Annotated in this window: 129 protein-coding genes and 2 pseudogenes (1 of these 131 running past the window's edge); 72 read left to right on the top strand and 59 right to left on the bottom strand. The window is 69.7% G+C overall.

The window, feature by feature from the left end; genetic code table 11:
- The 3 genes in view from SK571_RS39355 to SK571_RS39345 are tightly spaced (each overlapping or abutting the next) and all read right to left on the bottom strand, a layout consistent with a single transcriptional unit that may run on beyond the window.
- Positions 1 to 704, bottom strand: partial view of a sensor histidine kinase gene (locus tag SK571_RS39355; RefSeq protein ID WP_319989205.1) — the 5' portion only. 463 nt of this gene lie to the left of the window's left edge; only the first 704 of its 1167 coding nucleotides appear in the window; it begins with the start codon at positions 702 to 704; its stop codon lies off the left edge, out of view.
- Entirely contained in the window at positions 677 to 1384 is a 708-nt protein-coding gene (locus SK571_RS39350; protein WP_319989204.1) for an ABC transporter permease, read from the bottom strand. The genes SK571_RS39355 and SK571_RS39350 overlap by 28 nt, the downstream gene beginning before the upstream one ends.
- Entirely contained in the window at positions 1381 to 2268 is an 888-nt protein-coding gene (locus SK571_RS39345; protein WP_319989203.1) for an ABC transporter ATP-binding protein, read from the bottom strand. Before SK571_RS39345 ends, SK571_RS39350 begins: the two co-directional genes overlap by 4 nt.
- A gap of 299 nt (positions 2269 to 2567) precedes the next feature.
- Between SK571_RS39345 and SK571_RS39340 the strand changes: the two genes are divergently transcribed.
- The 10 genes from SK571_RS39340 (at position 2568) to SK571_RS39295 (ending at position 11775) form a co-directional block, all read left to right on the top strand.
- Positions 2568 to 3134 carry a TetR/AcrR family transcriptional regulator gene (locus tag SK571_RS39340; protein ID WP_319989202.1) on the top strand — a complete coding sequence of 189 codons (567 nt, stop codon included), beginning with the start codon at positions 2568 to 2570 and terminating at the stop codon, positions 3132 to 3134.
- Positions 3131 to 3793 (top strand): GAP family protein, encoded by a 663-nt coding sequence (locus tag SK571_RS39335; protein ID WP_319989201.1) that lies wholly within the window; start codon positions 3131 to 3133, stop codon positions 3791 to 3793. The genes SK571_RS39340 and SK571_RS39335 overlap by 4 nt, the downstream gene beginning before the upstream one ends.
- Before the next feature lie 58 nt (positions 3794 to 3851).
- A complete protein-coding gene (locus tag SK571_RS39330) occupies positions 3852 to 5009 on the top strand; it encodes a PucR family transcriptional regulator (RefSeq protein WP_319989200.1) in 1158 nt (385 codons plus the stop codon).
- Positions 5010 to 5152: 143 nt separating this feature from the next.
- The gene (locus tag SK571_RS39325; protein WP_319989199.1) at positions 5153 to 5746 is read left to right on the top strand and encodes a DUF6801 domain-containing protein; all 594 of its coding nucleotides are present in this window, start codon (positions 5153 to 5155) and stop codon (positions 5744 to 5746) included.
- Between the two features lie 26 nt (positions 5747 to 5772).
- On the top strand, positions 5773 to 6663 hold the full coding sequence (locus SK571_RS39320) for a glutaminase (protein WP_319989198.1): 891 nt from the start codon (positions 5773 to 5775) through the stop codon (positions 6661 to 6663).
- 19 nt (positions 6664 to 6682) lie between these two features.
- Positions 6683 to 8008 carry a M20/M25/M40 family metallo-hydrolase gene (locus SK571_RS39315; RefSeq protein ID WP_319989197.1) on the top strand — a complete coding sequence of 442 codons (1326 nt, stop codon included), beginning with the start codon at positions 6683 to 6685 and terminating at the stop codon, positions 8006 to 8008.
- Between the two features lie 10 nt (positions 8009 to 8018).
- Positions 8019 to 8807: an SDR family oxidoreductase gene (locus SK571_RS39310; RefSeq protein ID WP_319989196.1), complete on the top strand. Its 789-nt coding sequence runs from the start codon at positions 8019 to 8021 to the stop codon at positions 8805 to 8807.
- A 64-nt stretch (positions 8808 to 8871) separates the two neighbouring features.
- A complete protein-coding gene (locus tag SK571_RS39305; RefSeq protein WP_319989195.1) occupies positions 8872 to 9705 on the top strand; it encodes an alpha/beta fold hydrolase in 834 nt (277 codons plus the stop codon).
- Between the two features lie 10 nt (positions 9706 to 9715).
- On the top strand, positions 9716 to 10807 hold the full coding sequence (locus SK571_RS39300; protein ID WP_319989194.1) for a hypothetical protein: 1092 nt from the start codon (positions 9716 to 9718) through the stop codon (positions 10805 to 10807).
- 14 nt (positions 10808 to 10821) lie between these two features.
- Positions 10822 to 11775 (top strand): hypothetical protein, encoded by a 954-nt coding sequence (locus tag SK571_RS39295; RefSeq protein ID WP_319989193.1) that lies wholly within the window; start codon positions 10822 to 10824, stop codon positions 11773 to 11775.
- Here the strand turns inward: SK571_RS39295 and SK571_RS39290 are convergent.
- From SK571_RS39290 to SK571_RS39280, 3 genes are all read right to left on the bottom strand, one after another.
- Positions 11693 to 12136: a hypothetical protein gene (locus SK571_RS39290; RefSeq protein ID WP_319989192.1), complete on the bottom strand. Its 444-nt coding sequence runs from the start codon at positions 12134 to 12136 to the stop codon at positions 11693 to 11695. The genes SK571_RS39295 and SK571_RS39290 overlap by 83 nt on opposite strands.
- Before the next feature lie 187 nt (positions 12137 to 12323).
- A complete protein-coding gene (locus tag SK571_RS39285; RefSeq protein WP_319989190.1) occupies positions 12324 to 15962 on the bottom strand; it encodes an nSTAND1 domain-containing NTPase in 3639 nt (1212 codons plus the stop codon).
- Positions 15963 to 16008: 46 nt separating this feature from the next.
- The gene (locus SK571_RS39280) at positions 16009 to 16731 is read right to left on the bottom strand and encodes a helix-turn-helix domain-containing protein (protein WP_319989189.1); all 723 of its coding nucleotides are present in this window, start codon (positions 16729 to 16731) and stop codon (positions 16009 to 16011) included.
- A gap of 69 nt (positions 16732 to 16800) precedes the next feature.
- Here SK571_RS39280 and SK571_RS39275 point away from each other — a divergent pair, with 69 nt between their 5' ends.
- The gene (locus tag SK571_RS39275; protein ID WP_319989188.1) at positions 16801 to 17733 is read left to right on the top strand and encodes an aldo/keto reductase; all 933 of its coding nucleotides are present in this window, start codon (positions 16801 to 16803) and stop codon (positions 17731 to 17733) included.
- Here SK571_RS39275 and SK571_RS39270 read toward each other — a convergent pair.
- The 3 genes from SK571_RS39270 to SK571_RS39260 form a co-directional block, all read right to left on the bottom strand.
- Complete coding sequence (locus SK571_RS39270) at positions 17726 to 17938, bottom strand: DUF5703 family protein (protein ID WP_166053823.1); 213 nt, start codon at positions 17936 to 17938, stop codon at positions 17726 to 17728. The two genes, SK571_RS39275 and SK571_RS39270, sit on opposite strands and share 8 nt — an antisense overlap.
- Positions 17935 to 18567, bottom strand: a complete 633-nt coding sequence (locus tag SK571_RS39265) for a YncE family protein (protein WP_319989187.1) — start codon at positions 18565 to 18567, stop codon at positions 17935 to 17937. Before SK571_RS39265 ends, SK571_RS39270 begins: the two co-directional genes overlap by 4 nt.
- Positions 18568 to 18790: 223 nt before the next feature.
- On the bottom strand, positions 18791 to 19756 hold the full coding sequence (locus tag SK571_RS39260) for an aldo/keto reductase (protein WP_319989186.1): 966 nt from the start codon (positions 19754 to 19756) through the stop codon (positions 18791 to 18793).
- Between the two features lie 72 nt (positions 19757 to 19828).
- Here SK571_RS39260 and SK571_RS39255 point away from each other — a divergent pair, with 72 nt between their 5' ends.
- From SK571_RS39255 to SK571_RS39245, 3 genes are read left to right on the top strand one after another with little or no spacing between them, the layout of a single operon-like run.
- On the top strand, positions 19829 to 20878 hold the full coding sequence (locus tag SK571_RS39255; RefSeq protein WP_319989185.1) for an LLM class F420-dependent oxidoreductase: 1050 nt from the start codon (positions 19829 to 19831) through the stop codon (positions 20876 to 20878).
- Positions 20875 to 21702: an undecaprenyl-diphosphate phosphatase gene (locus tag SK571_RS39250; RefSeq protein WP_319989184.1), complete on the top strand. Its 828-nt coding sequence runs from the start codon at positions 20875 to 20877 to the stop codon at positions 21700 to 21702. Before SK571_RS39255 ends, SK571_RS39250 begins: the two co-directional genes overlap by 4 nt.
- A 9-nt stretch (positions 21703 to 21711) precedes the next feature.
- Positions 21712 to 22404, top strand: a complete 693-nt coding sequence (locus tag SK571_RS39245; protein ID WP_319989183.1) for a histidine phosphatase family protein — start codon at positions 21712 to 21714, stop codon at positions 22402 to 22404.
- Here SK571_RS39245 and SK571_RS39240 read toward each other — a convergent pair.
- Together SK571_RS39240 and SK571_RS39235 are read right to left on the bottom strand one after the other, a co-directional pair.
- Positions 22376 to 23554 carry an RNA polymerase sigma factor gene (locus SK571_RS39240; protein WP_319989182.1) on the bottom strand — a complete coding sequence of 393 codons (1179 nt, stop codon included), beginning with the start codon at positions 23552 to 23554 and terminating at the stop codon, positions 22376 to 22378. The genes SK571_RS39245 and SK571_RS39240 overlap by 29 nt on opposite strands.
- Positions 23551 to 23925: a YciI family protein gene (locus tag SK571_RS39235; protein WP_319989181.1), complete on the bottom strand. Its 375-nt coding sequence runs from the start codon at positions 23923 to 23925 to the stop codon at positions 23551 to 23553. The genes SK571_RS39240 and SK571_RS39235 overlap by 4 nt, the downstream gene beginning before the upstream one ends.
- Positions 23926 to 24040: 115 nt before the next feature.
- Here SK571_RS39235 and SK571_RS39230 point away from each other — a divergent pair, with 115 nt between their 5' ends.
- Positions 24041 to 24490: a YybH family protein gene (locus SK571_RS39230; protein WP_319989180.1), complete on the top strand. Its 450-nt coding sequence runs from the start codon at positions 24041 to 24043 to the stop codon at positions 24488 to 24490.
- An 83-nt stretch (positions 24491 to 24573) separates the two neighbouring features.
- Here the strand turns inward: SK571_RS39230 and SK571_RS39225 are convergent, their stop codons facing one another.
- From SK571_RS39225 to SK571_RS39210, 4 genes are all read right to left on the bottom strand, one after another.
- Entirely contained in the window at positions 24574 to 24792 is a 219-nt protein-coding gene (locus SK571_RS39225; RefSeq protein WP_319989179.1) for a hypothetical protein, read from the bottom strand.
- A gap of 366 nt (positions 24793 to 25158) precedes the next feature.
- Positions 25159 to 26277, bottom strand: coding sequence for a site-specific integrase (locus SK571_RS39220; protein ID WP_319989178.1), 1119 nt, complete (start codon positions 26275 to 26277; stop codon positions 25159 to 25161).
- Positions 26274 to 27320 carry a threonine aldolase family protein gene (locus tag SK571_RS39215; protein ID WP_319989177.1) on the bottom strand — a complete coding sequence of 349 codons (1047 nt, stop codon included), beginning with the start codon at positions 27318 to 27320 and terminating at the stop codon, positions 26274 to 26276. The genes SK571_RS39220 and SK571_RS39215 overlap by 4 nt, the downstream gene beginning before the upstream one ends.
- A gap of 52 nt (positions 27321 to 27372) precedes the next feature.
- Entirely contained in the window at positions 27373 to 27744 is a 372-nt protein-coding gene (locus SK571_RS39210; RefSeq protein WP_319989176.1) for a DUF4180 domain-containing protein, read from the bottom strand.
- Positions 27745 to 27960: 216 nt separating this feature from the next.
- Between SK571_RS39210 and SK571_RS39205 the strand changes: the two genes are divergently transcribed.
- The gene (locus SK571_RS39205; RefSeq protein WP_319989175.1) at positions 27961 to 28668 is read left to right on the top strand and encodes a dienelactone hydrolase family protein; all 708 of its coding nucleotides are present in this window, start codon (positions 27961 to 27963) and stop codon (positions 28666 to 28668) included.
- Between the two features lie 54 nt (positions 28669 to 28722).
- Complete coding sequence (gene add / locus SK571_RS39200; protein ID WP_319989174.1) at positions 28723 to 29751, top strand: adenosine deaminase; 1029 nt, start codon at positions 28723 to 28725, stop codon at positions 29749 to 29751.
- Here add and SK571_RS39195 read toward each other — a convergent pair.
- The 4 genes from SK571_RS39195 to SK571_RS39180 form a co-directional block, all read right to left on the bottom strand.
- On the bottom strand, positions 29667 to 30029 hold the full coding sequence (locus tag SK571_RS39195) for a hypothetical protein (RefSeq protein WP_319989173.1): 363 nt from the start codon (positions 30027 to 30029) through the stop codon (positions 29667 to 29669). The genes add and SK571_RS39195 overlap by 85 nt on opposite strands.
- The gene (locus SK571_RS39190) at positions 30029 to 30250 is read right to left on the bottom strand and encodes a hypothetical protein (protein ID WP_319989172.1); all 222 of its coding nucleotides are present in this window, start codon (positions 30248 to 30250) and stop codon (positions 30029 to 30031) included. Before SK571_RS39190 ends, SK571_RS39195 begins: the two co-directional genes overlap by 1 nt.
- Positions 30251 to 30339: 89 nt before the next feature.
- A complete protein-coding gene (locus SK571_RS39185; RefSeq protein WP_319989171.1) occupies positions 30340 to 30921 on the bottom strand; it encodes a DUF4240 domain-containing protein in 582 nt (193 codons plus the stop codon).
- Between the two features lie 64 nt (positions 30922 to 30985).
- Entirely contained in the window at positions 30986 to 31561 is a 576-nt protein-coding gene (locus tag SK571_RS39180; protein ID WP_319989170.1) for a DUF4240 domain-containing protein, read from the bottom strand.
- Positions 31562 to 31637: 76 nt separating this feature from the next.
- Here SK571_RS39180 and hrpA point away from each other — a divergent pair, with 76 nt between their 5' ends.
- From hrpA to SK571_RS39165, 3 genes are read left to right on the top strand one after another with little or no spacing between them, the layout of a single operon-like run.
- Positions 31638 to 35504 (top strand): ATP-dependent RNA helicase HrpA, encoded by a 3867-nt coding sequence (gene hrpA, locus SK571_RS39175; protein WP_319989169.1) that lies wholly within the window; start codon positions 31638 to 31640, stop codon positions 35502 to 35504.
- Between the two features lie 18 nt (positions 35505 to 35522).
- Positions 35523 to 35813: a hypothetical protein gene (locus SK571_RS39170; protein ID WP_319989168.1), complete on the top strand. Its 291-nt coding sequence runs from the start codon at positions 35523 to 35525 to the stop codon at positions 35811 to 35813.
- 10 nt (positions 35814 to 35823) lie between these two features.
- The gene (locus SK571_RS39165) at positions 35824 to 36240 is read left to right on the top strand and encodes a hypothetical protein (RefSeq protein ID WP_319989167.1); all 417 of its coding nucleotides are present in this window, start codon (positions 35824 to 35826) and stop codon (positions 36238 to 36240) included.
- Here SK571_RS39165 and SK571_RS39160 read toward each other — a convergent pair.
- From SK571_RS39160 to SK571_RS39150, 3 genes are read right to left on the bottom strand one after another with little or no spacing between them, the layout of a single operon-like run.
- Positions 36209 to 36973: an ATP-binding cassette domain-containing protein gene (locus SK571_RS39160; RefSeq protein WP_319989166.1), complete on the bottom strand. Its 765-nt coding sequence runs from the start codon at positions 36971 to 36973 to the stop codon at positions 36209 to 36211. The genes SK571_RS39165 and SK571_RS39160 overlap by 32 nt on opposite strands.
- Complete coding sequence (locus tag SK571_RS39155; RefSeq protein ID WP_319989165.1) at positions 36970 to 37971, bottom strand: ABC transporter permease; 1002 nt, start codon at positions 37969 to 37971, stop codon at positions 36970 to 36972. Before SK571_RS39155 ends, SK571_RS39160 begins: the two co-directional genes overlap by 4 nt.
- 3 nt (positions 37972 to 37974) lie before the next feature.
- On the bottom strand, positions 37975 to 38991 hold the full coding sequence (locus SK571_RS39150; RefSeq protein WP_319989164.1) for a sugar ABC transporter substrate-binding protein: 1017 nt from the start codon (positions 38989 to 38991) through the stop codon (positions 37975 to 37977).
- Positions 38992 to 39135: 144 nt separating this feature from the next.
- Between SK571_RS39150 and SK571_RS39145 the strand changes: the two genes are divergently transcribed.
- A complete protein-coding gene (locus tag SK571_RS39145) occupies positions 39136 to 40167 on the top strand; it encodes a LacI family DNA-binding transcriptional regulator (RefSeq protein ID WP_319989163.1) in 1032 nt (343 codons plus the stop codon).
- Here the strand turns inward: SK571_RS39145 and SK571_RS39140 are convergent.
- Entirely contained in the window at positions 40160 to 40927 is a 768-nt protein-coding gene (locus SK571_RS39140) for an alpha/beta hydrolase (protein WP_319989162.1), read from the bottom strand. The genes SK571_RS39145 and SK571_RS39140 overlap by 8 nt on opposite strands.
- An 81-nt stretch (positions 40928 to 41008) precedes the next feature.
- On the opposite strand from SK571_RS39140, the gene SK571_RS39135 reads away from it, so the two are divergent.
- From SK571_RS39135 to SK571_RS39125, 3 genes are read left to right on the top strand one after another with little or no spacing between them, the layout of a single operon-like run.
- The gene (locus tag SK571_RS39135; RefSeq protein ID WP_319989161.1) at positions 41009 to 41686 is read left to right on the top strand and encodes a dual OB domain-containing protein; all 678 of its coding nucleotides are present in this window, start codon (positions 41009 to 41011) and stop codon (positions 41684 to 41686) included.
- Positions 41687 to 41696: 10 nt separating this feature from the next.
- On the top strand, positions 41697 to 42287 hold the full coding sequence (locus SK571_RS39130) for a DUF488 domain-containing protein (RefSeq protein ID WP_319989160.1): 591 nt from the start codon (positions 41697 to 41699) through the stop codon (positions 42285 to 42287).
- The gene (locus SK571_RS39125) at positions 42284 to 42721 is read left to right on the top strand and encodes a DUF488 domain-containing protein (RefSeq protein WP_319989159.1); all 438 of its coding nucleotides are present in this window, start codon (positions 42284 to 42286) and stop codon (positions 42719 to 42721) included. The genes SK571_RS39130 and SK571_RS39125 overlap by 4 nt, the downstream gene beginning before the upstream one ends.
- Positions 42722 to 42762: 41 nt before the next feature.
- Here the strand turns inward: SK571_RS39125 and SK571_RS39120 are convergent, their stop codons facing one another.
- From SK571_RS39120 to SK571_RS39100, 5 genes are all read right to left on the bottom strand, one after another.
- Positions 42763 to 43731: a PP2C family serine/threonine-protein phosphatase gene (locus SK571_RS39120; RefSeq protein WP_319989158.1), complete on the bottom strand. Its 969-nt coding sequence runs from the start codon at positions 43729 to 43731 to the stop codon at positions 42763 to 42765.
- Positions 43731 to 45863, bottom strand: a complete 2133-nt coding sequence (locus SK571_RS39115) for a serine/threonine-protein kinase (protein WP_319989157.1) — start codon at positions 45861 to 45863, stop codon at positions 43731 to 43733. The genes SK571_RS39120 and SK571_RS39115 overlap by 1 nt, the downstream gene beginning before the upstream one ends.
- Before the next feature lie 13 nt (positions 45864 to 45876).
- Positions 45877 to 46833, bottom strand: a complete 957-nt coding sequence (locus tag SK571_RS39110) for a glutamate ABC transporter substrate-binding protein (RefSeq protein ID WP_319989156.1) — start codon at positions 46831 to 46833, stop codon at positions 45877 to 45879.
- Positions 46830 to 48071, bottom strand: coding sequence for a hypothetical protein (locus SK571_RS39105; protein WP_319989155.1), 1242 nt, complete (start codon positions 48069 to 48071; stop codon positions 46830 to 46832). Before SK571_RS39105 ends, SK571_RS39110 begins: the two co-directional genes overlap by 4 nt.
- Before the next feature lie 106 nt (positions 48072 to 48177).
- Entirely contained in the window at positions 48178 to 48933 is a 756-nt protein-coding gene (locus SK571_RS39100; RefSeq protein WP_319989154.1) for a TetR/AcrR family transcriptional regulator, read from the bottom strand.
- Between the two features lie 41 nt (positions 48934 to 48974).
- On the opposite strand from SK571_RS39100, the gene SK571_RS39095 reads away from it, so the two are divergent.
- Genes SK571_RS39095 through SK571_RS39075 form a run of 5 tightly spaced genes read left to right on the top strand, consistent with a single transcriptional unit; the run spans position 48975 to position 53951 of the window.
- Positions 48975 to 51293: a DEAD/DEAH box helicase gene (locus SK571_RS39095; protein ID WP_319989153.1), complete on the top strand. Its 2319-nt coding sequence runs from the start codon at positions 48975 to 48977 to the stop codon at positions 51291 to 51293.
- Positions 51293 to 52051, top strand: a complete 759-nt coding sequence (locus SK571_RS39090) for an SWIM zinc finger family protein (RefSeq protein ID WP_319989152.1) — start codon at positions 51293 to 51295, stop codon at positions 52049 to 52051. Before SK571_RS39095 ends, SK571_RS39090 begins: the two co-directional genes overlap by 1 nt.
- A complete protein-coding gene (locus tag SK571_RS39085; protein ID WP_319989151.1) occupies positions 52048 to 52587 on the top strand; it encodes a sugar O-acetyltransferase in 540 nt (179 codons plus the stop codon). Before SK571_RS39090 ends, SK571_RS39085 begins: the two co-directional genes overlap by 4 nt.
- Complete coding sequence (locus SK571_RS39080; protein ID WP_319989150.1) at positions 52577 to 53194, top strand: DUF2238 domain-containing protein; 618 nt, start codon at positions 52577 to 52579, stop codon at positions 53192 to 53194. Before SK571_RS39085 ends, SK571_RS39080 begins: the two co-directional genes overlap by 11 nt.
- Positions 53187 to 53951 (top strand): DUF3626 domain-containing protein, encoded by a 765-nt coding sequence (locus tag SK571_RS39075; protein WP_319989207.1) that lies wholly within the window; start codon positions 53187 to 53189, stop codon positions 53949 to 53951. Before SK571_RS39080 ends, SK571_RS39075 begins: the two co-directional genes overlap by 8 nt.
- Here the strand turns inward: SK571_RS39075 and SK571_RS39070 are convergent.
- The gene (locus SK571_RS39070) at positions 53939 to 54907 is read right to left on the bottom strand and encodes a helix-turn-helix transcriptional regulator (RefSeq protein ID WP_319989149.1); all 969 of its coding nucleotides are present in this window, start codon (positions 54905 to 54907) and stop codon (positions 53939 to 53941) included. The genes SK571_RS39075 and SK571_RS39070 overlap by 13 nt on opposite strands.
- Before the next feature lie 49 nt (positions 54908 to 54956).
- On the opposite strand from SK571_RS39070, the gene SK571_RS39065 reads away from it, so the two are divergent.
- Both SK571_RS39065 and SK571_RS39060 read left to right on the top strand, forming a co-directional pair.
- The gene (locus SK571_RS39065; RefSeq protein ID WP_319989148.1) at positions 54957 to 55433 is read left to right on the top strand and encodes a hypothetical protein; all 477 of its coding nucleotides are present in this window, start codon (positions 54957 to 54959) and stop codon (positions 55431 to 55433) included.
- Between the two features lie 65 nt (positions 55434 to 55498).
- The gene (locus SK571_RS39060; RefSeq protein WP_319989147.1) at positions 55499 to 56002 is read left to right on the top strand and encodes a DUF2087 domain-containing protein; all 504 of its coding nucleotides are present in this window, start codon (positions 55499 to 55501) and stop codon (positions 56000 to 56002) included.
- Here SK571_RS39060 and SK571_RS39055 read toward each other — a convergent pair.
- On the bottom strand, positions 55984 to 56715 hold the full coding sequence (locus tag SK571_RS39055; protein WP_319989146.1) for an SDR family oxidoreductase: 732 nt from the start codon (positions 56713 to 56715) through the stop codon (positions 55984 to 55986). The two genes, SK571_RS39060 and SK571_RS39055, sit on opposite strands and share 19 nt — an antisense overlap.
- A 493-nt stretch (positions 56716 to 57208) precedes the next feature.
- Positions 57209 to 57487 carry a hypothetical protein gene (locus tag SK571_RS39050; protein WP_319989145.1) on the bottom strand — a complete coding sequence of 93 codons (279 nt, stop codon included), beginning with the start codon at positions 57485 to 57487 and terminating at the stop codon, positions 57209 to 57211.
- A gap of 85 nt (positions 57488 to 57572) precedes the next feature.
- Here SK571_RS39050 and SK571_RS39045 point away from each other — a divergent pair, with 85 nt between their 5' ends.
- The 9 genes from SK571_RS39045 (at position 57573) to SK571_RS39005 (ending at position 64529) form a co-directional block, all read left to right on the top strand.
- Positions 57573 to 58151, top strand: a complete 579-nt coding sequence (locus SK571_RS39045) for an RNA polymerase sigma factor (protein ID WP_319989144.1) — start codon at positions 57573 to 57575, stop codon at positions 58149 to 58151.
- On the top strand, positions 58148 to 59404 hold the full coding sequence (locus SK571_RS39040; RefSeq protein WP_319989143.1) for a hypothetical protein: 1257 nt from the start codon (positions 58148 to 58150) through the stop codon (positions 59402 to 59404). The genes SK571_RS39045 and SK571_RS39040 overlap by 4 nt, the downstream gene beginning before the upstream one ends.
- 40 nt (positions 59405 to 59444) lie before the next feature.
- Entirely contained in the window at positions 59445 to 59936 is a 492-nt protein-coding gene (locus tag SK571_RS39035) for a GNAT family N-acetyltransferase (RefSeq protein ID WP_319989142.1), read from the top strand.
- A gap of 140 nt (positions 59937 to 60076) precedes the next feature.
- On the top strand, positions 60077 to 60586 hold the full coding sequence (locus tag SK571_RS39030; RefSeq protein ID WP_319989141.1) for a general stress protein: 510 nt from the start codon (positions 60077 to 60079) through the stop codon (positions 60584 to 60586).
- A 67-nt stretch (positions 60587 to 60653) separates the two neighbouring features.
- Positions 60654 to 61325, top strand: a complete 672-nt coding sequence (locus SK571_RS39025; protein WP_319989140.1) for a hypothetical protein — start codon at positions 60654 to 60656, stop codon at positions 61323 to 61325.
- Positions 61326 to 61385: 60 nt separating this feature from the next.
- Positions 61386 to 62141, top strand: a complete 756-nt coding sequence (locus SK571_RS39020; RefSeq protein ID WP_319989139.1) for a TetR/AcrR family transcriptional regulator — start codon at positions 61386 to 61388, stop codon at positions 62139 to 62141.
- On the top strand, positions 62138 to 62977 hold the full coding sequence (locus tag SK571_RS39015) for an NAD(P)H-binding protein (RefSeq protein ID WP_319989138.1): 840 nt from the start codon (positions 62138 to 62140) through the stop codon (positions 62975 to 62977). Before SK571_RS39020 ends, SK571_RS39015 begins: the two co-directional genes overlap by 4 nt.
- Positions 62978 to 63046: 69 nt before the next feature.
- Positions 63047 to 63277, top strand: a complete 231-nt coding sequence (locus SK571_RS39010; protein ID WP_319989137.1) for a YciI family protein — start codon at positions 63047 to 63049, stop codon at positions 63275 to 63277.
- 7 nt (positions 63278 to 63284) lie between these two features.
- Positions 63285 to 64529 carry an RNA polymerase sigma factor gene (locus tag SK571_RS39005; protein WP_319989136.1) on the top strand — a complete coding sequence of 415 codons (1245 nt, stop codon included), beginning with the start codon at positions 63285 to 63287 and terminating at the stop codon, positions 64527 to 64529.
- Between the two features lie 158 nt (positions 64530 to 64687).
- Here the strand turns inward: SK571_RS39005 and SK571_RS39000 are convergent, their stop codons facing one another.
- A complete protein-coding gene (locus SK571_RS39000; RefSeq protein ID WP_319989135.1) occupies positions 64688 to 65278 on the bottom strand; it encodes a LysE family translocator in 591 nt (196 codons plus the stop codon).
- 123 nt (positions 65279 to 65401) lie between these two features.
- Here SK571_RS39000 and SK571_RS38995 point away from each other — a divergent pair, with 123 nt between their 5' ends.
- Entirely contained in the window at positions 65402 to 65824 is a 423-nt protein-coding gene (locus SK571_RS38995; protein ID WP_319989134.1) for a VOC family protein, read from the top strand.
- Here SK571_RS38995 and SK571_RS38990 read toward each other — a convergent pair.
- Positions 65817 to 66587: an AraC family transcriptional regulator gene (locus SK571_RS38990; RefSeq protein ID WP_319989133.1), complete on the bottom strand. Its 771-nt coding sequence runs from the start codon at positions 66585 to 66587 to the stop codon at positions 65817 to 65819. The genes SK571_RS38995 and SK571_RS38990 overlap by 8 nt on opposite strands.
- A 65-nt stretch (positions 66588 to 66652) precedes the next feature.
- Here SK571_RS38990 and SK571_RS38985 point away from each other — a divergent pair, with 65 nt between their 5' ends.
- The 3 genes from SK571_RS38985 to SK571_RS38975 all read left to right on the top strand — a co-directional run bounded on the left by SK571_RS38985 (position 66653) and on the right by SK571_RS38975 (position 71159).
- Positions 66653 to 67207 (top strand): TIGR03086 family metal-binding protein, encoded by a 555-nt coding sequence (locus SK571_RS38985; protein WP_319989132.1) that lies wholly within the window; start codon positions 66653 to 66655, stop codon positions 67205 to 67207.
- 8 nt (positions 67208 to 67215) lie between these two features.
- Positions 67216 to 67908, top strand: coding sequence for an aspartate/glutamate racemase family protein (locus SK571_RS38980; protein WP_319989131.1), 693 nt, complete (start codon positions 67216 to 67218; stop codon positions 67906 to 67908).
- A gap of 95 nt (positions 67909 to 68003) precedes the next feature.
- Positions 68004 to 71159: a S8 family serine peptidase gene (locus SK571_RS38975; protein WP_319989130.1), complete on the top strand. Its 3156-nt coding sequence runs from the start codon at positions 68004 to 68006 to the stop codon at positions 71157 to 71159.
- Positions 71160 to 71195: 36 nt separating this feature from the next.
- On the opposite strand, the gene SK571_RS38970 is transcribed toward SK571_RS38975, so the two are convergent.
- From SK571_RS38970 to SK571_RS38950, 5 genes are read right to left on the bottom strand one after another with little or no spacing between them, the layout of a single operon-like run.
- Complete coding sequence (locus tag SK571_RS38970; protein ID WP_319989206.1) at positions 71196 to 71606, bottom strand: YciI family protein; 411 nt, start codon at positions 71604 to 71606, stop codon at positions 71196 to 71198.
- A gap of 5 nt (positions 71607 to 71611) precedes the next feature.
- On the bottom strand, positions 71612 to 72010 hold the full coding sequence (locus tag SK571_RS38965; protein ID WP_319989129.1) for a VOC family protein: 399 nt from the start codon (positions 72008 to 72010) through the stop codon (positions 71612 to 71614).
- A gap of 44 nt (positions 72011 to 72054) precedes the next feature.
- Positions 72055 to 72627, bottom strand: coding sequence for a TIGR03086 family metal-binding protein (locus SK571_RS38960; protein WP_319989128.1), 573 nt, complete (start codon positions 72625 to 72627; stop codon positions 72055 to 72057).
- 4 nt (positions 72628 to 72631) lie between these two features.
- Positions 72632 to 73303: an RraA family protein gene (locus SK571_RS38955; protein ID WP_319989127.1), complete on the bottom strand. Its 672-nt coding sequence runs from the start codon at positions 73301 to 73303 to the stop codon at positions 72632 to 72634.
- Positions 73304 to 73313: 10 nt separating this feature from the next.
- A complete protein-coding gene (locus tag SK571_RS38950; protein ID WP_319989126.1) occupies positions 73314 to 74474 on the bottom strand; it encodes an MFS transporter in 1161 nt (386 codons plus the stop codon).
- Positions 74475 to 74548: 74 nt separating this feature from the next.
- Here SK571_RS38950 and SK571_RS38945 point away from each other — a divergent pair, with 74 nt between their 5' ends.
- Positions 74549 to 75286 (top strand): DeoR/GlpR family DNA-binding transcription regulator, encoded by a 738-nt coding sequence (locus SK571_RS38945; protein WP_319989125.1) that lies wholly within the window; start codon positions 74549 to 74551, stop codon positions 75284 to 75286.
- Positions 75283 to 75831 carry an HAD family hydrolase gene (locus tag SK571_RS38940; protein ID WP_319989124.1) on the top strand — a complete coding sequence of 183 codons (549 nt, stop codon included), beginning with the start codon at positions 75283 to 75285 and terminating at the stop codon, positions 75829 to 75831. The genes SK571_RS38945 and SK571_RS38940 overlap by 4 nt, the downstream gene beginning before the upstream one ends.
- Positions 75832 to 75836: 5 nt before the next feature.
- Here the strand turns inward: SK571_RS38940 and SK571_RS38935 are convergent, their stop codons facing one another.
- From SK571_RS38935 to SK571_RS38920, 4 genes are all read right to left on the bottom strand, one after another.
- Positions 75837 to 76499, bottom strand: a complete 663-nt coding sequence (locus SK571_RS38935) for a hypothetical protein (protein ID WP_319989123.1) — start codon at positions 76497 to 76499, stop codon at positions 75837 to 75839.
- A gap of 63 nt (positions 76500 to 76562) precedes the next feature.
- A complete protein-coding gene (locus SK571_RS38930) occupies positions 76563 to 77099 on the bottom strand; it encodes a vitamin K epoxide reductase family protein (protein WP_319989122.1) in 537 nt (178 codons plus the stop codon).
- On the bottom strand, positions 77096 to 77692 hold the full coding sequence (locus SK571_RS38925) for a DsbA family protein (protein ID WP_319989121.1): 597 nt from the start codon (positions 77690 to 77692) through the stop codon (positions 77096 to 77098). Before SK571_RS38925 ends, SK571_RS38930 begins: the two co-directional genes overlap by 4 nt.
- Positions 77693 to 77744: 52 nt before the next feature.
- Positions 77745 to 78116, bottom strand: coding sequence for a hypothetical protein (locus SK571_RS38920; protein ID WP_319989120.1), 372 nt, complete (start codon positions 78114 to 78116; stop codon positions 77745 to 77747).
- 39 nt (positions 78117 to 78155) lie between these two features.
- On the opposite strand from SK571_RS38920, the gene SK571_RS38915 reads away from it, so the two are divergent.
- Positions 78156 to 78695, top strand: a complete 540-nt coding sequence (locus tag SK571_RS38915; RefSeq protein WP_319989119.1) for a hypothetical protein — start codon at positions 78156 to 78158, stop codon at positions 78693 to 78695.
- Here the strand turns inward: SK571_RS38915 and SK571_RS38910 are convergent.
- On the bottom strand, positions 78692 to 80176 hold the full coding sequence (locus SK571_RS38910; protein ID WP_319989118.1) for a carboxylesterase/lipase family protein: 1485 nt from the start codon (positions 80174 to 80176) through the stop codon (positions 78692 to 78694). The genes SK571_RS38915 and SK571_RS38910 overlap by 4 nt on opposite strands.
- 2 nt (positions 80177 to 80178) lie before the next feature.
- Positions 80179 to 80745, bottom strand: a complete 567-nt coding sequence (locus SK571_RS38905) for a TetR/AcrR family transcriptional regulator (protein ID WP_319989117.1) — start codon at positions 80743 to 80745, stop codon at positions 80179 to 80181.
- 57 nt (positions 80746 to 80802) lie between these two features.
- Here SK571_RS38905 and SK571_RS38900 point away from each other — a divergent pair, with 57 nt between their 5' ends.
- Positions 80803 to 81168, top strand: coding sequence for a hypothetical protein (locus SK571_RS38900; RefSeq protein ID WP_319989116.1), 366 nt, complete (start codon positions 80803 to 80805; stop codon positions 81166 to 81168).
- Between the two features lie 19 nt (positions 81169 to 81187).
- On the opposite strand, the gene SK571_RS38895 is transcribed toward SK571_RS38900, so the two are convergent.
- Positions 81188 to 81739 (bottom strand): zinc-binding dehydrogenase, encoded by a 552-nt coding sequence (locus SK571_RS38895; RefSeq protein WP_319989115.1) that lies wholly within the window; start codon positions 81737 to 81739, stop codon positions 81188 to 81190.
- Positions 81694 to 82218, bottom strand: a complete 525-nt coding sequence (locus SK571_RS38890) for an alcohol dehydrogenase catalytic domain-containing protein (RefSeq protein ID WP_319989114.1) — start codon at positions 82216 to 82218, stop codon at positions 81694 to 81696. Before SK571_RS38890 ends, SK571_RS38895 begins: the two co-directional genes overlap by 46 nt.
- Before the next feature lie 91 nt (positions 82219 to 82309).
- Between SK571_RS38890 and SK571_RS38885 the strand changes: the two genes are divergently transcribed.
- The 3 genes from SK571_RS38885 to SK571_RS38875 all read left to right on the top strand — a co-directional run bounded on the left by SK571_RS38885 (position 82310) and on the right by SK571_RS38875 (position 84001).
- The gene (locus SK571_RS38885) at positions 82310 to 82897 is read left to right on the top strand and encodes a TetR family transcriptional regulator (protein ID WP_319989113.1); all 588 of its coding nucleotides are present in this window, start codon (positions 82310 to 82312) and stop codon (positions 82895 to 82897) included.
- Positions 82898 to 82992: 95 nt separating this feature from the next.
- Complete coding sequence (locus SK571_RS38880) at positions 82993 to 83868, top strand: helix-turn-helix domain-containing protein (protein WP_319989112.1); 876 nt, start codon at positions 82993 to 82995, stop codon at positions 83866 to 83868.
- Entirely contained in the window at positions 83834 to 84001 is a 168-nt protein-coding gene (locus SK571_RS38875; protein WP_319989111.1) for a DUF397 domain-containing protein, read from the top strand. The genes SK571_RS38880 and SK571_RS38875 overlap by 35 nt, the downstream gene beginning before the upstream one ends.
- Before the next feature lies 1 nt (position 84002).
- Here SK571_RS38875 and SK571_RS38870 read toward each other — a convergent pair whose 3' ends face one another.
- A complete protein-coding gene (locus SK571_RS38870; RefSeq protein WP_319989110.1) occupies positions 84003 to 85019 on the bottom strand; it encodes a M4 family metallopeptidase in 1017 nt (338 codons plus the stop codon).
- 156 nt (positions 85020 to 85175) lie between these two features.
- On the opposite strand from SK571_RS38870, the gene SK571_RS38865 reads away from it, so the two are divergent.
- The 5 genes from SK571_RS38865 (at position 85176) to SK571_RS38845 (ending at position 87565) form a co-directional block, all read left to right on the top strand.
- Positions 85176 to 85640, top strand: coding sequence for an SRPBCC domain-containing protein (locus tag SK571_RS38865; RefSeq protein ID WP_319989109.1), 465 nt, complete (start codon positions 85176 to 85178; stop codon positions 85638 to 85640).
- Positions 85637 to 85999 carry an ArsR/SmtB family transcription factor gene (locus SK571_RS38860; protein ID WP_319989108.1) on the top strand — a complete coding sequence of 121 codons (363 nt, stop codon included), beginning with the start codon at positions 85637 to 85639 and terminating at the stop codon, positions 85997 to 85999. Before SK571_RS38865 ends, SK571_RS38860 begins: the two co-directional genes overlap by 4 nt.
- The gene (locus SK571_RS38855) at positions 85996 to 86457 is read left to right on the top strand and encodes an SRPBCC family protein (RefSeq protein ID WP_319989107.1); all 462 of its coding nucleotides are present in this window, start codon (positions 85996 to 85998) and stop codon (positions 86455 to 86457) included. The genes SK571_RS38860 and SK571_RS38855 overlap by 4 nt, the downstream gene beginning before the upstream one ends.
- Positions 86458 to 86480: 23 nt before the next feature.
- Positions 86481 to 87242, top strand: coding sequence for an isocitrate lyase/PEP mutase family protein (locus SK571_RS38850; protein WP_319989106.1), 762 nt, complete (start codon positions 86481 to 86483; stop codon positions 87240 to 87242).
- Between the two features lie 146 nt (positions 87243 to 87388).
- On the top strand, positions 87389 to 87565 hold the full coding sequence (locus tag SK571_RS38845; RefSeq protein ID WP_170176235.1) for a hypothetical protein: 177 nt from the start codon (positions 87389 to 87391) through the stop codon (positions 87563 to 87565).
- Positions 87566 to 87568: 3 nt separating this feature from the next.
- Here SK571_RS38845 and SK571_RS38840 read toward each other — a convergent pair whose 3' ends face one another.
- Positions 87569 to 88060 (bottom strand): FBP domain-containing protein, encoded by a 492-nt coding sequence (locus SK571_RS38840; protein WP_319989105.1) that lies wholly within the window; start codon positions 88058 to 88060, stop codon positions 87569 to 87571.
- A gap of 67 nt (positions 88061 to 88127) precedes the next feature.
- Here SK571_RS38840 and SK571_RS38835 point away from each other — a divergent pair, with 67 nt between their 5' ends.
- On the top strand, positions 88128 to 88691 hold the full coding sequence (locus SK571_RS38835) for a TetR/AcrR family transcriptional regulator (protein ID WP_319989104.1): 564 nt from the start codon (positions 88128 to 88130) through the stop codon (positions 88689 to 88691).
- Here SK571_RS38835 and SK571_RS38830 read toward each other — a convergent pair.
- Complete coding sequence (locus tag SK571_RS38830) at positions 88642 to 89040, bottom strand: VOC family protein (protein WP_319989103.1); 399 nt, start codon at positions 89038 to 89040, stop codon at positions 88642 to 88644. The genes SK571_RS38835 and SK571_RS38830 overlap by 50 nt on opposite strands.
- A gap of 61 nt (positions 89041 to 89101) precedes the next feature.
- On the opposite strand from SK571_RS38830, the gene SK571_RS38825 reads away from it, so the two are divergent.
- The 3 genes and pseudogenes from SK571_RS38825 to SK571_RS38815 form a co-directional block, all read left to right on the top strand.
- Entirely contained in the window at positions 89102 to 90073 is a 972-nt protein-coding gene (locus tag SK571_RS38825; protein WP_319989102.1) for a helix-turn-helix transcriptional regulator, read from the top strand.
- Between the two features lie 28 nt (positions 90074 to 90101).
- Entirely contained in the window at positions 90102 to 90293 is a 192-nt protein-coding gene (locus tag SK571_RS38820; RefSeq protein WP_319989101.1) for a hypothetical protein, read from the top strand.
- Between the two features lie 102 nt (positions 90294 to 90395).
- Positions 90396 to 90446: pseudogene (locus SK571_RS38815) on the top strand (hypothetical protein); the annotation flags it as partial.
- A gap of 86 nt (positions 90447 to 90532) precedes the next feature.
- Here SK571_RS38815 and SK571_RS38810 read toward each other — a convergent pair.
- From SK571_RS38810 to SK571_RS38800, 3 genes are all read right to left on the bottom strand, one after another.
- Positions 90533 to 91822, bottom strand: coding sequence for a hypothetical protein (locus SK571_RS38810; protein ID WP_319989100.1), 1290 nt, complete (start codon positions 91820 to 91822; stop codon positions 90533 to 90535).
- Between the two features lie 670 nt (positions 91823 to 92492).
- Positions 92493 to 93710: an epoxide hydrolase family protein gene (locus SK571_RS38805; RefSeq protein ID WP_319989099.1), complete on the bottom strand. Its 1218-nt coding sequence runs from the start codon at positions 93708 to 93710 to the stop codon at positions 92493 to 92495.
- Positions 93707 to 94171, bottom strand: a complete 465-nt coding sequence (locus SK571_RS38800) for an Lrp/AsnC family transcriptional regulator (RefSeq protein ID WP_319989098.1) — start codon at positions 94169 to 94171, stop codon at positions 93707 to 93709. Before SK571_RS38800 ends, SK571_RS38805 begins: the two co-directional genes overlap by 4 nt.
- Before the next feature lie 122 nt (positions 94172 to 94293).
- Here SK571_RS38800 and SK571_RS38795 point away from each other — a divergent pair, with 122 nt between their 5' ends.
- Positions 94294 to 95565: an ArgE/DapE family deacylase gene (locus SK571_RS38795; RefSeq protein WP_319989097.1), complete on the top strand. Its 1272-nt coding sequence runs from the start codon at positions 94294 to 94296 to the stop codon at positions 95563 to 95565.
- Between the two features lie 2 nt (positions 95566 to 95567).
- On the opposite strand, the gene pip is transcribed toward SK571_RS38795, so the two are convergent.
- Positions 95568 to 96530 carry a prolyl aminopeptidase gene (gene pip, locus SK571_RS38790; RefSeq protein WP_319989096.1) on the bottom strand — a complete coding sequence of 321 codons (963 nt, stop codon included), beginning with the start codon at positions 96528 to 96530 and terminating at the stop codon, positions 95568 to 95570.
- Positions 96531 to 96706: 176 nt separating this feature from the next.
- On the opposite strand from pip, the gene SK571_RS38785 reads away from it, so the two are divergent.
- Positions 96707 to 97078: a hypothetical protein gene (locus SK571_RS38785; protein WP_319989095.1), complete on the top strand. Its 372-nt coding sequence runs from the start codon at positions 96707 to 96709 to the stop codon at positions 97076 to 97078.
- Between the two features lie 217 nt (positions 97079 to 97295).
- Complete coding sequence (locus SK571_RS38780) at positions 97296 to 98438, top strand: hypothetical protein (protein ID WP_319989094.1); 1143 nt, start codon at positions 97296 to 97298, stop codon at positions 98436 to 98438.
- Here SK571_RS38780 and SK571_RS38775 read toward each other — a convergent pair.
- Positions 98378 to 98707: a peptide deformylase gene (locus tag SK571_RS38775; RefSeq protein WP_319989093.1), complete on the bottom strand. Its 330-nt coding sequence runs from the start codon at positions 98705 to 98707 to the stop codon at positions 98378 to 98380. The genes SK571_RS38780 and SK571_RS38775 overlap by 61 nt on opposite strands.
- A 49-nt stretch (positions 98708 to 98756) precedes the next feature.
- Positions 98757 to 98957 (bottom strand): annotated as a pseudogene (locus SK571_RS38770) (peptide deformylase); the annotation flags it as partial.
- Between the two features lie 48 nt (positions 98958 to 99005).
- Between SK571_RS38770 and SK571_RS38765 the strand changes: the two are divergent.
- The 4 genes from SK571_RS38765 (at position 99006) to SK571_RS38750 (ending at position 101892) form a co-directional block, all read left to right on the top strand.
- Positions 99006 to 99410, top strand: coding sequence for a winged helix-turn-helix domain-containing protein (locus SK571_RS38765; protein WP_319989092.1), 405 nt, complete (start codon positions 99006 to 99008; stop codon positions 99408 to 99410).
- A 6-nt stretch (positions 99411 to 99416) separates the two neighbouring features.
- On the top strand, positions 99417 to 100205 hold the full coding sequence (locus SK571_RS38760; protein ID WP_319989091.1) for a pentapeptide repeat-containing protein: 789 nt from the start codon (positions 99417 to 99419) through the stop codon (positions 100203 to 100205).
- A 78-nt stretch (positions 100206 to 100283) separates the two neighbouring features.
- Positions 100284 to 101339, top strand: a complete 1056-nt coding sequence (locus SK571_RS38755) for an agmatine deiminase family protein (protein ID WP_319989090.1) — start codon at positions 100284 to 100286, stop codon at positions 101337 to 101339.
- A 7-nt stretch (positions 101340 to 101346) separates the two neighbouring features.
- The gene (locus SK571_RS38750; RefSeq protein WP_319989089.1) at positions 101347 to 101892 is read left to right on the top strand and encodes a TetR/AcrR family transcriptional regulator; all 546 of its coding nucleotides are present in this window, start codon (positions 101347 to 101349) and stop codon (positions 101890 to 101892) included.
- On the opposite strand, the gene SK571_RS38745 is transcribed toward SK571_RS38750, so the two are convergent.
- From SK571_RS38745 to SK571_RS38735, 3 genes are all read right to left on the bottom strand, one after another.
- Positions 101889 to 102653 (bottom strand): alpha/beta fold hydrolase, encoded by a 765-nt coding sequence (locus SK571_RS38745; RefSeq protein WP_266038720.1) that lies wholly within the window; start codon positions 102651 to 102653, stop codon positions 101889 to 101891. The two genes, SK571_RS38750 and SK571_RS38745, sit on opposite strands and share 4 nt — an antisense overlap.
- A gap of 82 nt (positions 102654 to 102735) precedes the next feature.
- On the bottom strand, positions 102736 to 103185 hold the full coding sequence (locus tag SK571_RS38740) for a hypothetical protein (protein WP_319989088.1): 450 nt from the start codon (positions 103183 to 103185) through the stop codon (positions 102736 to 102738).
- Positions 103186 to 103247: 62 nt separating this feature from the next.
- Entirely contained in the window at positions 103248 to 103781 is a 534-nt protein-coding gene (locus SK571_RS38735) for a TetR/AcrR family transcriptional regulator (protein ID WP_319989087.1), read from the bottom strand.
- A gap of 85 nt (positions 103782 to 103866) precedes the next feature.
- Between SK571_RS38735 and SK571_RS38730 the strand changes: the two genes are divergently transcribed.
- Positions 103867 to 105072, top strand: a complete 1206-nt coding sequence (locus tag SK571_RS38730) for an FAD-dependent monooxygenase (RefSeq protein WP_319989086.1) — start codon at positions 103867 to 103869, stop codon at positions 105070 to 105072.
- An 11-nt stretch (positions 105073 to 105083) separates the two neighbouring features.
- On the opposite strand, the gene SK571_RS38725 is transcribed toward SK571_RS38730, so the two are convergent.
- Positions 105084 to 106745: a M14 family metallopeptidase gene (locus SK571_RS38725; protein WP_319989085.1), complete on the bottom strand. Its 1662-nt coding sequence runs from the start codon at positions 106743 to 106745 to the stop codon at positions 105084 to 105086.
- 105 nt (positions 106746 to 106850) lie between these two features.
- On the opposite strand from SK571_RS38725, the gene SK571_RS38720 reads away from it, so the two are divergent.
- The 4 genes from SK571_RS38720 (at position 106851) to SK571_RS38705 (ending at position 109406) form a co-directional block, all read left to right on the top strand.
- Positions 106851 to 107573, top strand: coding sequence for a class I SAM-dependent methyltransferase (locus SK571_RS38720; RefSeq protein WP_319989084.1), 723 nt, complete (start codon positions 106851 to 106853; stop codon positions 107571 to 107573).
- Between the two features lie 4 nt (positions 107574 to 107577).
- The gene (locus tag SK571_RS38715; protein ID WP_406602098.1) at positions 107578 to 108177 is read left to right on the top strand and encodes a DinB family protein; all 600 of its coding nucleotides are present in this window, start codon (positions 107578 to 107580) and stop codon (positions 108175 to 108177) included.
- A gap of 5 nt (positions 108178 to 108182) precedes the next feature.
- Entirely contained in the window at positions 108183 to 108761 is a 579-nt protein-coding gene (locus tag SK571_RS38710) for a DinB family protein (protein ID WP_319989082.1), read from the top strand.
- A gap of 69 nt (positions 108762 to 108830) precedes the next feature.
- Positions 108831 to 109406: a pyridoxamine 5'-phosphate oxidase family protein gene (locus tag SK571_RS38705; protein WP_319989081.1), complete on the top strand. Its 576-nt coding sequence runs from the start codon at positions 108831 to 108833 to the stop codon at positions 109404 to 109406.
- Positions 109407 to 109550 lie beyond the last annotated feature (144 nt).

Raw genomic sequence — 109550 nt, 5'->3', positions numbered from 1 at the left:
GCCGCCAGGTCGGCCTTCAGGGCCACAGCGGAGAGGTTGCGGCCCACCACGTCGTGCAGGTCGCGGGCGAAGCGGAGGCGTTCTTCGGCCACGGCCAGGTTCGCGCGGACTTCGCGGGAGCGGTCGAGCTCCCAGACGATCGCGAGCATCCACAGGGTCGAGCGGAACGCGACCACCAGGAACTGCAGCATCAGGCTGACGAACAGGGCGTGGCCGGGTGGGGCGGTGAGCAGCATCCAGGCGCCGCCCAGCAGGGCCGCCAGCACGACGTAGCGCGGGCGGAGCACGGCGGACAGGGTGGTGATCGCCAGGACCAGGAAGATCACCGAGATGCCGTCGCCCGGGCTGTCGGGCTTGCCGGGCAACGGATCCGGGTAGGTCAGTGCGCCGGCGGCCAGCGCCGCGCAGGTGGTGATCAGGTAGGTCGTCAGCAGGGTGCGGGGGAACGGGCCCCGGCCCAGGTGGTGCTCGATGCCGAGGTGGACCAGGCGGCAGCTCAGCACCACGTAGGTCAGCAGCACCGCGACGAGCACGACCAGGGCGGCCGTGCTGATCTCCGGGGCCAGGCCGGTGAGCAGCAACGGCGGCAGGAACACGTAGCTGAGGTAGAACGTGTAGCGGACGAACAGGTCGAACCGCGCCGCGTTGCCACGCGACCGCCACCAGCCGAGCAAGTTCACCTCCGCGGATCCCACCTGAACCACCGCTGCACAGCGTAGGTCCCCAGGACGATCCACACCGCCAGGACGATCAACGGCTTCAGCACGGGTCCGTCGGCCCACCCGGCGCGCAGCAGTTCGAGCACCGGCGTCAGCGGCAGGTACTGCAGCACTGAGGCGATCCCGGAGGGCAGCGCCGAGAGCGGGAACATCAGGCCGGAGCCGAACAGACACGCCATCAGCACCGGCAACGACGTCACCTGCGCCATCTCCACGGTCCGGGTGAACGCCGAGGACGCCGCCGCCAGCAGCACGAACACCGCGACGCCGCCGAGCACGCCGAGCAGCAGGAACCACGGCCGCGTCGGCAGCGCGACGCCGGTGACCACCCCGACTACCACGGTGTAGAGCACCATCTGCCCCAAGGCCACCACGACGGACGGCAGGGCGGCGCCGGCCAGGATCTCCGGATCGGTCAGCTCGCCGACACGCAGCCGCTTGAGCACCAGCTCCTCGCGCCGCGCCACGAACGTCGTCACGAGGTTGTAGTACACCGCCATCAGCAGCGCGAACCCGATCAGCCCGACGACGAGCGGCACGCCGTCGGCGTCCACCGAGTACAGCACCGGCGCCAGCAACAACGGCAGCAGCAACGAGTTGAACAGCGCGGTCCGGTTGCGCCAGAACAACTTCAGCTCGGCCTGTCCCACAGCCACGGCCCTCATGCCGCCCTACCCTCCGCGATCGCCAGGAACGCCTCTTCGAGCGACGCCGACCTGGCGTCCAAACCGGACAGTTCGACGTTGTTGTGCTGAGCCCACACCAGGAGCTCGTGCAAGGTGGACTGCAGTTCGTTGGTCCGCACGGTGACGCGCCCCGACGACTCCACGTCGGCGACGACGGGCAGCGGGATCCCCGCCGGCGGCACGAACGAGATGCGCGACGGATACGCGTCCACCACCTCGGACACCGTTCCCTGCGCCACGATCCGGCCGCGGTGCATGATCGCCAGCCGGTCGGCCAGCGCCTGCGCCTCCTCCAGGTAGTGCGTGGTCAGCAGCACGGTCACGCCCTCGCGCAGCAGGGCGCGAATGAGCTCCCACGTGTTGCGCCGGCTTTCCGGGTCGAGCCCGGTCGTCGGCTCGTCGAGGAACAGCACCTCCGGCTTCCCCAGCAACGCCAGGGCCAGGTCCAGCCGCCTGCGCTCACCGCCGGACAGCTGCTTCACCCGCACCGACGCCCGATGAGCCAGGTCGACGAGCGACAACGCCTCGTCGACGGGTCGCGGCGACGTCAGCGTCCCCGCCCACATCCGGGCCGCCTCGTTCACGGTCAGGTCGGGCGGGAAACCGCCCTCCTGCAGCATCACGCCCATCCGCGGCCGAACGAGCTTGCGCTCCGCGAACGGGTCGTGGCCCAGCACGCGCACGGACCCCTCAGCCGGACGTGAGAGCCCTTCCACCACCTCCACCGTGGAGGTCTTCCCCGCACCGTTCGTGCCGAGCAGGGCGAACATCTCGCCCCGCTCCACATCAAATGACACGCCCCGTACAGCTTCGAAACCTCCGCTGTACCGGCGAGTCAGCCCCCGCACCTCGATCGCTGTCATGAGTGAACGATCTCGGGAGAAACGGTCAACCGGCAGTGCCGTCACACATCAGTTCCCCATGACAGATGTCATGACTCACGGGTGGGTGCGGATGACGAGCGCGTCCGCCACCACGGACGCCGGTTCGGACGCCAGCACCGCGATGTCCACCGTGCGCGCACGCAGTGCACGTACGAGAGAAGCGGTGGTCCCGTCGCGCGAGAACGAGGCCCGCGTGCCGCAGGAGCACGTGCCCGGTGTCGGTCAGTTGCACGCCGTCGCGCTTGCGATGATCAGATTAAGACCGTAATCTGACGACTGTGCCAAAACACGCGGATCCCGTCGAACGGCGCCACCAGGTGGTGGCCGCCCTCTACCGGGTGGTCGACGCCGAGGGGCTGGACGCGGCGAGCCTGCCCAGGATCGCCAGGGAGCTGGGTGCCACCACGGGCCTGCTGCAGAAGTACTTCCGCAGCAAGGACGAGCTGCTGCTGTTCGCGCAGGACCAGCTCACCGAGGAGCTCACGGCGAGCGTGCGGGCGGTCCTGGCGCAGGAGGGGAGTCTCCAGGAACGGCTGCACAAGGCGTTGTGCGCCATCGCGCTCGTGGACGACGCGGCGCGCGCACGGGTGTGGCTCGCGTTCGCTGCTCGTGCGGCGGCGAATCCCGTGCTGCTCCAACGGCACGTTGAGGGCGCGCGCGAGATCAGGGATCTGTGCCGGCACGTGCTGGAGGTCGCGGGCCTGGACGGCGGGGAGGCCGTCGGGCTCGCGGCCCTGGTCGACGGGGTGACGGTGCAACGCGCGCTGGAGCCCGAAGTGATGACGGGGGAGGTGGCGGCGCGCGTGATCGGCCGCCACCTCGAACGACTGTGGGGGAGCACATGACACTGGGACTGGTGGCGGCGCTGGCGGGACTGGCGCTGCTCGACTCGACGAGCATCGGGACGTTGTTCATCCCGATCTGGCTGATGCTCACGCCGGGGCGGCTGAAGGCGAGCAGGTTCGCCGTTTACCTCGGCACGATCACGGTCTTCTACTTCGTGGTCGGCGTTCTGATCGTGCTGGGCGCCTCGCAGGTGGTCGGTCACCTCGACGGCAAGGTGGTCGACTGGGCCCAGCTGGTGATCGGCGTCTTCCTGTTCGCGATCAGTTTCCGCTTCGACAGCAAGAAGAAGCTGGACACGGGGAAGTGGCGGAGCCGCACCAGTGGATCGACGCCGGCGCTCGCCGGCGTCGCGGTGCTGGCGGGCGTGGTCGAGCTCGCGACGATGCTGCCCTACCTGGGTGCGATCGGGATGATGAGCGCCGCCGACCTGAACGCGGGCCAGGTCTGGCTGCTGCTCGCCGGATACTGCCTGGTCATGATCGTGCCGGCCCTCCTCCTGCTCGCCGGCAGGCTGGCCCTGCGCGAGAGGATCGAGCCGTTCCTCACGAGGATCAGCACCTGGTTCGCGGAGAAGGGGGCGAGTGCGACGGGCTGGATTCTCGGCATCGCCGGGTTCCTGGTCGCACGTGATGCGATCGCACGGCTGTTCTTCCTGTGAACCATTTGGTCCAGTTGGCTGAACGACCCGGTTCCGTTTTGCTCCTACACTCGCCAGCGTGACTGGGCTGGACGATCCGCGCAGATCGGTCCCGCGCGAACTGGCGCCGTTGCTCCGAATGGAAGTCGCACCTGTTTCGGTGAGCATTTTCGAGGCGATCGAGAAATCGATTCCGGAATACAGCACGTTCCGGGACAACGTGGTCGACGGAATCCGGCAGGCATTGGTGAAGTTCGTCGACCGCATCGCCGCGCCGGATGCCGAACCCGATCCGCACGACGACATCCACCGCACGCTCGGGGCGTGGGAGTTCAAGTCCGGGCGCAGCCTCGACAGCCTGCAGGCCGCCTACCGGATCGGCGCGCGGGTGGCGTGGCGGCACGTCTGCGGGTTCGCCGAGCGGCGCGAGCTGTCGCTGCGCCTCATGTCGGTGCTGGGGGAGGCGATGTTCGCCCACGTCGACGAGCTGGTGAGCCTGTCGGTCGAGGGGTACGCGGCCGCGCAGGCGAGTGCGGCGGGCACGCTGGAACGCAAGCGGCGCAAGCTGATGGAGCTGCTCGTCGCCGATTCCGCCGGCAACTGGCAGGCGGTGCTGGACGCGGCGCGGGCGGCGGCCTGGCCGATGCCGGACCGGCTGGTCGCGGTGGCGCTCGAGCCGTCCGCCGCGCCCGCGGACGACCTGCCGGCCGACGTGCTGGTCAACTTCGAGGACACCACGCCGTACCTGCTGGTGCCGAACCCGGCCGCGGTGACGCGCTGGCTGCGCGGGGCACTGCCGGGATGGCGGGCGGCGGTCGGTCTGCCCGTGGCCCCTCAGGACGTGCGCAGGTCACTGGCCTGCGCACGCCGGGTCCTCGCCCTCTCCAGGGAGAAGGTGCTGCCGGACCGGCCGGTCCTCGACTGCGCCGACCACATCGTCGAACTGACCGTGCTCGCGGACGAGTTCCTCGCCAGGCAGCTCGCTGAACGGGCGCTGGCGCCGCTCGCCCCGCTCACCGATCTGCAACGCACCAAGCTCGCCGAGACGCTGCTGGTGTGGCTGTCGGCGCGGGGCGGGGCGCCCGAGGTCGCCGCCCGGCTGAAGGTGCATCCGCAGACCGTGCGGTACCGCGTCAACCAGTTGGACGAACTCTTCGGCGACCGAATGCACGACGCGCAGGAGCGGTTCAACCTCGAACTCGCCCTGCGCGCGCACTATTTGTTGCTGCGCGACTGACAAACACCGGGAAGTCATTTCGTACGCAGGTGATAAAAGCCGGTTTTCGCTTGCCTTGCCGAATCGAAGCTGGCTACTTTACTGACGAGTAACGCAACTTCGCCTTCTTGCAGTTCAATGACGTACTCAGGAGGTCCCTGCAGATGAAGACCGGACTTTTCACGCGCGCAGCCGCAGTTCTGATGGTTGCCGGAGCACTGGGCGTGGCGACGGCCGGCACGAGTTCCGCCGCGACCGCCGAGCTGAGCCTCACCTACTCGTGCCAGTTCTCGGTCGCGGGCACGCACGACGTGCCGACCGTGGTCAGCTCACCGAACCTGCCGGACTCGGCCGCCGTCGGGGTGCCGACCGCGCCGGCGTCGGCGACGGTGACGTCCACCGTGTCCGACGACGTCCGCAACACGCTGTGGTGGATCGGCGGCCGTTCCGTCGATGGCACGCTCACCACGAACATCGCCGTGGACAACGCGGGCAGCGTCCAGAACCTGTCGTCGACGCTGACCATCCCGAACACGCCGGTTCCCTCGTCCGGCACGTTCCAGGTCGTCGCCAGCGGCACCTTGCCCGCGCTGACGCTGGCCAACGCCGGCACGACGTCGATCAACCTCGGCAACGCGGACCTGGCGCTGACGCCGCGCTACGACAACGGCGAGCCGACCTGGATCGGCGTCGTCCACGTCCCCTGCACCGTCGTCGCGGGCCAGCCCACCAAGTTCTACGAGTTCACGGTGGCGTGATCCTCGTCCCGTGATGGGATGAGCGCATGGAACTGCAGCAGCTGGTGGACCGCATCGCCTCAGAGGTCACGCCAGGTGGTGCCGTAGCCGACTACATCCCCGCACTGGCCAGGATCGACCCGCACGCCTTCGGCCTCGCCGTCGCCACCCTGGACGGCGAGGTCTTCGGCGCGGGGCAGTACGACAGGCCGTTCTCGATCCAGAGCATCTCCAAGGCGTTCACGCTGGCTCTGGCCCTCGCCGAGAACGACGACGTGTGGACCCGCGTCGGCCGCGAGCCGTCCGGGTCACCGTTCAACTCGCTGGTCCAGCTGGAGACCGAGCAGGGCATCCCGCGCAACCCGTTCATCAACGCGGGCGCGGTCGTCGTCACCGACCACCTCGGCCTCGGCGCCGCGGACCGGCTGCTCGACTTCCTGCGGCAGGAGAGCGGCAACCCGGCACTGGACGTCGACCCCGAGGTCGCCAAGTCCGAGCTGGACCACAGCGATCGCAACCGCGCGCTCGCGCACTTCATGGCCTCCTACGGCAACATGCGCAACCCCGTCGACGTGGTGCTGCACGAGTACGTGCGGCAGTGCTCGATCGCGATGAGCTGCGCTGATCTTGCCCGCGCCACCCTCTTCCTCGCCCGCCACGGCGTCCGCAACGACGGCACCCGGCTGCTCGGCGTCAGCGGCGCCAAGCGCGTCAACGCCGTCATGCTCACGTGCGGCACCTACGACGCCGCCGGCCAGTTCGCCTACCGCGTCGGCCTGCCCGGCAAGAGCGGCGTCGGCGGCGGGATCATCGCCGTCGTTCCCGGGAAGTGCGCGATCTGCGTCTGGAGTCCAGCATTGGACGCACGCGGCAACTCCGTCGCGGGCGTCGACGCGCTGGACCGTTTCACCACTCTCACGGGCTGGTCGGTGTTCTGACGGATGGTAGGAAGACGGGGTGAGCACAACGGGGAACGCACTGGCACTGGCGGAGGACGAGGTCGTCACCCTCGTCAGTGAGCTGATCAGGATCGACACGACGAACACGGGTGATCCCGCGACGGTCGTGGGGGAGCGCGCGGCCGCCGAGTGGGTGGCGGAGAAGCTGTCCGAGGTCGGCTACGAGACGACCTACGTGGAGTCGGGCGCCAAAGGCCGCGGCAACGTCGTCGCGCGCCTTCAAGGTGCTGATCCCAGCCGTGGCGCGCTGCTCGTGCACGGCCACCTCGACGTGGTGCCCGCCGACGCCTCGGAGTGGTCGGTGCACCCGTTCTCCGGAGCCGTGCAGGACGGGTACGTGTGGGGCCGCGGCGCGGTCGACATGAAGGACATGGTCGGCATGACGCTGGCCCTGGCCCGGCACTTCAAGCGCGAGAACGTCGTGCCGCCGCGCGACATCGTGTTCGCGTTCCTCGCCGACGAGGAGGCGGGCGGCCTCTACGGCGCGAAGTGGCTGGTGGAGAACCGGCCCGAGCTGTTCGAGGGCGTCACGGAGGCGATCAGCGAGGTCGGCGGGTTCTCGATCACGCTCAAGGACGACGTCCGCGCGTACCTCGTCGAGACCGCGGAGAAGGGCATCCGCTGGCTCAAGCTGCGCGTCAAGGGCACCGCCGGGCACGGCAGCATGATCCACCGCGACAACGCCGTGGCCAAGCTCGCCGCCGCCGTCACCAAGCTCGACCAGCACCAGTGGCCGCTGATCATCCGCCCGTCCGTGCGCGAGTTCCTCGACGGCGTCACCGAGATCACCGGTCTCGAGTTCCCGGACGACGACATCGAGGGCTCGATCGGCAAGCTCGGCGCGCTGTCGCGGATGATCGGCGCGACGCTGCGCGACACGGCGAACCCGACGATGCTCTCCGCCGGGTACAAGGCGAACGTCATCCCGTCGACCGCCGAGGCCACTGTGGACTGCCGGATCCTGCCGGGCCGCGAGGAGGCGTTCGACCGCGAGCTCGCCGAACTGCTCGGCCCGGACGTGGAACGCGAGTGGATCGGCCTGCCGCCGGTCGAGACGACGTTCGACGGCGCCCTGGTCGACGCGATGACGGCGTCGATCATCGCCGAGGACCCCGGCGCTCGCGTGCTGCCCTACATGCTCTCCGGCGGCACGGACGCCAAGTCGTTCCAGACGCTCGGCATCCGCAACTTCGGCTTCTCGCCGCTGAAGCTGCCCGCCGACCTCGACTTCTCCGGGCTCTTCCACGGCGTGGACGAGCGCGTGCCGGTGGACGCCCTGAAGTTCGGCGTCCGGGTCCTCGACCGATTCCTGCGCAACAGCTGAGGAGACCGCCGTGACCACTGTGGACTTGACCGGCCGGGTCGCGTTGGTCACGGGCGGCGCCGGAGGGATCGGCGCCGCCGTGGCGCGCCGGCTCGCGAAGCTCGGGGCGAAGGTGGCGGTGCTCGACGTCGACGCCGCCGGTGCGCACCGGGTCGCGTCCGCGGTGGGCGGCATCGCCATCGCCGGTGACGTCAGCGATCCCGCGACCATGCCCGCCGCCGTGGCACAGGTGGAGAAGGAGCTCGGCCGCCTCGACGTCGTGCACCTCAACGCCGGGATCGGTGGCGGGCAGACCGGTGTGGACGACGCGCTGGACGTCGCCCGTTACCGCAAACTGGTCGGCGTCAACGTCGACCACGTCGTGTACGGGCTCTGCGCGGCCGTGCCGGCGTTGCGGCGGCAGGGCGGCGGGAAGGTCGTGATCACGGCCTCGCTGGCGGGCATCACCGCGATGCCGACCGATCCGCTGTACACGCTGACCAAGCACGCGGTCGTCGGGTACGCGCGGGCGGCGGGCAAGGCGCTGGCGGGCGACAACATCACGGTCTCCGCGCTGTGCCCCGGGTTCGTCGACACGTTGCTGCTGGGCGCGGCGAAGGAGGAGTTCGCCGCGGCCTCGTTCCCGTTGCTGACGCCCTCGGACGTCGCGGAGGCCGTGCAGTCGGTGCTGGCCGAGGGAGGACCGGGGGAGGCGTGGATCATCCAGCCCGGCGGGAAGGCGACGGCCTACGACTTCCGCGGTGTGCCGGGCGTCGGTGGCGGCCAGATGCCGCCCGATGTGGTGCTCGGCCGCGTTTAGGGCGTGTCCTTGCGCCGGGTCGTCTCGTTAGGACGAACAGACGACACGGCGAAAGGAACTCCGCATGGTGCGGCTGGAAGACGGAACCGAGCTCAACGTGCTGCGCGCGGGCGACCCCGAGGCACCGGTGACGGTCGTGCTCGCACACGGCTACGCCCTCGACCACCGCAGCTGGCACAAGGTCGTCGAGCAACTGAGCCCCGAGTTCCAGGTCATCGCCTACGACCACCGCGGCCACGGCAGGTCGGACGGCGCGTCCAAGGAGACGGCCACGATCGACCAGCTCGGCGAGGACCTGGGCGAGCTGATCGAACGCGCGGTGCCGCAGGGCCAGGTCGTGATCGCCGGGCACTCGATGGGCGGCATGGCCGCGCTCGCGATGGCCGAACGCAGGCCGCGGCTGTTCCGGCAACGGGTGCTGGGCAACGTCTTCGTGTCCACGGCGGCGAGCGGCCTGTCCGAGACGTCGCTCGCGTGGCCCAAGGCCGTCGGGAAGCTCGTGCGGGAGCTGGAACGGGCGTTCGGCCCGATCGTGCGCGCGGTGCGGGAGAAGATCGAGCCGACCAAGACCGCCGGGCTGCGGTGGTGGCTGTTCGGCGACGAGCCGGCGGACGAGGACGTCGACCTGACGGCGGACATGGTGTGGGGGCACTGGCCGGAGACGGTCGCGCTGTTCCGGCCCGCCGTGGACCGCTACGACCGCGAGGCCGGGCTGACCGTGGCCAAGGAGAAGGCCGTCGTCGCCGTCGTGGGGGACGAGGACCGGCTCGTGGCGGAGTCGGACGCGGTGAAGTTCGGCGGAACGTCGGTGATCTTGCCGGACGCGGGTCATATGCTTCCGCTGGAGCGGCCCGCCGAACTCGCGAACCTCATCCGGGAGGTGGCCGCCAAGGCATAGCTGGGGGCTGGTGCTGCACTACCTGGAACCGCGGACGGACGTGCCCGCGAAGGACGACTGGTCTACCCGGCTGGCGTTTGCCGCCATCCGGACGCCCACCGTGGACCGCGTCGTCGCGGTCCTCAGCGTGGTCACGTTCGTGGCCACGTTCTTCGCGCCGGAGTCGCCGGGCAACACGCTGGCGAGGTTCGCACTGGCCTTCTCGCTGCTCACGTTGCCGTCGTCGTGGTTGCCGACTTTGCCGCTGCGCCGCGCGCGCCGCAGCAGGCTGCTGGACGAACCGTGGCGGCGCGTGCCCGCGGCCGTCGCGGAGACGAACGATCACCTGTTGCTCGACGGGCAGGCGTTGAAGGGCTCGTTCGGCGGCCTGCTGGAGGTGGTGCGGGAGCGGCAGGAGGTCTTCGTCCGCGGCCCGGACGCACGTGGCCACGCGCTGGTCAGGGTCGCGGGCTCGACGTGGGCGTGCCCGGCCGAGGTCGTGCGCGGCGAGTTCCGGGCAGGGAACCGTCTCGAACGCCCGCGCGTCCGGCCGGCGGACGACGAGCGGATCCAAGCCGCCGTCAGGATGATCCGCTCGCAGACCCCTTTCCTCTGGGCGATGCACGTGATCGTGCTGGTGGTCATCGTCCTGCTGCTCGGCGTGACCCTGCTGATGCCTTCGCCGACGGGTCTGGTCGCGGCCGCTCTGTTCGCCACCGGCCTGCTTTCGTTCCCTGGGGCCGTCGAGTTGCGTCTGCGCGAGCGGGACGTGGTCAAGGCCGTGAGGAACTCGCACGAGTGGAGGCCGGTGCCCATGACGTTGTTCCCGTGGCAGCGAGGGCATCACGTCGCCGGGATCGCCGAACTGCCCGGCGGTCCCGCGCTCGTGCGTTTCCCGTGGCCGCTGGCCGACCAGATCGCGAACATCGCCGCCACGGGTGTTCTGTGGATCGCGGGCAGGCACGAGAACACCCTGGCGGTGAGCGTTCCCGGGGCGAGCATGCCGGGAACCAGTGGCCTGACCTTCGCGACCGTGCGACCGGGTGGTGCCGCGCGGACGAGCGATCCGATGTCCTGGCCGAGGCGGCTGAGGCAGCCCGACTTCAGCGCCCTGCCGCGCTGACCGGTGAGGGTCTGGTGCAGTACCTGGAACCGCGGACGGACGTGCCCGCGAAGGACGACTGGTCCACGGGCCTGATCCTGCAGGACCTGCGCTGGGGCGCGAGGACGCTGGGCGGCATCGCCGTCGTGGCCGGCGTGGGCGCGGTGACGTGCTGGCTGCTGCCGTCGACACCGGGGAACATCAGCGCGTTCGTGGTGCTGGCGCTGGTCACGCTCGTCGGCGGGCTCGGACCGCTGATGTACCGGTCGGAGACGAAGGCCGAGCGGCGTGGACTGCTGGAGAACGCCAAGGTCGTTCGTGCCGAGGACGCGGCGAGCAGCTACCCGGTGCGCGAGCGGGTGGAGTGGCCGCTCGGCCGGCCTCTGGACGACGCGGCGACCGCGCGGGCCCACCGGGGGATGCGGTGGGGTGTGCGGGCCTGGTGTGGTCCGCCGTGCCCGCGGTCGCCGGGGGAGTGCTCGTCCTGCTCAGCCTGTTCCCGGTCGCCCCGGCCGGGCGGGCTCGCGCTGGTCTTCGGGCTGCTCGGCATCCCGAAGACCAGCGAGATCAGCCGCTGGTACCGCGACGCGGTGACGGCGGTGGAGAGCTCGGCGCAGTGGACGCCCGTGGCGATCACGCTGTTCCCGTGGCAGCCCGACCAGCACGTCGCCGGGCTCGCGGAGATGCCCGGTGGCCTCGCGCTGGTGCAGTTCGTGCTACCGGACCTGAACGTGGTCGCGAACATCGCCGACACCGGCGTCATGTGGGTCGCCGGGACCCACGGGGACGTGATCGCGGTCGGCGTGCCGAGGGTGCCGGTGCTGACGTTCGCCGCGGTCCAGCCGGATCGGGACACCCCGAAGGAGGACCCGATCCCCCCGATCCTGCGGTTCCACCAGCCCGACTTCAGCGGCCTGCCGCGCTGGGGCGCCGTCGTCCGGGCGGCCGGCCGAAGAGCCGCACGTGCTCGTCGACCAGCCAGTCCTTGAGCGGTGACCACTCCGGGTGGTGGTTGAGGACGAGCAGGCGGTGCATCCACCAGTTCGGGTCGTCGTGGCGGGGGAACGCGGTGAGCCACGCGGCCCGTTCGTCCGCCGTGAGGCCCCAGAGGTGCTGCAACTGGCCCTCTGCGTCCGTGTCGAGCTGGGCGGTGATGTGGCCGCCCTCCGTCTGCCATTCCGCGCGCAGTTCGCGCAGCACGGCGATCGCGCGCTCGTCACCTTCCTCGGCGGTGACGACGACTGTGTGCAGGCCCTGGGCCGCGGCTTGCGCGAGCAGGGCACGGGCGGACGTTTCGTCGTGCGGCAGTGCGCTGTGAGCGACCCCGACTTCGTGCGGCACGAGCTCCATGACTCAGAATCTGATCATATCTACAACCAGTTCGGTTAATTTTATTGCTTCAGTGTTGACTGAAGAGTCACCTTCCACCGGTTGGCCGCTCACGTTGCACGAACGTTGTTGTGCAACACCCGCGCATCGACACCACACAACGTTTCCGCACTACAAATAGCGCGAGAGGAAAGGTGAGCGGTGTTGTTCAGCAGAGAGGCCTCGGTTCGACGCCGGGGAAGTATTGCTCCCAATGACGAGTGGACAGGTGCGCCGTCGTAGTAGCGCACACGCGGGCTGCGGTCGCCTCGACGTCGATGTCCCACACGCGGACGGTGCGGTCCGCGCCGGTGGTGGCCAGGGTGCGGTTGTCGGGCGAGAACGCCACGCCCCACACCCGTTCCGTGTGACCGTGCAGCACTGCCCGGACCTGGGGGTTTCGGGGATTGCGCACGTCCCACACGCGGACCAGGTCGTCGGTCGTCCCGGCCGCGATGAGGGTGCCGTCGGGGGAGAAGGCGAGGCGCTGCAGCGGCCCGCCGTCATTGGGAAGGGAACCCAGCCTGCGCGGCTGTGCGGGATCACTGATGTCGTACAGCGCGCCGCTGGAGTCCATGTTCGCGAACGCCATGACGTTGCCGTGGATGACCACCGTCATGACCTCGTGCCGCCCGGCCTGGCCGCCGCGGCGGATCGGTTTCGGGTTGTCGTCGGTGCGCAGCGCGGGGTACGCGCGGGGCGAGGCCGGGTCGCTGACGTTCCACAGCTGGAGCTCACGGGAGCCGCTCGCGATCACGAGCGTGCGGTCGTCCTGCGAGAACTCGATCTGCCACACCGTGTCGGCCTCGGGCACGGCGAAGCTGCCCGCCTTCACCGGGTGAGCGGGGTCGCTGATGTTCCAGAGCCCCACCACGCCGTTCTGCTCGGCGGCGGCGAGCGTGGTGCCGTCGTGGCTGAACGACACGGACTCGATCGCCTGGGTGCCGGTGATCGCGCTGCTCAGCAACCGCGGTCGGGCGGGGTCGCCGACGTCCCACAGGCCGCTGGCGGTGTAGGTCGAGGCGAACAGCAGCTTGCCACCGGGGTGGACGTCGACGGTGGCTGTCTCCTCGGTGGCGGGGAGCTTGGGCAGGGTGGAGACGGGCTCGGCGTGGCGGTCCTCCTGGCGCCACAGCCTGATGTCGCCGTCGGAGGAGACGGTGGTGAAGAACTTGCCGGCCGGGTCGTAGTCGAGTTTCCAGACCGTCTCGCGGTGGCGCGGTGGGGTGAGGTTGGCGAGGTCGAGCACGCGGACCTCGGCGTCGTTGGTGGCGGTGACCATCTGCCGGGAGTCGGCGCTGAAGGCGACCGACCACACCATGTCGGTGTGACCGGCGATGGCGGTGGCGAGGCGGATGTCGCGCGGGTCGGTGATGTCCCAGACGCGCGTGATCTTGTCGCCGCCGCCGGTGGCGAGGTACTTGCCGTCGGGAGAGAACGCCATCGTGTGCACGGAGAAGATGTGTCCGGGCGCGACGCCGAGGAGCACGGGGTTGCGCGGGTCGCCGGCGTCCCAGAGCCGCACGCCGCCGTTCTCGCCGCCGGTGGCGAGCAGACCGGCGGGGGAGAAGGCGATGGCGTCGGAGGAGACGTCACCCAGGGCGGACGTGATCGTGGAGAGGTTCTCGCCGGTCGCCAGGTCCCAGAGCCGGGCGGTGTCGTCCCAGGAGACCGACGCGACGGTGGTGCCCGCGGCGTTCAGCGCGATGGCGTGCACGACGTCGTCGTGGGCCTTGATGGTGCGCACCAGGGTGGCGGGACCGGAGACGTCCCAGAGCCGGATGGTCCCGTCCTCGCCGCTGCTGACGAGCGTGCGGCCGTCCGGGGTGAACTGGACGGCCGCGACCTGGCCCGCGTGCCCGGTGAGGCGGGCCTTCTCCACGGGCTTGCGAGGGTTGGACACGTCGAACAGGCGGATGTTGCCGTCCCAGCCCGCCGCGGCGAGGGTGCGGCTGTCCGGGCTGAACGCCATGCCGTGGGTGGCGTCGTCGCCGGCGTGCACGCGGCCGAGCTCGACCGGGTGGTAGCGGTCGGTGAGGTCCCAGATGATCACGAACTTGTCGTCGGCGGCCGAGGCCATGAGCTTGTTGTCGGGGCTGAACAGCGCGAACGACGCGGCCTCGGTGTGGCCCCTGGCGATGGTGATCTGGGGTGTGGCGAAGGTGCTCAGCAGGGTGTCGCGGGCGGCGGGCAGCCCGGTCAGGCGGTAGGCGGCGAGGCGGAGCTGGCTCGCGAGGCCGGGATCGCGGTCCTGCAGGCCGTTGGCCTCGGCGATGGCTTTCTGGGCGAGCGCGATGGTGCGTTGCTCGGTGGTCTGGCGTTGCGCCCGTACGGCGAACACGGTCGCGCTCGTGGCGACGAGCAGCAGCGCGGCGAGCAACGCGACCACGCGGCGCAGGTTGGTGGTGCGGCGTTTCTCCGTGGCCAGGTCGTGCTCGATCGCGGCTTTGCTGGCGTCGAGGAACGACTTCTCCGCGGTGTTGAGCGCGTCGGGTTCGCGCTCGGCCCAGTCGGTGGCCTGGGTGAGCGACACCCCTCGGTACAGCGAGCCGGGGTCGCGGCCGTGCGCCTCCCAGTCCGCGGCGGCGGCGGTGAGCCGGCGGTGCACGCGCAGGTCGTCGCGCGCTTCGGCGAGCCAGTCCTTGAGGCGCGGCCAGCTGCGGATGACGGCTTCGTGGCTGATCTCGACGCTGTCGTCGTCGACGGTGAGGATGCGCGCGGCGGCGAGGTGCTCGACGACGTCGTCGGCCGCGAGTTCGGACCGTTTGACGTGGCGTTTGGTGTCCTCGGTGCCTTCGCCCGGGGTGATCAGGCGCAGGAAGACCTGGCGCGCCTGCACGCGTTGCCGCTCGTCGAGGCCGGTGTAGGCGTTCTCGGCGGTGTTGGCGATCGCGCGGGCGATGCCGCCGCTCTCGTGGTAGCTGGAGAGCGTGAGGGTGTTGCCGCGCTTGCGTTGCCACGTCTCGAGCAGCGCGTGGCTGACGTGAGGGAGGACGCCGGGTTCGCCGGTGGCGTCGGCGATGAGGCGGGCGACGAGTCCGGTCTCGAGGGCGCAGCCGACCTCGACGGCGGGCTGGGTGATGGCCTTGCGCAGCTCGTCGGTGCTCATCGGGCCGACCAGGACCTGGGCGTCCTCGACCGCCCCGACGAGACCGGGGTAGCGGGCGCAGTGGCCGTAGAAATCGGCGCGCATGCCGATCACGGTCTGGCCGTCGCGGCGGGTGAGCGCGGCGATGAACTCGTCGCGGTGGGGGAGCGCGAAGATCTCCTCGAACTGGTCGACCACGAGCAGGCCGTCGACGGCGGGGAGTGTCTCGTGGGTGCCCGGGGTGATCAGCTCCCCCGGCGTGCGAGCCAGCAGACCGGCCCGGAGCAGCGAGGACTTGCCCGAGCCTGAGGCGCCGACGACGAGCACGGTGTCGTGGTGCTCGAGCTTGCCCAGCAGCTTGCCGACGAGCCGTTCCCGTCCGAAGAAGCGGTCGGCGTCGTGCTCGGTGAACGCCTTCAGGCCGACGTAGGGGGAGTCCCCCGCGGGGTGCTGCGGCTCGGCCTCGCTGATCTCGCGCCAGCGTTGTTCCCACACCTCTTCGTCGCCGCCGCAGGCGCGGACGAACGCGAGTGACACGGCGAGGCTGGGCAGCCGCTGGCCGCGGGCGGCGTCGGCGAGGGTGCTGGCGGAGTAGTGGCTGAGCCTGCCGAGTTCCCGGTAGCCGGGGGAGCCGGCCTTCTCGCGGAGCTTGCGCAGGTCGAAGGCGAACTGTTCAACAGGCCCGGCGAACGGGTCGAGCGGTTTTTCCGGGCGGGGCATGACGGTGATTCTTTCATCCGTCTGTGTCTCGTCAGACTCTATAGTTTCAGTGTTGACTGAAGTAGACCATCAACCGGTGCTCGCCTTCACCCGCCAAGTACAGCGTCTCGTACGCCAAGAGGTGGAGGCCCCAGCGCTCGGTACCGGTCGCTGGAGGCAGGGACGCCACGGCGTCATAGCGGTCCGTGAAGGCTGTGCCGACGGTGACCGACAGTTCGAACGCGAGCGCTGCCGCGGAGTGATCGCCCAGGTCAGCGGCTGCGCGGAGGGTGGCGGCGCGGTCGGTCGCGACCTGGTCCCAGTCGGGGTAGTGGGCCTCGGCCCGCGGGCTGAAGGCGAAGCGGACGAGGTTGTGTTCGTCCTCCAGGCCGGAGATCTCGCGGAACCGCGAAGTGCTCGCGAGGACGTCGCCGGCGGGGGAGAGCACGGCGGCCGCGGCGGGTTCGAGCGTGTCCAACATCGCTCTGACCGTCGGGCGCAGCGGCGGAGGCGGGGCAGGGGAGCAGGTCGTGCCGGCCTTGATCAGGCGGTACAGGTGGACGCGCTCGTCCGCGGTCATGGTCAGGGCGTCGGCTAGGGCGGAGAGGACCTGGCCGGAGGGGGAGCGGTCGGTGCCGCGTTCGAGGCGGGTGAGGTACTCGACGCTGATGCCGGCGCGGTCGGCGAGCTCGCCGCGGCGCAGGCCGGGGGTGCGGCGGCGCCCGGTGGCCGGGGGAGTGGTCGCTTCACGGCGGGCGCGCAGGAAGCGGCCCAGTGCGTTGTCGGCCATGATCGGCCAGTTTAGAGGGGCCCTGAGCCGGTCTCCCTCGGTTCGCCGTCCGCGGTGATGCTGTGGATCATGAGATACCGACTGTTCGGCCGGACCGGCCTGCGCGTCTCGGAGTTGTTGCTGGGCACGATGACGCTGCGTTCGGAGGATCTCGCACGGCGGGTGGTCGACGCCTACGCCGACGCCGGTGGGAACTTCCTCGACACCGCTTCGGCCTACGGTGAGAGCGAGGAGGTCCTGGGCGCGGTGCTGACGCGGCGGGACCGGTTCGTGGTGGCGACGAAGTACGCGTTGTCGCGGGACGCGGGGGATCCGAACGCGGGCGGGAACCACCGCAAGAACCTGGTGTTGTCCCTGGAACAGTCGCTGCGGCGGTTGCGGACGGACTACGTGGACGTGCTGTGGGTGCATCTGTGGGACCGGCACACGCCGGTCGAGGAGACGATGCGGGCGCTGGACGACGTGGTGCGGGCGGGGAAGGTGCTCTACGTCGGGGTGTCGGACGCGCCGGCGTGGTTCGTGGCGCGGGCGAACACGCTGGCGGAGTGGCGTGACTGGACGGCGTTCTCGGGGTTGCAGGTGCCGTACAACCTGCTGAAGCGCGATGTGGAGCGGGAGTTGCTGCCGATGGCGTCGGCGCTGGGGCTGACGGTGGCGGCGTGGGCGCCGCTGGCCGCGGGCAGGCTCTCCGGTGGCACGCAGCGGTCCGGCCGGCTGTCCGAGCGGGAGGAGGGCGTGGCGCGGGCCGTGCGGGCGGTCGCGGAGGAGCTGGGCGCGACGCCGGCCCAGGTGGCGTTGGCGTGGGTGCGCGCGTCCGGGGCGCTGCCGCTGGTGGGCGCGCGGACGCCGGAGCAGGTGCTGGATTGTCTGGGCGAGGTCGTGCTGCCGCCGGAAGCGGTCGCGCGCCTGGAGGCGGCGGCCCCGTTCGAGCGGGGCTTTCCGGCGGACTTCATCGCCGAGTGCGAGCCGGCCGCGTTCGGCGACGGGCTGGTGGTCAGGTGATGAGGCCTGGTACCAGGTCGGGCTGGCGCTTGCGGCGGAGCCAGATCTTGCGGGAGCCGTCGCCGTAGAGCAGCGTGCGGGAGAGTTCCCAGCCCGCGAACTCGGCGTGGATGGCCAGCTGCGTGGTCGCGGTGCGGCGGGAGATGCCGGGCGGCAGACGCAGCGGCCGGTATTCCCAGTCCCCGTCGATCACCCCTTCGTTCATGGTGAGATCACCTGTATCCCTCCGTTGTCGCCGGACGTGACGGTGACGCGTCCGGATTCCTGGTCGACGCTGACGGTGTTGGGCTGACGCACGGTGGGGAACCGGTACTTCTCGGCCGGTTCTCCAGCGGCGACGTTGAGTCCCACGACCTCGTTGCGCTCGGTGAGCGTGATCCACGCGATGTCGCGTTTGGCGTCGTAGGCGATGCCGTAGGGCGTGCCGGGCATCGGGTAGCGCTGGCGCATGATCAGCGGGTTGATGGAGAACGCGATGAACTCCCCGCCGCGGGTGTCGACGACGAGCAGGCGTCCGAAGCGGTCGGGGACGCCGTTGGTGGCGCCGTCGCCCGCGCGCAGGCCGGGGCCCCTGGTCTGCGCGCCCTTGTCGTCGGTGGTCATCTCGAAGACCGCGCTGCGCAGCCGGTCGAGTTCGACGTTGCGGCCGTTGACCTGGAACTTCAGCGTGGTGTCGCCCTCTTGGAACGTGCCGCCGGGGGTGATGGTGCCGGGCGGCGTGCCGTTCTGGGCGGGGGAGCGGGCCGGCTTGGCGGCCTCGAGGACTTCGGCGACCTGCAGCGGATCCTGCGACCCCTCGCTCTGGCCGCACGCTGTCAGAGCGGCGGTGGTCAAGATCAGAGCAGCGAGCCGGCGCAAGATCGGTTCCTCCGTAAGAAGTCGTCGTCTTCCAGCATCCACGACGTTCAGTCGGAGGTCACGCAAGGGGTGGGGTGAAACTCCGTTCGGCGGCTTTGACGCATTTATCTCTATAACTTCAGTGTTAACTAAATTCAACACTCAACCGTAGTCCGGACCCCTCAACGCACAGCTGGACAAACAGCCAAGACAGAGAGGGTCAGGGCATGGGGCGTTCGGGATAGCCCAGTTCGATGGCGCTGACGTCGTCCAGTGCGGCTCTGATCGCCGGCGGCAACGTCAGCTCCTCGGCTTCCAGCGAGGCGATGAGCTGGTTGGTGTCGCGGGCGCCGACCACGGGTGAGACGACTCCGGGGCGGTCCCTGACCCAGGCCAGGGCGACGCACAGCGCCGAGGTGCCGAGGCCTTCGGCGGCGGTGGAGACGGCCTGGACGATGCGGGCGGCGCGGTCGTTGCGGTGTTGTTCGACGTAGCCGGCGAAGTGGGCGGACGCGCCGCGGGAGTCGGGTGGTGTGCCGTTGCGGTACTTGCCGGTGAGGACGCCGCGGCCGAGGGGTGCCCAGGGCAGGAGTCCGAGGCCGTGGTGGAGGGCGGCGGGGGCGACTTCGCGTTCGATGCCGCGTTCCAGCAGGGAGTACTCGACCTGGGTGGAGATGAGCGGGTAGGTGGTGGGTGTCAGTGCTGCGGTGGCGAGTTGCCAGCCGCTGTAGTTGGAGATGCCCGCGTATCTGACTTTGCCGGAGGAGATGGCCTGGTCGAGGGCGGACAGTGATTCATCGAGGGGGACGCCGGCGTCCCAGGCGTGGAGTTGCCAGAGGTCGATGTGGTCGACGCCGATGCGTCGTAGGGAGCCGTCGAGTGCGGAGAGGAGGGCGCCGCGGGAGGCGCCTCCGCCGAAGGGGCCTTCGGTGCGGCGGGCGACGGCTTTGGTGGCGAGGACGAGTTCGTCGCGGGGGACGACTTCGCCGAGGAGGGTGCCGAGGATGCGTTCGGCTTCGCCGTCGGAGTAGACGTCGGCGGTGTCGATGAGGGTGCCGCCGGCGTCGGCGTAGGCCATGAGCTGGGTGGCGGCCTCGTCCGCGTCGGTGTCGCGGCCCCATGTCATCGTGCCCAGTGCCGTCCTGGACACGCGGAGGCCGCTGCGGCCGAGGTATCGCTGTTCCACGTGCGCGATGCTAAGGGGTGATCATCGGCTGAGCCTGGCAATCGGTGTTACTGACCGGTAGGGTCTCGCCGTGTGAAGCTCGGACTGAACCTCGGATACTGGGGCGCCGGCAACGACGCCGCGAACCTTGAGCTGGCCAAAGAGGCCGACCGACTCGGTTTTTCGGTGGTGTGGGCCGCGGAGGCCTACGGTTCCGACGCGCCGACGGTGCTCGCGTGGGTGGCCGCGCAGACCGAACGCATCGACGTCGGTAGCGCGATCTTCCAGATTCCGGCGCGGACGCCGGCGATGGCCGCGATGACCGGGGCCACTTTGGACACCTTGTCGGGTGGCCGGTTCCGGATGGGTCTCGGTGTGTCGGGTCCGCAGGTGTCGGAGGGCTGGCACGGTGTGCGGTTCGACAAGCCGTTGGCGCGCACGCGTGAGTACGTGGAGATCGTGAAGAAGGCGCTGTCCCGGGAGAAGTTGCGCTACGAGGGTGAGCACTACACGCTCCCGCTTCCGGACGGTCCGGGTAAGGCGTTGCAGCTGACCGTGCACCCCGTGCGTGACCAGATTCCGATCTACCTCGCCGCTGTGGGTCCGAAGAACCTGGAGCTGACGGGTGAGATCGCGGACGGGTGGCTGGCGATCTTCTTCTCGCCGGAGTACTCGGCGGAGTCGCTGGCGTCGGTGAGGGCCGGTCGGGAGAAGGCCGGGCTGACGATGGACGGCTTCGACGTCGTGCCGACGGTGCCGTTGATCGTGGGTGAGGACTGGAAGGCGTGTGCGGACCCGGTCAGGGCCTACACCGCGCTGTACGTGGGCGGCATGGGGTCGCGCAAGCAGAACTTCTACAACAACCTGATGGTGCGCATGGGTTTCCCGGCTCAGGCCGAGGAGATCCAGGAGAAGTACCTGGCTCGTGACTACGCCGGTGCGATGGCGGCGATTCCGCTGGAGTTCCTGGACGCGACGTCGTTGCTGGGCCCGAAGGAGCGCATAGCAGACCGGATGAAGGCGCTCGCCGCGGCGGGGGTCACCACGCTGTCCGTTTCGCCGATGCTGCAAGATCTGGAGCAGGGGATCGCGGGTCTTCGGACCGCGGCCGAGGCTTTGGATCTGGCAGGAGTGGGTAGTTGAGCTGGTTGCAGGCTCTGGTCCTCGGACTGGTCCAAGGACTGACGGAATTCCTGCCGATTTCCAGCAGTGCGCACCTGCGCATCACGTCGACGCTGTTCTTCGGCAACGACGCGGGCGCTTCGTTCACCGCGGTGATCCAGTTGGGTACCGAGGTGGCGGTGCTGATCTACTTCGCCAAGGACATCGGGCGCTTCATCAGCGCCTGGTTCCGCGGTCTCTTCAGCGCGGAGGCGCGCAAGGAGAGGGATTACAAGCTCGCCTGGTACGTGATCATCGGTTCCGTGCCGATCTCGGTTCTCGGTTATCTGCTGAAGGACGAGATCCGGACGTCGGCGCGGAACCTGTGGATCACGGCGACGATGTTGATCGTGTTCGGTCTGCTGCTGGGTCTGGCGGACCACCTGGCGAAGCAGCAGCGTGACGAGTTGCGGATGAAGGACGCGATCGGGATGGGGCTGGCGCAGGCGCTGGCGCTCATCCCGGGCGTGTCCCGTTCGGGTGGCACGTTGACGGCGGGTCTGTTCCTGGGGCTGAACCGGGAGGCGGCGGCGCGGTACTCGTTCCTGCTGGCGATTCCGGCGGTGTTCGGGGCGGGGTTGTTCTCCATTCCGGACGTGCTGGAGCGGTCGGGTACGGGTGTGCAGGCGTCGATTCCGCAGATGGTCGTGGCGACGCTGATCTCGTTCGTGGTGGGGTACGCGACGATCGCGTGGTTGTTGAAGTACGTGTCGAAGCATTCGTACTCGGCGTTCGTGTGGTACCGGTTGATGCTGGGTCTGGTGCTGATGGGGCTGCTGTCGATGGGGTTGCTGCAGCCGATCTAAGGTGGGTCCGTGGCTACGGTGATCCTGCTTCGGCATGCGCGTTCGACCGCCAACGGTTCCGGTGTGCTCGCCGGGCGTTCGCTGGGTGTGGGTTTGGACGAGCGTGGGCGGGCGCAGGCGGCGGCTCTGGTGTCGCGGTTGAAGGACGTTCCGGTCAGCGCGGTGGTGTCGTCTCCTTTGCAGCGGTGTGAGGAGACGTTGGCGCCGTTGCTGGCCGATCGGTCTTTGGAGGCGGTGGCGGAGCCGGATCTGTCCGAAGTGGATTACGGTGCGTGGACCGGTAAGGCGTTGAAGGACCTGTACGACGAGCCGTTGTGGGCGGTTGTGCAGCAGCATCCTTCCGCCGCGGTGTTTCCTGACGGTGAAGGGCTGGCGCACGTTCAGGCTCGTGCGGTGGCGGCGGTGCGTGCGCATGATGCGCGTATTTCCGAGGAGCACGGGCCTGGTGCGGTGTGGGTGTTGTGCTCGCACGGTGATGTGATCAAGGCTGTGCTGGCGGATGCGTTGGGTGTGCATCTGGACGGTTTTCAGCGGATCGTGGTGGATCCGTGTTCGATCTCGGTGGTGCAGTACACGCAGACGCGGCCTTTTGTGTTGCGCACCAACGACAACGGTGGGGATCTGTCGGGTGTGGTGCCGGTGGCGCCGCCGCAGGAGGCTCCGTCGTCGGACGCTACCGTGGGTGGCGCGACCGGGATCTGAGGTAGCGCTGTTCTGGGGCGCTGAGGGTGAGTTTCGCGGCTTTGTCGTATTCCTGGCGTGCTTGGTCGTGTTCTCCTCGCAGGTCGAGGAGATGTGCTCGGACGGCGTGGACGCGGTAGTGGTCGAGGTCCAGTGTGGACAGTTCGTCGAGTGCTTGTCTCGGGCCGTGGACCATGGCGACGGCGACGATGCGGTTGAGTGAGACCATCGGGCCGGGTGCGGTGACGGTGAGCAGGTCGTAGAGGCCGAGGATCTCGTGCCAGTCGGTGTTTTCGGCTTGGGTGGCGTCGGCGTGGACGGCGGCGATGGCCGCTTGCAGCTGGTACGGGCCGATCTGGGCGGTCTTGAGTGCCGTGCTGATCAGTGTGGTGCCTTCTTCGATCGCCTGGGTGTCCCAGCGGGTGCGGTCCTGCTCGGCGAGCGGGATGAGTGCGCCGTTGGGGTCGGTGCGCGCGGGGCGGCGTGCGTCGGTGAGCAGCATCAGCGCGAGCAGGCCGGTGAGCTCGCCGTCGGCTGGTCTGCGTTTGTGCAGCTGGCGGGTGAGGCGGATGGCTTCGGCGGTGAGGTCGACGCGCACCAGGTCGTCGCCGGAGCTGGCGGTGGAGCCTTCGGTGAAGATCAGGTAGAGGACGTGCAGGACGGCGGTGAGGTCCTGGGGTGGCCGGAACTTGGCGCCGGACTGCTTGATCTTCTGCTTGGCGCGGCTGATGCGTTGCGCGACCGTCGCTTCGGGTACGAGGAACGCTCGTGCGATCTCGGCGGTGGTGAGTCCGCCGACGGCTCTGAGGGTCAGGGCGATCTGCGAGGCGGTGGTGAGCGACTCGTGGCAGCACAGGGCGAGGAGGGTGAGGGTGTCGTCCTGCGCGGGCACGGGATCGGGTGGTGTCGGGGTGAGGGCGACGACCTTGTCCTCGCGCTGGCGGCGGGCGGTGTCGGAGCGGTACTGCTCGATCCACCGTCGTGAGGCGGCGGTGATGAGCCAGCCCTTGGGGTTGTCCGGGATGCCGTCGGCCGGCCATTGCTGGGCGGCGCCGAGCAGTGCTTCCTGCACGGCGTCCTCGCAGACGTCGAACTGGCCGTGGCGGCGCACGAGCACGCCGAGGACCTGCGGCGCGAGTGTGCGCAGCAGGCCCTCCACCTCAGGGTTCACAGGCCGTCCAGCATGGTCGTGTCCCAGACCGGCCGGACCTCGATGCCGTCGTTGTGGGCGTCGGGCAGCGTCGCGGCGTGGGCGATGACCTGGTCGATCGAGTCGGCTTCGACGAGGTAGAAGCCGGCGAGGTACTCCTTGGCCTCGGCGAAGGGGCCGTCGGTGACGACGACCTCGCCGTTTTTGATGCTGACGCCTTTGCCGGTCTCGGGGCCGGGGAGACCTTCGCTGACGATGAGCTCGCCGGAGGCGCGGAGCTTGTCGGACAGGTCGTAGTGGTCCTTGCCGAACTGCATCTGCTGCTCTTCGGTGAGCTTGTCCCACGCGGCCCGCGACTTCGGGTTGCTGTAGATCAGGATCAGGTACTTCACGTGCGGCCTCCCGGCTCGTGGCTGGCTGGCGGAAAAATCTTCCCACCGCCATGTCGAGACAGCGGGCTGCGTCTCGACACCGGTGTGTCAGCCGATTTCGACGGAGGGTTTCGAGATGACGCACACGCTGGTGCAGGACGAGGCGGCGATCCGCGAGACGTTCACCGAGCACGAGGAAGGGATGCGGCTGCGTGATCCCGCGCGGATCGTGGCCCGCTTCGCCGAGGACGTGGTGACGTGCACTTTGGCGCCTCCGCTGCGCAACACCGGGCTGGACGCGCGGGACGTGGAGTCGCTGGCGGGGTGGATGGCCGGGTTCGAGGGGCCGATCACGCTGGAGCACCGGGATCTGACGGTCGTCGTGTCCGGTGACGTGGCGTTCGCGCACGGGCTGGCGCGGCTGTCGGCGGTGCCGGTCGGGTATCCCGAGGGGTTCTCGATGTGGATGCGTACGACGGTGGGATTGCAGCGACGTGAGGGGCGGTGGCTGGTGACGCACGCGCACGACTCGGTGCCGTTTCACATGGACGGGTCGTTCCTGGCGGCGACCGATCTGGAGCCCTGAGCGGTCAGGCATGCGACGCACATATGCCGAGGCCCGGACCGTGCAGGGGGTCGGTCCGGGCCTCGGCGCTTTCCGGGGCGGGTCTACTTGACGTTGACCGCGGCCCAGGACCGGTTGACCGCCGTGCGGTCGAAGCGCAGGTGGTGGATGCCGTCGGTGTCGCGCACGACGTCGCGGGGGACGAGCTGTCCTGCGCCGGACAGGCCGAGGGCGGAGGAGATCGTCCCTCCCAGCGTGCCCGTGGCGGTCAGAGCCGCTCTGGGCGTCAGGGCGGTGGTGATGCCCATGGTTTTGCGCTTCATCGACACTCCTTGTTCCGGTGCAGGGGGTGTTCGCTCCGGCGTTACAGGGGTGCCGGGGCGAACACCGTGGAACAGGCCCGACCATCGTCGATGACCAGGTGTGGTGATCGTATTGCTCTCAGTGCATGCGACCAGCCACTCCCAAAATGCGAGATCGGTTCACGAATTGGGCTGAGTCGCTGGTCAGGACACCGGATTTTGTCCAAAAGGTGAAACAAAAGAGCAGCTCAAACGGCGTGGAAACACGCCGGAAACTTCCCGGTGCGCACGTTCTTCCGGCGTAGCCGAGTACTCCGGGTGGTGCAGTCCTACCGGAGGGGATCTTGTTTACAGTTAACTACGCAGAGTGAGAGCTGGGTCACAGATTCACAGGCCGAGGCGGGTCACCGCGTTGTCCTCGAGAGGATTCGCGGTCCGGATGTAGCGGTGCACCGTGCGCGGATTGGTCCACCGGCCCTGCCGCATGATCTCCCGGTCGCTCGCCCCGCCCAGCGCCGCCTGCGTCGCGAACCCCGCCCGCAGCGAATGCCCGCCGAACAACGCCGGATCCAGCCCCGCCCGCACCGCGTACCGCTTCACCAGCTCCGCGACCGCGCGCCCCGACATCGCCTTGGCCCCGATGCCGCCGTGCCGGTTCACCACCGGGAACACCGGCCCCTGCCGGACACCCGCCTCGAAGCCGTGGCAGCGGTGCAGGCCGGTCTCGGAGAGCTCCTTGCCGTCGAGCACGTCGGCCCAGTCCGCGAACGCGCACACCGGGCACGTCGGCCGCCTGCTCCCGCGCGGCAGCACCACCGACTGCTGGTGCTTGCCCGTCTGGTCGGTCTTCGTCGTCCCCAGCCGGATCAGCAGCAACGGCTCGTGCGTGCGCGGATCCACGTCCACCGTGACGTCGGAGAACTCGATGCCCGCCAATTCACTGCGCCGCAACGCCCCCGCGAACCCCACCAGCAGCAGCAACGCGTCCCTCGCGCGCGCGGGACCGGCCTGCGGGCGTTCGTTCAGCAGTGCCTCGAGGGTGTCGAGCAGCACCGGCCGTTTGCGCCGCGGCTGCGACTTGCGGGTGCGCCGGACACCGCGCAACGTCAGCCGCACGACGTCGCTGCGCGTCGGGCTCGGCAGGCCGTTCGCCGCGTGCACCGCCGAGATCGCCGCCGACTTGCGTTCCAGCGTCGAGGCCCCGAACGCCGGCGACCCGTCCGGCTTCACCGTGTCCGCCGCGACCGCCAGATAGACCGCCACGTCCAGCGGATCGGCCGGCAACGCCTGACGGCCCTCCGCCTGACACCACCCGGCCCACGCGATCCAGTCCGACCGGTACGCCCGCACCGTGTTCGGCGACTGCGCGCTGCGCAGATACCCGGCCAGCGACGCCGCCTGCTCGTCGTCGAACCTCTCGCGCACCCCCGCGAGCGCGTCGACGTCGATCAGCACCGAGTGCGAGACCCTGACCAGCGCGTGCTGGACGGGTTCGGGCAGGCTCACACCCGCGATGGTAGTCCTCTGATCAACTCCACCACCTCGCGCGGCGTGAACTCCAGCCCGCTGATGCCCACGCTCACCTCGAAGCTGCACCGGTGCGGATCCGGATTCGACCGCGCGTACAGGAACAGCCTGATCCCGGTCTCCTCCAGCAGGTGCTGTGCGGCCCGCTGCGCGTCGTGGCGTGACAGGGGCAGGTGCACGTGGAACAGGGGAGTGGCCGGCACTTCGGGTGTCGTGTGCGCGAACCCGTCGGCGTTGATAGCCCGCGCGAGGGCCTGGGCGTGGTCGCGGAACTCGGCCATCCTCGGCAGGTTCACGTCCATGCCCATCAACGCGATCGCGGCCAGCGGCCACGCGTCGGCGATCGCCCCGCCCATCCGGCGCCGCCACACCGCCGCCTGCCCGATCGTGTCCGCGTCCCCGGCGAGCACCGCGCCCCGCACACCTTCGAGTCCTTTGTAGAGCGACACGTACACCGTGTCGAACAACGCGGAGACCTCGGCGAACGTCGCGTCGTACCCGGTCTGCGCCTCCCACAGCCGCGCGCCGTCGCAGTGCGCGGCCGCACCCGACTGCCTCGCCCACGCCGCCTGCGCCGCCAGGTCCCCGAACGCGGGCAGCACGCCGCCGATGTCGCGTTGCGGCAGTTCGAACACCACCGCCGCGAGCGGTTCGTGCACCGCCTTCAGATCGTCCAGGCCGAACAGCTCGTTGCGGTCGCCCACGGGATGGAACCGCAGGCCGTGCACCGCGTTGTAGCCCTGGTTCTCCCACACGTGCAGATGCGTCTGCGGATGCCCGGCGAACGACCGGCGGCCCGTCCTGTCGGCGTGCACCCGCAACGCCACCTGCTGCGCCATCGTTCCTGACGGGAAGAACAACGCCTCAGGCTTGCCCAGCAGTGTCGCGACCCGTTGCTCCAGCTCCCGCACCGGATCCTCCGGCCGCGTCCCCGGCGTCACCCACTCGGCGAGACGGCGGAGGACCTCGTGCGGCGACCTGCGCGGGCCACTGTGCTGGGAAAGCGAACGACGGATGTCCATACCCGCGACACTACCTATTGCAAGCAATGTGCAATAGGGCTGTTCGGCGTGGTCAGGCCGCCGCGCTCAGCCGCGCGTCCAGTTCCGCCTCATCGGCCACGAACCACAGCTGCCGGCCCCGGTTCGACTCGTACACGAAGTCCCGCAACGCCGTGCTCGCCGCCACCTGCTCCGAGATGTCCCCGACCACCGCGACCGCGAACCCGTACTGCTGGAACTTCTGCACCACCGCACCCGCCACCCGCGTGCGCAACACCAGGAAGTCCGGCGACAACCGCGCCACCGGCAACACCAGCCACCGCACGTCCTGCCCCCACAACGTGCCGATCAGGTCCACAGCGGACTGCTCGTCGGTGATCAGGGGACCGTCCTCGGCGCACATCAGCACCGTCGCGCCGTGGCGCGTCTGCACAACATCAGGCATGGCACCGGAACCTAGTAGCGGCACACGCCCGATGTCGCGCCGAATACCCGCGCGCCCGGTGATCACCGCTTGCTAACCTGCCCGCACGCGATCGGCCGGAGGAGGTGAGTCCCATCAACGCGGTCAACCCACGTGGGCACTCCCTCCCCTTCACGGCCTGACGCCCGCACCGCGTCGCCACGGGAGCGCTCCAGCCACCCCGGAAGGCGACCAGCCATGCGTTTCACCTCGCACACCACCTCCGCTGACGGCATCACCGAACGCGACTTCGTCCACGACGGCGTCCCCGGCGTGCTCTGGACCCCCGCGCACGACCCCGCCGGGCTCGTGCTCAGCGCCCACGGCGGCGGCCAGCACAAACGAGCCCCCGGCGTCCTCGGCCGCGCACACCGCTGCGCCGCCGCCGGCCTCGCCGTCGTCACGCTCGACTCCCCCGGCCACGGCGACCGGGCCCGCACCGCCGACGACGACCGGTTCGCCACCGAGATCCGCACCCGCACGACCGCCGGCCAGGACGCCGGCGCTCTCGTCGCCGAGTACAACGCCCTGCAGGCCGCCCGCGCGATCCCGGAATGGCGATCCGTGCTCGACGCCCTGCCCGCCACCAGCGACCGCGTCGGGTTCTGGGGCGTGTCCATGGGCAGCGCCATCGGCATCCCGCTCGTCGCCGCCGAACCCCGCGTCCGCGCGGCCGTCCTCGGACTGATCGGCGCCACCGACGCCTTGGTGCGCGCGGCTGCGGCGATCACCGTCCCCGTGCGGTTCCTGCTGCAGTGGGACGACCGGCTCATCCCGCGCGGCGCCGGCCTCGTGCTGTTCGACGCCTTCGCCACACGCCACAAGTCGTTGCACGCCAACCCCGGAGGACACGGCGACGTCCCCGAGCACGAACTCGCCGCCGCGGTGACGTTCCTCGCCGGATGACGCCCGCGAAAATGCCGGGCGCCCGCTGACGGACCTTGGGTAGCGTCGCGCCACATGCGTGACCTCGCGACGTTGCCCAAGGCCCACCTGCACGTGCACCTCGAAAGCACCGTGCGCACGGACACCCTCGCGGAACTCGCCGAGCACCACGGCGTCGACGTCCCCGCCGTGCAGGCCGGGACGTTCGACGGCTTCGCACAGTTCGCCGCCCACAACGGGGCGGTGCGGGACTGCCTGCGGCGAGCCGAGGACTTCCACCGGATCGCGTACGAGTTCTGCGCCGAGGAAGCAGCGCAGGGGACCCGGTACGCCGAGGTCACGTTCACCGCGGCAGCGCACGGAGAACGACTCGGTGATCCGGACATGCCGCTCGAGGCGGTGTTGTCCGGGCTCGCCGCAGGACAGGCCGCCCACGGCATCGAATGCCGTGTGATCGTGGACCACCCCAGGAAGCGATCGGTAGCGCGACTGCGGGACTCACTGCGCCTCGCGACAGCGCACCCTCAGGTCGTGGCGATCGGGACGGCCGGAGCGGAAGACCATCCGCTCACCCCGTTCGCCGCCGTGTTCCGTGCCGCGAAAGACGCCGGGGTCGGACTCGTGCACCACGCCGGGGAGTGCTGCGGAGCGCCGAGCGTCGCCGAAGCCGTGACCGTCGGGCTCGCCGACCGGATCGGGCACGGGTTCCGGGCGCTCGACGATCCGGACGTCGTCGCGCTGCTGCGGGACCGCGCCATACCGCTCGAAGCCTGCCCGTCGTCGAACGTCGCGCTGGGACTGGTCGAATCCCTCTCCTCTCATCCGCTGCCACTGCTCATCGACGCCGGGCTGACCGTCACGCTCAACACCGACATCCCCGCCTCCACCGGCACCACGCTCACCGACGAGTACCGCCTGCTGCGCGAACACCTCGGCTTCAGCGACGACGCCCTCGCGCGCATCGCCACCAACGCCGTCGACGCGTCCTTCGCGCCGGAGGACACGAAAGCCTCGCTGCGTCAGGACATCGCGGCCTGGCGGGCCGGCTCGAAACACACCAGCCCGTGCCGCGACGCCAGCAACGCCACCAGATCCAGCACCTGACGCTGACCCGGCCACACCACGTGCACGATCACCGCGTCCACCCCCACCGTCAGCGCCTCGTCCCACGACACCGACGAGGAGGGATCCGGCGACGTGCGCCGTAACTCCCGCACGAACGCCGCCACCGCGGGCTCGAACGCGCCCAGCGGCGAGGACCTCAGCTCCGCGTAGCGGGCCGCCGCCTCCGCGAAGGACGCCGGACCAGGAGCCCGCCACACCACCACGTCGACCGGAACATCCACGGGCACACCGCCCGGCACATCGACTGGCACGGCCATCACGCCACCTTCCCGAACAACGCACCGGACCGCGGAACCCGTGCGGCAGCCTCCGCCAGATCACCGGGATCCCACGCCTCATCCACCGCACTCGGACACATCCCGCGCACCACCGCCACCGCACAGGCACGCGGCGAGGCCGATCGCTCCAGCCGACGGTCCCGATCGGAAGCCTCCACACCGGGCGACTCCGCCAGGCCCCAGAACGCGTTCAGGTCCATGCCGAGAACGCTAGCGAGAGGGTCTGACAATTTTTGAAGCCCCGACATCAGCACCGGTCAGAGGCCATGCGGGTGCTGCCAGGCCGGGCTCACGCCGCCTCCTCCAGCCCGCCGGACAGCTCCCACAGCCGAGGCAGCCGCACCGCCGCCTCCACCGGCGAGTCCAGGTCCCACACCTCACCGGTGAACGGCCCCGCGTCCGTCACCGGCACGTGACCCAGGATCGCCAGCGCGTTGTCCAGCGACCGGCCCGTCACCACGAAGAACGCCTCACGAGCCACCCCGGACAGCCCTTCCCACAACGGCCACGCAGCGTCCGGCCACGACTGCGCCCCCACCGCCAGCAACATCCGCACCGCAGGCACGTCCGCCAGCGCGTCGGGTGAGGCCGCCACCGAGGCCAGCACCTCGCGGCCCAGCCCGATCAGCCACGACTGGAACTCGAAGAAACGATCGGCCGAACACACTCCATCACATAAGACATAAGCCGCGTGCCAGTGCAAGAACGTGTTCACACGACCACGTGAAGCACTCAAGAAAGTCTCGAAACCGCAAATGTCGCCCGGCGGCAGCAAAGCCAGCCGCGACGTCAGCCAAACACGACGTTCATACTGGTCAGAACTGGCGGAAGCCGACTGGTCGAGCAGTGCCCAGAAGACGTCGAGATCCATACCCACGACGTTATAGAAGGGGTCTGACAATTTCCGGCCCCCGCCGCACGGGCCACCGCAGAAGCTATTCGACGGCTTTTTCGAACAACGCCCACAGGTGCGGAACGCGGCGTGCGATGTCGGCCGGGTCCTCCATCTCCACATCCTCGCCGCCGGGGGAGACGTCGAACGCGCGCGCCTGGCCCCGCGACCGCAGGAACGAGTCCAGGTCGCCGGCCTGCACCGCCTCGAACGCCGCGTCCGGCACCCGGTAGAGCGGCTCCCAGTCCGGCCAGTCCTCGTCCGCCCAGCCGTCCACGGACCCCAGCGACGCCAGCCGCCGGATCGACGGCACCGCCGCCAGCGCGTCCGGCGAAGCCGCCACCGACGAGAACACCTGCGAGCCCTGACCCACCAGCCAGGCCTGGAAGTAGAAGAACGAGTCCATCCCGCACAGCCCCGAGCAGATCAGCGTCGCCGCCTGCCAGTGCGCCCACGTGTCCACGCGCTCGCGCTGCTCGTCGAGCCGCACCGCGAAGTCGGCGATCTCACCCGCGGGCAGCAGCGCGAGCCGGCCCGTCAGCCACTCCCGGCGTTGTTCCAGGTCAGGAGCGGAACGCACCGCGTGGTCGACCAGCTTCCAGAAGCCCCGCGCGTCCATGCCGACACGCTAGCGGCGGGGTCTGACAGTTATTGACGCGAGCGAACCCGCACGCCCTGACTATCCTTGAACCCAAATGGACACCCCGCACGCTGAACTGCACAAACGCCTGCCCGAGCTCATGCCGCGTGATCAACGCCGGCTCGCCAGGCGCCTCGACGGCGCACGCAAGGTCAAGGACCCCCTGGCGCGCAAGAAGATCACCGAGGAGATCGCCGCCCAGATCGACGAGGCCGCGCTCAAGGTCGCGCTGCGCAGGGAGTCCGTTCCCAAGATCAGCTATCCGGCCGAGCTGCCGGTCAGCCAGCGCAAGGACGACATCAAGGACCTGATCGAGCACAACCAGGTCGTGATCGTCGCCGGCGAGACCGGGTCCGGCAAGACCACGCAGCTGCCCAAGATCTGCCTGGAACTCGGCCGGGGCATCACCGGCCAGATCGGCCACACCCAGCCCCGCCGCATCGCCGCGCGCACCGTCGCCGAACGCGTCGCGGAGGAACTGGGCACCAAGCTCGGTGACACGATCGGCTACAAGGTCCGGTTCACCGACCAGTCCGGTGACGAGACGCTGGTCAAGCTCATGACCGACGGCATCCTGCTCGCCGAGATCCAGACCGACCCCACCCTGTCGCGCTACGACACGATCATCATCGACGAGGCCCACGAACGCAGCCTCAACGTCGACTTCCTGCTCGGCTACCTCAAGCAGCTCCTGCCGCGCCGCCCCGACCTCAAGATCGTCATCACCTCCGCCACGATCGACCCGCAGCGCTTCAGCCAGCACTTCGGCGACGCCCCGGTCATCGAGGTCTCCGGCCGCACCTACCCCGTCGAGACCCGCTACCGGCCGCTGGAGGAGGACGACGACCAGACCCAGGGCATCATCAACGCCGTCCACGAACTGCAGGCCGAAGGCCCCGGCGACGTCCTGGTGTTCCTGTCCGGCGAACGCGAGATCCGCGACACCGCCGACGCCCTCAAACAAGAAGACCTCCGCAACACCGAGATCCTCCCGCTCTACGCGCGGCTGAGCGTCGGCGAGCAGCACCGGGTGTTCCAGCGGCACACCGGCCGGCGCATCGTGCTCGCCACCAACGTCGCCGAGACCAGCCTCACCGTGCCGGGCATCAAGTACGTCGTGGACCCCGGCAACGCCCGCATCTCCCGCTACAGCCACCGCCTCAAGGTCCAGCGCCTGCCGATCGAACCCATCAGCCAGGCGTCGGCGAACCAGCGCAAGGGCCGCTGCGGCCGCGTCAGCGAAGGCATCTGCATCCGCCTGTACTCCGAAGAGGACTTCGAGGCCCGCCCGGAGTTCACCGACGCGGAGATCCTGCGCACCAACCTCGCCAGCGTCATCCTGCAGATGACCAACATCGGCCTGGGCGACATCGCGAAGTTCCCGTTCATCGACCCGCCGGACTCCCGCAACATCAACGACGGCATCGGCCTGCTGCAGGAGCTCGGCGCGATCAACGCCGCCGAGAAGAAACTCACCCCGACCGGCCGCAAACTCGCCGCACTGCCGGTCGACCCGAGGCTGGGCCGCATGGTCCTCGAAGCCGACACCACCGGCTGCCTCAAAGAGGTCATGATCATCGCCGCGGCACTGTCCATCCAGGACCCCCGCGAACGGCCCGCCGACCAGCAGGAGGCCGCGACCCAGCAGCACGCCAGGTTCGTGGACTCCGAGTCCGACTTCGTCACGTTCCTCAACCTGTGGCAGTACCTCAAGGAGCAGCAGAAGGAACTGAGCGGCAACCAGTTCCGCAAGCGCTGCAAGGCCGAGTTCCTCAACTACCTGCGCGTGCGCGAGTGGCAGGACATCTACCTGCAGCTGCGCCAGGTCGCCAAGCAGATCGGCATGCACCCCAACGACCAGCCCGGCGACCCGCGCAACATCCACATCGCCCTGCTGTCCGGGCTGCTCAGCCACATCGGCGTCAAGGACGTCCTCAAGAAGCAGGCGCCGAACGAGAAACGGCGGCCCCTCACCGAGTTCCTCGGCGCCCGCAACGCCAAGTTCGCGATCTTCCCCGGCTCCGCGCTCGCCAAGAAACCACCGCAGTGGGTGATGGCCGCCGAACTGGTCGAGACCAGCCGCCTGTGGGGCCGCATCGTCGCCAAGATCGAACCCGAATGGGCCGAACGTCTCGGCGAACACGTCGTCAAACGCCAGTACAGCGAACCGCACTGGGAGACCAAACGCGGCAGCGTCGTCGCGCTGGAGAAGGTCACGCTGTACGGGGTGCCGATCGTCGCCGGCCGCAAGGTCAACTACGGCCGCATCGACCCCGAACTGTCCCGTGAGCTGTTCATCCGCCACGCGCTCGTGCAGGGGGAGTGGACCACCCACCACCGGTTCTTCCACACCAACCGCGCGCTGCTCGACGAGGTCGGTGAACTGGAGAACCGGGCACGGCGGCGCGACATCGTCGTCGACGAGGAGACGCTGTTCGACTTCTACGACAAACGCGTCGGCGCCGAGGTCGTGTCCGCACGGCACTTCGACTCGTGGTGGAAGAAGCAGAAGGACAAGAACCAGCTCACCTTCACCAAGGAGATGCTGGTCAACGACCGCGCCGACGTCACCCCCGACGCCTACCCCGACCAGTGGCGCCAGGGCGAGCTCACGCTGCCGCTGAGCTACCACTTCGAGCCCGGCACGAAGAACGACGGCGTCACCGTGCAGCTCCCGCTGCCCGCGCTCACCGCCCTGGACGACGACGCGTTCTCCTGGCAGATCCCCGGCCTGCGCCACGACCTCGTCGTCGCGCTCATCCGCTCGCTGCCCAAGCAGATCCGCCGCAACTTCGTGCCCGTCCCCGACGTCGCCAACGCCGTCCTCGCGCGCATCAAACCCAGCGACTCCAGCCTGCTCAGCGGCGTCGAACGCGAACTCAAAGCCCTCACCGGCGTGACCGTGCACCGCGAGGACTGGCAGTTCGACGCCGTCCCCGACCACCTCAAGCTCACCTTCCAGGTCGTCGACGAGCACAACCGCACCCTCGCCGAGGGCAAGGACATCGCGGTGCTCAAGGAAAAGCTGCGCGACGAGGTCCGCGAGTCGCTCAGCCAGGCCGCCGGCCACCTCGAACGCACCGGGATCACGACCTGGGACTTCGACGCCCTGCCGAAGACCATCGAGCAACGGCAGTCCGGCATCACCGTCACCGCCTACCCCTCCCTGGTCGACCGGGGCGACAGCGTCGCGATCAAGGTCCTCGACACACCGGGACGGCAGGCCTACGCCCACCGCCGCGGCGTGCGCCGGCTCCTGCTGCTCGGCATCAACTCACCGGTCAAGCACCTGCAGCGCCACCTCGACAACGCCGCCAAACTCGCGCTCACCCGCAACCCCCACGGCGGCGTCGCCGCGCTGCTGTCGGACTGCATCATGGCCGCCGTCGACCGGCTCATGGGCGACCCGGCCTGGGACGCCAAGTCCTACGCAGCCCAGCTCAAGAAGGTCCAGGCAGCGCTGAACGACACCACCTGGGTCGTCGTGCAGGAGGTCCGCAAGGTCCTCGAAGCCGCCCACGAGGCCGAACTGGCACTGACCGGCCTCAAGGGCGCCCCGGACTCGGCCAACGACATCCGCGCACACCTCAACTCGCTGGTGTACAAGGGTTTCGTCACCCACACCGGCTACGACCGGCTGCCCGACCTCGTGCGCTACCTCAAAGGCATCGCGCGGCGCATCGAGAAGCTGCCCGAGAACCCGCGCCGCGACCTCGACTGGACCAACCAGGTCCACCAGGTCCACGCCGAATACCGGGAACTGCGCGCGCAGACCCCAGCCGACGAACCCTCGCCCGAGCTCGACGAGATCCGCTGGATGATCGAGGAACTGCGGCTGTCGTACTTCGCCCAGACCATCAAGACGCGGTACACGATCAGCGACAAGCGCATCTACAAGGCACTCGACGCCGTGCCGTTGTAGACCTCGCTACCGTGGAGCATGAACACATCGGGGAATTCCCAGTGGGTCGTCCACATCAGCGGCGACGCGCCGAACGCGCACGACGACACCCGAGCCAGGTTCGACGACGCCCTGCGGGAGGTGCTCGCCGACCTGGAACAGGAACTGGGCCGCACACCGGTGTTCGCGCTCAGCCTGTTCCAGATCCCCGGCGAGGACCAGTACTGGAAGCGGCTGAAACCGGACGTCGTGGAGATCTCCGAAGGCCTCATGCGGTCCCGCAACGTCCTGGCACCGCTGGAGTCAGTCATCCGAGAGCTCGCCCAGTAGCGCCTCGCCCGTGCGGTACAGCTGCACCAGCAACGGCCGCAGCAACAACCCGGCGGACGTCAGCTCGTACCGGGAAACCGGGGGAGCGCGAGCACGACACCAGACCCTGCGCCGGCAACCCCGCCCGCAACGCCGAGAACGACCGCGGGCCGTGCATCAGATCCCGCAGCACCAGCGTCGCCCACCGGCTGCTGATCGCCGCCAGCGCCACCTCCACCGGGCAGTCCGCCGACGGCCGGTCCCAGCTCTTCGTCCGCGGCACGTCTACGCGCACGACGGCATCGCGTTGCTCATCGTCGACTGGACCATCGGCGACGTGCACGGCACCGCCACCGACGTCGCACGCGAAGGTGCGGACGGCCGGTGGCGGTACGTGATCGACAACCCCTTCGGGGTCAGTCAGGCGGTTCCATCGCGCCGGTCATGATCGCCACCGCGTCCGACATCGACACCGACTTCGGGTCCACCACCGCCTTGCGGCGGCCCAGGCGCTGGATGTGGATGCGGTCGGCCACCTCGAACACGTGCGGCATGTTGTGGCTGATCAGGATGACCGGCAGGCCGCGGTCGCGGACCTGCAGGATCAGGTCCAGCACCGCGCGGGACTCCCGCACACCCAGCGCGGCCGTCGGCTCGTCCATGATCACGACACGGCTGCCGAACGCCGCCGCCCGTGCCACCGCCACGGCCTGGCGCTGGCCGCCCGAGAGGGTCTCCACCGCCTGGCCGGGGTTCTGGATCGTCATGATCCCCAGCGCGTCGAGCTGGCGGCGTGCCTCCTCCCGCATTCCGGCGCGGTCGAGCATCCGGAACACCGAGCCGAGCACGCCCTTGCGGCGCAGTTCGCGGCCCAGGAACAGGTTCGCGGCGATGTCGAGCGACGGTGACACCGCCAGCGACTGGTGCACCGTCTCGATCCCCGCGTTCCGCGCGTCCAGGGGCGTGGAGAACGACACCGGCTCGCCGTCGAGCAGGACCTCGCCCTCGTCCGGCACCACCGCCCCGGACAGGGCCTTGATCAGCGACGACTTGCCCGCGCCGTTGTCGCCGATCACCGCGAGGATCTCGCCCGGCAGCAGCTCCAGGTCCGAGCCCGCCAGCGCCGTCACCTTCCCGTACCGCTTGACCAGGCCCGTCGCCTGCAGGATCGGGGTGGTCATGCCTTCACCTTCCTGATCCACTGGTCCAGCGACACCGCCACGATGATCAGCACACCGACCGCCATCGTCTGCCACAGCACGTCCACGCCGGCCAGCGCGAGGCCGTTGCGGAACACACCGACGATCAACGCGCCGATCAGTGACCCCACCACCGCGCCGCGGCCACCGAACAGCGACGTCCCGCCGATCACCACGGCCGTGATCGAGTCCAGGTTGTCGGTCTGCCCCGCCTGCGGGCTGGCCGAGGCGATCCGGCCGATCAGCGTCCACGCCGCCACCGCGTAAATCAGCCCCGCAGTGGCGTACACGCTCAGCAGCACCCGCGCCGTGCGGATGCCCGACAGGCGTGACGCCTCCAGGTCGTCACCGGTGGAGTAGACGTGCCGGCCCCACGCGGTGTTCTTGAGCACGAACGCCATCGCCGCCACCAGCAGCACCAGCAGGATCGAGCCGTAGGTGATGCGGGTGCCGCCGACGGTGAACGTCTGCCCGGTCCACAGCAGCAGCGACGGCATGTCCGAGCCGCGGATCGTGGCACTGCCCGAATACCAGAGGTTCAACGCGAAGAACACGTTCAGCGTGCCCAGCGTGACGATGAACGGCGGCAGCTTCAGCCGCGTCACCAGCATCCCGTTGAGCAGGCCGCACACCGTGCCCACCAGGAACCCCAGCAGCAGCGCGGGCAGTCCCGGCAGGCCGGTCTCCGACGCGACCTTCGCCATCACGATCGAGGTCAGCACCATGATCGCCCCGCACGACAGGTCGATGCCCGCCGTCAGGATCACGATGGTCTGCCCCACCGCGAGCGTGCCCACCACCGCGACCTGCTGCAGGATCAGCGAGATGTTGCCCGGCGTCAGGAACCGCTCCGACAGCAACGCGAACACGATCACCGACGCCAGCAGCACCACCGCCGGCCCGATCGTCGCCTGCGCGTGCAGCACGTGCTGCACGCGCGTCAGCAGCGAACGGTCCCGCTGCTCCACCACAGCCGTCATGGCTCAGCCCCAGCAGTTCTGCAGGCCGAACGCCGAGTCCTTCGACTCCACGCCCTCAGCCGGCTGGTCGGTGATGAGCGTGACGCCGGTATCGGTGTCCTGCGGCTTGGAGCCGTCCTTGGCGAACTTCGAGATCGCCTCCACGCCCAGCTGCGCCATCTTGAGCGGGTACTGCTGCGAGGTCGCGCCGATCACGCCCGCCTTGACGTTGTCCACACCGGGACAGCCGCCGTCGACCGAGACGATGACGACGTCCTTCTCCTTGCCCGCCGCCTTCAGCGCCTCGTAGGCGCCCGCCGCCGCGGGCTCGTTGATCGTGTAGACCAGGTTGATCCCGGGGTCCTTCTGCAGCAGGTTCTCCATCGCCGTGCGGCCGCCCTCCGGGGCGCCGTCGGTCACGTCGTGGCCCACGATCCGCGGATCGGACTCGTCACCGATGCGGTTCTTGTCCTTCACGTCGACGCCGAAGCCCTCCAGGAACCCCTGGTCGCGCTGCACGTCCACCGACACCTGGTTCGGGTTGAGGTCCAGCAGCGCGATCTTGGCCTGCTTGCCGTCCTTGGCGAACTTCGCCTTCGCCCACTGCCCGATCAGCAGACCGGCCTTGTAGTTGTCGGTCGCGAACGTCGCGTCGGCGGCGTTCGCCGGTTCCAGCTGCGTGTCCAGCGCGATCACCAGCAGGCCCGCCGCCCGCGCCTTGTCCACCGACGGCACGATCGCCTTCGAGTCGCTCGGCGTGATCAGGATGCCCTTCGCTCCCGACGCGATCAGGTTCTCGATCGCGTCGACCTGCGACTGGTTGTCGCCGTCCTGCTTGCCCGCGAACGACTGCACCGTCGCCCCGGACGAGGACGCGGCCTGTTGCGCGCCCTCCTTCATCTTCACGAAGAACGGGTTCGTGTCCGTCTTCGTCACCAAGCCCACCAGCGTCGCCGCACCGCCGGAGGACCCACCGCCTCCGCACGCGGTCGCGAACACGAGCAACGCCGCTGCGCCGGCAATCCCGACCGTTCTGCGCATGACAACTCCTACGTCAACGTTGACGTAACCGGCCCTCCGCTGACCCACCGCGAGTTACGGTGAAGCGGCTACGTTTTGATTGAATCGGGTATACCCTCACGTCATCGTTGACGCAAGGGTCGTAGGACGTGAGCGGAGCGGGACATGGATCAGGCCGGCGAGAGACGCGAACCCACGATGCGCGACGTCGCGGCGCTGGCGAAGGTCAGCATCAAGACCGTCTCCCGCGTCATCAACGGCCTGCCCGGCGCCGGGACGGAGGTCACCGAACGCGTCCGCGCCGCCGCCCGCTCCCTCGGCTACCGGCCCAACCTCACGGCCAGCAGCCTGCGCCGCGCCGACCGCCGCAGCGCCACCATCGGCGTGCTGTTCGAAGACCTCTCCAACCCCTTCGACGCCGCCCTGCTGCGCGCCGTCGAGGACCACGCCCGGCGCAGCGGCGTCCTCGTGCTCGCCGGCAGCACCGAGGACGACCACACCCTGCAACGCGAACTGCTCGTGTCGCTGTCCGCGCGCCGCGTCGACGGCGTCGTCGTCATGGCCGCCGGCGGCCACCAGGACGCCCTGCAGCACGAACGCGAACGCGGCACGCCGATGGTGCTCGTCGATCGGCCGCCCACCTTCGGCGGCACCGACTGCGTCACCACCACCAACCGCGACAGTTCCCGCGCCGCCGTGCTCAAGCTCGCCGCCCTGGGCCACCGCGACATCGCGTTCCTCGGCGACCGCCGCACCCTGTGGACCAGCCAGGAGCGCTACACCGGCTACCTCGAAGGCCTCGCCCAGGCCGGTCTCACCTTGCGCGAGGCGCTCGTGCGCACCGACCTGCACGGTGTCGCCGTCGCCGAGACCGCCACCGCCGCGCTGTTCGACCTCGACCGGCCGCCCACGGCGCTGTTCACCGCGCAGAACCTCGTCACCGTCGGTGCCATGCGCGTGCTGCGCGCCCGTGACCTGCACCGGCGTGTCGCCGTCATCGGCTTCGACGACTTCCCGCTCGCCGACCTGCTCGACCCGGCCGTCACCGTCGTGCGCCAGGACGTCCCCGGCATCGGCCGCAAGGCCGCCGAGCTCATCCTCGCCCGCATCGACGGCGACACCTCACCGCCGGTGCACGCCGTCGTGCCGGCCTCGCTCGTGCCCCGGGGCTCCGGCGAGATCGCGGCGCTCAGCTGACCGACAGCACCGCGTCGATCACCTGCGGCCCCGACAGCAGCACCTCGTCGTTGTGGTCCGCGCCGTCGATCTCGACGAGCCTGGCCCGCGCCGCCGTCGCCACCTCGCGGCTCTGCGCGGGTGGCACGATCGAGTCCCTCGTCCCCAGCAGCACCACGGTCGGAACGTCCAGGGTGGACACCCGCTCCACCACCGGGTACTTGTCCTGCAACAGCATCTTCACCGGCAGCCACGGGTAGTGGTGCGACCCGGCCGCCGCCAGCGACGTGAACGGCGACCGCAGCACCATGCCCTTGGGGGCGCGGTACGTCGCGAGTTCCGCGGCCACCGCCGCGCCCAGCGACTCGCCGAAGTAGACGACCGGCCCGTCGATCAGGTCCAGCGCCGCCCGCGCGTCGAAGGTCAGGCCCTCCTCCGACGGCGTGCCGGGGTTGCCGCCGTAGCCGCGGTAGTCGAACAGCAGCACCGACAGCCCGCGCGACGTGAGCGCCCGCGCCAGCGACACCCGGCCCTCGCGGTTGCCGCCGTTGCCCGGGAACACCACCACCGTCACGGGCGCGTCGGGCAGCTCGAAGTGCCAGCCGTCGAGCAGCAGGCCGTCCGCCGTGACCAGCCGGACGTCACGCCCGCCGGGCAGCACCTCGTCCGCGCTCGGCAGCGGACCGGGGGAGGGGAAGTACACGAGCTTGCGCTGGAAGGTGAAGACCACGGCGACGATGGTGACAACCACCGCCAACGCGATCAACACCGCCCTCCGCATCAGCTCATTCCAGCAGACCCCGACGCCGTCCGCTGCTAGCGTGATCAACTCGACTGACGGAACCTGGGGGATCCGATGACGATGAAGAAGACCGTGGTCTGCTTGGCGAACTCCTACAAGAAGTCGAACCGCTGCATCGCCGGGATCGAGATCCTCGCTCCCGGCGCCTACCGGTGGATCCGGCCCGTGGGCGACCGGGAGGGCAAAGGAGTCTCCGACTGGGAGATGGTCCTGGCCGACGGCACGGTGCCCCGGCTGTTCGACGTGGTGGAGATCGATCTGATCGAGCACCGCCCTGAGGGCCACCAGCGCGAGAACTACCTGCTGAATCCCAAGGCCATGTGGCAGCGGATCGGGCAGTACCCCTGGCGGCTGGTCGACGGCCTGCCGATGTCCGAGGAGCCGCTGTGGCCGAAGGGACACGGTACCGACAGCGGAGGACTGAACTGCCGCATCAGCGAGGAGACGGCGAAGAGCCAGCTCGACTCGCTCAGGCTCATCTACAGCCGGCTGGTCGTCGAGGTCGCGCCCGCGTACACCCCGCACTGGGCGCCGAAGGTGTGGGCGGAGTTCCGGCACGCGGGCCAGGACTACCGGCTCAAGGTCACCGACCCGGTCGCGCTGAGCCGGTTCCGCCGCCGGGGAACCGGCCGGTACCGCCTGGGCGACTCCCTCCTGACCATCAGCCTGACCGAGAAGTACGACGACGACCACTCCTACAAGATCGTCGCCGGTATCGCCGAGCGGTCGCCGGTATAGTCGCGCGACGATGACCAGGCAAAAGTTCCTGACTGTCGGCCACTCCACCCACGACGGCGAGACCTTCGCCAGACTGCTCCTCGGCCACGGCGTCACCGCTGTGGCCGATGTCCGATCGACGCCTTTCAGCCGCTTCACCCCGCAGTTCAACCGGCGCGCCCTCGCACGCGACCTGCCGCCGCGGGGGATCAGCTACGTGTTCCTGGGCGACGAGCTGGGAGCGCGGCCCAGCGATCCGGGCTGCTACGTCGACGGCAAGGTCCAGTACGCGCGGCTGGCCGCGACCGAGCAGTTCACCCGCGGGATCCAACGCCTGGCTCGGGGCGCGACCAGCGAGCGGATCGCCATCATGTGCGCCGAGGGCGAACCGCTGGACTGCCACCGCACCGTTCTGGTGTCCCGCGTCCTCGTCGAAGGCGGCGCGGCGGTCCAGCACCTCCACGGCGACGGCAGTCTCGAATCGCACGCGGACGCGATGCTGCGCCTGATGGGGAAGTTCGGTCTCGCGGACGACGACCTGTTCCGCACACACGACGAACGGCTGAACGAGGCGCTGAAACGCCAGGAAGAACGCATCGCGCACGTGGGGAGCGCACCGTGAAGATCTACACCATCGGGTTCACCAAGAAGCCCGCGCAGAAGTTCTTCGGCCTGCTGCGCGGAGCCCGGGCCACGACCCTGATCGACGTCCGGCTCAACAACGTGTCCCAGCTCGCCGGGTTCGCCAAACGCGACGACCTGCGGTTCTTCCTCGCCGAACTGTGCGACATGAAGTACGCGCACCGCCCCGAGCTCGCCCCCACCCAGGACATGCTCGACGACTACAAGAAGAACGGCACCGGCTGGCCCGCCTACGAGAACGACTTCCTCGCGCTCCTGCGGGCCCGCCGCATCGAGGACACCCTCGACCGCGGCTTCGTCGACGATTCCGTCCTGCTGTGCAGCGAGGACAAGCCACACCAGTGCCATCGGCGCCTGGTCGCCGAGTACCTCGCCGCGCAGTGGGGCGACACCACGATCGAACACCTCACCTGACCACAGGCGGGGTCAGGCCCTGCGACCCCGCCCGGCACGCGTCAGCTCTCCGGTGCGAACGGCACCAGCACCACGGTGATGTTGTCGTGCCCGCCCGCCTCCAGCGCGACCTTCACGAACTCCTCCGGCCCGCACGGCAGCAGCGGCTGCAGGTCCTCGGGCTCCGGCCGGTAGTTGTGCAGCCCGTCCGAGCACAGCAGGAACACCCCCGGCGACGTCGGCTTCAGCGTCACGACCTGCGGCTCGACCCGCCCGGCGTCCGCGCCGATCCACCGCGACAGCACATGCGCGCGGCGGTCGGTGCGCGCCTGCTCCTCGGTCAGCACACCCTCCGCGACCAGCTGCGCCGCCCACGTGTCGTCCGTCGTGAGCTGCTTGGAGCCCTCGTCCGACAACCAGTAGGCCCGCGAGTCACCGACCCAGCCGATCGTCACCGACGAACCCGTGACCAGCGCGGACACGAACGTGCACGACGGCGCGACACCCCGCGCGCCCGGCTCCATGGGCTCGTTCTCCACCAGCTGCTCCACCGCGAAGCACGACGCGGCGACCGCGTCGACCATCGCCTGCTCGGCGTCCGCGGTGTCGATCAGCGCGTTGAGCAGCACGTCCACCGCGGCGTCGGCGGCGGCCTGCGAGGCCTGCTCCGCGCGCTCGGACGAGGCCACACCGTCGCAGACGACGGCGGCGACACCCTTGCCCGCGACGTGGCCGAACGCCATCGAGTCCTCGTTGCGCGCCCGGCGTTTGCCGCGGTCCGACACACCCGACACCGCGCCCAGCGCGTACTCGACCCGGTCGCGCGCCGAGGGCTGGTGCCGGCCGCACTGGGTGCAGTAGTCCTCGTCGTCGATGTCGGGCGACCCGCACAGGATGCACGAGGCCTGCGCGGGACCGGTCGGTCCGCCCAGCGGCGTGCGGCGGACCAGCAGGTTGCGTCCGCACGCCTCGCAGAACCGGTCCTCCGCCGCGACGGGCGCGAAGCACTCCGGGCACTTCAGGGTGTCCATCAAACCAACGTCCTAGGCCTTACCGCGTTCGCGCGGTCCACCAATGCGATCCGTTCCTCCGGCGTGGCAGCGAACCGGGCCAGCGTGCGGTAGCGCCGCTCGAGACCCAGCCGAAGCTCGTGTTCGGAGAGTGCACAGTCCAGCACCCTGCCCTCGGCCGCTTGATTGCGGGTCACGTAGTCGTACGCCGCCTCCAGCACCTCCGTCGCCAGCTGCGTGTGCGAATGGACGTCGATGTCCAAGGCGTGCAACCGTTCCCCGGCCGCGACGAGGTCCTCCGCTCCGCAGTCACCGAGCTGCGCGCGGACCGCCGCGATCTGCGCCGCCAAGTGTTGTGAAGACGTGTCCGGGACCGACAGCAGCACCTCGACGGCCTGGGCCCGGTCACCGCACGCGAGCAGCACCCGCGCCAGCCCGAACGCCGCTGACACGTACGAGTGATCCGTGCGCCACACCAGCTCGTACCAGCCCGTCGCGGCCTTGAGATCGCCGACGGCCTCCGCGCACACGCCCAGCGCCAGCTTCGGGGCCGCCTCACCCGGCACCGCCGAGCACACCGCGTCGAACAACCGCAGCGCGTCCTGCGGCCGCTTGTCGACCAGCGCCGCCAGGCCCCGGTACCAGTCCGGGCGCCAGTCCTCCGCCGGGTCGAGCTCCGGCTCGTCGAACATCGACGGCGCCGTCAGCGACTCCAGCTCCCGCATCGCCGCCTCGGTGTCACCGGACTCGATCAGCACGCGCACGATCCGCAGCCGCACCTCCACCGTGACCTCCGGTGCCTTGCGCAGCCCCGCTGGATCCGACGTCGTCGCCGTCGCGAGCCACGACGCGGCCGCGTCCGAGGTGTTCACGGTCGGTGCCGGCAACGCCAGCGCCACCTCCGCGAGGTCGAGCGTGCCCTCCACGCCGAAGCGGCGGCGTTCCGGCGTGAACTGCCGCGACGGGCCCGGGCGGGGCACGCCGTCCTCGATCGCCAGCACCTCGCGCAGCACACCGGTGAGCTGCTCGGCCATGTCCTCCGCCGAGGAGAACCGCAGCTCCGGGTTCGGGTTCGTGGCGCGCAGCAGCAGCCGGTGGAACGAGGAGAACCGGCCCAGCAGCGGCTGCTCCTCCACCGTCGGCAGCCGGTCCTTGCCGCGTCCGCGGAAGTCGAACGGGAAGCTCATCACCGCCAGCGCGCGCCCGACCGTGTAGATGTCGGAGAACACCGACGGCCCGATCGTGCCGATCTCCGGCGCCTGGTAGCCGATCGTGCCGTAGATGGGGGAGTGGTGGTCGTCGATGCGCCGCACCGCGCCCAGGTCGATCAGCTTGAGCTGTTCCTCGGTGTGGATCATGTTGTCCGGCTTGAAGTCGCAGTACAGCAGCCCGACACCGTGCAGGTAGCCGACCGCGGGCAGGATCTCCAGCACGTAGGCGATGGCCTGCGCCAGCGGCAGCGCCTCGTCGCCGCGGCCGTCGCGGCGGCGCTGCGTGATCATGTCCTTGATCGACTCGCCGCCGACGTACTCCATCACGATGTACTCCACGAGCTTGCCGCTCTCGCGGCTCTCGTGGCGGATGAAGTTGTGGATCTTCACGATGTTCGGGTGCTCGACCTCGGCCAGGAACCGGCGTTCCGCGAGCGCCGCCGCCATCGCGTCGGCGTCACCGGAGTCGAGCAGGCCCTTGAGCACCACCCACCGGTCGCTCACCGCGTGGTCGAGCGCCAGGTACAGCCAGCCCAGGCCGCCGTGCGCGAGACAGCCCAGCACCTCGTACTGGTCGTGCAGCACCTCACCCGGTGCCAGCTTCGGCGTGAACGAGTACGCGTGCCCGCACTGCGGGCAGAACCCCTCCACCCGGCCCGGCTTGCCGTCCTTGCGGCGGCCGACCTTCTTGCCGCACTTCGAGCAGAACCGCTTCGCCTCCGGAACCTCCGGGTTCTCCAGCACCGCGGTCTTCGGATCCCGGTAGGGCACCCGCGGCACCTCGACCAGACCGGCACCCAGCCGGCCCCGGCTCATCGACCGGGCACTGCCGCGGCGCACGCGTCCCGAGTTCGACCGGGACGCCTCCTGCGACGCCGACCAGGGTGCCGTTCCCGGCGCCGTCGACGGCCCGGTCTCGGGCAGATCGAGCTCTTCACTCATCGGCGGACCCCTCCTAGTCCCGATAACGCGCGACCGGCGGCGCGGGTGCCGGGCCCAGCGGCGTCAGCCACCGCCCGTAGATCCCGCTCCACGTCCCGTCGGTGCGCATCCGCTCCAGCACGCCGTTGACGAACCGGACCAGGTCCTCCTGCCCCTTGGGCACGCCGACGCCGTAGGACTCGTCGGTGAACCGCGCTCCCACGACCTCGGTGTAGGGGTCCTGCGCCGCCAGCCCGGCCAGGATCGTGTCGTCGGTCGAGATCGCGTCGGTCTGCCCCTGCTGCAGCATTACCAGGCAGTCCGTCCAGTTCGGCACGCTCACCGTCGTCTTCGCCCGGTTCACCACGTTGCCCAGCGACGTCGACCCCGACGCCACGCACACCCGCTTGTCCGCGAGCCCCTCCACCCCGGTGATCCCGGAGTTGCGGCGCACCAGGACCCGCTGCCCGGCCTGGTAGTAGACCTGCGAGAAGTCCACGTCCTCGAGCCGGTCGCAGGTGATCGTCATGGTGCGGACCACGACGTCGACCGCGCCGCTCTGCAGCATCGGGATCCGCTCGGCCGCCGTCACGACCTTGAACTGCACCTTCTTCTCGTCGCCGAACACGGCCTTCGCGATCTGGCGTGCCACGTCGACGTCGAAGCCCTCGATCTCGCCGGTGAAGGAGTTGCGGAACCCCATCAGGAACGAGTTCTGGTCCACCCCGGCGATCAACCGGCCGCGCTGCGCGATCTTCGCCATCGTCGATCCCGCGGGCATCTGACCCGCCTGCGGCAACGGGCCCGGCCGCAGGCTCGCCGTCGCGTCGCACGACGGCGGCGCACCCGCCGAACTGCTCGGCGCCGCGGACACCGTGCTCGCGTTCGCCGGCTGCGGAGCCACGGCACTGCGCGGCACCACCTCGCTCGGCGCCGGTCCCGCCGAGCACGCACCGAGCAGCATCACCGCCGCCAGCGCCAGTCGCCTCATCGGTACTCCTTCAGGCGCTGCCACAGCCCCATCGTCGATCCCGCCGCGCTGATCAGCGCGAGCACCAGCACCCCGACCACCGTGCCCGCCAGCGACGCCCGCGCCACCGCCACCTCGTCGCTGAACTCCTGCCGCGCCTCGCCGATCGCCCGCACCAGGGACTGGTCCAGCGTGTCGAAGTACGGGTTGCCGATCAGCGCCACCGCGTCGTTGTACTGCCCGGCGTCGTCGGCCTCGCGGATGCGCTGGTGGACCTGCTGCCACTGCCGGAACTCCCGCATCGCCTGATCGACGGCCTCGGTGCTCTCCAGCGCCTTGGCGCGGTCCAGCAGGCCTTCGAGGCGTTCGGACACCTCGACGAAGTTCTTCTCGTAGGACTGGCCCGCACCCCGCGCGACCAGCGTCAGTGTCTCCTCGCCGCGGGCGGTCAGCGTCGCGATCCGCGCCTGCGCCAGCACGTCGACCTTCTCCGAGGCGTCGCGCGAGTCCGCCACGTCGTTCATGACCAGCACCGACACCGTCGTCACCCACAGCAACGACAGCGTGGCGGCGCCGGTCGCGACCAGCAGGCCGACGTTGAGCAGCCGGTTCGTCTTGCGGGTCAGGTACCGCTGGATCAGCACCAGCCCGATCACGAACGCCAGCGCCACCAGCACCGGCACGACCGGGAAGTTCGCCTCGTCCTGCGCGCGGGCCACCCGGTCCGTCTCCGCCCGGTACAGCTCCTGCGCCGCCGGCAGCAGCTGCGTGCGCATCAGCCCCGACGCCTCCCGCAGGTACGCCGCGCCCACCGGGAAACCCTGCCGGTTGTTCGAGCGCGCCGTCTCGATCAGCCCCGTGTAGACCGGCAGCTGCGCCGCGAGCGTCGCCGTGAGATCGGGGGAGGAGGCCGTCGCGACCGACAGCGCCGCCTGCGCCTGCGCGATGTCCGCCTCGTAGCGTTCCCGCAGCTGGGCGGGCTCCAGGCCACCGGACAGGAACGCGCTCGCCGCCGTCGCGTCCGCGTCCTGCAACGCCCGGTAGACCTCCTGCGCCGCGTGCGCCAAGGGCTCCGACCGCGTCGCCAGGTCCTCCAGCGCCCGCTCCTGGCGGTTCACGCTCCACGTCGTCAGCCAGCCGCTGGCCAGACTGGCCACGACCAGCACCACGACGATCAGGCTCAGCCGCCCAGGTGTCGACCGCGCCAGGCCGGTGAACCGGCGCACCAGCGCCTGCCGGGGCTGCGAGTCGATCACCACGAGCGGGCCTCCCAGCGGTGAAGTTGATCGGCGTGGCGTAACTGTAGGCACCTCGATGGCACCGCGTGGGAATTAACGACGCTTCCCGGCAGGTGTCACTCAGGAGTTACAGCGCACGCGACCCGATCAGCCGCTCGACGCCGTCCAGGATCATCTCCAGCCCGAACTCGAACGAGTGCTCCGGGCTGAACGCGCTCTGGTGCGCCTCCCCGACGGCACCGCCCACGCGTGCCGCCACCGGGTAGCGGGCCGGGTCGAACACGGTCATCAGGACCGGCGCCGCCGCGTCCCACCACTGCTGGTCGGTCAGCCCGGTCTCCTTCTCGGTGACCGCAGCCGCCGTCAGCCCCCGCGCCGCGTTCTGCACGTGCCCGAGCACCAGCTCGAGCACCGAGTCCATCTCCACGTCCGACAGGCCGATGCCGTCCAGCCCGCTCAGCTCGAAGTCGTACTTCGCCGCCACCTGCGGGCCCAGCACCGTGCGCGACGGCGCCACCTGCAGCAACCACGGATGCCGCCGGTACAGCGCCAGGTTCTCCCGCGCCACGTAGGTGAGGTGCGCGCGCCAGCCCTCGGCCGGCTCCCGCCCGGTCGCGGCCTGCACCGTGTCGACCATGACGTCGATCAGCTCGCCCTTGCCCGGCACGTAGGTGTAGAGCGACATCGTCCCCACGCCCAGCGACTCGGCCACGCGCCGCATCGACAGCGCCTTGAGCCCGTCGGCGTCGGCCAGGGCGATGCCCGCCTGCACGATGCGGTCCACGCTCAGGTCCGGCTTGCCCTTGCGCGACACGCGTTCCTGGGTGCGCCACAGCAACGCCAGCGTCCGCGCCGGGTCACCGCTGCCCGTGTGTTCGATCACGAGCCCGACACTACCGTACCGTATGGTGTACGGTACATAGTATGTTCGTGCCTGCCGACCCGCCCAGATTCGGCCAGCTCCACGGAAAACCCCTGCTCGAAGCCTTACCCGAGGCGCTGTCCGGCGACGGCTACTGGGCGGTGGCCGCCGCGACCGCGCTCACCCTCGTCGGCCGCGGCCGGATCGTGCCCGGCGTGACGGCCGGCGGGTACGACACCTGGCGCGTCGGACCGCTCGACCACGCCGACGAGCTCCACCTGCGCCAGCTCGCCGCGCACGGCGACTACGACCTGCTCCGCCAGTTCCTCGACGCCGTCGCCGACACGCTGCCCCGCACCGGCACGGGACCGTTCGCCGGCAGCGACGCCTGCGACGTCTCCGCGCTCAAGACGTGGGCCGACGAGCAGATCACCCTCTCCCTGCGCATCGAGACCACCGACGACCTGCGGTTCCGGGCCATCGTGCAGGTGCGCGCCGTCACCGACCCCTACCCGCGCGACGTGCGCGGCTCCGGCCGCGAGCTCGACGCCATCCGGGCGATGGCCCGCATCGACTGGCCGCCGCTGCAGCGCCTGCTCGACCAGGCCGACCTCACCGACGACGAGGTCGGCGAACTGCTCGGCACCGGCATCGAGGTCCACTGGCCGCGCGAGCTCGCCACCAACCTGTCCGCGAAGGCCGTCATCGGCGAACCCGGCGGACCACTGCAGGCAGGCGACCTGCTCTCGTTCGACTGGCGCATCGCGCTCGGCGGCTCGGAGCTCACCGACGCCGAGATGGACCTCGTCGCCGAGGCGTCCCGGCCGATCGTGAAGCTGCGCGACCAGTGGGTGCTGGTCGACCCGAAGCTGCGCCGCAAGGCACGGCAGCGACTCGAACCCGTCACCGCGGCCCAGGCCGTCACCGCCGCCCTCACCGGCGTGGCGATCATCGGCGGCGAACACGTCGAGGTCGCCCCGCACAGCCTCGCCACCGCCATCACGACCATCCCGCAGTTCCCGCAGCCCGCCGTGTTGCAGGCGCGACTGCGGGACTACCAGCTGCACGGACTGCGCTGGCTCGCCCACATGACCGGCCTCGGACTCGGCGCCTGCCTCGCCGACGACATGGGCCTGGGCAAGACCATCACGCTCATCGCCCTGCACCTGCACCGCCGCCACGACCAGCCCACGCTCGTCGTCTGCCCGGCCTCGCTGCTGGGCAACTGGGAACGCGAGATCCACCGCTTCGCCCCCGGCACACCCGTCACCCGCTACCACGGTCCACAACGGACCCTCTCCACCGAAGGCGTGGTGCTCACCACCTACGGCACCATGCGCCTGGACGCCGAGGCGTTGCGCGCGCACCCGTGGGGCATGGTCGTCGCCGACGAGGCCCAGCACGTCAAGAACCCGCACTCCGGCACCGCCAAGGCGTTGCGCTCGATCCCCGCCGCCGCACGCGTCGCGTTGTCGGGCACTCCGGTCGAGAACTCGCTGTCGGAGCTGTGGTCCATCCTGGACTGGACGACACCGGGCCTGCTCGGCACGCACCGCGCGTTCCGCACCCGCTGGCCCGAACCCGACGACACCCTCGCCAAGGTCGTCCGGCCGTTCCTGCTGCGCCGCCGCAAGTCCGACCCCGGCGTCGCCCCCGAACTGCCCGCCAAGACCGAGACCGACCGGTACGTCTCGCTGAGCGTGGAGCAGGCCGCGCTGTACGAGGCGCTCACCAGGGAGACCCTCGAGCAGATCGCGTCCAGCGACGGCATGGCCCGCCGCGGCCTCGTGCTCAAGCTGCTGACCGGGCTCAAGCAGATCTGCAACCACCCGTCGCACTACCTCGGCCACCCCGCGCTGCAGGGCACGTCCGGCAAGCTCGACCTGCTCGACGAACTGCTCGCGACGATCGTCGCCGAGGGCGGCTCGGCGCTGATCTTCACCCAGTACGTCGGCATGGCCCGGCTGCTGGAGCAGCACATCACGCAGCCCACGCGGTTCCTGCACGGCGGCACCCCGGTGCCGCAGCGCGAGCGGATGGTCGACGACTTCCAGAACGGCCGCGCACCCGTGTTCCTGCTGTCGCTGAAAGCCGCCGGCACCGGCCTCAACCTCACCCGCGCCGACCACGTCATCCACTTCGACCGCTGGTGGAACCCCGCCGTCGAGGACCAGGCCACCGACCGCGCCTACCGCATCGGCCAGACCAGGCCCGTCCAGGTGCACAAGCTCGTCACCGAGGGCACCGTCGAGGAACGCATCGCCGCGCTCCTGCAGGACAAGCGCGACCTCGCCGACGCCGTCCTGCACGGGGGAGAGTCCGCGTTCACCGAACTCACCGACGCCGAACTGGCCGAGCTCGTCCAGCTGAGGAGCACGTAGTGACCGCACGCGGATTTGCCGCGTTCCCCAAGGTGACGCGCCGCGTCGCCGGCACCTGGTGGGGCAAGGCCTGGGTGAAGGCGTTGTCGGACACCGCGCTCGACACCGGCCTGATCCGCCTGGGCCGCCGCTACGCCCACGCCGGCGTCGTCGGCCCGATCACCGTCAGCCCCGGCCGCCTGCACGCCCAGGTCCACGACGACGACACCGTCTACAGCACCACCGTCAGCATTCCCGTGCTCTCCGAGGTCCAATGGGGACGGTTCCTCGACCGCGTCGCCGAACACGCCGGCCACATCGCCGCCCTGCTGGACAACGACATGCCGCGCGACCTCGTCCTCGCCGCCGAAGAGTCCGGAGTGGACCTGCTGCCCGGCATCGGCGACCTCGAACCCGACTGCGACTGCGACGGCTGGGAACTCCCGTGCCGCCACGCCGCCGCCCTCGCCCTGCAGGTCGGCTGGCTGCTCGACGCCGACCCGTTCGTCCTGCTGCTGCTCAAGGGAAAACCGGAACAGGAACTCCTCGACGCCCTGCGCCAGCGCGTCGCCGGCCCCGTCGGCACCAGAACACCTGTGGTGGTTTCCGTCGAACCCGCAGGTCAACTGCCCCCTCGGCCCGCGCTGCCGACCACCACACCTGTGGTGCTCGCGGTCGAGCCGCCCCCCGGTTCCGAGGCCGCGGACATCATGGCACTGATGGAGATCGCCGCAACCCGGGCACGCGCACTGCTGCGTTCGGGCACTCTCGAGGAATGATCACCGAGAAGCAGAAGATGATGACCGGCGAGCTCTACCAGGACTCCGACCCCGAACTCGTCGCGGAACGCCTGTCCGCGCAGCGACTCGTGGACGAGTTCAACGCCACCCGCTCCGGCGACGTCATCAAGAAGCTCTTCGGCTCCCTCGGCGAGGGCTCCTGGGTCATGCCGCGGTTCCAGTGCGACTACGGCTACCAGATCCACATGGGCTCCAACAGCTTCCTCAACTACGACGCCATCCTCATGGACTGCGCCACCATCACCATCGGCGACGACGTCTCCATCGGCCCACGAGCACAACTGCTCACCGCCCTGCACCCCGTCGAGGACCACGAGGCCCGCCGGCAGCGCTTCGAGACCGCCGCCCCCATCACCATCGGGAACAACGTGTGGCTCGGTGGCGGCGTCATCGTCTGCGCCGGAGTCACCATCGGCGACAACACGGTGATCGGAGCCGGTAGCGTCGTCACGCGCGACATCCCGCCGCGCGTACTGGCCGTCGGCAATCCCTGCAAGGTGATCCGTGAGCTGTGACAAACGCGTTCTCGAACCGCTGGTCCTGCTGGGACTGACGGTCGTGGCCCTGGTCGCGTCGGGCATCGGCCCCCACGACCGCGCCACCTGGTACCTCGAAGTGGCCCCCGTCGTCATCGGCGGGGCGCTGCTGATGGCGACCTACCGGCGGTTCCGCCTGACCCCGCTGCTGTACCGGCTGATCTTCCTGCACGCGCTGGTGCTGATCCTGGGCGGCCACTACACCTACGCGCGCGTGCCGGCGGGGTTCTGGGTGCAGGACTGGTTCGACCTCGCGCGCAACCACTACGACCGGTTCGCCCACTTCGTGCAGGGGTTCGTGCCCGCCGTGCTCGCCCGCGAGATCCTGCTGCGCCGGACCCCGCTGCGGCCCGGTGGGTGGCTGTTCTTCCTCGTCGTCTGCGTGTGCCTGGCCTTCAGCGCGACCTACGAACTGGGCGAGTGGCTGGCGGCCGTGGTCGCCGGCTCGGGCGCGGACGAGTTCCTCGGCACCCAGGGCGACGTCTGGGACACGCAGTGGGACATGTTCATGGCGCTGCTGGGGGCGTTGGCCGCGCAGCTGACGTTGGCGCGGGTGCACGACCGGGAGCTCGCGCGTGGTGTTTGAGAAGGCCATCGCGCACGTCGACGCCCTGTCGATCGGTGGGCCCCTGCCGCGAGACCTGCGCGTCACCCTCAACTTCCACCCCGGCCGCGGCGTCCTCGAAGCCCTCGTCCGCGACGGCGTCTACCGCTCCCAGTTCGAGACCGGCACCAGCAACGGCGGTCTCACCGCCCATCCGGGCGGCGCCCGCTGGGACTGGGAGAGCCGCCTGTTCGGCGGCGCCTACGACCACGCCGATCCCGTCGACCGGCCGAAGTACGGCGCGCTCAACCACCGCCGGCTCGCCTGCGGTGGCGCGCCCCGGTTCGGCTCCGCGCACGTGCGCCTCACCGAAGAGGTGCTCGACCGCACGACGTTCTGCTACCCCGACAGCGTGTTCGACCCCGTCGACTTCGGCACCGCGCGGCACTTCGCCCTGATCGAACTCGCCGACGCCGACGACCGCGACGCCCTCGACAACTACATCGAGGCCCACGTCCACGGCCCCGTCACGCTCGACGACGTCGAGGCGGTCGTCCTCGACCAGAGCTTCCCCGACGTCGACCTGCCGTGCCCGGTCGAACAGCACCCCGGCTTCCGGCTGTCCACACAGGACCTGCTGCGCCACCCCGGCTACCGCGGTCCTGAGTCCGTCGAGCTGGGACTCGCGATCGCGCGGGACGGCCACCTCGACCCGTACGTCCTGGACAACGCCGAGGCGGCACCGCAGGTCGTCAAACACCTCTGGCACCACCTCGCACGGTTCGGTCACCCCAGGTAGATCGACGCCAGCCGCCGCACCGCCGCCGTCATCTGCTCCCGCAGCTCCCCGGGCTCCAGCACCTCGACCTCACCGCCCAGGCGCAGCAACATCCCGGTCGCGTGCGCGATCGACTCGATCGGGATCGTCGCCACGAAGAAACCGTCGTCGTCCACGACGGACTCCTCCGCCGCCCGCGCCACGACCGGCAGCACGTGCGACCCGAACGCCTCCCGCCCGGCGGGCGACAGCCTGATCACCGCCGAACCCGTGTACTGCCGCGCCTGGAACTCCTCCAGCGACGCCGCCCAGTGCGCCGCGAGGTCGAACCCCTCCGGCCGTGGGAACGACTCCTCCGACACGGTGGCCGCCTGGATCTGCGACACCCGGTACGTGGAGATCCGCGTGGACCCCTGCGCGACCAGGTACCACCGCCCGGCCTTCAGCACGAGGCCCAGCGGCCGCAGCACGCGCGTCACGTCCTCGGGCGCGCGCCACCGCCGGTAGCTGACCTCCAGCAGCCGCTCCCGCCACACCGCGTCGGCCACGACCCCCAGCAACGGCGAACGCTCCGGGTCGTAGTACCAGGCCGGGGCGTCGAGGTGGAACCGCGTGGCCATCCGCGAGGCCCGGTCACGCATCGACGACGGCAACGCCGCCATCAGCTTGAGCTGCGTCGCCGCGACGGCGTCCCCGAGGCCCAGCTCCGCCGCCGGGCCCGGCAGGCCTGCCAGGAACAGCGACTCCGCCTCCTGCTCGGTCAGGCCGGTCAGCCGCGTGCGGTAGCCGTCGAGCAGCTGGTAGCCCCCGGACGGGCCCGCGTCGCCGTACAGCGGCACCCCGGCCGCGTGCAGCGACTCCACGTCCCGGTAGATCGTCCGGACCGACACCTCCAGCTCGTCGGCCAGCGCCTGCGCCGTCAAGCGCCCCTTGCTCTGCAGCAGGAGCAACAACGACACCAATCGACTCGCGCGCACGCGGCACACACTGACACACCCTGTCAGGGTTAGCTCATATGTTCGACCCATGGCTTTCTACGAGAAGCAGCTGGCGGTCAAGGAACCGCTGGTCGTCGCCGGCAGACACGTCAAGCGCTACGAGGTGGTCACCCCGGGGCTGGAGATCACCGACGACATCCGCGACGCCGCCTACGCGTTCCTGCCGCAGATCTACCCGGACTTCGAGGACCCGACCCCGCCCGCCACCGTGACGGTCCTGCACCGCAGCGCCGCGGGCATGTACCTCAACGCCTACAACTGGGTCTGGGACAACGTCCTGCACTGCCGCACCGCCGTGTCCGGCGACCAGCCGTTCCTCGGCTCGACCGACCCAGACCTCACGCACTTCACCGTCATCCCGAAGGACCTCATCGGCTGCGTCTGGGAGCTCCCGCCGCTGGCCCACGAACGCACGGCGTGGGTGCGGCACGTGCTGGAACCGGACACGCCGGACTTCGAGGGCTACCTCGGCGACGTCATGGCCGAAGGGCTGGTGGGCCGATGAGCGAGGACTGGCAGGGGGCGGCTTCTCGCTGAAAACAGGTGGACGGCGGCGTTAGGTTCGCAGGCATGACCACTCCGGAATCCGTCGTGCGCGCCTTGGCCGAACCCGCGAGGCTGCGGGCGTTCGCCGCCGTCGTCCTCGGCGCGGGCACTTTGGCCGACGTCGCCACCGCCTCCGGACTGAAGGTCAAGGACGCCGGCACCGCGCTGCGCAAGCTCCACGAGGCCGGGCTGGTCGAGGGTGAACCGGCCCGGCCCGCCGATCTCAAGCCGCTCGCGGCGACGCTCACCGAGGCCATGCCGGCCGACGGGCTCGCGCCGTTCATCCGAGGCGACAAGCTCGTCTCACTGCCGGTCGCCCACGAACGCCGCCGCAAGATCCTCGAACACGTCGCCGCGTACGCCTTCACCGCGCGGACCTACTACGAGGAGAAGGAGATCAACGAGCGGCTCGCGGCGTGGTGCGACGGGGGAGAGGTCGACCACGTCACCATCCGCCGCTACCTCGTCGACCTCGGCCTGCTGGAACGCGGCGGCGGCATGTACCAGGCTCAACCCCTGCCTATGTAGGGCATCGTCGTCGCCATCACGGTCATGAACTGCACGTTGGCGTTCAACGGCAGCTGGGCCTGGTACAGCACGGCGTCGGCCACGTGCCGCACGTCGAACGTCGGCTCCGCGCTGACCTCGAAGTTCGCTTGCAGCACACCGGCGCCCATCCGCTCGGTCATCTCCGTCGCGGCGTTGCCGATGTCGATCTGCCCGCACGCGATGCCGAACGCACGGCCCTCCAACGAGAGCGACTTGGTCAGGCCCGTCATCGCGTGCTTGGTCGCGTTGTAGGCCACCGCGTGCGGGCGCGGCACCGACGCCGAGATCGAGCCGTTGTTGATGATCCGGCCACCGCCGTGCGTCTTCATCACCTTGAACGCCTCGCGGGCGCACAAGAAGGCTCCTGTCAGGTTCACCCCGACTACCTTCTCCCACGCGCCGAGACTGAACTCCTCGATCGGTGTCGCGCGCACGTTCATTCCGGCGTTGTTGAACAACACGTCGACACGGCCGAAGCGCGCGACGACCGCCTCGAACAACGCGACGACCGAGTCCTCACGCGACACATCGTTCGGCACCACGAGAGCTGAGTCGGGAAAGCCCTCTCCGGTCTCGGTCAACGCGTTCTCGCGCCGGCCCGCCAGCGCCACCTGGAACCCCGCCCCCAACAGGGTTCGCGCCGCCGCGCGCCCCACCCCGGAACCCGCTCCCGTCACGACCGCGACTGCCATCGGTGATCTCCCCTCGATCCAGCGATTGCCTGAAGTGTCCCGTGTGGAGTACCTACAGGTGTGGAGTGCGAAGAGGACACCTGCCTGCTGTGCGCGGGGTCCGGAACCATGTCGTGGCAGCAACCCGTTCCCGGACCGCAAGGCCTTGTGCTGCACGAGATGTCGCATCCGTGCCCGCGCGGGTGCTCCGGCTGGTGGAAGCTCCCGCACGGGGAAAGCGGAGGCATCGTCGCAGGCAACGTCGCACGCGCCAACGAGATTCCAGCCGGACCGTCCTCCCAGGCCTGATCACCGAGCGTGAACGATGGGGGTCACCCATTATTGCTGGGAGGGTCCCTGCTTGGCGGATGCCACCACTTGGAGTAGAAGCGGACACTGTTCTTCTGTGAAGGAGTGCAGCCGTTGCCTTGGTTCTGGGCTCAACGAGGACCGGTCCGCCTGCCGAGTCTGCGGAGGCTTGGGGCAGGTCCCGGACCGATAGCTGTCGCAGGGCCTATTTCTTCGTCATCAAGGTCGGGCCGAGGATCCGGCGGGCCAACCGCCGGGTCAGCGACTTGGGCTTGACCTCGGCGCCTGCGGTAGTGGCCGCCGGAGCGGGTGCCGGCGGAGTGACCGCCGCGGGTGCGGGCGTCACCGGGGAAACTCCCGGAATCGTCGCCGCGTCCTGCTCCGGGATCGTGATCTTCGCGAACACCTGGGTCTCCGCCTCGACATTGCCGGGCTGCTTCTGCTCGATCGGCACGGCGAAGATCTTGCCATCGGCGCCATTCACGCCTCGAATGAGGGGCGGCTCCCTTCCCGTCTGGTGACGCGCGTCACGCAGCACACTGACCTGTGACGGCCCCAGGCGGAGTGTGATGACTGAGACGACCGAGCGTGCGAACGTCGGGCCGCCCGACACGCGCCTCTGGGAACAGATCGCGAAAGGCGACCACGCCGCGTTCACCGAGCTGTTCGAGCGCCACGCCGAAGCGGTCTGGAACTACGCCTACCGCCTGACCGCGTCCTGGTCGCAGGCCGAGGACCTGCTCTCCGCGACGTTCCTGACGGCGTGGCGCAAGCGAGGCGACGCCCAGCTGGTGCGCGACTCGGCACTGCCGTGGCTCTACACGGTGACCGCGAACCGCGCCCGCACCGAATGGCGGGCCTCGCGCAGAGCGTTGCGGCTGGTCACGAAGCTGACACCGCAGGACGAACGCGACCACGCCGACGAGGTCGCCGCCCGCACCGACGCCCAGCGCAGGTTGGTCCAGGTGGTGGCCGCCATCGCGAAGCTGCCCGCCTCCGAACGCGAGATCGCCCAGCTCTGCCTGCTCGGCGACGTGTCCACCGCCGACGCCGCCGCGCTCCTCGGCATCACCGAGTCGAGCGTGCGCGCCCGCGTCTCCCGCACCCGCGCCCGGCTGCGCGACCTGACCCCCGAGGACAACGGATGATCGACCAGCTGCCCGAACACCGTCCCATGCCCGACGACGTCCGCATGCGGGCCCGCCGGCGGCTGTCCGAAGGCATGAGCCCGGCTGCCCGCAACGGCAGGCCGCTCCTGATCGCCGCCGGCGTCGGTGTGCTCGCCGCCGGGGCGGTCATCGCGAGTCAGGCCCTTCTCGGTGGCTCAGCCGACCCGGCGGCCCCGCCGATGCAGTACAACGGCGAGTTCGTCGGCAAGGACCGCAAGCTCGTCAACCACGTCGAAACCGGCAAGGTCGCCCCGGACGCGCTGGCCCGCTGCGCCGCCGTCGCGAAGGAGCACCCGCCCGCCGAGCAGTGGCAGCCGATGGCGACCAGCGCCAAGAACGGCACGGTCCTGACCGCGTTCCGCGTTCCGGCCGGCGTGTTCTTCTGTGCGAACACCGCCACCACCACGACGATCTCGGTGCCCAATCCGGCCGTGCTCGAGGGCTGGCGTCAGGTGGAGGTCCTGTTCACCACGCCGAGCGGCACGATGGCGGGCCTGGTCTCCTCGGACGTCAGGTTCCTCAGCCTGTCCCAGATCGCCGACGCCGGCCGGAGCACGACGATGCCCGCGCTGGTGGACGGCCTGTTCCTGGCGCCCAGCGGGTTCCAGAAGGCGGAGAACGGCACGAAGGCGCTGGTCAACGGCGAGGAGTCGGCCGTGCGGGGCGTGCCGAAGCCCACCGCGTCCGTCGTCGACCGGCCACTGCCGCCCGCCGCTCGTGACACGCCGGAGGCCGCGCGGTTCGCCGCCTGCCTGAAAGACCGGGCGGTCCCGGACCCCGATCAGTTCGTGCACGGCCTCACCGCGAAGGTCAGCGCCACCGACACGATCGTCACCGGCCGCTTCGGCGACCTGCTGCTCTACTGCCGCGAGGCGGACAACGACCCGACGCCCGGATCGGTGTTCGACCTCGACGACCTGACGGAGATCCGCGGCGAGACCGTCGCGGCGATGTCGGTGTTCTACGACTTCAAGCCGTTCAAGGTCAACGAGCGGGGGGAGTACTACGACGGCGGCAGCACCAGCGCCGCGGCGGTCGGCCTGGTCCTCGACCCGCGCGCGGCGTCGATCACCTACACCAGCCCCGGTGCCGCGGACGTGCCCGCCACGATGGGCAACGGCACGTTCGTGCTGGCAGCACGCCTGCTCGACCGGCACCCCGACGCCCGCGTGGTCGTGCGGGACGCCGCCGGGAACGTCCTGGAGACGATCACGCCGCAGAACCCGTCGTAGACAGGTCAAAAGCGGTGGACGACCGCGTCAGGATCTCCTCGTGGACACCGAACGCCTGACGCTGCGACCCCTCGGCCGATCCGATGTGGACGCACTGCGCGCGCTGCACGCCGACCCCGAGGTCATGCGGTATCTCGATCCGGCACCGGTCGGGAACTACCTCGGTGGCGGCTTCCACGCGGCCGTCGAGAAGGCGACCGGCCGGTTCGTCGGCTGGTTCGAGTTCCAGGGCACGACCGAGGTCGAGCTCGGCTACCGGCTGCACCGCGCGTTCTGGGGCCTCGGCTACGCCACCGAAGGCGGAAGGGCACTGATCGAACGCGGTTTCACCACGGGCGGTGCCCTGCGGGTCGTCGCCACGACGATGTTCGTCAACGCCGGATCGCGGCGCGTGATGGAGAAGTGCGGGCTGCGGCACGTCCGCACGTTCCACGTCGACTTCCCCGATCCGCTGCCCGGCGCCGAACACGGTGAGGTCGAGTACGCGCTGACAAAGCAGGAATGGCGGCGGTCGTGTCGGCGAGAAACCTGAGAATTCTCAGGAAACGCCGGAATCGCTGGTCATCACGCTTACCGGCAGGGAGCTGAGTCACACCAGCTCAACTCTGGGAACAAAGGCAGGCGCGCGTTCGTAATACCAGGTGTAGGGATCGCAATTCGGAGGTGTTGGAAATGACCACCGCGACTCCGTTCGCCACGGGAACGAATTCCACGGGCGTCAACGCACTGCCCACTCCGCCCACCGGCTGGCCCATCGGTTCCTACGGGACCTACGAAGAGGCCCAGCGGGCCGTGGACCACCTGGCGGACAACGACTTCCCGGTCGCGGACGTCACCATCGTCGGCGTCGAGCCGATGATCGTCGAACGCGTCACCGGCCGTCTGACCTGGGGCCGCGTCCTCGGCGCGGGAGCCGCGTCCGGTGCCTGGTTCGGTCTGTTCGTCGGTCTGCTGCTGGGCCTGTTCTCGACCGGCGGCGCTCTCGCCCCGATCGTCACGGGCCTCGTGGTCGGTACGATCTTCGGGCTGGTCAGCGCCGCCACCCGGTACGCCGCCACGCGCGGCCGCCGTGACTTCGCCTCGGTCACCCAGCTCGTGGGCGGCCGCTACGACGTGCTCAGCCACCCGCGCAGCGCCGAACGCGGCAAGGAGATGCTGACGACGCTGGCCTGGCGCTCCTGAACCCAGCTCCCACCACGAGGAAACGCCGTCCCGATCTTCGGGGCGGCGTTTCCGCTTTACTGGCGCCATGTCGACTTGGGGGACGCACTGGTGGCGGATCGTGCCGTTCGTCGCGGGGCTGTCGGTGAGCGTGGTGGCGTCGGGCATCAGCCTGTTCGGAATGGTCCCGATCGTGCTGTGGTGCGCGCTCGCTCGCACCTGGCGGACGGGGTTCGCCGTGGGGATGACCCTGGTGGCCTTGCACGCGTGGTTCGTCGTGCCGCGCCAGCTGGGGTGGTCCGGGCCGTTGGTGCCCTCGTACGCCGAGAGGTTCTGGCTCTACGCCTTGGTCACGGCGTTCATCTGTGCCGTCGGCCTGGCCGTGGAAAGCCGGCTCGTGGCTGGTGTCGGGTGGCTGGTCGCGATGGTCGGAGTGGGCTTCTTCATCACCGTGGTCGTGCTGCTCGACGAGCTGGAGGCCAAGCCACGTGACGAAGGCGTGCTTCCAGGGCCGCCTGGGCTGGAGGTGGCCGAGGGTGCGGGTCACTGCGGTTCCGGCAACTGCTCCCGCGAGGTGGTCATGACCGGGGACCGCGCGCCCGAGGTGGTGCGCGAGCACCTGGAGTCGCGGGGGTACACGGCCCGGACTCCCACCCGGATGTGCTGGGCGGTCGGAGTCGTGTTCACGCACGAGGTGTGCGCGGAGCCGAAGACGGTCTCCGCCGACAAGGTCGCCGTGACGTGGTACGTCAACCGCTGACCCGTTTCCGTAGGCCATACGGTATTGTTTCCGTATGGCCTACGGAAATGGGGTGGACGGATGGCCGCCGAACGCAGCGGCGGGGGAGACCCGGCCAGGACGCTCGCACTGCTCTGGCGCACGCCGCAGGAGCCGAAGCCGGTCGGCAGGAAGCCCAAGGTGAGCGTCGACCAGATCGTCACCGCGGCGATCGCGGTGGCCGACCGCGAGGGGCTCGGCGCGATGTCGATGGCCCGCGTCGCGCAGGAACTGACCGTCGGCACGATGTCGCTCTACACGCACGTGCCCGGCAAGGCCGAGTTGATCGACCTCATGGCCGACGCGGTGCTGCAGGAACGCGACCTCACGCCCGAGGGCACCTGGCGTGAGCGCATCAAGCACTACGCCGACCGCACCCGTGCGGTCTACCAGGCACATCCGTGGATGCGGGACGTGTCGATGGTGCGGCCGCCGCTCGGCCCGGGACTCATGGACGGCCAGGAGTTCGTGCTGGCCGCACTCGCCGACTCCGGCCTGGAACCGAGGCAGGTGACCGTCGCGCACGTGGCGGTCGAGGGCTTCGTGCACGGCGCCGCCGCGTCCGAAGTGGACGATCAACAGCTCGCGGCGGCGACCGGCGAGTCGGGTGACTCGTGGTGGGGCGCGCGCCAGGTGTTCTGGGACGACTACTTCGACGTCGAGCGCTACCCGGCGATGACGGCGCTGTGGAACGCCGGCGCCTACGACACCGAAGGCACGCTCGCGGAGAACATGCACCGCTCGTGGAACTACGGGCTCGACAGGTTGCTGGACGGCATCGAAGGGGGCATGCGATGACGACGCTGGTCACCGGCGCGACGGGCAACGTCGGCCGGTTGGTGGTGCGGGGGCTCGGCGGTCATGTGCGGGCGATCACCCGCGACCCGGCCAAGGCCGCCTTCCCCGCGCACGTGGAGACGGTGAAGGCGGACCTCGACGATCCGGACAGCATTCCGTTCGACGACGTGGAGAAGCTCTACCTGTTCGTGCACCCGCCGACCGCGCAGGAGGTGGTCGACCGCGCGGTGCGGGCAGGTGTGCGCAGGATCGTCACGTTGTCCTCGGGCGCGGTGACCTACGGCTACGACACCAGCCACCACCTGCCGGTCGAGCAGGCCGTCGAGGCGTCCGGCGTCGAGTGGACCCACCTGCGGCCGGGCGAGTTCGCGGTCAACAAGATCGACCTCTGGGGACCGTCGATCCGTGCGGACGGCACGATCGTGCACCCCGAACCGGACGCGTTCGGGCAGCCGATCCACGAAGCCGACATCGCCGACGTGGCGATCAAGGTCCTGCAGGAGGACGGCCACGCGGGCAAGGCCTACGACCTGTCCGGCCCGCCGCAGATCACCCAGCGGGACATGGCACGGGACATCGGCGCCGCGATCGGGCGCTCGTTGACGTTCCGCGACGTCACCGTGGAGGAGGCGCTCGCCTACTACGTGAGCGTCGGCTGGCCTGAGGAGATCGCGCGCTACGTCCTCGGCATCGCCGGTTACGAAGGCGGCGACCCCGACGACTTCGCCGACTACGAGTTCGTCGTGTCGCCCGACTACGAGAAGCTCACCGGCAGGCCGTACCGGACGTTCGCGCAGTGGGCCCGCGACCACGCGGCCGACTTCACCGCGCAGTGACCTGATCATCGCGTCGATTTCGGCACCTCCTCGTTCGACGTCCTGGTAGACGGCGAACGAGGAGGTCCGGTGCGGTTCATGGTGTTCGTCAGGAGCACGAATCCGTTGACGGCACTGCACGGGGACGCGCTGGTGCGCGCGGGCGTGCTGCTCGACGCGGGCGACCTCGTCCCGGACGCGTTGGGAGTCTCCGGGTACTGGCTGATCGACGTGCGCGACCGCGAGGAAGCGGTCGAGCGGATGAAGCGCATCGCCCTCCCCGCGTGCGTCGTGGAAATACGTCAGGTGGCTGTGGTGTGATTCCCCCATGGGGGTTACCTCGGTGCACCGCACCATCGACGCGGTCTGGCGGATGGAGTCGGCGAAGGTCATCTCCGCCCTCGCCCGGTACACCCGCGACGTCGGCCTCGCCGAGGAGATGGCCCAGGACGCGCTGGTCGCGGCCCTGGAGCAGTGGCCGGCCGAAGGTGTGCCCAAGAACCCCGGTGCGTGGCTGATGACCACGGCGAAGCGGCGTTCGATCGACCAGATCCGCCGGCGCGAGAACCTCAGCCGCAAGGTCGAGGAGATCGGCCGCGACGTCCAGGAAGCCACCCCGGACGCCAGCGAAGGCATCGACGACGAGATCGGCGACGACCTGCTGAGCCTCATGTTCACCGCCTGCCACCCGGTCCTGGGCACCGAGGCGCGCGTCGCGCTCACGCTGAAGATGCTGGGCGGCCTCAAGACCGAGGAGATCGCCCGCGCGTTCCTGGTCAGCGACGCGACCGTGGCCCAGCGCATCGTGCGCGCCAAGAAAGCACTCGCCGACGCCGGCGTGCCGTTCGAGGTCCCCGAAGGTCCCGAACTCGCCACCCGGCTCGCCAGCGTCCTGGAGGTCATCTACCTGATCTTCAACGAGGGCTACTCCGCCACGCAGGGCGACGACTGGCTGCGCCCCGAACTGTGCGCCGAAGCGTTGCGGCTCGGCCGCGTGCTCGCCGAACTCGCGCCCAAGGAGGCCGAGGTCCACGGCCTGGTCGCGCTGATGGAGATCCAGGCCTCCCGCATCAAGGCCCGCACCGGCCCTCGCGGCGAACCCGTGCTGCTGCTCGAGCAGGACCGGGGCCGCTGGGACTGGCTGCTCATCGGCCGCGGCCTCAAAGCCCTCGAACGGGCCGAAGCCCTCAACCAGCCACCCGGCCCCTACTACGTGCAGGCCGCCCTCGCCGCGTGCCACGCCCGCGCGCGCAAGGCGCAAGACACCGACTGGCAACGCATCGCCACCCTCTACCAGGTGCTCGCGAGCATCTCGCCGTCCCCGATCGTCGAGCTCAACCGCGCCGTGGCGTTGTCGATGGCCTTCGGGCCCGCCGCCGGCCTCGCGCTGGTCGACGAGATCGCGGGCGAGAAGGCGTTGCAGGGCTACCACCTGCTGCCCAGCGTGCGCGGCGACTTCCTGGTGAAGCTCGGGCGCAACGCCGAGGCCAAGGCCGAGTTCGAGAAGGCGGCCGCGCTCACCCGCAACGAACGCGAACGCACCCTGCTGCTCGGACGCGCCGCCGCCTGTTAGTGGTGCGGTTCGGAAGGTTGCCGGGCGATTCGCGGTCAGACGGGTGCATAGTGGTGCCGCCCCCACGTCCTCATACTGGACGTATGGGGGCGTGGGGGCGGTGCCGCGAGGCGCCCTGCTGAGCGTGAATCTCCCAGCCCACCTTCCGAACCGCACCACTAGGTCAGCGCGAGCTTCAGGCCCAGCGCCGCGAACGAGGCCGCGAAGAACCGCCGCAGCCACACCATCACGCGAGGCCGTGCCAGCACCCGGTCGCGCATCGACGCCGCGAACACCCCGTAGACGGCGAACACCGCGAACGTCAGCGCCATGAACACCGCGCTCAGCGTCACCATCTGCCCGAACCCGGTCGCGAACTGCGGCAGGAACGCCACGAAGAAGATCGTCAGCTTCGGGTTGAGCAGGTTGATCAGCACCGCCGACACCACGACCTTGCGCGCCGACGCCGGTGCCGCCGCGGTGTCCACGACCAGCTCGCTCCTGTCCCGCCACGTCGCCCACGCCAGGTAGACGAGGTACGCGACACCCAGGTACTTCACGATCTCGAACGCCAGCGCGCTCGCGTGCAGCAGCGCCGCCAGCCCCGTCACCGTCGCCAGCACGTGCGGCACGATCCCCAGCGTGCAACCGAACGCGGCGATCACGCTCGCTTTGCGCCCGTGCGCGAGACCGGCGGACAGCGTGTACAGCACACCGGTGCCGGGGGTGGCGACCGCGATCAACGTCGTGATCAGGAATGCGAGGCTCATGCGGTGAACTCTGCCGCGCAACCGGTCCAGTTGACAGAGCCACAAACCGCCCTTGAAGTTGGACCACTTCCGTTGTCGAGAACGCGGCGGCGGCTCCGTCCCCAGGGCATGAGCATCAAGAGCATGCACCACGTCGGAATGACCGTCACCGACCTCGCGGCCGCCGTCGCGTTCTTCGAGGAACTCGGCATGGAACTCGAAGGCAAGGCCCACATGGAGGGCGCGTTCGTCGACGGCGTCATCGGACTCGAGGGCTCCACCAGCGACATCGCGATGATGAAGACCCCGGACGGCCGGTACCGGATCGAGTTGAGCCAGTTCCAGGCCCCGCAGAGCATCGACGGCGGTTCCCGTGCCCCGATCCACGCCCTGGGCCTGCGGCACGTCGCCTTCACCATCGACGATCTCGACGACACCCTCGCCCGGCTCAAGCCGCACGGCGCTGAGCTGGTCAAGAACGTCGAGACGTACGAGGACGTCCTCAAGACCTGCTACGTCCGCGGCCCCGAGGGCATCCTCGTCGAGCTGTGCGAGTACCTCAGGTGAGTGCCCGCGCATACGCCGTGGGGGAGACACCGACGGTCTGCGTGAAGTCCCGAACGAGGTGGGCCTGGTCGCTGTAGCCGAGATCGGCGGCCAGATGCGCCCACTCGACGTCCGCCTCGGCCCGTTCCAGCGCCTCGTGGATGCGGTACCGCAGGATGACCCACTTCGGGCTCACCCCGACGTAGTCCGCGAACAGCCGCTGCATCGTGCGCACGGCCACGCCGCAGTCCCGCGCGAAGTCCGCGACCCGCCGGATCTCCCGGTCGTCCCGGATCCGCTGGACCAGCTCCATCGCCAGCGTCGCCTGGGCATCGGCCACGGGTCCGAGCCCCAGCAGGAACGCGTTGAGCGCGGCCACCCGCTCGTCCTCGTCCTCGACGTCCAGCACCAGCGACGACGGGACGTCGAGCCGCACGTGCCGCCCGGTCCACACCGACACCGGCTCGGCCCGGAACGGCCGGAACCCACCGGGCCGGAACTGCACGCCCGCCACCCGGATCCGCCCGTCGAGCACCCGGCTGAACAGCCCAAGTCCCACGCCCGCGATTTCCGGCTGGGCAAATCCACGCTCGAAGACAACGTTCACGGACGGGTGCGGCACGACGTGCGTGGTGTACGGCGCGTCCAGCTGCCCGTCGATCAGCCAGTAGTGCTCCAGGTACGGCTGCAGCTCGGCACACGGCATCCGGCGGCGGAACCGCACGCGGGCGAACAGCTCGCGCGCGTCCACGATTCCCCGAGTGTCACGGCGCGGTCCCTGCACAGCGCGATCCTAGGTTGGCGCATTTCTTCAAGAGGACCGAGACGCCCGGAAATAGGCTCGCAACCATGAAGCTCAGCGTTCTGCTCGACCGAGCCCGTGACCGCGCACTGCCCGTCGTCGCCGGCATCACCGACGACGACCTGTCCAAGCCCACGCCGTGCGCCGACTACGACGTCCGCGCCCTGCTCGACCACCTGCTGCACGTCGTCGTGGAGTTCCAGAAGCTCGCCGCGAAGCAGGACGCCGACTTCAGCCACAACCCGTCCTACCCGGACTGGCGCACCCGGTACCCGGCCGAGTCCGCGAAGCTCGTCGACGCGTGGGGCGAGCCCGGCGCGACCGAGGGCATCTCCGGCAGCATGCAGATGCCCGCTCAGACGGTCGGCGGACTGGCGCTGCTCGACCTCACCGTCCACGCGTCCGACCTCGCCCAGGCCACCGGCCAGCGCTTCGAGCCCGACCCCGAGGTGCTCGCCGAGGTCGCTGATCTCGTCGCCCAGATGGGACCGATGGCCGTCGAGTGGAAGGTCTTCAAGGAACCCGCCGAGGCACCGGCCGACGCGTCGCCGTTCGAGCGGTTGCTGGCCACCACCGGCCGCGACCCGCGCTGGAGTGCTTGACTGGCCCCATGTTGACGATCGGGATGCTGGGCGGGATGAGCTGGGAGAGCAGCGCGGAGTACTACCGGCTCGCGAACGTACTCGTGCGGGAACGGCTCGGCGGGCTGCACTCGGCGAAGCTCGTACTGCATTCCGTGGACTTCGCCGAGATCGAACGCATGCAGGTCGAGGGCAGGTGGGACGACGCCGGCAAGGCGCTCGCCGAAGCCGCCGCGCACCTGCAGGCAGGCGGCGCCGACTTCCTGCTGATCTGCACCAACACCATGCACAAGGTGTTCGACCAGGTCCAGGCCGCCGTCGACGTCCCGGTGATCCACCTCGGCGACACGACGGCCCGGGCGATCAAGCAGGCCGGCCTCACCACGGTCGGCCTGCTCGGCACCGGCTTCACCATGGACCAGCCGTTCTACCGCGAACGCCTGGAGTCCCACGGCCTGAAAGTCCTGCTGCCGTCGGCCGAGGACCGCGCGACCGTGCACCGGATCATCTACGACGAGCTGTGCGTCGGCATCGTCCGCGACGAGTCCCGCCGCGCCTATCAAGACGTGATCGCACGGTTCGAAGGGGCGCAAGGCGTGATCCTCGGCTGCACCGAGATCGAACTGCTGATCACCCAGGCTGACGTGCCGCTTCCGGTGTTCCCGACGACCCGCCTGCACGTCGAGGCGGCCGTCGAACGGGCGATCCAGACAACTCTGTGAACAAGTGATGTGATCCAGGCCGCAACGCGGCCACCGAACGAAGTGTCTTAGTCACTGAGGGCTATTCCTTCTTCAGTGAACTAGGGGAGTTCGCGTTGAAACGATCACACATCGCCGCAGGGCTGACGGCTGTCGTGGTTGCCGCCACGGCAGCCGTTCCCGTTTCAGCGGCACCGCAGGACCAGGAAGCGCGTGCCGGCGGGCTGACCACGAAGGTCACGCTCGTCACCGGTGACGAGGTCGTCGTCCACAACGGCAAGGTCCAGGCCAGGGGCGCCAAGGGCAGGGAGAACGTCGGGTTCCGCTCGTTCAAGGACCCGCGCGGCGACCTGCACGTCGTCCCGCTCGACGCCCAGGCGGGGCTCAACTCCGGCGAGCTGGACGAGCGGCTGTTCGACGTCTCGCTGCTCGCCAGATCCGGCTACGACGACGCGGCCAGCAAGACGATTCCGCTGATCGTGCAGGGGCAGGGGATCAGCGCGGCGAACGCCGAGTCGTTGCCGAGCATCGGCGCGCACGCGATCACGGTCGGCAAGGACGGCTCGTTCTGGGCCGGTGCTCGGGCGGCGGGCACCGGCAGGATCTGGCTCGACGGCAAGGTCACCGCGTCACTGGACCGCAGCGCCGCGCAGGTCGGCGCGCCCCAGGCGTGGGAGAAGGGCTTCACCGGCAAGGACGTCACCGTCGCCATCCTGGACACCGGCGTCGACGAGACCCACCCGGACCTCGCGGGCGCCGTCGTGGAGTCGAAGAACTTCTCCGACAGCGACACCACCGACGACCGGGTCGGCCACGGCACGCACGTCGCGTCCACCGTCACCGGCGACGGCAAGTACAAGGGCATCGCACCCGACGCGAAGCTCATCAACGGCAAGGTGCTCGGCGACTACGGCGGTGGCCGGGAAAGCGACATCATCGCCGGCATGGAGTGGGCCGCGGCCAAGGCCAAGGTCGTCAACATGAGCCTCGGCAGCTCGTGGCCCGACGAGGGCACCGACCCGATGTCGCTCGCGCTCAACCGCATCACCGAGCAGACCGGCGCGCTGTTCGTCGTCGCCGCGGGCAACTCCGGCGGCACCATCGGGTCACCCGCGTCCGCCGACGCAGCCCTCACCGTCGGCGCCGTCAACCGTGACGACATCCTCGCCGAGTTCTCCTCCCGCGGCCCGCGCTGGGTGAACAACGCCGTCAAGCCCGACATCACCGCGCCGGGCGTCGACATCGTGGCCGCGAAGGCCAAGAACGGCCAGATCGGCACGCCCGTCGGCGACGGACACGTCGCGCTGTCCGGTACGTCGATGGCCACCCCGCACGTGGCGGGAGCCGCGGCGATCCTCGCCGCGAAGAACCCGGCGTGGAAGGCGGAGGACATCAAGGCGGCGCTGATGAACAGCGCCAAGCCCAACCCGTCGCTGACCATCTACGACCAGGGCGCCGGACGTCTCGACGTCGGCCGCGCCGTGTCCGCCGGGGTCTCCACGAACCACGGCAGCCTCACGCTGGGCACCGCGCAGTGGCCGCACGACGACGACAAGCCCATCACGCAGAAGCTGACCTACCGCAACAACGGCACGTCCGACGTGACGGTCGACCTCAGCGTCGCCGAGGTGAAGCCCGCCGCAGCCGGCCTGTTCAGCGTCTCGCCGGCGAAGCTGACCATCCCCGCCGGTGGCACGGCCGACGCCACGGTCACCGCCGACACCAAGGCCGCCGCCGCGGACGGCATCTACGGCGCGGTGATCCTGTCCTCCGACGGCGTGCGAGTGCCCGTCGGCGTCGTGAAGGAGGTCGAGAGCTACGACGTGAAGCTCACGTTCCTCGACCACAACGGCGCGGCGACGCAGTACTACGACTACCGGTTCGTCAACCTCGACCAGGCGCAGGCGTACTTCCGCTTCGACCCGTCCGGCACGCTCGTGCAGCGCCTGCCCAAGGGCAAGTTCTTCCTCGACGGCACGATCAGCACGCGTGATCCCGACCCGACCAAGGGCGGCCTGATCACCACGCTGACCGAACCGGCGCTGGAGGTCACCGGCAACACGGAGATCGTGTTCGACGCACGGCAGGGCACCCAGCCGGTGATCTCCGTCGAGCAGAAGGAGGCGAAGTCGGCGTCCGCGGGCCTCGGCTTCCTGATGGAGGCCAACTGGGGCGCGACCGGCGGAACCTGGTACCTCACCAACTTCGACTCGATCCGCGTCCGCCCGTCGAAGACGTCGTGGCCGAAGTTCGAGTTCTACGCCGAGTCCGTGCTCGCCAAGCCGGACGCCAACGGCAAGTTCGACGGCAGCCCGTACCAGTACCACGTGCGGATCAGCGAGAAGACCCGCGTTCCGGCGGACCTCCAGCGCTCCGTGAAGGACCGCGAACTGGCCCGCGTCAACTCCGTCACGCACGCCCGCGTTCCGGGTTCGATCGGCCAGCGCGACAACGGTGCCTCCGGCCCGCTGCCGTTGCGGCTCAAGGAGTTCTACACGCCGGGCGTCGAGTGGTCCGGCGGGCTGACCGAGTTCACGAAGCTCGGCGAGTGGCCCAGTCTCGGCTCGCAGTACTCGGTCGCACCGCGTGTGTTCAAGCTCGGCCGTACCACGACCGAGCACTGGAACAGCGCCGTCTACGGCCCCGGCGTGCCGCACGCGCCAGGAACGGTGCGCTTCGCCGGACGCGTGGGCAACCTGCTGCGCCTGGACCTGCCAGTGCACAGCGCGCAGGGAATGTACGGGTACTCCGCCCCGACCACCGGCCGCACCACCGTCACGCTGGACGGCAAGGTCATCTCCGACCAGCCGGAGGCCGGGTACGCCTACCTCCCGAACGTGCCGGCGGAGAAGAAGCGCTACACCGTCCACACCGAGGCGACCCGCGACTCGTTCTCGTCGAAGGTCACCACGGACTGGTCGTTCTACTCGGAGAACGTTCCCGGCGACCTGTACCAGTCGGTGCCGTTGCTGGCCGTCCGGTTCGCACCCGCGCTGGACGAGAACAACCGCGCCGGTCGCGTCGTCACCGTGCCGATCACGGTGGAGCGCAACGGAACGGGCTCCGTCACGAACATCAAGGACCCGGCGGTGCAGGTGTCCTACGACGAGGGCAAGACGTGGAAGCCGGTGCCGCTGCGCAAGACGCGGGCGGGCTGGCAGGTCACGCTGATCCACCCGCACGGGGCGAAGAACGTGTCGTTCAAGGCTCGGGCGGCGGACGCGGGCGGTGACGTCCAGCAGACGATCATCCGCGCGTACGACCTGAAGTGACCGCGTGAGGGGCCGGTTCGCGCCGGCCCCTCACCGCTACTTCTGGTACGGCGCCAGCGTGTCCTCGTCCACGTCGGGTGCCCCCATGATCGGGTGCACCTCGATCGGCTGGTTCAGGAGCTTCCCGCCCGGCCCCGGGCACGCCGAGGCCTTCTGGGCGATCTCCAGCAGCCGTTCCTGACTGGCGACGTCGACCACCCAGTACCCGGCGATGACCTCCTTGGACTCCGCGAACGGACCGTCGACCACGACCGGTCCGGCGTCGCTGCCCCGCACCACGAACGCCCGCGCGGGACCGCTCAGCCCCTCGGACTGCAGCAGCTCACCGGACGCGCGCAGTTCGGCGTCCAGGTCGCGCATGTAGGCGATCATGCGGTGCATGTCCTCGTCGGACCAGGCGGCCAGACCCTCCCAGTCCTCCTGGCTGCCGCCGTAGCTGACCAGCATGTACTTCACTTCCACTCCCCACCGGTAGCGCGGGCCTTGATCTCCTGCACGGCCCAGCTGTTGCCGTCCGGGTCGTCGAAGAAGATGAACGACCCGCCGTCCGCCTCGTTCATGCGCACGATCTCGCCGACCTCGACGCCGCGCTCGACGAGCTGCGCGCGGGCCTTCTCCAGGTCCGACACGACGAGTTGCACGCCCTTCAACGTCCCCGGCTCGCCCTTGACGATGCCCTTGCCCATGACGATCGAGCAGCCGGAACCGGGCGGGGTGAGCTGCAGGACGCGCGCGTCCTCGTTGAACGTCGTGTCGTGGTCGACCTTGAAACCGAGCTGCTCCTCGTAGAAGCGCTTCGACCTGTCGAGGTCCGACACCGGTACGACGATGACTTCCAGGGTCCAGTCCATGTCATTCCTCTCAGCGGCTGCCTTACAAGCACCCGTCGAAGTGCTCAGAGACTTTTCGACATGGGGTCCCGGCCCACATACCCGAGGAGCCTGTCCTGCAGAGGAGCGTCGTCGGGCACCGGGATCTCGGCGCCGTAGACCTCGATGCCGGGACCGAACGCGCCGGGTGTGCGGAAGCGTTCCATCAGGTCGGCGGGCACCGACGTCGCCGTGGCCCAGAGGCGTTCCACGTCGGCCGCCGGGATCGTCTCGTCCTGGCCGGTGGCGCGGGCGAGGTCCCAGCCGTGCAGCACCAGGTCGTCGCTGACGACCTGGTCGACGTGGTCCTCCAGCGTCATCGGGCCGGCGGGCGTGGAGACCTCGCTTCCAGCTCGGTCCGTGTCCAAGGCTTCCTGGACCTGGCGACGGGCTTCTTGGAAGTCCGTGAGCGGGTCCTCGGTTCGCGGGATGGGATGGCCGAGCATCACGCCGTGCATGTCGATGACGTGGTCCACGACCTCAAGTGCCGTCCACTGCGCACACGGTGAGGGGTTGTCCCACTGGTCGGACTTCACCTGGGCGACCTTCGCCTCGAAGGCGTCCGCCCGGGCCCGGTATCTGGCCGAAATCGATGTCATGGCCTCACTCCTCGACGGCGCCGCCGATCTTGCGCAGGTGTTCGCGGAACGTCAGACCGCTCTCCAGGTACTCGCTGAACCGCAGCTGGCCGCGCAGGGAGTCACCCTGCCGCACGCGGTCCGCCTGCGCTCGTTCGACGTCCCGGATGCCGCGCGCCTTCTCGATGAGCGCGCCGGCCTGGGACGCCGGCACGAACAGCACGCCGTCGTCGTCACCGAACACGATGTCGTCGGAGGTGACGGTCCACTGGCCGACCTCGGCCGTCGAGAGAGCCTCCGGCGCACGGTCGCGCAGGCTCAACGGACCCGTGGGGTTCGCACCGAGGCTGAACACCGGCAGCCCGATCGCCCTGATGTCCTGGGTGTCGCGGTGCAGCCCCCAGATGGCGACGCCGGCGAGACCGGCCTTCTGCGCTTCGAGCACGATCAGGTCGCCCACGCAGGCCTCGTCCGTGCGGCCGTCGTTGTCGACGACGAGCACGTCGCCGGGCTCGCTGCGTTCGATGGCCTCCAGGAAGACGTCGACGCTGCCCGCGTGCCGGGCGGGCAGCACGCGGCCACCGGTCTTCGAGCCGGGGATGACCGGCGTCAGGGAGACGGTGCGGACCGGGATGTCTGCCCGGATGCACGCGTCAGCGAGGTGTGCGGTGGTGAGATCCAGAGTGGCGAGATCCATGCTCGCATTCTTACGCCGTGACCTTCTCCTCGGCGGCATCGGTGCGCAACACGCCCGCGGACAGCGCCGCGATCAGGCACAGCGCGACCGGGAGCAGGAACGCGATGTTGAGCGGTACGAGGTGGGTCAGCCAGCCGATCACCGCCGGTCCGGCCAGCACGCCGAGGTAGCCGAGACCCGCGACGCGCGAGACGTTGGCGGCCGCGGCACCCGGTTCGGCGTGCCCGGCCGCGCTGAACAGCTGCGGCACCGTGCCCGACAGGCCGATCCCGGCGATCGCCCAGCCCACCAGCGCCAGCCAGATCCACGGCGACAGCGCGGCCGTCGCGATGCCGGCCGCACCGATCGCCGAACCCCAGCGCAGCACCGCCATCGGCCCGATCTTCGCGGTGACCCGGTCCGCGAGCAGGCGTCCGACGGTCATCGTCGTGGCGAACGCACCGTAGGCGAGCGCGGCGATCTGCGGGGACGCGTCGAGAACGTCCTGCAGGTGCAGCACGCTCCAGTCGTTCGCGGCGCCCTCGCTCAGCATCACCAGCAGGGCGAGCACCGCCATGATCCAGATCCGCCGTGGAGCCTTGCGCTTGCCGGTCTGCTCGGTGGCGTGCTGCGACTCCTTCTCGTCGAGCAGGAACCTGGCGGTCACGAGGCTGATGACAACACCGAGCACGGCCGCGGCGCCGAGGGTCGTGGCGGGGGAGAGCTCCCAGCTCAGCGTACGTGCACCGGTCAGCGCGGCGGCCACACCGCCGAGCGACCACGTCGCGTGGAACGCCGACATCACCGGACGCTGGTAGTGCCGCTCCACCACCACGGCGTGCGCGTTCATGCTGACGTCGATCAGCCCGTTGCCGATGCCGAAGATGAGCAGCGCCGCACCGAGCGTCCACTGGTTGACCGCCGCACCGGGCAAGAACGCCGTCACGCTGCACACGACACCGGCGAGCGGCACGACCAGCTTCACGCCCACGCGGTCGGTGAACTTGCCGCCGAGCCGCATGCCGATGAACGCGCCCAGCCCGAGCAGGAGCAGCAACCGGCCGAGCTCGGCGTGCGATATGCCGGTGCGGTCCTCGACCGTCGGGATGTGCACGAGCCACAGCCCGAGCAGGAACCCGTTGAGGGCGAAGTACGTGAAGGTGGCGACCCGGGCGGCCTTGAGAGCGTTCACTTGCATCACGCTAACGAACGATTTGCGTGTTCGAAAGATTGAGTTTCGAACATCACTGATGTTCAATCACGACCGTGTCCCGACTGAAGCAGATCACCGAGGCAGTCCGCGACGCCGGCTCGCTCGGTGTGGCGGACCTGGCGTCGCTGACCGGCGCCTCCGAGATGACCATCCGCCGCGACCTGGAGGTCCTCGCAGCTCAGGGCGTTCTTGAACGCTACCGCGGCGGCGCCAGGAGCCTGCTCCTGCGCGGTTCCGAACCCCCGTTCGCGCTGCGCTCGGACGAGAACACGCCCGCCAAGCGCCGCATCGCCGCCGCCGTGGCCGCCCTGATCGCGGACGGCGAGTCGGTCGTCCTCGACAGCGGCACCACCTGCCTCGAAGTGGCCCGCCTGCTGCACGACCGACGCCTGACCGTCATGCCGTTGTCCCTGCACGCCGTGAACGTCCTCTCCTCTTCTTCGACCCTGACATTGCTCGTCCCCGGCGGCCGCCCACGCCTCGGTGAACTGGCGCTCACCGGCCCGCTGACCCTGGCCTCGCTGCAGGCGTTGCGCTTCGACACCGCGGTCATCGGCTGCTGCGGCCTCTCCGCCGAACACGGACTGACCGCCTTCGACCTGGAGGACGCCTCGGTGAAACGAGCCGCCATCACGTCGGCCCGCCGCGTCATCGCCGCCGTGGACGCCTCGAAACTCACCCGCACCGCGTTGGCCCATGTCGTCCCGGTGTCCTCTTTGGACGCCGTCGTCACCGACGCGGAAGGCGACGACGGCCTGACCGCCGCGGGCGTCGCGGTGGTGACGGCATGATCGTGCTGTTCGACATGTTCGGCGTGATCGCCCGCGACCAGTCACCCGAGGTCATGGCCACGATGAGCACCGAGCCGGAGTTCTGGGACGCCTACTGGGCCCACCGCCCGGCCTACGACCGCGGCGACGTGACAGCCGACGAGTACTGGGCCCTCGTGGGCCACCCGCCGCTGGTCGAGAAGGACGTGGCCAGCTGGAACCGCGTCGACTACGAGATGGTCGCGCTGCTGCACGAACTGCACAACGCGGACCGGCGCATCGCGTTGCTGTCCAACATCCCCGAGGACCACGCCCAGAACTTCGAGCGCACCTACGCGTGGCTCGACCTGTTCGAGGTGCGCGCGTTCTCGTGCCGGATCGGCCACGCCAAGCCGGACCGCGCGGCCTTCGAGTGGTGCCGTGACGCGTTGGGCGACGACGACATCCTGTTCGTGGACGACCGGCTGGAGAACGTGCGCGCCGCGGAGCTGACCGGGATGCGCGGGCACCACTTCACGGGGATCGACGGGCTGCGCGCGCTACTTGGTGCCGCCAAAAAGGCCTAGGGACGTCAGCGGATCGGATACCCGGTCGCGACGATCTGGTCGGCGACGGCGGCCAGGGTGGTGGCGGGGTTGAGCGCGGTCACGACCTCCGCGGTCAACGGCTGCCCGGCGTAGACGTGCCGCACCGCGTCGAGGTCGACCGGCATCTCGTAGTAGTCCTGCGCCCAGTCCTGGAAGGCCTCGGGCGTGCGGTCGGTCAGCAGGGCGAACAGCCAGTCGGCCCCGTCCTCGTCTCCGTCGGGGAAGGTGATGTCTCCGTGCCGCCAGGCGGTGTCGCTGTGCTCGCGCCACAGACACACCGTGACGGACGGCGTGCCGAACTCATCGGAGAACGCCGGTTCCTCCACACATTCCCGGAACACGTCGGGCACGGAGTCGAGCACACCCGGCCACGGCTTTTCGTCATCGGTGGCGTAGGGACTCATCGGCGACTCGTGGTCGAACCCGCGCACGTACGCCCCTGCGGCCGTGAACGTGACGGAGTACTCGTTGCCCGAGCCGTCGTACATGGACGCCAACTCCTCACCGGGCGCCCACGCCATGTCGTAGAGGTGGTGGCGTTCGTCGCTGTCGGGGTCGAGCACGACGTCCAGCGCGGCCAGCGCACGGCACAACGCGCGCAGTTCCGGAATGGCGGGCAGGAGACGAGCGACGTCGTATGCGGTCACACCGACATCCAAGCAGCGGTCCCAGCCGGCGTTCTTCGCGAACGCCGGCTGGGACCGCTGCTGCTAGACGAGCGACGACCAGTAGAACCAGAACGCCTGCAGCACCCCGCCGGCGATCACCAGGTACCAGAGGATCAGCACCACGCTGTGGAGCTGAAACGTCGGCCGGATGTTGCGCAGCGTCGTGTACCAGAAGATCGGGATCGTCACCGCCCACACGACCATGCAGTACGGGCACAGCGCACCGATCTCGTACAGCGACTGGAAGATCAGCCAGTGCACGAACAGCACGCCGAACGTCACGCCGACCTGCAGCCCGATCCACACCCACGACGGCAGCGCCACCCCGGCCAGCAGCAGCACGCCCAGGGTCGTCACCACCGCGAAGCCCGCGATGCCGAGCAACGGGTTGGGGAACCCGAACACCTCGGCCTGGGCGGTCTTCATGATCGAGCCGCAGCTCAGCACCGGGTTGATGCTGCACGTGGGCACGTAGAACGGGTCCTTGAGCAGCGCGATCTTCTCGATCGTCAGCACGAACGACGCGACCAGGCCGACGAACCCGCCGACCGCGAGGACCCAGGCGACGATCCGGTTCACGAACGCACCTTCTCGATCGCTGCCTTGAGCGCGTCGTAGGTGGGCGCGCCGCTGAACTTGGTGCCGTTGACGAAGAACGTCGGCGTGCCGGTGACGCCGGCCTTGCTGCCCTCGGTGCGCTGGGCGAGCACGCGGTCGAGCAGCGCCGGGTCGTCCAGGGCCTTGTCGAACGCGGCCTGGTCGAGGCCGAGTTGCTGGGCGAAGCCGGTGAACGCCGCGCGCTGCGACGTCTGCCGGCCGCCCCACTCCTGCTGTGCGTCGAACATCAGCCGGAACATCTCGTCCCGCTTGCCCTGCGCGCCCGCGGCCTCGACCGCGACGGCGGCCAGTTCGGCGTTGCGGTGGCTGGGAATGGGGAAGTGCCGCACGTCGAACGTCACGCGCTCGCCGTACTCGGTCTTCAGCCTCTCCACGGCGGGGTAGGCGGCGCGGCACGACGGGCATTCGAGGTCGAGGTACTCGACGACGGTCACCCTGCCGTCGGCGGACTGGGGTGCCGCGGTGGTGTCGTTGCGGCTGAACAGGAGGAAACCGGCGACCACGACCGCCACGACGGCGACGATGATCAGGGACAGACGAGCGTTTTTCGACATGGCAGAACTCCACGTGTGGCGAAGGAAGACGGACCCTCAGAACGGGTTCGGTCTAGGCGCGCAGCACGCAGAGCTGCGTCAGCCGCACTTCCAGCCGGCGTGAAGGAGGGGACAGGACAGCGGGCAGGCGCACCGAGAGCACCTGGAACGAGCCGGACCGCCGCGCCGCGGCGAACCCGATCAGCACGGCGAGCGCCACCACCAGGCAGGCTCCGGCGACGAGGATGCCCTCGATCAGCCCGCCGTCGTCGGCCGTAGCGGAGTGGGCGACCGCGTGGGTGCTCGACGTCGGGCACTGGGCGGTCCAGGCGAACTCCGCCTCGCACGGCGTGCCCTGCATCATCGCGATCCCGGCGACCAGCGCGAGCACGGCGAAGACCCGCGCGAGATACGCGCGGGTTCGCGAGCTGCGGGTGCCGGGCACGTGATCCAGGGTAGCGATGTCGCGCCTAGGCTCGTGCACATGGGGGAGAAGCTGCACGAGTCGGACAGGCTCGTGATCGCCTCCCGGCCGATGCCGCCCGAGCTGGCACCACTCGACAAGACAGCGGGCGGAAGCATCCCAGGTCTACTGCACGCCTTCCTGCCGTTGAGCCCCAGCGCGCAGGCCGAGGTGCGCGCACTCGTGCGGTCGGTTCCTCAGCGAAACCGCACGAGCCTCGAGGACATCCCGGCCAGGATCGACGGCGAAGGCCCCGGTCCGCTCGTGATGCGCCTGCTGCGCAACCGGAACATGAACTACCCCGCCGTCGCCAAGTCGGTCCACGTGGTGACCACGGGCCGCCGCTACTGGGCGGCCTCCACCTACGGGAGGATCGGCCACGGCCTCAAGGAACTCACTTCTGACCTGCTCGGCGATCTCTCCGCCTCCGACCTCGCGACGCTGACCGGCATCACGCCGGACCCGGCCCCGGCGGACGTGGGCGACCTCGTCTGGGACGTCCGGCGCCTCACCCGTGACCAGATCGAACACATCACCGAGTCCGCCAAGGCCATGGCCTAGTTCCAGAACGCCAGCCTGTGCTCGGCGGCGTAGTCGACGGGTCCGATCGCGCCCGGAGCCAGTGACTGCACGTACTGCCCCTCCGAGAACCGCGGCCACCCCGGCGTTCCGGTGCGGGCGAAGTCCGTCCACGCCTTGATCATGTGGTCGGACAGGCCGCGGTCCTTGGTGAAGTCCTCGTCCGGGAACAGGTAGTCGATGTCCGACGAGTGGTTCGCGCCGTGCAGTTCCTCGGGGATCTCCGGGTTCGTGGCCGCGTTGCGGTCAGCGAACTCGAACGCGTAAACGGGTGCCTTCTTCGCGTAGAGCGTGTTCTGCCGGAACGTCGCACGCGCCCACATGCGATCTGTCAGCACCGTCGCCCACGCCTGCTTCGGCGACGCGAACGCGCCGGCCGGGTACTCGCGCTCGATCTCGGCCGCGCGGTCGGGGAACGCCTCCCGCACGAGCCGCGAGTAGTCCTCGGTGGACATCGGGTCCGGCCGGAACAGCCCGACGAAGCTGTTGTGCTCGTCGCGCGTCGCGCCTGCCAGGATCGGCACGTCGGCGAACTCGCCCGCCTCCAGCGAGTCGCCCGGCAGCCGGGGCAGCACCGAGCCGCCGTAGCCGGTGGACTGGAAGATGTTCATGATCTGCGGGTGGGCCAGCAGCTTCTCCACCGGCAGCCGCCGCAGGCACTCGACGTCCGCGCAGCCCAGTTCGGAGCTGATCATCGCGCCGATCTCCTGGATCTCCGGCACCGGCCGCCACGCGAGCGACGGCAACGCCTCCAGATCCGGGAACCAGGCGCCGCGAGGCACGTCGACCAGCGTGAACGAGCTGTGCATGATCGCCTTGTGGAACAGCGGCCGCTGCTCGATCAGGTGGGCGCCGACCGCGGTCGCGCCGAACGACACCCCGAACAACGTCACGTTGCCCGGATCTCCACCGAAAGCGGAGATGTTGCGTTGGACCCACTCCAACGCCGCGCGCTGGTCCAGCAGACCGAACTCGCCGGAGTGCTCCAGGCCTGGCAGCCCGAACCCGCCGAACACCCCCATCCGGTAGTTGAACGTCACCACGACGACATCCCCTCGCCGTGCGAGGCGTTCCGCGTCGAAGAAGTGCCCGGCCCCGATCGCGCCGTCGCCGTGCACCCACACCAGCACCGGCTTGCGGCCGGCCACCGAAGGCGTCGTGACGTTGGCGAACAGGCAGTCCTCGTCGGTGCTCTTCGTCTCCGAGTAGCTGGACCCGACCTGCGGACACGGACTGCCGGGCTCGAAAGCGTCGCACACCCCGTTCCACGCCGCCGCGCGCACCGGCGGCTCCCAGCGAGCCGCGCGGGCGTACGGAACCCCCTGGAACCGCAGATGCCCGTCCCGCACCTCCCCCCGAACCTGCCCCGTATCGGTCGTAACGACGTCCGATGGCACGGCTTCCCCTCTCCCACACGCGCCGAGCAGCAGTAATGCGGCAACTAGCAACGTCCCCCGACGCATGGCTAACCCCTTGTGGCCAGGTCGACGGCCGCGACCAACTCCTGCTCGCAGACGTCGAGATCGAGTGACCCGGACCGCTGCACAACGCTGTTGCGCAGCGCGAGGACGAACACGGCCATGACGTCCGGGTCGAACGCGCGGAACTCGCCAGCGTCCTGCCCCTGCCGCAGCAGGTCGGCGAGCCCTGCGTGATCGGAGTCGGCGATGCCCCCGTCCGTCACCACCGAGTGAGCCCTGATCCGCAGGAACGCCACCATGTCCGCGCGGTGCTCACGCAGAAACGCGATGTTGGCGCTCAGGAACGCCCGCAGCTCCTCGCGGGCGCTCGCCTGGCCCATCCGCGCGCGCACGAACCCTTGGAAGCGCTCCAAGATGTCCGCGAACACCACGTCGACGAGCTCCTGCTTGTTCTTGAAGTGGTACGAGATCAGCCCGGTGCTGCTCAGCCCCGCACGCGCCGCGATGGCCTTGAACGACGTCTCCGCGTAGTCCAGCTCCGCGATCGTGGCGATCGCCGCCGCCACGATCTGCGCCCGCCGGGCCTGCTCGGTCACGGACTTTGCTCGCATGAGCAAAATTTAGCACGCCTGAGCAAAACCAGGTGCGTGCCTCGTTAGGATCGGCTTGTGACCAGGAGATCACCGCAGGAGAAGAAGGCGTTGAGCTACGCCAGGGACGCCCGCAACTCTTACGGACAGAACGACAAGGCCTCCCGCAAGGCCATCGCCAGGCGCAAGCGCGTCAACGTCCGGGCGGACCGGCGCCGCGAGCACGTGGTGCTCGTCCAGGGGTTTCCCGATGACATCGAGTCCGAGCTCAAGCGCGAACGTCTCCCGTCGAAGCGCTGGCGCAAGTTCGCGGACGCGCCGCTCGCCGATGTCGTGACCGACAAGCTGCGGTGGCGAGCCGCCGCAGGCATCATCGACGAGGACCAGGCGGAAGCGAAGATCGCCAAGATGCCGCGGGTCGGTCGCCGGACGCCCTGGAAGTGATCAGCACTGCCACGGCACGTCAGCCGAGGTCGGACAGGTCGAGGACGAACCGGTGGCGGACGTCACCGCGATCGAGCCGGTCGAGGGCCTCGGCGACACGGGCGGACGGCAGGACCTCGACGTCGGCGGTGATGCCGTGGGTGGCGCAGAACTCCAGCATGGCGGTGGTGGCGGGAAGACCGCCGCTGCCACCGGAGCTCAGCTTCTTGCGGCCGAGGAGCAGGTCCATCGTCTCGACGGTGAGGCTGCCGAGGTAGCCGACCTGGCTCAGCGTCCCGTCCACGGCCACCAGACGCAGGTAGGGGCTGAGGTCGTGGGGGACCGGGATGGTGTCGATGAGAACGTCGAACCTGTCGCGGGCCGCTTCGATGCTGTCCTGGTCGGCGGAGACGACGACGTCACGAGCACCGAGCCGGATCGCGTCGCTCGCACGGTCCGCGGACCGGCTCACGACCGACACCTCGGCGCCCAGGGCCGCGGCGAACTTGACCGCGAGGTGGCCCAGCCCGCCCAGGCCGGCCACCGCTACGCGCGCCCCGGACCGACACCCAGGGCGCGCAGCGGTTCCCACACGGTGATCCCGGCGCACAGCAGCGGCGCCGCGGCCGCCGGGTCCAGCCCGGACGGCAGGGGATGGGCGAACCGGTCACGGACCACGTATTCGCGGGAGAAGCCGCCCAGCGTCGTCGTCCCGTCGTGACGATCGGTCCCGCCGTAGGTGAGCGTGGGGAACTCACGGCAGAAGTTCTCCTGACCCGCCGTGCACATCGTGCACACGCCGCATGAGTCGACGATGTTGCCGACCGCGACCGGGTCACCGACCCGGAACCCGCTCACCTCGGGACCGACGTCCACGACCACCCCGGTGAACTCGTGACCCGGCACGAGCACGTCCTCGCCGTTGTGCGCGCGCAGCGAGTGCAGGTCGGTGTGACAGACCCCGCAGAAGTCCACGCGCACGGCGATGTCGTCGCGCCGCAGGTCACGGCGGGACAGCGGCACTCGGTGCAACGTGTGTCCGTCGGCCTGCCAGCCGGTGGTGCTTCGCATGACTCTCCTCAAACAGACTGTTCGGTCTATTTCAAGCTACCCCCGGAAGGGCGACAAAGTAAACCGACTGTTCTGTCGGTACAGTTCAGCCATGTCCGACCAGCAGCTGACCGCCCGTGGCGCGGCCACGCGGCAACGCATCATCGACGTGGCCACCCGCGAGTTCGCCGAGCACGGCATCGCCGGAGCCCGCATCGAACGGGTCGTCGCCGCGGCGCGCACCAACAAGGCCCAGCTCTACGCCTACTTCGGTAACAAGGACGGGCTGTTCGACGCGATCTTCTTCGGCTCGCTGGAGCGGATCGTCAACGTCGTGCCCATCGACGCGGCCGACCTGGCGGACTGGGCCGTGCGCCTCTACGACGAGTACCTCGAGCGCCCTGACCTCATCCGGCTCGCGACCTGGGCCCGCCTGGAACGGCGCCCCACCGGCCACCTCGTCGCCGACACCGATCGCCTGGACCAGAACAAGCTCAAGGCGATCACCGACGCGCAGCAAGCGGGGCTGATCCGGGACGGCGACCCCTTCGACCTGATGGCCATGGTCATCGCGATGTCGATGGCGTGGTCACCGGTCAGCAACGTCTACGCGGCCACGGTCGACGAACCCGCCGAGACCCACGACCGCCGCCGAGACTTCCTGCGAGACAGCGTCCGCCGCGCCGTCGCGCCGGCCTAGGCCGGAAGTTTGGAACTCGTCCAAAGGGAATGCTTTCAGGTTGACCTGCGGCGAATGGGTGGAGCCAAACGGAACGCCGCCTCTACCGTCCCTGCATGCCTTTGCGGAGATCAACGGTGCGCGGCCGCGAGTTCGGTGACGCGATACGAGCGCTGCTGAAGGCGGCCGACCTCACCAACCGGGCCGCCGCCGAATTGCTGGGCTGGCAGGAAGCCAAAGTCTCGGAACTGGTCAACGGCAAGGAAGGCGTCAGCGACGTCGACCTGGCCAAGTTGCTGGGCCTGCTGCGCACGCCGCCCGACGAGTTCGACCACCTGATGGCGCTGCACCACGACGCGCACATCAGAGACTGGTTGCAGCCTGCCGGTTCCGGCATGCCGGACCGAGTGAGAACGTTGCGAGAGCACGAGAAAATCGCTTCGGAGATCACCGGCTGGTCGATGAACGTCGTACACGGCCTGGTCCAGGTGCCCGACTACACCTGGCACCTCGCGCTCGCCAAGCCATTGGACGAGAAAGCCGCGCGGGTGGTGGTCGAGAACCGGGTCGTGCGTCAGACAGCCGTGCTTGACGGAAATCGGACAGTCACGATTTTCATGCATGAGCAGGCTCTGCGACTGCCGGTCGGCGATGCGGGGGTGATGGCAGAGCAACTGCACCACCTGCTACGACTCTCAGTGCGTCCGTACCTCACGATTCGCGTGATGCCCACCCACTTCGGGCCACACGCCGGACTTGCGGGCGACTTCGACCGGCTGAAGTTCAAGAAGATCCCCGAGCTCGTCTACGTCGAGAGCGAAGGAGCTAACGTCTTCATCGAGGATCAAGCTTCCGTCGCCCGCTACGACACCGTCCTGAAGTCACTCGATCGGACGGCGTTGGACGAGGTCCAGACGAGGAAGCTGATCACCGACATCATCGGTGAGGAGTTCGAGCATGACCAGGTGGCAGAAGAGCAGCTACAGCGCTAGCGACGGCAACTGTGTCGAAGTGGGCCGTGGCGTCGGCATCCGCGACAGCAAGGCTCCCTCCGTCGAACTCCCGCTCACGGCTCACCAGTGGGCACCGCTGCTGCGGTTGGTCAGGACTCATCCCGCGGTTTAGCTCACTCCGACGTCGGTCCACGCACCACGCCCGCGACCTCGCTGCCGAACAACGCCTGGGCGGACGCGGTCGTGGCCGCGGCGGCGTCGGCGAAGTTCGAGTTCACCCGCAGTTTCGTGGTGAGCGCGTCGTACCAGACCTTCCCCGCCCGGTCCCAGGCGTTGCCGCCGAGCCGGGTCGCCGCGAGGTGGAACGCCTTGTTGGGGATGCCGCCGTTGTCGTTGCGCGGGTTGCCGTCGTCGGGCAGGTCGACGTAGGAGCGCATGTGGGCGGGCTGGCGGTCGAGCTGGTGGGCGCGGCCGGGGTCTTTCATGGACCGGAGGGCCATGCCGTGGAGTTGCGTGCCGAGGATGCCCGCGCCGATGAGCCAGTCGGCCTGGTCGGCGGACTGGCCCGCCGTGTGCTGCTTGACCAGTGAGCCGAAGACGTCGGCCATCGACTCGTTGAGGGCGCCCGGCTGCGTCCGGTAGCGCAGGCCGGCCGTGTACTGGATGACGCCGTGGGTGATCTCGTGCCCGACGACCGTGATGTCGCGGCACAGGGCGCCGGGCTGGAAGACCTTGCCGCTGCCGTCGCCGTAGACCATCTGGGTGCCGTCCCAGAAGGCGTTGCCGAAGCCGCGTCCGAAGTGGACTGACGAGACGAGCCTCAGGCCGTTGTTGTCGACGCTGTGGCGGCCCAGCACGTCGCGGTAGAAGTCGTAGGTCCTGTCGGCGTTGGCGAACGCGTCGTTGACGGCGGGATCGGCCGCGGCGCCGTCGCCCTCCTTGCGGCGCAGGACACCGGGCAGGGTGCGTTCGTCGCCGCCCTGGACGTCGTGCACGGCCTTGAACTCGCCGCCCGGGCCGCGCAACTGGGCGGCGTTGAGGTCGAGGAACTGCACGGCCTCGGTGAGCGTCTCGCGCTGCGTGCGCAGGGCGGCGGAGGCGATCAGGGTCGGGATGGCGTCGCGGAGGTCGACGTTGCCGGCTTCGGCGAGTTCGATCAGCAGGTGGGCGGGCAGGATCGAGCAGACCATGTCGTTCCCCTCTTTTCCTTCTCGTACCAGGGGAGAGGGCGGCTCCAGCGCTCAAACACCCATCGGCAGCTCGTGCAACTAAAGGTTGCGCTAGCCAGGAGAGCCGGTTACGTTGAAGCGCAACCGATGGTTGCACTTTTGAGTGAGGAGGACAGCGTGGAACACGGAAGCATCGAACGCGAGCTGCGCATCGACGCCAGTCCCGAGGTGGTCTACGAGGTGGTCAGCTCTCCCGAGCACCTGCGCGAGTGGTGGCCCGACGACGCCGAGCTCGACCCCGTGCCCGGCGGCACCGGCACGATCACCTTCGGCGACCCGGCCTCGCCGGACGCGAAGGTCGAGCACCTCACGGTCGTCGAGGCCGACCCGCCCCGCCGGTTCGCGTTCCGCTGGGTGTACGACCAGGGCGCGTCGCCGGAGCCGGGCAACTCGCTGCTCGTCACGATCGACCTCGAGCCGTCCGGCGACGGCACGCTGCTGCGCTTCAAGGAGACCGGGTTCCGCGAGCGCGGCTGGGAGGCCGCCGTGCTGGAGCAGGCCTACGCCGATCACGTCCGGGGCTGGGACCACTTCCTCCCGCGTCTCGTCGCGCGTGCCGACAGCCTGGTGGCGCGGCCGTGAGCACGGCGATCGACGACGACCTCTGGTCCGCGGTGGGCGACCCGACCCGCCGCCGGATGCTCGACCTGCTGCTGAGCGACGGGGGCGGCACCGCGACCACGCTGAGCGAGCGGCTCCCGGTCACCCGGCAGGCGGTCGCCAAGCACCTCGGCGTGCTCGACCGCGTCGGACTGGTGCACTCCACCCCGGCCGGACGCGAGCGCCGCTACGAGGTGGACGAGGCGCAACTCGCCCGCGCGGTCGCCCAGCTGACCGCGGTCGGCACCACCTGGGACGCCCGGCTGCAGCGGATCAAGCGGATCGCCGAGCGGATCCAGCGCGGCACAGCGGATCGAGAGACAGGATCGGACCAGTCATGACGACGCAGGCGCCGCGCACCGAGCGCGGCTACTCCACCTCGTACACGGTCGAGCAGTCGCCGGACGAGGTCTACGCGGCCGTCCTGGACGTCCGTGCCTGGTGGACGGGCGAGGTCGAGGGACGTACCGACGAGGTGGGCGCCGAGTTCACCTACCGGCATCCCCCGCAGCACTACAGCCGCCAGCGCGTGACCGAGCTGAACCCGGGCCGCCGCGTGGTCTGGCAGGTCACGGACAGCCTCCTGTCCTTCGTGTCGGACCCGGCCGAGTGGACCGGCAGTGAGATCGTGTTCGACATCGTCCCCGTCGGCGGCGGTGCGGAGCTGAGGTTCACCCACGTCGGTCTGGTGCCGGACGTCGAGTGCTTCGGCGCGTGCTCCACGGCCTGGCTGCCCTACGTCAACGGCAGCCTGCGCAGCCTGGTCACCACGGGACAGGGCCTGCCGGATCCGTGGTGACGACCGAGGAACAGGAGAGCGTCATGTCCGATCTGGCCGCCAAGGCCGAACTCCTGCGTTCGCTGCACGTCCCGGGCGACCCGCTCGTGCTGCCGAACGCCTGGGACGTCGGTAGCGCCCGCACCGTCGTCGACGCGGGCTTCCCCGTGATCGCGACGGCGAGCAACGCGATCGCCGCGGCGCTGGGCTACGACGACGGTGAGGGAGCACCGAGGGAAGAGATGATGTTCGTCGCCGCGCGCATCGTGGCGTCGGTCGACGTTCCGGTGACGGTCGACGCAGAAGCCGGGTACGGACTCGCTGCCGGCGAGTTGGTCGAGCTGCTGACCGGGATCGGTGCCGTCGGCTGCAACATCGAGGACACCGACCACGCGGACGGCGGCCTGGTGGACGCCGACGTGCGCGCGGCTTACATCGGGGAGATGCGCGCGGCCGCGAACCGGGCCGGGGTGCCGTTGGTGATCAACGCGCGGGTCGACTCCTTCTTCCCCGCCTCGCCGTTCACCGGGGACAAGAGGCTGACCGACGCCCTCGGCAGGGCACGGGCGTACTGGGCGGCCGGCGCGGACTGCGTGTTCGTGCCAGGAGCCGGGCCCGAGGACCTCCGCGCGGTCGTCACCGAGGTCGGCGCCCCGGTGAACGCCGGGCTGCCGTTGCAGGGCGGGTCGCTGGAGGCGCTTCGTGCGGCCGGGGTCGCGCGCGTGTCCGTGGGTCCGCAGCTCTACCGCAGCGCACTCGGTCACCTGCGCGCTGACCTCGAGCGGCTCGGCGGGCCCACGGCGTGACGAGCGATGTGCCGTCCACGCTCGTGGGACGGCACATCGCTCGATGGTCGCGACCCGCCGAAGGTCGGGATTCGCGAAATTGCCGCCCGTGAGCGCCGTCACAGGTGCATGCTGTGTGCACCAGCTCAACCCGAGGACTGATGACCATGACGAGTGCGACCGCGGGCTCCCGCCACAACTGGGAGACCGACCTGGAGCGCTATCGGACCAGGGCGGTCCAGGTGCTCGACACGCACCTGCCCGCGACGACCGGCTGCACCGAGTGCGGCGACCCGTGGCCCTGTGCCCGCGCGTGCTCCGCGGAGTTGGTGCTCGAGCTCTGAGACCTACGAGTTCACCCGGTCCAGGAACGCGCTGATCCCGGACATCATCCGTTCGACCTGGTCGTCGAGTGTGATCGATTCGTGGAACCGCGAGCCCGGTCCCGCGCTCTTCTTGCCGCGCAGGTACAGCGAGCACGCCAGGTCGGCGCAGACGTAGACGCCGACCGAGTTGCCCAGTTGCCCCGGCTTGCCGGCCTTGCGCGCGCTCATCAGCGACACGCCGTCGCCGGAATGCGTGGTCAGGCACCACGCGCACATCGTCTTGCGCGCCCGTCCGGCCTGGGCCGCCCTGCGCAGCGCGATGCCGGTGAGCCGTCCGTTCAGCTCGATCACGAGGTACGAGCGGTCGGGCGCGGCCGGGTCGGTCCAGCCGAGGAAGTCCAGGTCGTCCCACGGCCGCTCGCCCAGATCCCTGGGTACGTGCATGCGCTTCGCCTCGCCCTTGGTGGAATTGACGAAGGACGCGCGGATCTCGGGTTCGGTCAGCGGCTTCATGACCACGGACGCTAGGCTTACCTAGAGGTCCTAGGCAAATTATTAAGGACCCTAGGAAGGGTGACGGATGGCACGTGCGGGGCTCACGGCCGACCGCCTCACGCAGGCGGCGGCGGACCTGGCGGACGAGGTCGGCTTCGAGAACGTGACGGTGTCCGCGCTGGCCCGGCACTTCGGGGTGAAGGACGCCTCGCTCTACTCGCACATCCGCAACGCCCAGGACCTGCGCGTCCGCCTGGCCGTCCTCGCGCTCGCGGAACTCGCGGACCAGGTGGCGGAGTCGATCGCGGGCCGTGCGGGCAAGGACGCCCTGGTCGCGTTCGCCTCCGCCTACCGCCGGTACGCCCGCGAGCGTCCTGGCCGCTACGCGGCGATGCAGATCGCGCTCGACCCGGACACGGCCGCCGACAGCGCCCTGAAGCACGCCGAGATGACCCGCGCGGTCCTGCGGGGCTATGAGCTGTGGGAGCCGGAGCTGACCGATGCCGCCCGACTCCTGCACAGCACGTTGCACGGATTCGTCTCGCTGGAACGCTCCGGGGCGTTCCACAGCCACCCGCGCGGGGTCGAGGCGTCGTGGCTCAGAGCCCTGGACGCGCTGGACTCGGTGCTGCGGGCCTGGCCCGCCTGAAGAAGTTGACCAGGTTGCCGTCGGGGTCGCGGACCAGCAACGACCGGTTGCCCCACGGCATCGTGGTGGGTTCCTGGACGACCTCGACGCCGGCCAGCTTCGCGTGCACGCCCTCCACGTCGTCGACCTCGAACTCGATGATGACGCTGCGGTTGGCACCCGGCTCGGCCGATCCGGCGGCGAACAACGCCACGGTGCGGGTGCTGCCGATCGCGAGAGTCGCCGACGGGGTCGTGACCTCGGCGAAGTCCTCGCTGGCCCAGGTCGCCCGCACTCCCGTTGCTCGTTCGTAGAAACCGGCGAGGCGGGCGACGTCGGCGGTGATGACGCGGATAGATGCGAAGTCCATGGCTGCACGCTAAGAGCGATACCGGACAGAATCCGCCCGGTATGTGAGCGAGAATTTCGCCATGCCCCGGCCGATCGCACGCGTGCTGTCCTTGTTGGAGCTCCTCCAATCTGGAGGCGTTCGGACGGTCGCGGAGCTCGCCTCGCGGCTCGAGGTGGACGAACGCACCGTGCGCCGGTACGCCGACCACCTGCTCGACCTCGACATACCGGTCGAGTCGGTGCGCGGACGGTACGGCGGCTACCGGCTCGCTCCCGGTTACCGGATGCCGCCGTTGATGCTCAGCGACGACGAGGCGCTGGCGGTGCTGATCGGCCTGGTCACGGGCCTGATGACGGGCACCGCGAGCGGCACGGCGGCCGCGAAGATCCGCCGGGTGCTGCCCGCCCGGCTCGGCGGCAGGCTCGACGCCGTGCTCGGCTCGCTCGTCTTCACCAGCCCGCCCGGTGCGCCGGTCACCCCGGAGGCTTCGGTCCTGCTCGCGCTCGCCGACGCGGTGACGCACCATCGGCCCGTCGCGATCCGGTACACCGCCGCAGACGGCCGGCGCAGTGAACGCACGCTGCACCCGTACGGGCTCGTCGCGCACTCCGGCCGGTGGTACGTGACCGGCGCCGATCCCGCGATCGGCGAGGACCGGACGTTCCGGCTCGACCGCATCGCCGCAGCCAGGACGCTGCCCGGCTCGTTCGACCCACCCGGTGATCTCGATCCGGCGCAGCGGGTCCTGACCGGGCTCGCCACCGCTCCGCACCGGCACGAGGTGACGGTGCGGATCCAGGGGACCGCCGAGCAGATCCGCACCCGGCTGCCCGCGAGCGTCGCTGTGGTGGAGCCTCTCACCGACGGCTGGTCGCGGGTCGAGCTGCGGGTGGAACGGCTCGACTGGCTGCCTGGTGTGCTCGCGTCGCTGGGCCTGCCGTTCGTCGTCGAGCGACCGGACGAGCTGCGCGGTCTCGTCGCGGCGCTCGCCGAGCGACTCCTGAAGTCGGTTGCCCGCGGTGTCGGTGACGACCTGACCTCGCCGTCATGATCGACAGAATCGAGTCCGTGGTCCGCGTGTGACCGGGTCCCTGTACGACCACGCCGTCGTGCTGCACGGGCAGTTCCCCGACAGCCCGTTTTCCCGGGACGGGTCGCCGTATCCGGACGAGGAGCGCTACCGCCGCCCGGACGACCACCGCACCGAGGGCATCGACGTGGCCGCCGCGCTCGACGCGTTGCGGGCGGACTGCAACCGCGTCCGGCCATGACCTGCTAGAACGTCGACGAGGAGGTAGTGGACCACGCCGGGCGGCCGCTGAACGTCATGGTACGACTGCTTCGACACGCTCTCGCACCCCGACGACCCGCGCATGACCGGTCAGGCGCGGGAGAACCGCCAGCTGCTGAAGACGGCGATGGCGCGGGCCGGGTTCCGCAACCTGCCCGAGGAGTGGTGGCACTTCACGCTCACCGGACACGTACTTCGACTTCCCGGTCGCGCGCTGACCTACGCGGTGTCGCCGGGGCGGCGGGTCAGGTTCTGGATCAGGTCCACCACGTTGATCGGCTTCTCCAGGACCCCGGCCCGGTGTTCGCCGCCGAGCACCTCCAGGGTGTGGACGTCGGCCGGGCCGTCCGGCAGCTGCGGCGCCTCGGCCGGCCCCTCCACCGCCAGCTCCCGCATCAGCGGATGTGCCACCTGCAACGTGATGGTGTGCGGCTGGAGCACGTTCTCGAGCACCTCCGCGGACGGCAGCACGCCGTTGCGCACGATGTCGCGGTACGGGCCCACGGTGTCGTCTCGGTCGGGGGCGTCGCCGAACCAGCTGATCAGGTACGTGCGCAGGTAGACCGTCAGGAACCGCGCGACGGCTTCGGGTTCGGTGCGCGTGCGGGGCATCTCGGGCTGGTTGAGCAGGCAGTACAGGTCCGCGCCGAGCGGGAAGTCGGCGTCGCGCAGCCAGAGCACCGGGTCGGTGTCGCCGCCCGCGCTCACCGCGTCCAGGCAGGCGGCGACGAACGCGAGCCGGTTCGCGGTGAGGTTGTGGTCGGCCTTCTCGCGCTGCAGCGTGGCCGTCATCTCGTCCAGCTCACGGCGCAGGGCGGTCACGGTCTCGTGCTCGGCTGCACTGGGGTCGCGCCGCCGCTGCCACGCGATGATGCGGATCAGCAGCCGTTCGCACTCGCGCTGGTGTTCGTACTTGGCGCGCAGCTCCGTCAGCTCGCGCTCGTAGAACAGCAGGCTCGTCTCGTGCGCCTCTCGGTACTCCCGCACCGCCGCCTCGGATCGGCGCCGTGAGTTGTCCTGCTCCTCGGACAACTGCCTGAACAGCATGGCCGCCCGCACGCTGTCGTCGGGCGCCTCGCTGGTGTCCGCGTACGGCGGCGGTGCGTCGCCGGGCACTCGCACAGGCCCGCGGTAGCCGGGCGGCAGGTAGCGCTGCGAGGCCTGCCAGAGCCCGGCCAGGTACGGGTGCGTGGTGTCGTCGCGCCCGCAGCGGGCGTGGACGAACGTGACGAGGTCCCACTCCGCGATCTCCCGCGCGGTGCGGCCGATGCGCCTGCTCATGGCCTTCTTGGCGGCCTCGAACGCGCTGCGGTCCTCGGGGTCGCCCGCGATGCACGCCGGCGCGTCCGGGGCGGCCATGTGGGCGCGCAGGAAGTCGCTCGACGTCGGATGGCTCGCTGTGATGACCGTGACCAGCTCGAACGCCAGCTCGGCCGCGAACGGGTCGAGGCAGGTGTAGTCGCCTACCGAGGTGGGCAGATGGCGTCCACCCCGACGAGTGCCACGCACCATGGGTTCCTCTGCTGGGTGTGCCGGCCGGGGACCGGGAAGACGAAGGAAGAGCCGCACGCGCCGGCGTGCCTTTATGTGGTGGGTCTCCGGCGATTCATTCGTGAACTGTCGCAAGTGTCTCGTTGGGATCTTGTCCCAGGTACAAGTTCCCGCTATCGCCACCTGTTCGAGTGAATAGTCCTGATCGCTGGACAACCTCGGCCCCAAGTTCCGCGCGATGGACAACCGCCACGCGACCAGCCCAGCCGATCAGCTTCGCGCAGTGCCGTGAGCAGCGGTTATCGATGCACGGAGCAAGTCCACGCGAATGGACAACCTGTTCTTCGGCCGCACTGATGACCTGGAATGACCGCCCAGCACTCTCCGCGCGCCGTTCATCGACGGCCATTTCGCGACGTCGTTAACGGCTGATCGGCACTGCGATAGTGGGAGCAGCCCACGCTTCGGCCCGGCACATAAAAGAGCGGCTCCCCGATGGCAGTCGGGGAGCCGCGAAATCGTTGTCCAGACCCGATTTCCGCATCAGGAGAGAATCAACGTGCGAAGTGTAGACCTCCCGCAGCAGGTCCAGTCCCGGCATCGGCGGGACCAGGCGAGCCCCGGCTGCCTGCGCGGGCTGCTGTCCGTACCCGGCCTGTTCGCGCGGCTGGCGATCGGGCGGGTTCGGTCAGGGCCTGCGGCCGTGGAAGGTGCGGCGCAGGTCGCTCACCCACGCCTCCGGGTTCTCCCACGGGATGAAGTGGCCGCCGCGCTCGTGCGCGTTCACGTTGACGTGGTTGAACCAGCCGGCCAACGGTCCGGTCTTGAACGCCTGGACGCGCTCGTCGGCGGTGTGGACACCGGGCGGGTTCTCGTAGGTGACGAAGGTGAGGCCGACCGGGGCCTGCACGACCGGTGTGCGGTCGTGGGCGGGCGTCCAGGGGTAGCGGTTGGCGTTGGCGTAGTACCGCATCGACGTGGCGATCGAGTTGGTCGCCCAGTAGATCGTCGCGTGCGTGAGCAGATCGTCCTTGGTGAAGACGGACTCGACGTCGCCGCCGTTGTCGCTCCAGGAGTTCCAGCGCTCCAGCAGCCATGCGAGCAGTCCTGCCGGTGAGTCGCTCAGGCCGTGGGCGAGGGTGGCTCCGTCGAGCACGTGCACGGCGAGGTGCGGTGCCCAGCGGTGGTCGAGCTCGATGGTGCGGGCGCGGGCGGGTTGCTCGTCGGGCAGGGGGCGGTTGCGGGCGAAGTCCCAGGCGCGGTCGCCGTTGAAGAAGCTGAGCGGCAGGCCTGAGCCGATGTGGATCCCGTACAGCGAGTCGGCGTACTTGTGGCCGAGCTGGCTGGACACGATCCCGCCGATGTCGCAGCCCCCGGCGGCGTACTTCTCGTAGCCGAGGGTCTCGGTCATCAGGGTGTGCCAGAGATCGGCGACCTTCCAGAAGTTGACGTCCGGGAAGCCGGTGAGCGGGCCGGGAAAACCGAAGCCCGGCAGCGACGGCACGATGACGTCGAACGCGTCGGCGGGGTCGCCACCGGACGCGGCCGGATCGGCGAGCGGGTCGATCACCTTCGACCAGTGCCAGAACGTCCACGGCCAGCCGTGGGTGAGGATCAACGGGATCGGGCGCGGACCGCGGCCGGGCTTGCGCATGAAGTGCACGGGAACGCCGGCGACGGTCACCTCGTAGTGCTCGTAGGCGTTGATGGCGGCTTCGGCCTTGCGCCAGTCGAAGCCGCCCCGCCAGTAGCTGACCAGGTCGCGCAGGTAGGCGGCGGGAACGCCGTAGGACCAGTCCTCGTTGCCCTCGTCCAGCGGCGGACGGGTCGACGCGAGCCGGGCGCGCAGGTCGTCGAGGACGTCGTCGGACACGTGGATCGGACCGGGTTCGAGTGAATTGATCACGCTTTCGACGATAGGGCGCCTTCCCGCCCGCGTGGCCGGGTCAGCAGCCTGGACAGCACGATCGCGCTCTCGGTCCGTTCGACGGGTGCGGTCGAGCGGACGCGCTGGATGGCCTGTTCCAGGTGCGGGATGTCCCTGGCGAGCATGTAGAGCATCGCGTCGGCGGCGCCGGAGACGGTGCAGGCCTCGACGACCTCGGGGATGTCCTCCAGCGCCTTGCCCAGCTCGGCCGGGGTGGGGTTGCCCGCGCAGTAGACCTCGACGAACGCCTCGGTGTGCCAGGCCATCGCCTGCGGATCCACGAGCGCGCTGAAACCGCGGATCGCACCGGTGGCCACCAGACGGTCGAGCCGTCTCTTCGCGGCGGACGGCGACAGCCCGGCCGCCTTGCCGATCTCGGCGTAGGTGGCGCGGGCGTTGCGCAGCACGCACCGGATGATCGCCTGGTCGATGTCGTCCATGCCCTGAGCATCCGGTCTGGCACAAAAAATTGCCATGCCACCGTGATCTTTGCAAAGAAACCGCTGCTAGATGCCGGTTTCGACGATTGTTTGCACGACTCGGCGAACCTACTGTCCGGCTGGTGACCATCAACGATGTCGAGGCGGCGGCGCTGGCCGCGGTGGACGAGGCCGCGATCGGCCGGCTCCTGCTGGATCTGCTCGCGGTGCCGAGCGTGACGGGCAGCGCCGCGGAGTCCGAACTGCAGCACGTGCTGGCCGGACACCTGGAACGCATGGACCTGGACGTCGATCTCTGGTCGATGGACCTGCCCGAACTCCGCGCGCACCACGACTTCCCCGGCGGCGAGGCGCCGCGCACGGAGGCATGGGGGCTGGTGGGCAACACGCGCTCAAAGGGTGACGGGCCGACGTTGATCCTGCAGGGACACGTCGATGTCGTTCCGCCCGGCGACCTGGCGCAGTGGCAGGGCGATCCCTTCCGCCCGCGCGTCGAGGGAGACGTCGTCCATGCCCGCGGAGCGTGCGACATGAAGGCCGGTGTGGTGGCGATCCTCGCCGCGCTGGCCGCGATCCGCGCGACTCAGGCGACGCTGCGGGGCCAGGTGTCCGTGCACTTCGTCGTCAGCGAGGAGGACGGCGGGCTCGGGGCGTTCGGCACTCTGCAGCGCGGCCACACCGGTGACGCCTGCATCATCACCGAACCGACCAGCGGCGCGCTCATGATCGCCAACGGCGGTGCCCTCACCTTCCGCATCGAGGTCCCCGGCCAGGCCACGCACGGCAGCACGCGGTACGCCGGGGTCAGCGCCATCGACGCCTACCTGCCGATCCACGCCGCGCTCGCCCGGCTGGAAACCCGCCGCAACGCCGGCGCCGATCCGCTCATGGCCGCCTACCCCGTTCCGTACCCGCTGTCGGTCGGCACGCTGCAGGCCGGTGACTGGGCGAGCAGCGTGCCGGATCTGCTGGTGGCCGAGGGGCGACTGGGCGTGGCGCTGGGGGAGGAGCCCGCCCGGGCACGCGCGGAACTCGAGGCGTGCGTGGCCGAGGCCTGCGCGTCGGACCCGTGGCTGCGGGCCCACCCCGCCGTCGTGACGTGGCCCGGTGGCCAGTTCGCCAGCGGCCGGTTACCGGCAGGGCATCCGCTCGCGGCGCTGGTCGGCGACGCGCACGCGGACGTCACCCGGACTTCGCGTCCCGCCGAGCAAGGCGCGCCGTACGGCAGTGACCTGCGCCTGTACGCGGGAGCCGGGATCCCCACCCTGCAGTACGGGCCCGGTGACGTGCGGCTCGCGCACGGTCCGCAGGAGCAGGTCTCCGTCAGCGAAGTCGTCACCGTCACCCAGGCCCTCGTGCTGGCCACCCTGCGGACGGTCTACCCGACGCCCTGATCTCAGGCGAAACGGTCGGTGGCGGCGATGATCGCCGCGGCCATGCTGCCACCGCCGTGACCGGTGTCGTCGAGGACCACGAGCTCGCTCCCGGGCCAGGCCCGGTGCAGTGCCCACGCCGTGCCGAGTGGACCGCTGACGTCGTAACGCCCGTGGATCAACACGCCGGGAATCCCGTGCAGCCGCCCGATGTTGCGCAGCAGCTGCCTCTCTTCCAGGAAGCAGCCGTGGGACCAGTAGTGGGTCACCAGGCGGGCGAAGGCCAGCTGGAACTCCGGCTCGGCGACCGACAGGAACGGCTCGGCGTCGGGAGCCAGCGACATGTGCGTGTCCTCCCACAGGCACCACTCGTGTGCGGCCTTGGCGCGGACCTCGGGGTCGGGATCGTGGAGCAGCCGGCTGTAGGCGGCCGCCAGGTCGCCGTCGCGTTCGGCGGAGGGCACGACGTCGCGGAACCGTTCCCACTCGCGCGGGAAGACGCGGCCCATGTCACGGGTGATCCACTCGGTGTCGCGGCGGTCGCCGTCGGTCACGGCCGCGAGCACCAGTTCGGTCACCCGCTGCGGGTGTGCCTGCGCGTAGGCGAGAGCCAGGGTGACGCCCCACGAGCCACCCTCGACCAGCCAGCGCTCGATGCCCAGGAGGACCCGCAGCGCCTCGATGTCGGCGATGAGGTGCTGGGTGGTGTTCGCCGACAGGTTGACGACGGGGTCGGTCGCGGAAGGGGTGCTGCGCCCGGCGTTGCGCTGGTCGAACAGGACCACGCGGTAGCGGTCCGGGTCGAACAGGCCCCGCATCCTCGGCGAGCTTCCCGATCCGGGACCGCCGTGCAGCGCGACGGCCGGCTTGCCGTCGGGGTTGCCCGACACCTCCCAGTACAGCGAATGACCGTCGCCGACCTCCAGCATGCCCGACTCGTACGGCTCGCTCAGTGGATAGCGGTGGTCGTCGGATGTGCTCGTCATGCGGCTCATGATCGCGCACCGGTTCCCGGCGCGGACGAGGTTGCACACTGCGACGCGCACTGAGGGTGTCAGCGCCCTGCTGCCCGGTGGCCTTGGTCCTGACGACGAGGAGCACTGCGCACCTGCCCGCCGCCGGATTGCCGGTGAAGAGTGAGCCGTGGAAGGAGGTGAGATCGATGAGGCTCGGAGTGAAGGACGTTGTCGCGACAGTTCTCGTCGCGCTCATCGCGATTCCGTACATCGGCTACTTGGTCAACGGCGAAATGCCGTTCGTCAAGGATCCGAGGGGGATGGCTGCGGTCGGGCTCGTGCTCGGCGTCGTGGCCTTCCTCGTGGTGCGGTGGGGAGACGCGCTCGACCGTTTCGGCGTGGCCGAGATGGGGCTGGCGGTTCTGGTGCTGGTGTTGGGCGTTGTCACCCTGTTCCTGGCCGAGACCGCGGCCGCGGAGGTTCTGCTGGCGGTGTTCATGGGATCGATCTTGTTGATGCTGATGGTCGAGCTCGCTGACCACGCCGGTGTCTTCCGGGGTGCGGTGTCGCACCGGTAGTCACCAACTGGTGCCGCACTCCGCAGTGCGCTGCGGAGTGCGGCACCAGTCGTGCGTGTCCGTTGCTGATCACACGCGCCCGCCCAACGGAACTCCAAGCTTCCTGATCCTGACCGCCGATAATGTTCACTTATCGGCGGTCAGGAATTTGGCGCCCAATTGAGTAGCGTTGCGTTGGATAACGTTGGCGCACACGTAATTCTGCTACGATATCGCCGTGGAGACGAGCTGTAACTTCCCCGGCTGCGAGCGGCCGGTTTTCCGAGGTGGCGGGCCTGGCAGGCCCTCGGAGTACTGCGATCTGCCCGAGCACACGCGCTGGCGGGCGTGGAGGGAGCGGCAGCGGCTGGCGGAAACCCCCGAGCAAAACCTGGAGGTCGTCACCGTGACGAATCTCCCGAGGGTCTCCGGTACCGCCAAGATCAGGGCTGAAGAGCTCCTCGACCGGTTCCGGGTGCTGTCGGAACAGATGACGCAGACCCTCGGACGGGCCGTCGGCGAGTTGAACGCGATGGCGGACCCGAGCGTCGCCGAGAGCCTGGTCCAGGCCGCCGAGGCCGAGGCGGCGCGACGGGTCGCGGAGGCGCAGGCGGAACTGGCTTCCGCCGAACAACGCCGGCACGAGGCCGAGCGGGCCCGCAAGGCCGCCGAGGAGACCACCGAGCAGGCGGTGCGGGCGGCGGAAGAAGCCGACGATGCCGTCGACACGGCGGTGACGGAACGGGACGAGGCCCGGCAGGCCGCACGCGACGCCGCCGCGAAGGCCGAAGCGGAGATCGCCGAGGCCAGAGTGCAGGCGGCGGCGCTGATCGAGGAGATCCGGGCCGAGGCGGAGCAGACCAAGGCCGACGCCGTGAAGCACGCCGAGCAGGCGCGGCGGCAAGCGGCCAAGGAGATCGAACAGGCGCGCGCCGAAGCTCAGGCGGAGATCGCGCGCGCCCGTGCTGAGGCACAGGTCGAGGTGGAACGTGCTCGCGCCGAGGCGCAGGCTGCGGTTGAGCGTGCCGAGGCCGAAGCTGCCGCCTTGAAGCAGGCCACTGAGCAGGCGCGCGCGGAGGCGGCGGAGACCGTGAGCCGGGCCGCGAAGGCTCGTGATCTGGCGGTGGTGCGGGCGGAACGCGCTGAGCAGGCCGCCGCGGACGCACGGGCCGAGCTGGAGCGCTCACGCGGCGAGTTCGAGACGCGGTTCGCGCAGGTCAGGCAGGAAAGTGCCGAGCAGGTGGCGGCGGTGCGTCAGACGCTCGCGGTCGTGGAGGACGCGCGGGCTCAGACGTTGACCAGGGCCGAGCGTGCCGAGCGTCAGCTGGACGAGGCGGCGGAGGAGCTTCGGGCGGCGCGGCGGGCGAAGACCTCGTCCTGAGAGGCGGCCATCTCGCGCAGCGCGGACTTGCGTTCGCGCTGCGTCAGCCGGTCCAGGTAGAGCCTGCCGTAGAGGTGGTCGGTCTCGTGCTGCAGGCAGCGGGCGAAGTAGCCCCGGCCCTCGACGACGATGGGATTGCCGTCCTTGTCCTGGCCGCGCACGACGGCGCGGTCGGGACGGGCCACCACGCGGTACGGGCCCGGCACGGACAGGCAGCCTTCCGGTTCTTCGAGGAGCGTGCGCTGCCCGGCGGGCAGGTCGTCGAGCACGGGGGTTGAGGATGTGGCCGGTGTGGCGGGTGCCCCACTCGTCGCTCATGTCCCACACGAACAGCTGCAGGTCGACGCCGACCTGGTTCGCGGCGATGGCGGCGCCTTCGGCGACGTGGTTCGTGGCGAACATGTCGTCGATGAGCCGGGTGAGTTCCGGCGTGCCGAACTCGGTGGCCTCGCGGCAGCGGCGGGTCAGGATCTCTTCGCCCACGACGGTGACGCGGCGTGGGGTGCCTCGATCGGACATACTTTGCAAAGTAGCAGTGTTTGCAAAGTTGGCGGTAGGGTGCCGTCCATGTCTCGACCGCCGCTTCCTGACCATCCCGTGCGCATCGCGTTGCTGGACCTGCTGGCCGAGCACGGCACGCTGACCTCCACCCAGGCCGCCGCACGGCTCGGGCAGAGTTCGGGGCTGTGCTCGTTCCACCTGCGCCGGCTCGCCGAGCTGGGCCTGATCGAGGAGGCGCCGCACCAGGGTGGCAAGGCCCGTCCGTGGCAGCTGCGCTGGGAGACCGAGGACGCGCCGGCGACGGACGACTCGTTCAGCGCGCTCATCCACGTGACACCCGACGAGATGGCGGAGATCGGCGCGTCGATCCGGCGGTTGCTGTTCCGCTACCGCGACCGGGGCACGCGACCCACGAACGCGGTGGCCGTCACGGCGGAGATCCGGTTGCTCAACGGCGACCCAGTAGGCTGATCCGCGATGGACGAACTGAAAGGCGACTGCGCCAACTGTTTCGGGTTGTGCTGTGTCGCGCTGCCGTTCGCGAGGTCGGCCGACTTCGCGGCCACCAAAGACGCGGGCACGCCCTGCCGGAACCTGCTCGCTGATCACCGGTGCGGCATCCACGACAAGCTGCGGCAGAAGGGCTATTCCGGCTGCACGGTCTACGACTGCTTCGGCGCGGGTCAGCGGGTGTCGCAGACGGTGTTCGCGGGCGTCGACTGGCGCACCGCCGAGCGGCAGAAGATGTTCGCGGTCTTCCCAGTCGTCCGGCAGCTGCACGAACTGCTCTGGTACCTCGCCGAGGCGGGCCGCCTCGACCCGCACGACGACCTCGCGCAGGCCTTCGCCGAGGTGGAGCAGCACACGGTCGCCTCGCCGGACGCCATCCTGGCGCTCGACGTCGCGGAGATCCGGGCGAAGGTGAACGTCCTGCTGCTGCGCACGAGCGAACGGCTGCGGACCAGCGCGAAGTCGTACCGGGGTGCGGACCTGATCGGCGCACGGCTGCGCAACAAGAACCTGAGCAACGCGGATTTCCGCGGTGCCTACCTGATCGGCGCGGACCTCACGAACTCCGACCTGTCACGGGCGGACATGATCGGTGCCGACCTGCGGGGTGCGGAGTTGTCAGGCGCGGACCTGAGCACGTGCCTGTTCCTGACGCAGCCGCAGGCCAACGCCGCGCGGGGCAACGCGAAGACGAAACTGCCCGCCGCGCTGTCGCGGCCCGCGCACTGGACGGCCGAGCCCGCCAGGCGCCGCTGACCTCTTCTACGGCATCGCCAAGGCCACTACCAGCGGTTTCCGTTTGACTGAATTTTCAGTCAGGGATACCTTGGCGGCATGAACAGGCGCAACTTCGTGCAGTCGGTGGCAACGGCCGTCAGCGGTCTGCTCGCCGGCTGCCGAGGCGACACCCGATCGTGGGTGATGCCCGAGGAGGGGCGGCTGCATCGCCGCACGTGGATGGCGTTCGCTGCCGGCGAGCGGATCTGGGGCCGTGATCTGCTGCCCCGGGTACGGCGGGACCAGGCGACGATCGCGACCACGATCGCCCGGTTCGAGCCGGTGTCGATGCTGGTGCGGGCCGGGGACCTGGAACTGGCACGGTCGCTGATGCCGGGTGTCGAGCTGGTGACCGCGGAGATCGACGACCTGTGGATGCGTGACACCGGGCCGGTGTTCGTGCGCGGTGGCGGGGCGGTCGACTTCAACTTCAACGGCTGGGGCGGCAAGCAGGAGCACCGGCGGGACGCGAAGGTCGCCGGGTTCGTCGCTGGTCGGGCCGGTGCCGAGCGGGTTCGCACGGCCCTGGTGCTGGAGGGTGGTGCGCTGGAGGTCGACGGTGAAGGCACGGCGATCATCACCGAGAGCTGCGTGCTCAACGGCAACCGCAACCCGGGCTGGCAGAAGAGCGACGTCGAGCAGGAGCTCGCGCACCTGCTCGGGATCAGGAAGGTGATCTGGCTGCCGGGCATCGCCGGACGCGACATCACCGATGGTCACACCGACTTCTACGCGCGCTTCGCCGGTCCCGGTGTGGTGGTGGCGGGGCTCGACAACGACCCCGAGTCGTTCGACTACGACGTGACGCGCCGCCACCTGGAGATCCTGCGGTCGGCGACCGATGCCGCGGGCAGGCCGCTGCGGGTCGAGGTGGTGGAGGCCCCGGAGACGGTGCGGGTGCGTGACGAGGACTTCGCGGCTGGGTACATCAACTTCTACGTGTGCAACGGTGCGGTGTTCGGGCCGGAGTTCGGTGACCGGCGGGCCGACGCCGCGGCGAAGGCGACGATGGAGCGGCTGTTCCCCGGACGTGCGGTGGTGCAGATCAACATCGACGCCGTCGCGTCGGGCGGTGGCGGCATCCACTGCACCACCCAGCAAGAACCGAAGTGAGGGCGTTGTGTCGGAACGCAGGACCCAGATGCTCGAGGCCGCGGTGCGCGTGATCGCGCAGGACGGTGTGCGCGGGCTACGCGTCGAGAAGCTCGCGGCCGAGGCCGGGGTGTCGACGGCGTTGATCTATTACCACTTCAAGGACCGCGCCGGGATCCTGCGCGCCGCGCTGGAACACGTGAACCACCGGGCGCAGTCCTACACCGTCGACGTGGAGTCCAGCGATCCGCGCGCGAGGGTCGAGCAGATGCTTCTCGGCGAGCTGCAGGACACCGCGTTCGTGCGGGAGACGAGCATCGCGTGGGGTGAGCTGCGGGCCAGCGCGGCGTTCGACGAGGACCTGCGCGCGACGTTGCGCACAGCGACCGAGGCGTGGAACGCCGACGTGGAAACGCTTGTGCGCCAGGCGAATCCGGAGGTCGACGCGGCGGCGGCCGCCGAACGGCTCACCGCGCTCGTCGAGGGTGTGAGCGAGCGCTGGCACAGCGGCTCGCTGACCCTGCAACGAGCGCGTGAGCTGCTGGCCGGCGCCATCGCCCGTGAGCTGGCCTAGACCGACAGCCGCTGCTGGGCGACGGCGCGCGCGAAGCCCTCGACGTTGTCGATCATGATGTTGTGGCCGGTGTTCGGCACGGAGACGAGCTGCACGCCGGATGCGGCGAGTTCGCGGCCGCCGCTGGGCGGTGCGTCCTCGGGGTGCAGGAAGACGCGCGGGATCTCCAGTTCCAGCAACAGCTTGCGCATCGTGGGTGACGTGCCGCGGACGAGGTCGACGGCGCTGCGGTAGAGGGCTTCGCGGCCGGCCATGCGCATGGTGGCGGCCCAGTGCGGGCCGACGTCGCGCAGCACGCGGTCGAAGCCGTGGCTCAGGAAGTCCGCCTCGCCGTAGGCGGCGATGCCCCGGCTGCCGGGTGCGCCGAGTGCGGGCGTGGCGGGGTCGACGTGGGGGTCGACGAGCACGAGTGAGCGCACCATCTCGGGGTGGCGTGCGGCGAGCACGATGGCGACGGCGCCGCCCATGCTGTGGCCGATGATCTCGCTGCGGCGCAGCCCGATCTTCGCGAGCGCGACGGCGAGGGCGTCCGCGTGGCCTTCCAGCGAGTAGGCGAAGCCGGCGGGGCGGTCGCTGATGCCGAAGCCGAGCATGTCCATCATGAGGCTGCGGCGCCCGGCGAGCAGCGGGTGCGCGACGGCCTCGGCGTAGTAGGGAGCCGACGAGGCGCCCAGTCCGTGCAGGTAGACGCGTGCCGGTGTGGCACCCGGCACTTCGACCCAGCGGATCCGGACCCCAGGTCTGATCTCGACGGCGCGCATGTCTCTCCCGGCGGTTAATCGGTTTCCGGACCCTACCCCGCGCTCAGACGGGCCGAGAGCGGTTTCGAGAGTCCGTTCTCATCTAGTCGACGAGCCGCGCGGACACCACTGCGAACAGCAGCGTCACGGCGGCGAAAACGAAGGTGTAGCTGAATCCTATGGCGGCGTGCAGGGGCCGTGATCGCGCTCCCTCGCACAGGTGCAGCTGCCAGTACCCGGCGCCGAGGCCGAAGATCAGCCAGGGCACCACGACGAGTGCCGGCGCGGGCCCGTCCAGCAGGCCGCTGACCACGAACGGCGTGCTCGCGGTGATCACGCCGGTGGCGACGGCCGTCGGCCAGGGATGCCCGGCCGGTTCGCCGGACACGCGTCCGGCGGCGACCGCGACCACGGCCGCGAGCAGTGCGGCGGTGATCGGAACGGCGGGCAGCCAGGCGTCGTGGGAACCGGTGACGGGCACGAGGACGACCGCGATCAGGAGCACGGCGGCGGTCGGTGTCAGCGGCAGCACCCAGGCACGGCGGAGGGGCACCGCGTGATGTTCGTCCTTCGCGGCGCCGACCGACAGCGACCGAACGGCGGCTTTTGGAAGGTCTAGACGCCCAGGGCGGCGCGTGCGGCCGTCACGGTGGCCGCGCGCAGCTCCTCGACGGGGGTGTCGGGGAACTGCATGGTGCAGTCCTGCATGCCGCCGAACGCGAGCACCGCGCGTGCCTGCTGCTCCAGCGTCGCCTCGGGGCCGAACACGAGCCGGGTCAGGCGGGCGCGCCAGGACAGCACGACGTCGATCAGGCCGAGCTCGGCGAGCGTGGTCAGCTCGGTGAGCAGCAGCATCATGTCCTTGCGGTGGCGGTGGTGGAAGTCGAAGAAGCCCTCGATCAGCTCGACCGGCTGCACCTCGTGGCGTTCCTCCATGCGCGTGAGGAACCCTTCGCCGTCGTCGAGCAGCGGGGTGACGATGCTGCGGACGAGGTCCTCGCGTGAGGCGAAGTGGTAGTAGAGCGCGGGTTTGGTGATGCCGAGGCGGTCGGCGATCTCCTGCAGGCTGGTCTGCTGCACGCCCTGATGTGCGAACAGCTCCCGGGCGGTCTGCAGGATCCGCTGCTTGGTGTCGCTCTGTCGTGCCACGGGCGGAATCTTACTTAACAGTCGGTAAGTCGCGGTGCTAGAGTCGGCCGCAGGACTTACCGACCGTTAAGTAAGGGGCTGTGACGTGCGGATACTCGTTTCCGGGGCCAGCATCGCCGGTCCGGTGCTCGCCTACTGGCTGACGCGGCACGGGCACGAGGTGACGGTGGTCGAGCGGTCGCCGGTGCTGCGCAAGACCGGCGGGCACGCGGTCGACCTGTTCAAGCCGGCCATGGACATCTCCGAACGCATGGGCGTGCTGCCGCGCATCGAGGCGCTGGCGACCGGGACCACGCGGTTGACGTACCTGCGGGAGGGCACGCGCAAGCCGATCAGCGCCGACGTGACGAAGTTGTTCGCGGCCGCGTCGGACCGGCATGTCGAGGTCATGCGCGACGATCTGAGCGAGATCTACTACGACGCCACGCGCGCGGACGTGGAGTACGTGTTCGGCGACTCGATCGCGTCCATCGGTGACGAGGTGGGCTTCGAGGTCGGTGCGCCGAGGCGGTTCGACCTGGTCATCGGTGCGGACGGGCTGCATTCGAACGTGCGGCGGCTCGTGTTCGGCGAGGTCGGCAAGACGTTCGTGGGTGCGTATCTGGCGGTGTTGTCCGTGCCGCGGGATTTGGGTGTGCCGGGCGAGATGACCGGCCACATCGGGCCTGGCCGTACCGCGGCGGTGTACGGCGCACGGCACCTGGACGACGCACGAGCGGTGTTCCTGTTCCGCTCGCCCGAGCTCTCCTATCACCACCGGGACACCGCACGGCAGAAGGAACTGCTGCGGGAGGCGTTCGCGGCGATGCACGGCGAGGTCGACTCGTGGCTGGAGCACTTGGACGGCGACGGCGCGTTCTACTTCGACTCGATCACCCAGCTCCGCGAGGACACGTGGTCACGCGGGCGGGTGGCGCTGGTCGGGGACGCGGCCTACTGCCCCGGCCCGGCGATCGGCGGCAGCACGAGCCTCGCGGTGCTGGGGGCGTACGTGCTGGCAGGCGAGTTGTCCACGGGCGCGGACCATCAAGCGGCGTTCGCGCGGTACGAGGACGAGATGCGCGACATCGTGCATATGAGCAGGGCGTTCGCGCTCGGCACGGCCAAGACGTTGATCCCGTCCACCCGGCTGGGTGTGTCGGGGCTCGTGAGAGGCGCGCAGCTGCTGACGTCGTTGCCGTCGTGGCTGATACGGCCGCTGGCCAAGCTCAACTCGAAGGGCGTGCGAATGCACGACTCGATGCGCGTCGAGGACTACGAGTGTCAGGGCGCCGCGACCGCGGCGCCCTGACACTCAGCCGGTCAGAACTGCAGGCTCCACTTGTCGAGGAACCCGGTGTCCTGGTTGGCGTTGTCGTTCACCCTCAGCTGCCAGGTGCCGTTGGCGACCTCGCTGGAGGCGTTGACGGTGTAGGTGGTGTTGATGTTGTCCGTGCCGCCGCCGGAGCGGTTGTGCAGGACGTAGACGGTGCCGTCCGGCGCCACCAGGTCCACCTTCAGGTCACCCTGGTAGGTGTGCTTGATGTCCACGGCGACCTTGAGGGTCGACGGGGCGTTGCCGGTCACACCGGACACCGTGATCGGGGAGTTGATCGTGGTGTTGTCCCTGATCTGGAAGTCCGCGGCGTTCTCGAAGAACTTGCCACCGGGGTCCGGCGGGGTCACGCCGCAGTACTGCTGTTCCTTGCCGATGGCCTCGTACGGGCAGTCGGCGCGTTCCAGCAGCTGCAGCACCGCCTCCTTGTTGCGGGCGGTCTGCGCCGGGATCACCTCGTCGGGCGGGTAGAAGCCGCCACCGCCGGCACTGCCGGGGTACATCTCGAAGGTGTAGGCGAAGATGCCCTGCGTGCCCCACAGCCAGTCGGGGATCGACCCGTCGGTGATGTAGAGGTCGCTGGACTGCTCGGGCGTGTAGTTGTTGGTGGCCGCCATCTGCTGGCCGATGGTGGCGAACGTGTCGCGCTGGTCCTGCGTCAGGCCCGGTGCGACGTCGTCGTAGGTCCAGCCCCACGGCCACAGGATGAGCTCGCTGTAGGTGTGGAAGTCGATGGACGCGCCGATCTGCTGCTTGCCACCGACGTTGCGGCTGCGCACGAAGTCGGCCACGACCTTCACCTCGGGCGCGGACTCCGCGCTCGGCCCGCGGTAGGTGTCGGAACCGGTGCTGCCGCTGGAACCGCCGCAGCAGCCCCACTTGTAGGCCCAGTTGCGGTTGAGGTCGGTGCCGACGTTGGCCGAACCGGCGTTGGGCTGCCGGTTCTTGCGCCACGACCGGTAGCTGCCGGTCGCGATGTCGTACTCGCCACCGTCGGGGTTGACGTCCGGGATGATCCAGATCTCGCGGGTGTCCACGAGGCCCTTGATGCGCGCGTCGCTCGCGTACTGGGTCGTGAACTGGTTGATCAGGTACAGCGCCATCTCGACGGTGAGGTGCTCACGGGCGTGCTGGTGGTGCGTGAACAGCACCTCCGGCTCGTTCTCGTCGGCACCGACGTTGTCGCTGATCTTGAGGGCGACGATGTCGCGGTTCTCGTAGGACTTGCCGATGACCTGCTTGCTGATCAGGTTCGGGTACGCCGCGACCGCGTTGTTGATCGCCGTCGTCATCTCGGCGTAGTTGTGGTAGTTCGAGTCGGCCGCGGGGAAGTCGAACGGGCCGATGGCCGAGTTCGCCTCCATCCGCCTGGGCAGCTCGGTGACCTCGAACCCCTGTGCCTTCAGGTTCTTGGCCTCACGCGCCGTCGCGGTGATCACGACGATGCCGTGCTCCTCGATCGAGTCGATCGCGGCACCGGACTTGGCGAGCTTGGTGCGCTGTTCCACCGTGCGCACGTTGCTGACCTGGTAGTTCGTCGACAGCTCCTCGGCGCCGGGGGCCGCGCCGGTGGGCACGCCTCCCATGGCGAACACGACGCTCGCGGCGACGGTGACCCCGATCAGGGGTCTGAGATGGCTCTTTCGCATGCAGGGCAACCCTTTCGAACCACGGCAGGGACATGGCTTCCGCAATGTGTAGTCCGTGTGAAGGCTCACTGTCATCCCGCCATACGTATGGGGTTACCTGGTGGGATGACGCGTTACGACGTTGTGGAGGCCACCTCGTACCGGGTGGCCCGCGAGATTTCGCTCGAGGGGTTGTCGTCGTGGCGGGACGCGGTGGCGCCGTATTTCCTGCCGGGACGCACGGTGCTGGACCTGGGCGCGGGCACGGGACTGTTCGTGCGGGCGTTCGGGACGTGGTTTCCGGAGGTGTCCGTGGTGGCGGTGGAACCGTCCGCGGACATGAGGCGGGCGTCGGGGTTGCCGATGCTCACCGGGGACGCCGGCGCGGTCCCGCTGCCGGATTCGTCGGTGGACGTGGTGTGGATGTCGACGGTGGTGCACCACGTCCGCGACCTGGCCGCCGCCGGGGCGGAGTTGCGGCGGGTGCTGCGGCCGGGCGGTGTGGTGGTGCTGCGGTCGTTGTTCCGCGAGCGGCACGGCGGGATCGGGTTGTTCCGGTTCTTCCCCGAGGCCGCGCGGGCGCTGTCCGGGTTCCCGACGGTCGCCGAGGTGGCCGACGGCATGGGGTTCGCGGTGCAGCGGCTGGAGGCGGTGCCCCAGGTGACGGCGTCGTCGTTGGCGGACAAGGCGTCGACGCTGCGGCAGGAGGCGGACACGCTGCTGCGTTCGCTGTCGGCCGAGGAGTTCACTGCGGGCCGGGAGCGGTTGCTGGCGGCGGCCGCGGCCGAGTCCGGGCCGGTGGTGGACCACCTGGATCTGCTGGTCCTCAGAACTGTCGGTGCCGTCTGAGACGCTGCTGCGTGTGGACGAGAAGACGCTGCTGCACCGGTATCTGAACGAGGCGCGCGAGGCGTTGCTGTGGAAGCTCGAGGGGCTGTCGGAGTACGACGTGCGCCGCCCGTTGACGCCGACGGGCACGAACCTGCTGGGGCTGGTGAAGCACGCGGCCGGGGTGGAGCTCAACTACTTCGGCCGCGTGTTCGACCGGCCGTTCCCCGACCCTCCGCTGTGGTCGACCGCGGACGCCTTACCGGCCTCGGACATGTACGCCTGGCCTGAGGAGACGCGGGGGTCGGTCGTCGGCTTCTACGGGCGTGTGCGCGCGTATGCCGACGAGACGATCGCGGCGTTGGCGGTGGACGCGCCGGGGGTGGTGCCGTGGTGGTCGGAGAGCCGTCGGGCCGTGACGTTGCGGGAGGTGCTGCTGGACGTGATCGTCGAGCTGCACCGCCACGCCGGGCACGCGGACGTGGTGCGGGAGCTGGTCGACGGCGCGGTGGGCATGCAGGACGGCAACACGAACATGCCGGCGGTGGACGGGGCCTGGTGGAGTGCGCACCGCGCCCGGTTGGAGAAAATCGCCGCCGCGGCCGACCCGGCTCTGCGAGGGTGAGGGCCATGGCCTCTGATCCCAAAGCCGACCTGCACCGCTACCTGAAGGTCGCCCGCGAGTCCTTCCTGTGGAAGCTCGAGGGCCTGTCGGAGTACGACGTGCGCCGCCCGTTGACGCCGACGGGCACGAACCTGCTGGGTCTGGCCAAGCACCTGGCCGGTGTCGAGGCGGGCTACTTCGGTGACTGCCTGGGCCGCCCGTTCCCCGAGAAGCTGCCCTTCGACGTGGACGCCGACCCGAACTCGGACATGTTCGCCACCGCGGACGAGTCGCGTGAGGACGTGCTGGGGCTGTTCGCGCGGGCGACGGCGTTCGCCGACACCAGCATCGAGGAGCTGCCGCTGGACGCGCCCGGTGTGGTGCCGTGGTGGTCCGAAGAGCGCAAGTACGTGACGCTGCACCTGCTGCTGGTCCACGAGATCGCCGAGGTGAACCGGCACGCCGGGCACGCGGACATCCTGCGCGAGGGGCTCGACGGGGCGGCCGGGCTGCGCGCGGGCAACTCGAACCTGCCGCAGCAGGACTGGCGGGCGCACTGGGACCGGGTGGAACTGGAGGCGCGCAAGGCATCAGGCCAGGCATGACCGCACGGCCACGCTCAGCACCTGGGAATGTGGCTGACAGGGTCCGCGAGGCGATCAATACTGCTGAGCATGGGTAAGGAATACGAGCGGATCGAGCCGCGGCTGTGGGAGTTCATCGAGAACCAGAAGGTGTTCTTCGTGGCCACCGCCCCGCTGGCGGGTGACGGGCACGTCAACCTGTCGCCCAAGGGCCGGCAGGGCACGCTGCGGATCCTCGACGACCGCACGGTGGCCTACCTGGACTTCGGTGGCAGCCACGCCGAGACGATCGCGCATCTGCGGGAGAACGGGCGCATCACGCTGATGTGGTGTGCGTTCGAGGGCCCGCCGAACATCGTGCGCGTGCACGGCCGGGGTGAGCCGGTGTTCCGCGACGATCCGCGCTTCGCCGAGCTGGTGGCGGGCTTCGGGGAGGCGGACGGGCCGGCGTTGCGGGCGGTGATCGTCGTGACGGCGGAGCTGATCAGCGACACGTGCGGGTTCGCCGTGCCGTTCATGGACTACCGCTCGGAGCGGGAGCTGCACGCGGACTACTTCGGCCGCAAGAGCGACGACGAGTTCCGCGAGTACACGAACAAGAAGCCGTACAACATCGCGAGCATCGACGGTCTGCCCGCCATGGAGCTGCCGCTGCCGCCGCGCTGAGAAAGTTCCTTCGGCGCGGATGTCGAGACCGTCGTCACGGCTCCGTCCCCAGGGCGTGACGATGATGACGCAGAGCGAGATCACCGAGGTCCTCAACCGCCCGTACAGCAAGGAGCTGCTGCACCGCGACATGCTCAGGATGGC

The organism is Lentzea kristufekii (assembly GCF_033949925.1).
Taxonomy (GTDB): domain Bacteria; phylum Actinomycetota; class Actinomycetes; order Mycobacteriales; family Pseudonocardiaceae; genus Lentzea; species Lentzea kristufekii.
The sequence above is the reverse complement of the archived record's forward strand: the minus strand, read 5'-3'. Positions and strand labels throughout refer to the sequence as shown.

Coding starts and splice junctions, on each gene's coding strand:
- SK571_RS39025 (WP_319989140.1), top strand. CDS start 60,654: ATGTCGACTTGGGGGACGCACTGGTGGCGGATCGTGCCGTTCGTCGCG.
- SK571_RS39320 (WP_319989198.1), top strand. CDS start 5,773: ATGGAACTGCAGCAGCTGGTGGACCGCATCGCCTCAGAGGTCACGCCA.
- SK571_RS38855 (WP_319989107.1), top strand. CDS start 85,996: ATGACGACGCAGGCGCCGCGCACCGAGCGCGGCTACTCCACCTCGTAC.
- SK571_RS38915 (WP_319989119.1), top strand. CDS start 78,156: ATGGGGGAGAAGCTGCACGAGTCGGACAGGCTCGTGATCGCCTCCCGG.
- SK571_RS38705 (WP_319989081.1), top strand. CDS start 108,831: ATGGGTAAGGAATACGAGCGGATCGAGCCGCGGCTGTGGGAGTTCATC.
- SK571_RS39130 (WP_319989160.1), top strand. CDS start 41,697: ATGACCAGGCAAAAGTTCCTGACTGTCGGCCACTCCACCCACGACGGC.
- SK571_RS38800 (WP_319989098.1), bottom strand. CDS start 94,171: ATGGACGACATCGACCAGGCGATCATCCGGTGCGTGCTGCGCAACGCC.
- SK571_RS39280 (WP_319989189.1), bottom strand. CDS start 16,731: ATGGCCGACAACGCACTGGGCCGCTTCCTGCGCGCCCGCCGTGAAGCG.
- SK571_RS39000 (WP_319989135.1), bottom strand. CDS start 65,278: ATGAGCCTCGCATTCCTGATCACGACGTTGATCGCGGTCGCCACCCCC.
- SK571_RS38880 (WP_319989112.1), top strand. CDS start 82,993: ATGCCTTTGCGGAGATCAACGGTGCGCGGCCGCGAGTTCGGTGACGCG.
- SK571_RS38890 (WP_319989114.1), bottom strand. CDS start 82,218: ATGCGAAGCACCACCGGCTGGCAGGCCGACGGACACACGTTGCACCGA.
- SK571_RS39160 (WP_319989166.1), bottom strand. CDS start 36,973: ATGACCACCCCGATCCTGCAGGCGACGGGCCTGGTCAAGCGGTACGGG.
- SK571_RS38925 (WP_319989121.1), bottom strand. CDS start 77,692: ATGTCGAAAAACGCTCGTCTGTCCCTGATCATCGTCGCCGTCGTGGCG.
- SK571_RS38980 (WP_319989131.1), top strand. CDS start 67,216: ATGTTGACGATCGGGATGCTGGGCGGGATGAGCTGGGAGAGCAGCGCG.
- SK571_RS39045 (WP_319989144.1), top strand. CDS start 57,573: ATGACTGAGACGACCGAGCGTGCGAACGTCGGGCCGCCCGACACGCGC.
- SK571_RS38995 (WP_319989134.1), top strand. CDS start 65,402: ATGCACCACGTCGGAATGACCGTCACCGACCTCGCGGCCGCCGTCGCG.
- SK571_RS39270 (WP_166053823.1), bottom strand. CDS start 17,938: ATGAACGAAGGGGTGATCGACGGGGACTGGGAATACCGGCCGCTGCGT.
- SK571_RS39345 (WP_319989203.1), bottom strand. CDS start 2,268: ATGACAGCGATCGAGGTGCGGGGGCTGACTCGCCGGTACAGCGGAGGT.
- SK571_RS38985 (WP_319989132.1), top strand. CDS start 66,653: ATGAAGCTCAGCGTTCTGCTCGACCGAGCCCGTGACCGCGCACTGCCC.
- SK571_RS39290 (WP_319989192.1), bottom strand. CDS start 12,136: ATGGAGCTCGTGCCGCACGAAGTCGGGGTCGCTCACAGCGCACTGCCG.
- SK571_RS38785 (WP_319989095.1), top strand. CDS start 96,707: ATGAGGCTCGGAGTGAAGGACGTTGTCGCGACAGTTCTCGTCGCGCTC.
- SK571_RS39275 (WP_319989188.1), top strand. CDS start 16,801: ATGAGATACCGACTGTTCGGCCGGACCGGCCTGCGCGTCTCGGAGTTG.
- SK571_RS39190 (WP_319989172.1), bottom strand. CDS start 30,250: ATGGACCTGAACGCGTTCTGGGGCCTGGCGGAGTCGCCCGGTGTGGAG.
- SK571_RS38720 (WP_319989084.1), top strand. CDS start 106,851: ATGACGCGTTACGACGTTGTGGAGGCCACCTCGTACCGGGTGGCCCGC.
- SK571_RS39155 (WP_319989165.1), bottom strand. CDS start 37,971: ATGACGGCTGTGGTGGAGCAGCGGGACCGTTCGCTGCTGACGCGCGTG.
- SK571_RS38940 (WP_319989124.1), top strand. CDS start 75,283: ATGATCGTGCTGTTCGACATGTTCGGCGTGATCGCCCGCGACCAGTCA.
- SK571_RS39325 (WP_319989199.1), top strand. CDS start 5,153: ATGAAGACCGGACTTTTCACGCGCGCAGCCGCAGTTCTGATGGTTGCC.
- SK571_RS39030 (WP_319989141.1), top strand. CDS start 60,077: ATGACCACCGCGACTCCGTTCGCCACGGGAACGAATTCCACGGGCGTC.
- SK571_RS38755 (WP_319989090.1), top strand. CDS start 100,284: ATGAACAGGCGCAACTTCGTGCAGTCGGTGGCAACGGCCGTCAGCGGT.
- SK571_RS38905 (WP_319989117.1), bottom strand. CDS start 80,745: ATGCGAGCAAAGTCCGTGACCGAGCAGGCCCGGCGGGCGCAGATCGTG.
- SK571_RS39120 (WP_319989158.1), bottom strand. CDS start 43,731: ATGGACACCCTGAAGTGCCCGGAGTGCTTCGCGCCCGTCGCGGCGGAG.
- SK571_RS39085 (WP_319989151.1), top strand. CDS start 52,048: ATGATCACCGAGAAGCAGAAGATGATGACCGGCGAGCTCTACCAGGAC.
- SK571_RS38960 (WP_319989128.1), bottom strand. CDS start 72,627: ATGACATCGATTTCGGCCAGATACCGGGCCCGGGCGGACGCCTTCGAG.
- SK571_RS39145 (WP_319989163.1), top strand. CDS start 39,136: ATGGATCAGGCCGGCGAGAGACGCGAACCCACGATGCGCGACGTCGCG.
- SK571_RS39060 (WP_319989147.1), top strand. CDS start 55,499: ATGACCACTCCGGAATCCGTCGTGCGCGCCTTGGCCGAACCCGCGAGG.
- SK571_RS39335 (WP_319989201.1), top strand. CDS start 3,131: ATGACACTGGGACTGGTGGCGGCGCTGGCGGGACTGGCGCTGCTCGAC.
- SK571_RS39055 (WP_319989146.1), bottom strand. CDS start 56,715: ATGGCAGTCGCGGTCGTGACGGGAGCGGGTTCCGGGGTGGGGCGCGCG.
- SK571_RS38710 (WP_319989082.1), top strand. CDS start 108,183: ATGGCCTCTGATCCCAAAGCCGACCTGCACCGCTACCTGAAGGTCGCC.
- SK571_RS39150 (WP_319989164.1), bottom strand. CDS start 38,991: ATGCGCAGAACGGTCGGGATTGCCGGCGCAGCGGCGTTGCTCGTGTTC.
- SK571_RS38965 (WP_319989129.1), bottom strand. CDS start 72,010: ATGGACTGGACCCTGGAAGTCATCGTCGTACCGGTGTCGGACCTCGAC.
- SK571_RS39065 (WP_319989148.1), top strand. CDS start 54,957: ATGGCTTTCTACGAGAAGCAGCTGGCGGTCAAGGAACCGCTGGTCGTC.
- SK571_RS38970 (WP_319989206.1), bottom strand. CDS start 71,606: ATGCTGGTCAGCTACGGCGGCAGCCAGGAGGACTGGGAGGGTCTGGCC.
- SK571_RS38760 (WP_319989091.1), top strand. CDS start 99,417: ATGGACGAACTGAAAGGCGACTGCGCCAACTGTTTCGGGTTGTGCTGT.
- SK571_RS38955 (WP_319989127.1), bottom strand. CDS start 73,303: ATGGATCTCGCCACTCTGGATCTCACCACCGCACACCTCGCTGACGCG.
- SK571_RS39215 (WP_319989177.1), bottom strand. CDS start 27,320: ATGGACATCCGTCGTTCGCTTTCCCAGCACAGTGGCCCGCGCAGGTCG.
- SK571_RS38875 (WP_319989111.1), top strand. CDS start 83,834: ATGACCAGGTGGCAGAAGAGCAGCTACAGCGCTAGCGACGGCAACTGT.
- SK571_RS39225 (WP_319989179.1), bottom strand. CDS start 24,792: ATGAAGCGCAAAACCATGGGCATCACCACCGCCCTGACGCCCAGAGCG.
- hrpA (WP_319989169.1), top strand. CDS start 31,638: ATGGACACCCCGCACGCTGAACTGCACAAACGCCTGCCCGAGCTCATG.
- SK571_RS39185 (WP_319989171.1), bottom strand. CDS start 30,921: ATGGATCTCGACGTCTTCTGGGCACTGCTCGACCAGTCGGCTTCCGCC.
- SK571_RS39015 (WP_319989138.1), top strand. CDS start 62,138: ATGACGACGCTGGTCACCGGCGCGACGGGCAACGTCGGCCGGTTGGTG.
- SK571_RS38840 (WP_319989105.1), bottom strand. CDS start 88,060: ATGAAGCCGCTGACCGAACCCGAGATCCGCGCGTCCTTCGTCAATTCC.
- SK571_RS38825 (WP_319989102.1), top strand. CDS start 89,102: ATGCCCCGGCCGATCGCACGCGTGCTGTCCTTGTTGGAGCTCCTCCAA.
- SK571_RS39230 (WP_319989180.1), top strand. CDS start 24,041: ATGACGCACACGCTGGTGCAGGACGAGGCGGCGATCCGCGAGACGTTC.
- pip (WP_319989096.1), bottom strand. CDS start 96,530: ATGACGAGCACATCCGACGACCACCGCTATCCACTGAGCGAGCCGTAC.
- SK571_RS39195 (WP_319989173.1), bottom strand. CDS start 30,029: ATGGCCGTGCCAGTCGATGTGCCGGGCGGTGTGCCCGTGGATGTTCCG.
- SK571_RS38725 (WP_319989085.1), bottom strand. CDS start 106,745: ATGCGAAAGAGCCATCTCAGACCCCTGATCGGGGTCACCGTCGCCGCG.
- SK571_RS39020 (WP_319989139.1), top strand. CDS start 61,386: ATGGCCGCCGAACGCAGCGGCGGGGGAGACCCGGCCAGGACGCTCGCA.
- SK571_RS39110 (WP_319989156.1), bottom strand. CDS start 46,833: ATGAGGCGACTGGCGCTGGCGGCGGTGATGCTGCTCGGTGCGTGCTCG.
- SK571_RS38830 (WP_319989103.1), bottom strand. CDS start 89,040: ATGGACTTCGCATCTATCCGCGTCATCACCGCCGACGTCGCCCGCCTC.
- SK571_RS39205 (WP_319989175.1), top strand. CDS start 27,961: ATGCGTTTCACCTCGCACACCACCTCCGCTGACGGCATCACCGAACGC.
- SK571_RS39305 (WP_319989195.1), top strand. CDS start 8,872: ATGGTGCGGCTGGAAGACGGAACCGAGCTCAACGTGCTGCGCGCGGGC.
- SK571_RS38910 (WP_319989118.1), bottom strand. CDS start 80,176: ATGCGTCGGGGGACGTTGCTAGTTGCCGCATTACTGCTGCTCGGCGCG.
- SK571_RS39115 (WP_319989157.1), bottom strand. CDS start 45,863: ATGAGTGAAGAGCTCGATCTGCCCGAGACCGGGCCGTCGACGGCGCCG.
- SK571_RS39140 (WP_319989162.1), bottom strand. CDS start 40,927: ATGCGGAGGGCGGTGTTGATCGCGTTGGCGGTGGTTGTCACCATCGTC.
- SK571_RS38885 (WP_319989113.1), top strand. CDS start 82,310: ATGTCCGACCAGCAGCTGACCGCCCGTGGCGCGGCCACGCGGCAACGC.
- SK571_RS38745 (WP_266038720.1), bottom strand. CDS start 102,653: ATGCGCGCCGTCGAGATCAGACCTGGGGTCCGGATCCGCTGGGTCGAA.
- SK571_RS39135 (WP_319989161.1), top strand. CDS start 41,009: ATGAAGAAGACCGTGGTCTGCTTGGCGAACTCCTACAAGAAGTCGAAC.
- SK571_RS38870 (WP_319989110.1), bottom strand. CDS start 85,019: ATGGTCTGCTCGATCCTGCCCGCCCACCTGCTGATCGAACTCGCCGAA.
- add (WP_319989174.1), top strand. CDS start 28,723: ATGCGTGACCTCGCGACGTTGCCCAAGGCCCACCTGCACGTGCACCTC.
- SK571_RS39040 (WP_319989143.1), top strand. CDS start 58,148: ATGATCGACCAGCTGCCCGAACACCGTCCCATGCCCGACGACGTCCGC.
- SK571_RS39095 (WP_319989153.1), top strand. CDS start 48,975: ATGTTCGTGCCTGCCGACCCGCCCAGATTCGGCCAGCTCCACGGAAAA.
- SK571_RS38835 (WP_319989104.1), top strand. CDS start 88,128: ATGGCACGTGCGGGGCTCACGGCCGACCGCCTCACGCAGGCGGCGGCG.
- SK571_RS39350 (WP_319989204.1), bottom strand. CDS start 1,384: ATGAGGGCCGTGGCTGTGGGACAGGCCGAGCTGAAGTTGTTCTGGCGC.
- SK571_RS39285 (WP_319989190.1), bottom strand. CDS start 15,962: ATGCCCCGCCCGGAAAAACCGCTCGACCCGTTCGCCGGGCCTGTTGAA.
- SK571_RS38850 (WP_319989106.1), top strand. CDS start 86,481: ATGTCCGATCTGGCCGCCAAGGCCGAACTCCTGCGTTCGCTGCACGTC.
- SK571_RS39170 (WP_319989168.1), top strand. CDS start 35,523: ATGAACACATCGGGGAATTCCCAGTGGGTCGTCCACATCAGCGGCGAC.
- SK571_RS39210 (WP_319989176.1), bottom strand. CDS start 27,744: ATGCCTGATGTTGTGCAGACGCGCCACGGCGCGACGGTGCTGATGTGC.
- SK571_RS38845 (WP_170176235.1), top strand. CDS start 87,389: ATGACGAGTGCGACCGCGGGCTCCCGCCACAACTGGGAGACCGACCTG.
- SK571_RS39180 (WP_319989170.1), bottom strand. CDS start 31,561: ATGGACGCGCGGGGCTTCTGGAAGCTGGTCGACCACGCGGTGCGTTCC.
- SK571_RS39005 (WP_319989136.1), top strand. CDS start 63,285: ATGGGGGTTACCTCGGTGCACCGCACCATCGACGCGGTCTGGCGGATG.
- SK571_RS38765 (WP_319989092.1), top strand. CDS start 99,006: ATGTCTCGACCGCCGCTTCCTGACCATCCCGTGCGCATCGCGTTGCTG.